Source organism: Streptomyces sp. TN58 (assembly GCF_001941845.1).
In the GTDB taxonomy this organism is placed as follows: domain Bacteria; phylum Actinomycetota; class Actinomycetes; order Streptomycetales; family Streptomycetaceae; genus Streptomyces.
On record NZ_CP018870.1, the window covers coordinates 451,893 to 564,167 of the forward strand.

Annotated in this window: 101 protein-coding genes and 2 pseudogenes (2 of these 103 running past the window's edge); 52 read left to right on the forward strand and 51 right to left on the reverse strand. The window is 72.8% G+C overall.

Going from position 1 to position 112,275, the window contains the following annotated elements; all coding sequences use genetic code 11:
• Positions 1-1,052, reverse strand: partial view of a SpoIIE family protein phosphatase gene (locus BSL84_RS02155; protein WP_030036918.1) — the 5' portion only. The gene continues 1,366 nt to the left of window position 1, outside the view; the window shows 1,052 of its 2,418 coding nt (coding positions 1-1,052); the start codon lies at positions 1,050-1,052; the stop codon falls past the left edge of the window.
• Positions 1,049-5,068, reverse strand: a complete 4,020-nt coding sequence (locus BSL84_RS02160; RefSeq protein WP_075969676.1) for a HAMP domain-containing protein — start codon at positions 5,066-5,068, stop codon at positions 1,049-1,051. Before BSL84_RS02160 ends, BSL84_RS02155 begins: the two co-directional genes overlap by 4 nt.
• Before the next feature lie 339 nt (positions 5,069-5,407).
• Here BSL84_RS02160 and BSL84_RS02165 point away from each other — a divergent pair, with 339 nt between their 5' ends.
• Positions 5,408-5,845 (forward strand): ATP-binding protein, encoded by a 438-nt coding sequence (locus BSL84_RS02165; protein WP_045321067.1) that lies wholly within the window; start codon positions 5,408-5,410, stop codon positions 5,843-5,845.
• 23 nt (positions 5,846-5,868) lie between these two features.
• Here the strand turns inward: BSL84_RS02165 and BSL84_RS02170 are convergent, their stop codons facing one another.
• Complete coding sequence (locus tag BSL84_RS02170) at positions 5,869-6,213, reverse strand: STAS domain-containing protein (RefSeq protein ID WP_030036924.1); 345 nt, start codon at positions 6,211-6,213, stop codon at positions 5,869-5,871.
• A 216-nt stretch (positions 6,214-6,429) separates the two neighbouring features.
• On the opposite strand from BSL84_RS02170, the gene BSL84_RS02175 reads away from it, so the two are divergent.
• From BSL84_RS02175 to BSL84_RS02190, 4 genes are all read left to right on the forward strand, one after another.
• The gene (locus BSL84_RS02175; RefSeq protein ID WP_030036926.1) at positions 6,430-7,356 is read left to right on the forward strand and encodes a SigB/SigF/SigG family RNA polymerase sigma factor; all 927 of its coding nucleotides are present in this window, start codon (positions 6,430-6,432) and stop codon (positions 7,354-7,356) included.
• Positions 7,357-7,365: 9 nt separating this feature from the next.
• Positions 7,366-7,698: an STAS domain-containing protein gene (locus BSL84_RS02180; RefSeq protein WP_051873571.1), complete on the forward strand. Its 333-nt coding sequence runs from the start codon at positions 7,366-7,368 to the stop codon at positions 7,696-7,698.
• Positions 7,695-8,654, forward strand: a complete 960-nt coding sequence (locus BSL84_RS02185; protein WP_075969677.1) for a sensor histidine kinase — start codon at positions 7,695-7,697, stop codon at positions 8,652-8,654. Before BSL84_RS02180 ends, BSL84_RS02185 begins: the two co-directional genes overlap by 4 nt.
• 179 nt (positions 8,655-8,833) lie before the next feature.
• A complete protein-coding gene (locus BSL84_RS02190; protein ID WP_051873572.1) occupies positions 8,834-9,265 on the forward strand; it encodes an ATP-binding protein in 432 nt (143 codons plus the stop codon).
• Positions 9,266-9,393: 128 nt separating this feature from the next.
• Here the strand turns inward: BSL84_RS02190 and BSL84_RS02195 are convergent, their stop codons facing one another.
• Positions 9,394-9,825, reverse strand: a complete 432-nt coding sequence (locus BSL84_RS02195) for a VOC family protein (RefSeq protein WP_030036934.1) — start codon at positions 9,823-9,825, stop codon at positions 9,394-9,396.
• 164 nt (positions 9,826-9,989) lie between these two features.
• Here BSL84_RS02195 and BSL84_RS02200 point away from each other — a divergent pair, with 164 nt between their 5' ends.
• From BSL84_RS02200 to BSL84_RS02210, 3 genes are all read left to right on the forward strand, one after another.
• Positions 9,990-10,439: an SRPBCC family protein gene (locus BSL84_RS02200; protein WP_030036935.1), complete on the forward strand. Its 450-nt coding sequence runs from the start codon at positions 9,990-9,992 to the stop codon at positions 10,437-10,439.
• A 5-nt stretch (positions 10,440-10,444) separates the two neighbouring features.
• Positions 10,445-11,269, forward strand: coding sequence for a DUF1206 domain-containing protein (locus BSL84_RS02205; RefSeq protein ID WP_030036937.1), 825 nt, complete (start codon positions 10,445-10,447; stop codon positions 11,267-11,269).
• A gap of 203 nt (positions 11,270-11,472) precedes the next feature.
• Positions 11,473-12,261: a YihY/virulence factor BrkB family protein gene (locus tag BSL84_RS02210; protein WP_234363393.1), complete on the forward strand. Its 789-nt coding sequence runs from the start codon at positions 11,473-11,475 to the stop codon at positions 12,259-12,261.
• 29 nt (positions 12,262-12,290) lie between these two features.
• On the opposite strand, the gene BSL84_RS02215 is transcribed toward BSL84_RS02210, so the two are convergent.
• Together BSL84_RS02215 and BSL84_RS02220 are read right to left on the reverse strand one after the other, a co-directional pair.
• Entirely contained in the window at positions 12,291-12,650 is a 360-nt protein-coding gene (locus BSL84_RS02215) for a hypothetical protein (protein WP_075969678.1), read from the reverse strand.
• 211 nt (positions 12,651-12,861) lie between these two features.
• A complete protein-coding gene (locus BSL84_RS02220) occupies positions 12,862-13,227 on the reverse strand; it encodes a PRC-barrel domain-containing protein (protein ID WP_030030462.1) in 366 nt (121 codons plus the stop codon).
• Between the two features lie 195 nt (positions 13,228-13,422).
• On the opposite strand from BSL84_RS02220, the gene BSL84_RS02225 reads away from it, so the two are divergent.
• The 3 genes from BSL84_RS02225 (at position 13,423) to BSL84_RS02235 (ending at position 15,678) form a co-directional block, all read left to right on the forward strand.
• Positions 13,423-14,073, forward strand: coding sequence for an HAD family hydrolase (locus BSL84_RS02225; RefSeq protein ID WP_075969679.1), 651 nt, complete (start codon positions 13,423-13,425; stop codon positions 14,071-14,073).
• Between the two features lie 196 nt (positions 14,074-14,269).
• Positions 14,270-15,100: an ammonia-dependent NAD(+) synthetase gene (gene nadE, locus BSL84_RS02230; RefSeq protein WP_030030464.1), complete on the forward strand. Its 831-nt coding sequence runs from the start codon at positions 14,270-14,272 to the stop codon at positions 15,098-15,100.
• A gap of 74 nt (positions 15,101-15,174) precedes the next feature.
• Positions 15,175-15,678: a YfbM family protein gene (locus tag BSL84_RS02235; protein ID WP_075969680.1), complete on the forward strand. Its 504-nt coding sequence runs from the start codon at positions 15,175-15,177 to the stop codon at positions 15,676-15,678.
• A 30-nt stretch (positions 15,679-15,708) separates the two neighbouring features.
• Here BSL84_RS02235 and BSL84_RS02240 read toward each other — a convergent pair whose 3' ends face one another.
• The 3 genes from BSL84_RS02240 to BSL84_RS02255 all read right to left on the reverse strand — a co-directional run bounded on the left by BSL84_RS02240 (position 15,709) and on the right by BSL84_RS02255 (position 19,171).
• Positions 15,709-16,542 (reverse strand): IclR family transcriptional regulator, encoded by an 834-nt coding sequence (locus BSL84_RS02240; RefSeq protein ID WP_420711116.1) that lies wholly within the window; start codon positions 16,540-16,542, stop codon positions 15,709-15,711.
• Between the two features lie 866 nt (positions 16,543-17,408).
• Positions 17,409-17,987, reverse strand: coding sequence for an RNA polymerase sigma factor (locus tag BSL84_RS02245; protein ID WP_030033575.1), 579 nt, complete (start codon positions 17,985-17,987; stop codon positions 17,409-17,411).
• Positions 17,988-18,511: 524 nt separating this feature from the next.
• On the reverse strand, positions 18,512-19,171 hold the full coding sequence (locus BSL84_RS02255; RefSeq protein WP_075969681.1) for a hypothetical protein: 660 nt from the start codon (positions 19,169-19,171) through the stop codon (positions 18,512-18,514).
• Between the two features lie 135 nt (positions 19,172-19,306).
• Here BSL84_RS02255 and BSL84_RS02260 point away from each other — a divergent pair, with 135 nt between their 5' ends.
• From BSL84_RS02260 to BSL84_RS02275, 4 genes are all read left to right on the forward strand, one after another.
• The gene (locus BSL84_RS02260) at positions 19,307-19,984 is read left to right on the forward strand and encodes a response regulator transcription factor (protein WP_075971943.1); all 678 of its coding nucleotides are present in this window, start codon (positions 19,307-19,309) and stop codon (positions 19,982-19,984) included.
• An 82-nt stretch (positions 19,985-20,066) separates the two neighbouring features.
• A complete protein-coding gene (locus BSL84_RS02265; protein WP_075971944.1) occupies positions 20,067-21,440 on the forward strand; it encodes a HAMP domain-containing histidine kinase in 1,374 nt (457 codons plus the stop codon).
• 138 nt (positions 21,441-21,578) lie between these two features.
• Positions 21,579-21,839: a hypothetical protein gene (locus tag BSL84_RS02270; protein WP_075969682.1), complete on the forward strand. Its 261-nt coding sequence runs from the start codon at positions 21,579-21,581 to the stop codon at positions 21,837-21,839.
• A gap of 289 nt (positions 21,840-22,128) precedes the next feature.
• Complete coding sequence (locus tag BSL84_RS02275; protein WP_030029407.1) at positions 22,129-22,767, forward strand: GNAT family N-acetyltransferase; 639 nt, start codon at positions 22,129-22,131, stop codon at positions 22,765-22,767.
• Positions 22,768-22,809: 42 nt separating this feature from the next.
• Here the strand turns inward: BSL84_RS02275 and BSL84_RS02280 are convergent, their stop codons facing one another.
• A complete protein-coding gene (locus BSL84_RS02280; RefSeq protein WP_030029405.1) occupies positions 22,810-23,094 on the reverse strand; it encodes a hypothetical protein in 285 nt (94 codons plus the stop codon).
• Positions 23,095-23,105: 11 nt separating this feature from the next.
• Positions 23,106-23,999, reverse strand: a complete 894-nt coding sequence (locus tag BSL84_RS02285) for a thermonuclease family protein (protein ID WP_051873232.1) — start codon at positions 23,997-23,999, stop codon at positions 23,106-23,108.
• Between the two features lie 483 nt (positions 24,000-24,482).
• Here BSL84_RS02285 and fusA point away from each other — a divergent pair, with 483 nt between their 5' ends.
• The 8 genes from fusA to BSL84_RS02325 all read left to right on the forward strand — a co-directional run bounded on the left by fusA (position 24,483) and on the right by BSL84_RS02325 (position 34,118).
• Entirely contained in the window at positions 24,483-26,555 is a 2,073-nt protein-coding gene (gene fusA, locus BSL84_RS02290; protein ID WP_075969683.1) for an elongation factor G, read from the forward strand.
• Positions 26,556-26,748: 193 nt separating this feature from the next.
• Complete coding sequence (locus BSL84_RS02295) at positions 26,749-27,519, forward strand: polysaccharide deacetylase family protein (protein ID WP_037662481.1); 771 nt, start codon at positions 26,749-26,751, stop codon at positions 27,517-27,519.
• Positions 27,520-27,693: 174 nt separating this feature from the next.
• Positions 27,694-28,152 (forward strand): DUF6069 family protein, encoded by a 459-nt coding sequence (locus tag BSL84_RS35945; RefSeq protein ID WP_158879772.1) that lies wholly within the window; start codon positions 27,694-27,696, stop codon positions 28,150-28,152.
• A 77-nt stretch (positions 28,153-28,229) separates the two neighbouring features.
• Entirely contained in the window at positions 28,230-28,943 is a 714-nt protein-coding gene (locus BSL84_RS02305) for a DsbA family protein (RefSeq protein WP_051873226.1), read from the forward strand.
• Complete coding sequence (locus tag BSL84_RS36850; protein ID WP_234363394.1) at positions 28,940-29,242, forward strand: GNAT family N-acetyltransferase; 303 nt, start codon at positions 28,940-28,942, stop codon at positions 29,240-29,242. The genes BSL84_RS02305 and BSL84_RS36850 overlap by 4 nt, the downstream gene beginning before the upstream one ends.
• 916 nt (positions 29,243-30,158) lie before the next feature.
• The gene (locus tag BSL84_RS02315) at positions 30,159-32,162 is read left to right on the forward strand and encodes an RICIN domain-containing protein (RefSeq protein WP_234308311.1); all 2,004 of its coding nucleotides are present in this window, start codon (positions 30,159-30,161) and stop codon (positions 32,160-32,162) included.
• Positions 32,163-32,305: 143 nt separating this feature from the next.
• The gene (locus BSL84_RS02320) at positions 32,306-32,977 is read left to right on the forward strand and encodes a hypothetical protein (RefSeq protein ID WP_075969684.1); all 672 of its coding nucleotides are present in this window, start codon (positions 32,306-32,308) and stop codon (positions 32,975-32,977) included.
• A 136-nt stretch (positions 32,978-33,113) separates the two neighbouring features.
• On the forward strand, positions 33,114-34,118 hold the full coding sequence (locus BSL84_RS02325) for an endonuclease/exonuclease/phosphatase family protein (protein WP_079273411.1): 1,005 nt from the start codon (positions 33,114-33,116) through the stop codon (positions 34,116-34,118).
• Here the strand turns inward: BSL84_RS02325 and BSL84_RS02330 are convergent.
• Entirely contained in the window at positions 34,090-34,860 is a 771-nt protein-coding gene (locus BSL84_RS02330) for an SOS response-associated peptidase (protein ID WP_075969685.1), read from the reverse strand. The two genes, BSL84_RS02325 and BSL84_RS02330, sit on opposite strands and share 29 nt — an antisense overlap.
• Before the next feature lie 397 nt (positions 34,861-35,257).
• Here BSL84_RS02330 and BSL84_RS02335 point away from each other — a divergent pair, with 397 nt between their 5' ends.
• From BSL84_RS02335 to nhaA, 4 genes are all read left to right on the forward strand, one after another.
• Positions 35,258-37,342: a flotillin family protein gene (locus tag BSL84_RS02335; RefSeq protein ID WP_075969686.1), complete on the forward strand. Its 2,085-nt coding sequence runs from the start codon at positions 35,258-35,260 to the stop codon at positions 37,340-37,342.
• A 97-nt stretch (positions 37,343-37,439) separates the two neighbouring features.
• Positions 37,440-42,374 (forward strand): DNA repair ATPase, encoded by a 4,935-nt coding sequence (locus BSL84_RS02340; RefSeq protein ID WP_075969687.1) that lies wholly within the window; start codon positions 37,440-37,442, stop codon positions 42,372-42,374.
• A 412-nt stretch (positions 42,375-42,786) separates the two neighbouring features.
• On the forward strand, positions 42,787-44,328 hold the full coding sequence (locus tag BSL84_RS02345; RefSeq protein ID WP_030028792.1) for an alanine/glycine:cation symporter family protein: 1,542 nt from the start codon (positions 42,787-42,789) through the stop codon (positions 44,326-44,328).
• 260 nt (positions 44,329-44,588) lie between these two features.
• Positions 44,589-45,890 (forward strand): Na+/H+ antiporter NhaA, encoded by a 1,302-nt coding sequence (gene nhaA, locus BSL84_RS02350; RefSeq protein WP_045321046.1) that lies wholly within the window; start codon positions 44,589-44,591, stop codon positions 45,888-45,890.
• Positions 45,891-45,915: 25 nt separating this feature from the next.
• Here the strand turns inward: nhaA and BSL84_RS02355 are convergent, their stop codons facing one another.
• The 3 genes from BSL84_RS02355 to BSL84_RS02365 all read right to left on the reverse strand — a co-directional run bounded on the left by BSL84_RS02355 (position 45,916) and on the right by BSL84_RS02365 (position 49,525).
• Complete coding sequence (locus BSL84_RS02355) at positions 45,916-47,001, reverse strand: PucR family transcriptional regulator (protein WP_051873190.1); 1,086 nt, start codon at positions 46,999-47,001, stop codon at positions 45,916-45,918.
• Between the two features lie 175 nt (positions 47,002-47,176).
• Positions 47,177-47,494: a hypothetical protein gene (locus BSL84_RS02360; RefSeq protein ID WP_045321047.1), complete on the reverse strand. Its 318-nt coding sequence runs from the start codon at positions 47,492-47,494 to the stop codon at positions 47,177-47,179.
• Positions 47,495-47,626: 132 nt separating this feature from the next.
• Complete coding sequence (locus tag BSL84_RS02365; protein ID WP_075969688.1) at positions 47,627-49,525, reverse strand: NAD-binding protein; 1,899 nt, start codon at positions 49,523-49,525, stop codon at positions 47,627-47,629.
• Between the two features lie 231 nt (positions 49,526-49,756).
• Between BSL84_RS02365 and BSL84_RS02370 the strand changes: the two genes are divergently transcribed.
• Together BSL84_RS02370 and BSL84_RS02375 are read left to right on the forward strand one after the other, a co-directional pair.
• Positions 49,757-49,963 (forward strand): hypothetical protein, encoded by a 207-nt coding sequence (locus BSL84_RS02370; protein ID WP_045321049.1) that lies wholly within the window; start codon positions 49,757-49,759, stop codon positions 49,961-49,963.
• Between the two features lie 197 nt (positions 49,964-50,160).
• Positions 50,161-50,448, forward strand: a complete 288-nt coding sequence (locus BSL84_RS02375) for a hypothetical protein (RefSeq protein WP_030030332.1) — start codon at positions 50,161-50,163, stop codon at positions 50,446-50,448.
• Between the two features lie 70 nt (positions 50,449-50,518).
• Here BSL84_RS02375 and BSL84_RS02380 read toward each other — a convergent pair whose 3' ends face one another.
• The gene (locus tag BSL84_RS02380; protein ID WP_051873279.1) at positions 50,519-50,917 is read right to left on the reverse strand and encodes a hypothetical protein; all 399 of its coding nucleotides are present in this window, start codon (positions 50,915-50,917) and stop codon (positions 50,519-50,521) included.
• Positions 50,918-50,995: 78 nt separating this feature from the next.
• Complete coding sequence (locus BSL84_RS35950; protein ID WP_158879774.1) at positions 50,996-51,205, reverse strand: hypothetical protein; 210 nt, start codon at positions 51,203-51,205, stop codon at positions 50,996-50,998.
• Between the two features lie 500 nt (positions 51,206-51,705).
• Between BSL84_RS35950 and BSL84_RS02385 the strand changes: the two genes are divergently transcribed.
• Complete coding sequence (locus BSL84_RS02385) at positions 51,706-52,080, forward strand: hypothetical protein (RefSeq protein ID WP_030030329.1); 375 nt, start codon at positions 51,706-51,708, stop codon at positions 52,078-52,080.
• 194 nt (positions 52,081-52,274) lie between these two features.
• Positions 52,275-52,631 carry an ArsR/SmtB family transcription factor gene (locus BSL84_RS02390; protein ID WP_030030327.1) on the forward strand — a complete coding sequence of 119 codons (357 nt, stop codon included), beginning with the start codon at positions 52,275-52,277 and terminating at the stop codon, positions 52,629-52,631.
• A 91-nt stretch (positions 52,632-52,722) separates the two neighbouring features.
• On the opposite strand, the gene BSL84_RS02395 is transcribed toward BSL84_RS02390, so the two are convergent.
• On the reverse strand, positions 52,723-54,336 hold the full coding sequence (locus BSL84_RS02395) for a phospholipase D-like domain-containing protein (RefSeq protein WP_030031279.1): 1,614 nt from the start codon (positions 54,334-54,336) through the stop codon (positions 52,723-52,725).
• A 187-nt stretch (positions 54,337-54,523) separates the two neighbouring features.
• Here BSL84_RS02395 and BSL84_RS02400 point away from each other — a divergent pair, with 187 nt between their 5' ends.
• A complete protein-coding gene (locus BSL84_RS02400; RefSeq protein ID WP_075969689.1) occupies positions 54,524-55,423 on the forward strand; it encodes an NAD-dependent protein deacetylase in 900 nt (299 codons plus the stop codon).
• Between the two features lie 45 nt (positions 55,424-55,468).
• Entirely contained in the window at positions 55,469-55,972 is a 504-nt protein-coding gene (locus tag BSL84_RS02405) for a VOC family protein (RefSeq protein WP_324616510.1), read from the forward strand.
• Positions 55,973-55,979: 7 nt separating this feature from the next.
• Here BSL84_RS02405 and BSL84_RS02410 read toward each other — a convergent pair whose 3' ends face one another.
• Positions 55,980-56,288: a hypothetical protein gene (locus BSL84_RS02410; RefSeq protein ID WP_075971946.1), complete on the reverse strand. Its 309-nt coding sequence runs from the start codon at positions 56,286-56,288 to the stop codon at positions 55,980-55,982.
• Positions 56,289-56,293: 5 nt separating this feature from the next.
• Positions 56,294-56,737: a membrane protein gene (locus tag BSL84_RS02415; RefSeq protein WP_045321051.1), complete on the reverse strand. Its 444-nt coding sequence runs from the start codon at positions 56,735-56,737 to the stop codon at positions 56,294-56,296.
• An 89-nt stretch (positions 56,738-56,826) separates the two neighbouring features.
• Between BSL84_RS02415 and BSL84_RS02420 the strand changes: the two genes are divergently transcribed.
• On the forward strand, positions 56,827-57,165 hold the full coding sequence (locus tag BSL84_RS02420) for a PadR family transcriptional regulator (RefSeq protein ID WP_030033267.1): 339 nt from the start codon (positions 56,827-56,829) through the stop codon (positions 57,163-57,165).
• Positions 57,162-57,842 carry a permease prefix domain 1-containing protein gene (locus BSL84_RS02425; protein ID WP_075969690.1) on the forward strand — a complete coding sequence of 227 codons (681 nt, stop codon included), beginning with the start codon at positions 57,162-57,164 and terminating at the stop codon, positions 57,840-57,842. The genes BSL84_RS02420 and BSL84_RS02425 overlap by 4 nt, the downstream gene beginning before the upstream one ends.
• A 58-nt stretch (positions 57,843-57,900) precedes the next feature.
• Here the strand turns inward: BSL84_RS02425 and BSL84_RS02430 are convergent, their stop codons facing one another.
• Entirely contained in the window at positions 57,901-60,333 is a 2,433-nt protein-coding gene (locus BSL84_RS02430) for a SpoIIE family protein phosphatase (protein WP_030031616.1), read from the reverse strand.
• 297 nt (positions 60,334-60,630) lie between these two features.
• Complete coding sequence (locus BSL84_RS02435; protein WP_079273090.1) at positions 60,631-61,488, reverse strand: 2OG-Fe(II) oxygenase; 858 nt, start codon at positions 61,486-61,488, stop codon at positions 60,631-60,633.
• A 329-nt stretch (positions 61,489-61,817) separates the two neighbouring features.
• Here BSL84_RS02435 and BSL84_RS02440 point away from each other — a divergent pair, with 329 nt between their 5' ends.
• On the forward strand, positions 61,818-62,204 hold the full coding sequence (locus BSL84_RS02440) for a VOC family protein (protein WP_030031685.1): 387 nt from the start codon (positions 61,818-61,820) through the stop codon (positions 62,202-62,204).
• 22 nt (positions 62,205-62,226) lie between these two features.
• Here the strand turns inward: BSL84_RS02440 and BSL84_RS02445 are convergent, their stop codons facing one another.
• The 3 genes from BSL84_RS02445 to BSL84_RS02455 form a co-directional block, all read right to left on the reverse strand.
• Positions 62,227-63,579, reverse strand: coding sequence for a serine hydrolase domain-containing protein (locus BSL84_RS02445; RefSeq protein ID WP_079273091.1), 1,353 nt, complete (start codon positions 63,577-63,579; stop codon positions 62,227-62,229).
• 178 nt (positions 63,580-63,757) lie between these two features.
• The gene (locus tag BSL84_RS02450; protein ID WP_030032784.1) at positions 63,758-64,456 is read right to left on the reverse strand and encodes an HAD family hydrolase; all 699 of its coding nucleotides are present in this window, start codon (positions 64,454-64,456) and stop codon (positions 63,758-63,760) included.
• Between the two features lie 40 nt (positions 64,457-64,496).
• On the reverse strand, positions 64,497-65,951 hold the full coding sequence (locus tag BSL84_RS02455; protein WP_234363395.1) for a L,D-transpeptidase: 1,455 nt from the start codon (positions 65,949-65,951) through the stop codon (positions 64,497-64,499).
• Between the two features lie 157 nt (positions 65,952-66,108).
• Here BSL84_RS02455 and BSL84_RS02460 point away from each other — a divergent pair, with 157 nt between their 5' ends.
• Both BSL84_RS02460 and BSL84_RS02465 read left to right on the forward strand, forming a co-directional pair.
• Positions 66,109-66,615, forward strand: coding sequence for a GNAT family N-acetyltransferase (locus BSL84_RS02460; RefSeq protein WP_030032890.1), 507 nt, complete (start codon positions 66,109-66,111; stop codon positions 66,613-66,615).
• A gap of 80 nt (positions 66,616-66,695) precedes the next feature.
• The gene (locus BSL84_RS02465; RefSeq protein WP_045321056.1) at positions 66,696-67,712 is read left to right on the forward strand and encodes an oxidoreductase; all 1,017 of its coding nucleotides are present in this window, start codon (positions 66,696-66,698) and stop codon (positions 67,710-67,712) included.
• A gap of 37 nt (positions 67,713-67,749) precedes the next feature.
• On the opposite strand, the gene BSL84_RS02470 is transcribed toward BSL84_RS02465, so the two are convergent.
• Positions 67,750-68,598, reverse strand: a complete 849-nt coding sequence (locus tag BSL84_RS02470) for a class I SAM-dependent methyltransferase (RefSeq protein WP_045321057.1) — start codon at positions 68,596-68,598, stop codon at positions 67,750-67,752.
• A 730-nt stretch (positions 68,599-69,328) separates the two neighbouring features.
• On the opposite strand from BSL84_RS02470, the gene BSL84_RS02475 reads away from it, so the two are divergent.
• Positions 69,329-71,179 carry a glycoside hydrolase family 15 protein gene (locus BSL84_RS02475; protein WP_030028098.1) on the forward strand — a complete coding sequence of 617 codons (1,851 nt, stop codon included), beginning with the start codon at positions 69,329-69,331 and terminating at the stop codon, positions 71,177-71,179.
• Positions 71,172-72,587 carry an MFS transporter gene (locus tag BSL84_RS02480; RefSeq protein ID WP_075969693.1) on the forward strand — a complete coding sequence of 472 codons (1,416 nt, stop codon included), beginning with the start codon at positions 71,172-71,174 and terminating at the stop codon, positions 72,585-72,587. The genes BSL84_RS02475 and BSL84_RS02480 overlap by 8 nt, the downstream gene beginning before the upstream one ends.
• A 37-nt stretch (positions 72,588-72,624) precedes the next feature.
• On the opposite strand, the gene BSL84_RS02485 is transcribed toward BSL84_RS02480, so the two are convergent.
• Both BSL84_RS02485 and BSL84_RS02490 read right to left on the reverse strand, forming a co-directional pair.
• Positions 72,625-74,652: a prolyl oligopeptidase family serine peptidase gene (locus tag BSL84_RS02485; RefSeq protein ID WP_075969694.1), complete on the reverse strand. Its 2,028-nt coding sequence runs from the start codon at positions 74,650-74,652 to the stop codon at positions 72,625-72,627.
• Positions 74,642-75,709: an AI-2E family transporter gene (locus BSL84_RS02490; protein ID WP_075969695.1), complete on the reverse strand. Its 1,068-nt coding sequence runs from the start codon at positions 75,707-75,709 to the stop codon at positions 74,642-74,644. The genes BSL84_RS02485 and BSL84_RS02490 overlap by 11 nt, the downstream gene beginning before the upstream one ends.
• A 75-nt stretch (positions 75,710-75,784) precedes the next feature.
• On the opposite strand from BSL84_RS02490, the gene BSL84_RS02495 reads away from it, so the two are divergent.
• Positions 75,785-77,089 carry an MFS transporter gene (locus BSL84_RS02495; protein ID WP_075969696.1) on the forward strand — a complete coding sequence of 435 codons (1,305 nt, stop codon included), beginning with the start codon at positions 75,785-75,787 and terminating at the stop codon, positions 77,087-77,089.
• Positions 77,090-77,110: 21 nt separating this feature from the next.
• Here the strand turns inward: BSL84_RS02495 and BSL84_RS35955 are convergent, their stop codons facing one another.
• From BSL84_RS35955 to BSL84_RS02505, 3 genes are all read right to left on the reverse strand, one after another.
• Positions 77,111-77,284 (reverse strand): hypothetical protein, encoded by a 174-nt coding sequence (locus BSL84_RS35955; protein WP_158879779.1) that lies wholly within the window; start codon positions 77,282-77,284, stop codon positions 77,111-77,113.
• A 225-nt stretch (positions 77,285-77,509) separates the two neighbouring features.
• The gene (locus BSL84_RS02500) at positions 77,510-78,307 is read right to left on the reverse strand and encodes an MBL fold metallo-hydrolase (RefSeq protein WP_045321063.1); all 798 of its coding nucleotides are present in this window, start codon (positions 78,305-78,307) and stop codon (positions 77,510-77,512) included.
• Between the two features lie 115 nt (positions 78,308-78,422).
• Entirely contained in the window at positions 78,423-79,376 is a 954-nt protein-coding gene (locus tag BSL84_RS02505) for an aldo/keto reductase (RefSeq protein WP_324610005.1), read from the reverse strand.
• Positions 79,377-79,452: 76 nt separating this feature from the next.
• Here BSL84_RS02505 and BSL84_RS37730 point away from each other — a divergent pair.
• Positions 79,453-80,361, forward strand: a pseudogene (locus tag BSL84_RS37730) (MerR family transcriptional regulator); the annotation flags it as partial.
• A 306-nt stretch (positions 80,362-80,667) separates the two neighbouring features.
• A pseudogene (locus BSL84_RS37735) lies at positions 80,668-81,450 on the forward strand (endonuclease/exonuclease/phosphatase family protein); the annotation flags it as partial.
• On the opposite strand, the gene BSL84_RS02520 reads toward BSL84_RS37735, so the two are convergent.
• The 5 genes from BSL84_RS02520 to BSL84_RS02540 form a co-directional block, all read right to left on the reverse strand.
• A complete protein-coding gene (locus BSL84_RS02520; RefSeq protein WP_075969697.1) occupies positions 81,434-82,978 on the reverse strand; it encodes a hypothetical protein in 1,545 nt (514 codons plus the stop codon). The pseudogene BSL84_RS37735 and the gene BSL84_RS02520 sit on opposite strands and share 17 nt — an antisense overlap.
• Positions 82,971-86,798: a bifunctional glycosyltransferase/CDP-glycerol:glycerophosphate glycerophosphotransferase gene (locus BSL84_RS02525; RefSeq protein WP_079273092.1), complete on the reverse strand. Its 3,828-nt coding sequence runs from the start codon at positions 86,796-86,798 to the stop codon at positions 82,971-82,973. Before BSL84_RS02525 ends, BSL84_RS02520 begins: the two co-directional genes overlap by 8 nt.
• A 358-nt stretch (positions 86,799-87,156) precedes the next feature.
• Positions 87,157-88,311: a hypothetical protein gene (locus tag BSL84_RS02530; protein ID WP_079273093.1), complete on the reverse strand. Its 1,155-nt coding sequence runs from the start codon at positions 88,309-88,311 to the stop codon at positions 87,157-87,159.
• Between the two features lie 342 nt (positions 88,312-88,653).
• On the reverse strand, positions 88,654-88,902 hold the full coding sequence (locus BSL84_RS02535; RefSeq protein ID WP_030029736.1) for a hypothetical protein: 249 nt from the start codon (positions 88,900-88,902) through the stop codon (positions 88,654-88,656).
• 43 nt (positions 88,903-88,945) lie between these two features.
• Entirely contained in the window at positions 88,946-89,482 is a 537-nt protein-coding gene (locus BSL84_RS02540) for a hypothetical protein (RefSeq protein WP_075969698.1), read from the reverse strand.
• Positions 89,483-89,664: 182 nt separating this feature from the next.
• On the opposite strand from BSL84_RS02540, the gene BSL84_RS02545 reads away from it, so the two are divergent.
• Positions 89,665-90,039 (forward strand): hypothetical protein, encoded by a 375-nt coding sequence (locus BSL84_RS02545; protein ID WP_030029734.1) that lies wholly within the window; start codon positions 89,665-89,667, stop codon positions 90,037-90,039.
• Between the two features lie 30 nt (positions 90,040-90,069).
• Here BSL84_RS02545 and BSL84_RS02550 read toward each other — a convergent pair whose 3' ends face one another.
• The 10 genes from BSL84_RS02550 to BSL84_RS02595 all read right to left on the reverse strand — a co-directional run bounded on the left by BSL84_RS02550 (position 90,070) and on the right by BSL84_RS02595 (position 98,103).
• Positions 90,070-90,456 carry a hypothetical protein gene (locus tag BSL84_RS02550; protein WP_030029733.1) on the reverse strand — a complete coding sequence of 129 codons (387 nt, stop codon included), beginning with the start codon at positions 90,454-90,456 and terminating at the stop codon, positions 90,070-90,072.
• A 377-nt stretch (positions 90,457-90,833) separates the two neighbouring features.
• Positions 90,834-91,754: a MurR/RpiR family transcriptional regulator gene (locus BSL84_RS02555; RefSeq protein ID WP_030029731.1), complete on the reverse strand. Its 921-nt coding sequence runs from the start codon at positions 91,752-91,754 to the stop codon at positions 90,834-90,836.
• A gap of 64 nt (positions 91,755-91,818) precedes the next feature.
• Positions 91,819-92,451 (reverse strand): NADPH-dependent FMN reductase, encoded by a 633-nt coding sequence (locus tag BSL84_RS02560; protein WP_030029730.1) that lies wholly within the window; start codon positions 92,449-92,451, stop codon positions 91,819-91,821.
• A 284-nt stretch (positions 92,452-92,735) separates the two neighbouring features.
• Complete coding sequence (locus BSL84_RS02565) at positions 92,736-93,077, reverse strand: TcmI family type II polyketide cyclase (RefSeq protein WP_030029729.1); 342 nt, start codon at positions 93,075-93,077, stop codon at positions 92,736-92,738.
• A gap of 49 nt (positions 93,078-93,126) precedes the next feature.
• Entirely contained in the window at positions 93,127-93,606 is a 480-nt protein-coding gene (locus BSL84_RS02570) for an SRPBCC family protein (protein WP_030029727.1), read from the reverse strand.
• A 1-nt stretch (position 93,607) separates the two neighbouring features.
• The gene (locus tag BSL84_RS02575) at positions 93,608-93,862 is read right to left on the reverse strand and encodes an acyl carrier protein (RefSeq protein ID WP_030029725.1); all 255 of its coding nucleotides are present in this window, start codon (positions 93,860-93,862) and stop codon (positions 93,608-93,610) included.
• Positions 93,863-93,903: 41 nt separating this feature from the next.
• Entirely contained in the window at positions 93,904-95,139 is a 1,236-nt protein-coding gene (locus BSL84_RS02580) for a beta-ketoacyl synthase N-terminal-like domain-containing protein (protein WP_045321080.1), read from the reverse strand.
• Positions 95,136-96,407: a beta-ketoacyl-[acyl-carrier-protein] synthase family protein gene (locus BSL84_RS02585; protein ID WP_199838695.1), complete on the reverse strand. Its 1,272-nt coding sequence runs from the start codon at positions 96,405-96,407 to the stop codon at positions 95,136-95,138. The genes BSL84_RS02580 and BSL84_RS02585 overlap by 4 nt, the downstream gene beginning before the upstream one ends.
• Complete coding sequence (locus BSL84_RS02590) at positions 96,404-96,847, reverse strand: cupin domain-containing protein (protein ID WP_030037272.1); 444 nt, start codon at positions 96,845-96,847, stop codon at positions 96,404-96,406. Before BSL84_RS02590 ends, BSL84_RS02585 begins: the two co-directional genes overlap by 4 nt.
• A gap of 158 nt (positions 96,848-97,005) precedes the next feature.
• Positions 97,006-98,103, reverse strand: coding sequence for a SchA/CurD-like domain-containing protein (locus BSL84_RS02595; RefSeq protein ID WP_030037271.1), 1,098 nt, complete (start codon positions 98,101-98,103; stop codon positions 97,006-97,008).
• 273 nt (positions 98,104-98,376) lie between these two features.
• Between BSL84_RS02595 and BSL84_RS02600 the strand changes: the two genes are divergently transcribed.
• The gene (locus BSL84_RS02600) at positions 98,377-100,011 is read left to right on the forward strand and encodes an FAD-dependent oxidoreductase (RefSeq protein WP_075969700.1); all 1,635 of its coding nucleotides are present in this window, start codon (positions 98,377-98,379) and stop codon (positions 100,009-100,011) included.
• Between the two features lie 50 nt (positions 100,012-100,061).
• On the opposite strand, the gene BSL84_RS02605 is transcribed toward BSL84_RS02600, so the two are convergent.
• On the reverse strand, positions 100,062-100,310 hold the full coding sequence (locus BSL84_RS02605; RefSeq protein ID WP_158880046.1) for an acyl-CoA carboxylase subunit epsilon: 249 nt from the start codon (positions 100,308-100,310) through the stop codon (positions 100,062-100,064).
• Positions 100,311-100,603: 293 nt separating this feature from the next.
• Between BSL84_RS02605 and BSL84_RS02610 the strand changes: the two genes are divergently transcribed.
• On the forward strand, positions 100,604-100,825 hold the full coding sequence (locus BSL84_RS02610; RefSeq protein WP_045323008.1) for a hypothetical protein: 222 nt from the start codon (positions 100,604-100,606) through the stop codon (positions 100,823-100,825).
• Between the two features lie 114 nt (positions 100,826-100,939).
• Here BSL84_RS02610 and BSL84_RS02615 read toward each other — a convergent pair whose 3' ends face one another.
• Together BSL84_RS02615 and BSL84_RS02620 are read right to left on the reverse strand one after the other, a co-directional pair.
• Positions 100,940-101,779 carry a GNAT family N-acetyltransferase gene (locus BSL84_RS02615; protein ID WP_045323007.1) on the reverse strand — a complete coding sequence of 280 codons (840 nt, stop codon included), beginning with the start codon at positions 101,777-101,779 and terminating at the stop codon, positions 100,940-100,942.
• Positions 101,780-101,915: 136 nt separating this feature from the next.
• Entirely contained in the window at positions 101,916-102,461 is a 546-nt protein-coding gene (locus tag BSL84_RS02620; RefSeq protein WP_045323006.1) for a MepB family protein, read from the reverse strand.
• 240 nt (positions 102,462-102,701) lie between these two features.
• Between BSL84_RS02620 and BSL84_RS02625 the strand changes: the two genes are divergently transcribed.
• Positions 102,702-104,135: a glycoside hydrolase family 16 protein gene (locus BSL84_RS02625; protein ID WP_075969701.1), complete on the forward strand. Its 1,434-nt coding sequence runs from the start codon at positions 102,702-102,704 to the stop codon at positions 104,133-104,135.
• Positions 104,136-104,255: 120 nt separating this feature from the next.
• On the opposite strand, the gene polX is transcribed toward BSL84_RS02625, so the two are convergent.
• Positions 104,256-105,983 (reverse strand): DNA polymerase/3'-5' exonuclease PolX, encoded by a 1,728-nt coding sequence (gene polX / locus BSL84_RS02630; RefSeq protein ID WP_075969702.1) that lies wholly within the window; start codon positions 105,981-105,983, stop codon positions 104,256-104,258.
• 159 nt (positions 105,984-106,142) lie between these two features.
• On the opposite strand from polX, the gene BSL84_RS02635 reads away from it, so the two are divergent.
• Both BSL84_RS02635 and BSL84_RS02640 read left to right on the forward strand, forming a co-directional pair.
• On the forward strand, positions 106,143-106,685 hold the full coding sequence (locus tag BSL84_RS02635; RefSeq protein WP_030031293.1) for a hypothetical protein: 543 nt from the start codon (positions 106,143-106,145) through the stop codon (positions 106,683-106,685).
• Between the two features lies 1 nt (position 106,686).
• Positions 106,687-107,202, forward strand: coding sequence for a hypothetical protein (locus BSL84_RS02640; protein ID WP_045323004.1), 516 nt, complete (start codon positions 106,687-106,689; stop codon positions 107,200-107,202).
• Between the two features lie 72 nt (positions 107,203-107,274).
• Here the strand turns inward: BSL84_RS02640 and BSL84_RS02645 are convergent, their stop codons facing one another.
• Positions 107,275-109,707: a SpoIIE family protein phosphatase gene (locus tag BSL84_RS02645; RefSeq protein WP_075969703.1), complete on the reverse strand. Its 2,433-nt coding sequence runs from the start codon at positions 109,705-109,707 to the stop codon at positions 107,275-107,277.
• 125 nt (positions 109,708-109,832) lie between these two features.
• Here BSL84_RS02645 and BSL84_RS02650 point away from each other — a divergent pair, with 125 nt between their 5' ends.
• From BSL84_RS02650 to BSL84_RS02660, 3 genes are all read left to right on the forward strand, one after another.
• Positions 109,833-110,669, forward strand: a complete 837-nt coding sequence (locus BSL84_RS02650) for a class II glutamine amidotransferase (RefSeq protein ID WP_030031538.1) — start codon at positions 109,833-109,835, stop codon at positions 110,667-110,669.
• A gap of 172 nt (positions 110,670-110,841) precedes the next feature.
• Positions 110,842-112,029, forward strand: a complete 1,188-nt coding sequence (locus BSL84_RS02655; RefSeq protein ID WP_078849119.1) for a carboxylate-amine ligase — start codon at positions 110,842-110,844, stop codon at positions 112,027-112,029.
• A gap of 53 nt (positions 112,030-112,082) precedes the next feature.
• On the forward strand, positions 112,083-112,275 hold the 5' portion of the coding sequence (locus BSL84_RS02660) for a hypothetical protein (RefSeq protein WP_045323002.1). Its footprint extends 53 nt past the window's final position; only the first 193 of its 246 coding nucleotides appear in the window; it begins with the start codon at positions 112,083-112,085; its stop codon lies off the right edge, out of view.

Sequence of the window (112,275 nt, forward strand, 5' to 3'; positions counted from 1 at the left end):
CGCGGCCGTCCCACGGGGTCGACGAAGCGGCTGCCGGCGTGCCGGATGCGGAAGTCGGTGAGGCGGCCGTCGTGGTCGAGCACGGGGGTGAGCACCACGGCCGGGTCCTGGAGTCCTTCGGCGAGGTCGATGAGTTCCGCGACGTCCGGGAGCATCACGTCGGCCGCCGTCGGGTCGCCGGGCGGGGAGTCGTCCATGGTGTGGGCGCACAGCTCGGCCAGGGCCTCGACCTGCCGCTCGACCTGCGGGGGCTGTGGGGCGAGAGGTCCGGGCCAGCAGATTTCGAGGACTCCGTGGATCCGTCCGCCCGTCCCCGTCGGTACGGCCATCCGTCCGCCGTGGGGCCACTGGAGGTGGCCGATCGACGGCAGGCCCGCGCGTTCGAGCCGGGCGAGGGTCACCAGCCGGCGCTCCCGCAGGGCGAGTCCGGCGACGGTGGAGACGCCGGGGGGTACGTGGCGCCAGCGGACGGCCTCCCGGGGCGGGAACCCGGCGTGTCCGGCGAGGGCCAGCGAGCCGTCGGGCACGGCGGTCCACACGGCGACGGCGACGGCGCCCAGCGGCCGCAGGGCGTTGGTCAGCAGGGACTCGGCGACGGCCTGGGTGTCGGAGGCGGCGGCCAGCATGCCGCTCTCGGCGGTGCGCAGCCGCACCGACACGGTGGAGTGCTCGGCGGGGTCGGCAGGGCCGTCCGCGCTGCCGGCGCTCTCGACGAACGCGGCGGCGACCTCGCTGACGTGGTCGCGGGCGGCCTGGTTGACGATGTCGGCGGCGAGTTCGAGGCGTGACGTGCCGCTTTCCCGGCACAGGACGTCGAGCTGGCGGGCCGCCGCGGCCGGTGTGCAGTTCAGCTGCCCGATGAGGATGCCCTTGGCCAGTTCGACGAGGGCACGGCCGTCGGCGGCGGCCTGCGCCTCCAGCACTTCCCGGCGCAGCCGTTCGACGGTGGCGACGAGGCGCCCCAGCGGGGTCGGGGACTGGTGCGGGATCGCGCAGGCGGCCGGTGCCGACGGCGGGTGGACGGCGGCGCCGCGGGTCGTGTCCCCGCTCATCGGGTGAGCCAGTGCCGGACGCGGGCGATGAGGTCGTCGGCGTCCACCGGTTTGGTCACGTAGTCGCTGGCGCCGGCGGCGAGGCTCTTCTCCCGGTCCCCCGGCATGGCCTTGGCGGTGACCGCGATGATGGGCAGGGCCTCGTAGGCCGGCATCCGCCGGATCTCGGCGGTGGCCGCGTAGCCGTCCAGTTCCGGCATCATCACGTCCATCAGGATCAGGTCGACGTCGGCGTTGCCGGTGAGGGCTTCGATGCCCTTGCGGCCGTCCTCGGCGTGCAGCACGCGCATGCCGTGCAGTTCCAGGACGCCGCTGAGGGCGAAGAGGTTGCGGGCGTCGTCGTCGACGACGAGGACGGTGCGTCCGGCCAGGTCGCCGTCGGGCAGGTGGGCGTCCTGCCGGCAGGCGTCGGGGTGCACGAGCGGCAGCACGTCCCCGGGCTGTTCGGCCGACAGGTGCAGGGCGATGCGTTCGCGCAGTTCGTCCAGGCTGGACAGCAGCTCCACCCGGCGTGAGGCGGCCCGCTCCCGCAGGGCCTCCTCCTGGCCGGTGCGGACCCGGGGGTTGTTGTGGGCGAGGACGGGGAGCGAGGAGAGGGCCGGGTCCCCGTCGAGCGCGTCCAGGAAGCGCAGCGCTTCACCGTCGGGCATGTCCAGTTCCAGCACGACGCAGTGGAAGGCGTCGGAGGCCAGGGCGGCGGCCGCCTCCCGCGAGCTGGTGGCTCCCACGACCTGGATGCCGCCGCGCTCCCCCGGCGCGTGGGGGTGGGGGGCGAAGTCCCGGTCGGCGCTCTCGGCCACGAGGGAGAGCAGGCCGTTGGGCCGTTCCTCGATCACCAGCAGGCGGCGGGCGCGCCGCTGTGCCGGGAGGGCGGGTGTGTCCCGGCGGCCCTCCGCGCCGGTCGCGGCGGTCTCGGTCCCGGGTGAGCCGGCCGGGGCTTCGTCGGCGGGCGGGGCGTCTTCGTCGTCGGCGCGGCTGACCGGCAGGTAGAGGGTGAAGGTGCTGCCGTGGCCCGGGGTGCTCTCCGCGGTGACGGCCCCGCCGAGGAGCTGGGCGATCTCGCGGCTGATGGAGAGGCCGAGGCCGGTGCCGCCGTACTTGCGGCTGGTGGTGCCGTCGGCCTGCTGGAAGGCTCCGAAGACGGACTCCAGCTGCTGCTCGGGGATGCCGATGCCGGTGTCGCGTACCCGGAAGGCCAGCATGGGGCCGCGCCGGGAGACGCCGGCGGGGACCTCCGGGGCCGTGGCCGGTTCGATGCGCAGTTCGACGCCGCCGCGCTCGGTGAACTTGACCGCGTTGGACAGCAGGTTGCGCAGGATCTGGCGCAGCCGCGAGTCGTCGGTGAACAGGTCGTCGGGGGCGTCGGGGGCGGTGGTGACGGTGAAGTCGAGGCTCTTCTGGGTGGTCATCGGCCGGAAGGTGGCGTCGACGTATTCGAGCAGCTGGGGCAGGTGCACCCGCTCGGGGTTGATGTCCATCTTGCCCGCCTCGACCTTCGACAGGTCGAGGATGTCGTTGATGAGCTGGAGCAGGTCGGAGCCGGCCGAGTGGATGATGCCCGCGTACTCGACCTGCTTGGGGGTGAGGTTGCGGGTGGGGTTCTGTGCGAGCAACTGGGCGAGGATGAGCAGGCTGTTGAGGGGGGTGCGCAGTTCGTGGCTCATGTTGGCCAGGAACTCCGACTTGTAGGTGGAGGCCAGCGACAGCTGCTGGGCCCGGGCCTCCAGTTCCTGCCGGGCCTGTTCGATCTCCAGGTTCTTGGCCTCGATGTCGCTGTTCTGGCTGGCGAGGAGGGCGGCCTTCTCCTCCAGTTCGGCGTTGGAGCGCTGGAGTTCCTCCTGCTGGACCTGGAGCTCCTCCGAGCGGGCCTGGAGTTCGCCGGTGAGGCGCTGGGACTCGCCGAGGAGTTCGTCGGTCCGGGCGTTGGCGACGATGGTGTTGACGTTGGTGCCGATGGTCTCCATCAGCTGGGCGAGGAAGTCCCGGTGTACGGGGGTGAAGGCGCTGAAGGAGGCGATCTCGATGACGCCGAGCACCTGGTCGTCGACGACGATCGGCAGGATGATCAGGCTGCCCGGGGTGGTGTGGCCGAGCCCGGAGGAGATGATGTAGTCGCCGGGGACCCGGTCGGTGGCGATGATGCGGTGGCTGCGGGCCGCCTGGCCGACGAGGGACTCCCCGAGGGCGAACCTCGTGCCCTCCCGGGCGTCCGCGGGACGGCCGTAGGAGCCGACGAGGGTGAGCACGGTTCCGCCGGGGGTGTCCTCGGCGAGGTAGAAGGCGCCGTACTGGGCGGCGACCAGCGGGGTCAGTTCGTCCATGACGAGTTCGGCGACGACCGCCAGGTCGCGGTGGCCCTGCATCAGGCCGGAGATCCGGGCGAGGTTCGACTTCAGCCAGTCCTGCTCCTGGTTGGCCCGGGTGCTCTCGCGCAGCGAGCCGACCATGGAGTTGATGTTGTCCTTTAGTTCGGCGACCTCGCCGGAGGCGTCGACCGTGATCGAGCGGGTCAGGTCTCCCTCGGCGACGGCGCTGGCGACCTCGGCGATGGCCCGGACCTGGCGGGTGAGGTTCCCGGCCAGCTCGTTGACGTTCTCGGTGAGCCGCTTCCAGGTGCCGGAGACGCCTTCGACCTCGGCCTGGCCGCCCAGCCTGCCCTCGCTGCCGACCTCGCGGGCGACGCGGGTGACCTCGGCGGCGAAGGAGGACAGCTGGTCGACCATCGTGTTGATGGTGGTCTTCAGTTCCAGGATCTCGCCGCGGGCGTCCACGTCGATCTTCTTGGACAGGTCGCCGTTGGCGACGGCCGTCGTGACGAGGGCGATGTTGCGGACCTGGCCGGTGAGGTTGTTCGCCATGGAGTTGACGTTGTCGGTGAGGTCCTTCCAGGTGCCCGCCACGTTGGGGACCCGGGCTTGGCCGCCGAGGCGGCCCTCGGTGCCGACCTCGCGGGCCACCCGCGTCACCTCGTCGGCGAACGCGGACAGCGTGTCGACCATCGTGTTGATGACGCCGGCCAGCGCGGCGACCTCGCCCTTGGCCTCCACCGTGATCTTCTGCGACAGGTCGCCGCGGGCCACGGCGGTGGCGACCTGGGCGATCGATCTGACCTGTCCGGTCAGGTTGGACGCCATGACGTTGACGTTGTCGGTGAGGTCCTTCCAGGTGCCGGACACCCCCCGGACCGTGGCCTGCCCGCCCAGGTTGCCCTCGGTGCCGACCTCGCGGGCCACCCGGGTGACCTCGTCTGCGAACGCGGACAGCTGGTCGACCATCGTGTTGATGGTCTCCTTCAACTCCAGGATCTCCCCGCGGGCGTCCACCCGGATCTTCTGCGTCAGATCGCCCTGCGCCACGGCGGTGGTGACCTCGGCGATCGAACGGACCTGGGCGGTCAGGTTGTCGGCCATGACGTTGACCGATTCCGTCAGGTCCTTCCACGTACCGGAGACGCCCTTGACGTCGGCCTGGCCGCCGAGCCGGCCCTCGGTGCCGACCTCGCGGGCCACCCGGGTCACTTCCCCGGCGAACCCGGAGAGCTGGTCGACCATCGTGTTGATGGTCTCCTTCAGCTCCAGGATCTCCCCGCGAGCGGTGACGGTGATCTTCTGGGAGAGGTCGCCCTTGGCAACGGCCGTCGCGACCTGGGCGATGGAACGCACCTGGGCGGTGAGGTTTCCGGCCATGAAGTTGACCGAATCGGTGAGGTCCAGCCAGGCACCGCCGACGCCGGGCACGTCGGCCTGCCCGCCCAAAGTCCCCTCGGTACCCACCTCGCGGGCGACCCGCGTCACCTCGGAGGTGAACAGCGACAGCTGGTTCACCATCCCGTTGAAGACGGTGGCGATCTCCCCGAGCAGCCCGTCCGCCCCGTCGGGCAGCCGGGTACGGAAGTCCCCGTCCCGTACGGCGGTCAGCCCGGCCAGCAACTGGCGCAGCTCCAACTCGCCGATTCCGCCGCCATCCGGAAACGCCGGGGCACCGCCCCGTGGATCCGCGCCCGCCCGCTCGGCCATCCGTCACCCTCACTCTCGTTACCGACCGCGCCGACACGCGGACAGGACAGCGCCCTGGAACCAGGGCATGCCGGCTCGCCCGGTCCAGCGGATCCCCCTTCGCCGCGGCACCGGTCCGGTGAAGGCTAACGCCGTCGGAGGCGCGATGGAGCACGGCCGATCACCACGGCGGCCGGCGCGTCCGGCGATCCCGGGAAGCCCGGTGGCCCGGAGCCTTCACCTCACAGGCCCGAACTCGCGTTCCCAGCAGGGTGCTTCGGGAAACCTCGGATGCGTCCGCGGGCGCCGGGTAGACGAACCGGTACCGAACGGCACAACGACGGAAAAGGGGTGAGGACCTTGGCGGTCAAGGCAGTGGGCTGGGCACGCTCGTTCCCGGTTTCGGAGGGCGTCCGGGCGGCGCGGCAGTGGACCGCCGCGCACCTGGCGTCACTGCCGTGGAACGCATCGGCGGCCGACACCGTGGACTCCGTGCTGCTCTGCGTTTCCGAACTCGTCACCAACGCCCACCTGCACGCCTTCGGCACCGCGCACCTGGTGCTGACCTGGGACGGACGCTGCCTCCACGTCAGCGTCGCCGACTCCGATCCCCGGATTCCCCGCGCCCGGACCCCCGACGGAGACGCGAGCGCCACCTCCGGCCGCGGACTGGGAATCGTCACCGCCCTGGCCGACTCCCTCGACGTGCACGCCTGCCACGGAGGCAAGTCGATCACCGCCTGCTTCCGGCCCGCGGGCGGGCCGGACCCGCACGGCACCGGGCCGTGCGGCGACTGACCCGCACCCGGAGCCCGGCAGGTTCACGCCGCGACGGCGTCCTCGACCGTCGCGTGCAGGGAGAGGACGGTGTCGGCGCCGGTGACGGCGAAAAGCCGTCGCAACTGCTCGCCCGGGGCGGCGATGCGCAGCGCGGTGCTGTGGTGCAGGCGCAGCAGCAGGTTCAGGAACGAGGAGTCGCCGAAGGTGATGGACCCGGCGTCCAGAACCACCAGGGGGTGCCGGCCGGCGGCCTCGGTGAGCGCCTCTTCCAGCGGATTCAACGTGTCCTGGTCCAGTTCCCCGTGGGCCGCCACCACCCAGCCGTCGCCCGCCTGGTAGCCCTCCCCCACCACTCCCGGCCGGTACGCGTCCCCGAGTCCGCTCATCTCCGCCTCCACGGATCGCCGCCTGTACGTTGTCGTCAAGGGAGTATGCCTGCTCACGGCGGCGGCACCGCGCCCCCGGGGCCGGCCGGCGCCGGGGACGGGGTGCCGCACGGTGCGCGACGCGGTGGAAACTCGTGCGGCTGAGATGTGTGGAATCGAAAAGCCGGGGCACAAGCGCCTCGGCAGCCGCAGTCAATCGGGAGGGAGCGGCCAACCATGTCTCGCTCGGCCACTGTCGTAGGCCCCGTTCGTGCAACCGACGTGCACGTCCCCGTCCGTGACCTGGAGGACCCTGGAGCACCGGCGCGGGACGAGGAACTGTCGCAGGTGGAGAACGCCCGCGAGATGTCGCCGGCCGACGCGCGTGAGCTGTCGCGTCACTTCTTCCGGCGGCTGCGGGCCCTGGAGGAGGGCACGCACGAGTACCAGTACACGCGCAACACCCTCATCGAGATGAACCTCTCCCTCGTCCAGTTCGCCGCACGGCGCTTCCGGGCCCGCGTGCTCGGCGGCGGTCTGGACATGGACGACATCATCCAGGTGGGGACCATCGGCCTCATCAAGGCCATCGACCGCTACGACCTCGACCGCGAGGTGGAGTTCTCCACGCTCGCCCTGCCCTACATCACGGGCGAGATCAAGCGGTACTTCCGCGACACGACCTGGGCGGTGCACGTCCCCCGCCGCCTGCAGGAGCTGCGTACGGAACTCGCCAAGGCCCAGGAGGCCCTGACCGACGTACTGGGCCGTGCTCCGACGGTCAAGGAGGTCGCCGAGCACCTGGAACTGTCCGAGGACGAGGTCATCGACGGGCTGGTGGCCGCGAACGGCTACACGAGCGGCTCCCTCGACACCTCCGGCGCCGACGGCGACGCACCGTCCGCGCCGAACGGGACGACCCGGCCGCTGGCGGAGCGCCTCGGCGAGGTCGATCCGGCCATGGAGCTCTTCGAGGAGTTCCACACCCTCGCGCCCCTGCTGGAGGAACTCGGCGAGCGCGACCGGCGGATCCTGCAGATGCGCTTCGGCCAGGACAAGACCCAGGCCGAGATCGGCGCCGAACTGGGCATCTCGCAGATGCAGGTCTCCCGCCTGCTCTCCCGCACCCTGGCACGCCTGCGCGCCGGCATGCTCACGGAGTAGGCGTGCACCATGACGCCGAGTCCGCGCGCGACGGCGCCGCTGACCGCCCTGCCGCTGCGGGGCCGCCCCGGCGCGCGCCTGAACGGCAGCTGCGACCTCGACAGCCGGCAGGCCCTGTCCGGCGTCCTCGGGCTCGTGGCCGGCATCCCCGGCGCGGTCGTCCACCTCGATCTCTCCACCGTGCCCTTCTGCGACGCGGACTCGGTCGCGGCGCTCGTACGGACGTCGGCGGCCCTCAGCGCCCAGGGCCGGCGCCTGCTGCTCCACGACCCGCCGTACTCACTGCGCAGGGTGGTGGAGATGTTCCCGGAGGAGTGCGCCGCGCTGGAGGTCGCAGCATGATCACTGTTCCGGCCCCCGCCGGGCCGGGGGCCTTCGTCCATCCCGCCTTCTTCTACCGGGACCTCGACGAGTACGTGGCGGGCGTGGGCGGCTTCGTACGCGCCGCCCTCGCGGACGACGAGCCGGTGCTGGTCGCCGTACCGGGGCCGCACCTGGGGGTCCTGCGCGACAGCCTCGACGCGGACGACGGCGCCCGGGTCACGTGGACGGACATGACGGAGCTGGGCCGCAACCCGGGCCGGATCCTGGCCGCCCTGCAGGACTTCGCAGACCGCGACCCGGCCCGGCCGGCGCGGATCGTCGGCGAACCGATCTGGCCGGGCCGCACACCTGCCGAAGTGCTGGAGGCCACCCGCCACGAGGCCCTCATCAACACGGCCTTCGCCGGCCGGCCCGCGACCGTCCTGTGCCCGTACGACGTCGTCGGGCTGGCCCCCGCCGCGGTGCGGGACGCCCGGCGCACACACCCCCTGCTCGTGGAGGGGGGCCTGGGCATGCCGAATCCGGCCTACACCGGGCTCCCGGGGCTTTCGGCGGACCTCGACCGCCCGCTGCCCGAGCCCGCCGGGCCGGTGGCCCGGCTCGTGTACGCGCGCGGCGGCCTGGCCGAGGTGCGCGAGTACGCCGAGGGCTGGGGGCGCGGGACCGCCCTGAGCCCGTCGCGCCGCGGCGACCTGGTCCTGGCGATCAGCGAGGCCGCGGCCAACTCCGTGTCCCACGGCGGCGGGAAGGGCACTCTGCGCCTGTGGACCGTCGACGGGCCCGCGGCGGGCGTCGTAGCGGAGATCCATGACGACGGCCGGCTGGCCGACCCGCTGGCCGGGCGGCGGCGGCCTTCCCTCGCCTCCGCCGACGGCGGCCGTGGCCTGTGGATGATCCACCAGCTCTGCGACCTGGTGGAGGTCCGTGCCACGGAGGTCGGCCTGACGCTGCGCCTGCACGTGGCCACGCCCTGAGAGCGGCTGTCGCCTACAATGTCACGCGCCTGCCAGAGCGACCACCGGACGCCTGCGGTATGTGGGCTGTGTCGTACATCGTCGTGGCCGCGCCGGGCATACGCCTGTGACAGAGACCAGTGCGAACGCGGGGGTGAGAGAGCTCAGTGGAGACCGTCGGAGCGGAAACGGGTGATCCTGTGGGTGTCGGCCATCCCGCCGCGGTGCAGCGCCGCCGGCTCGCCCTGACGGGCGTCCGCGGTTCCGTGGCCAAGGGGCGCGATTTCACGCGCCAGGCCCTGCGGGACTGGGGCTGGGACGGGACCGAGACCGCCGAGGACACCCTGCTCCTCGTGTCCGAGCTGCTGACGAACGCGTCCCTGCACGCCGGCGGCTGCCACGAGCTCGTCCTGGTCAGCGGGAAGGTGTTGCGCATCGAGGTGTACGACGGCACGACGACCCTTCCCCGCCGCGACCCGGCACCCCGGCGCGGCGTCCCCGGCGGCCACGGCCTCCACATAGTGGAGCGGCTGTCCGATCGCTGGGGTTCCGACGTCCACGCCGCCGGCAAGGCCGTCTGGGCCGAGATCGAAGCCGCCCGACTGGTCTCCGGCGACACGGCGGGAAGCTGAGGGGATGTCCGTGGTGCTGCCCGTGCTCGTGGATCGCAGCGGGCACGGCCGGGTCCCGCACTCCTGAAGCCGGTGCGGGACGGAGACCGATACCGGGCCGCCACGCGGCCTGGACGGTTGAACACGCCTCACGGCTGAGGGCCCCCGGCGGGCCGGGCGGGGTCCTCCCGCACGGCCGCGAGGACGAACGCGTGCCCCGCCGGGTCCGCGTAGCGGCGCAGGGTCGTGCGGTTGTCCGGGCGGGTGCCGTCCTCCTCGGCCGCCACCGGGCGCGCCCCGAGGGCGACGGCCTCGCGTTCGGCCTCGTCGAGGGCGTCCTCCGCCACCAGGATCCGCAGGTGGACGTCCTGGGAGCCCTCCGGCAGCGGCCAGCTCGGCGTCGCGCGGTGCGGGTCGCGGCGGACGCCGAGCAGGGGGCCGGCGCGGCCGGTGACCAGGAACAGTTCACCGTCGTCGGTGGCCGGGCCCGCCGACGCGCCGAGCAGTCGCGCGTAGAACCGGGCCAGCGGCTCCGGTTCGGCGCAGTCCAGGACGATCACGCTTGTCTTGAGTACGGTCATGGACCGCGTGTGCCCTGCGTCGCCCTCCGTACACGTACCGTGCCGGCCTCTGCTGCGGGCCGGCGCATGGCGCCGGCCCGGCCGGGTAGCCGCGCTGCGAGACGTCCAGACGGACGCCCGCGCCTCGGGGGTGCGGGACTGCAGACGACAGGGAAGGGGTGCGCATGTCGCACGTCGAGGAGTATGTCGAGGTCAACGTGCCGGTACGCACGGCCTACAACCAGTGGACACAGTTCGAGGACTTCCCCGCCTTCATGGAGGGTGTCGAGCGCATCGACCAGCGCACGGACACGCTGACCCACTGGGTGACGAACGTGAACGGGGTGCGGCGCGAGTTCGACGCGCAGATCACCGAACAGCTCCCGGACCGGCGCGTCGCGTGGATGACGGTGGACGGCGAGGCCCGCCAGGCAGGGCTCGTCACCTTCCAGCCGATCGACGCGACCACCACCAAGGTCGTCCTGCGCATGAACTGGGTGCCCGACGGACTGGCCGAGGCCGCCGCCGACAAGCTCGGTTTCGTCAAGCGGCAGGTCACGGGTGACCTGAAGCGGTTCAAGATGTTCATCGAGTCGCGCGGGGTCGAGACGGGCGCCTGGCGGGGCGAGGTCTGACCCCCATGAGCGGCGAGGCTGCGAGCAGGGGCGCCCGGACCGTGTCGCGGGGCGGCACGGTCCGGGCGGTCGCGGGCAGATGCGGGCTGGTGGCGCACGGGGTGCTGTACGCCCTGATCGGGGTGCTTGCCGTGCGCGTCGCCTTCGGCGGCGGCGGTGGTCAGGAGGCCGACCGGCAGGGCGCCCTCCAGGAACTCGCGGACAAGCCCCTCGGCTCGGTCCTCATTTGGGCCGTCGGCATCGGCCTCGTGTGCATGGCGCTGTGGCGGCTGTCGGAGGCGGTCTTCGGTGCGGCCGAGCCGGAGGGCGACAAGCCGGCCAAACGGCTGGCCGCGGCGGCCCGCTGCGTGTTCTACGCGGTGGTGGCCTTCTCGGTGTTCGCGTTCGCCGCGGGCGGCGGCGGGAACTCCGGGGACGAGCAGTCGCGGGACATGACCTCGAAGGCGCTCGGCCTGCCGGCCGGCCAGTGGCTGGTGGGCGCCGTCGGACTCGGGATCGCCGTCGCGGGTGTGGTCATCGCGGTGCAGGCGGCCCGGCGCGACTTCCGGCGGCACCTCGCCATGGGCGGGGCATCCCGGGGCTGGCGCAAGGCGGTCGACTTCCTAGGGGTGGGCGGCGGGCTGGCCCGCGGAGCCGTGTTCGCGGCGGCGGGGGGCTTCATCCTGTACGCGGCGGTGCGCTACGACCCGGGGCAGGCGAAGGGGCTCGACGACACGCTCAGGTCGTTCTCCCTGACCCCGGCGGGGCCGTGGCTGCTGGTCGCGGTCGCCGTCGGACTGGCCCTGTACGGGGCCTTCGACTGGGCGATGGCGCGGTGGCGCGAGGTGTGAGCGGTGAGCCGCCTGAGGTGCCTCAGGCGGCCGGGCCGGTACGCGGGGGCACCGGGCGCATGGGCGCGGCCGCGGGCGGGCACGCGCAGGGGGTGACCGACATCCCCCGCGCCGCTTCGCGTCGAGGCGCTCCGCCCGCCGTCCCTTCCGTCCGCGGCCTCGCGGCGCGCACCCGCGCCGAGTTACGGCGTACCGCCGTCCGCGTGTGGACGGACAACCTGGCCGACCACGCGGCCGCCCTCACCTACTACGCCCTGCTGGCGCTGCTGCCGGCGCTCGTCATCGCCGTCTGCGTGGTCGGACTGCTGGGCGGGGCGCGCCGGGAGCAGCTCGTCGCCGAGCTGACCGCCTACGCGCCGCCGCAGTCGGCCCAGGTCCTCCGCGAGGCTCTGGGAAGCCTTCCCGAAGGCCATTCGTCGATGTGGGCTCTGCTGCTCGGCGGGGTGGTGAGCGCGCTGTGGTCGGCGTGCAGTTATCTGGCGGTGTTCCGCCGCGCCCTGCACACGATGCACCGGGTGCCGGACACGCGGCGTCCGCTGCGCGCCGCGCACACCCTCGTCGTCCACGCGGCGCTGCTGCTGGTGCTGCTCGTCGTCGGGGCCGTGGGCCTGGTCGTGTCCGGGCCGCCGGCCCGGTGGGCCGCGCGGGTCGTGGGGGCGGGTGGCGCGGAAGCCGTCTCGCTGCTGCGCTGGCCCGTGCTGCTGGTGGTCGTGACCCTCTTGGTGCTGGTCCTCTTCCGGACCGGGCCGGCGCAGAGCCGGGGGACCCGGCGGGGCCTGCCCGGCGGCGTACTGGCGGCGCTGCTGTGGCTGGCCGCCTCGGGGCTCTTCACGCTGTACACGCAACTGGACACCTACGGCCGGCTGTACGGGTCGCTGGCGGGGATCGTGGTCTTCGTCGTCTGGCTCTGGTTCGCCAACCTGGCGCTGGTCACCGGAGCCCAGTTCAACGCCGAGCGGGCGCGTGAGCAGGCGGCCGGGCCGCGGGCCTGAGGCCCCGGCGGCCCGGCCGCCTCGGGGGACTACTTCGCGCGCCGGGCCCGTCGGGCGCGGCGCGCGAGCACGGCGGCGGCCACCACGCCGGTGACGGTGGCCAGGGCGGTGCGGTTGGCCCGTGCCAGGGCCGCGGCCCGACCGGCCCGGGCCTTCACGGGGGTGAGGTCGCGCTGCCCTGCGATTCGTCCGGCACGGGTGGCGGCGTCCCGGACGCGCGTCGCCGTCCGCAGCGCCCCGGAGCGGACGGGATCGGGCGTCCTGTCCTCCACGAGACGCCCGACGTGCGCGGCCGTGTCCCGGAGGCGGCCCGTCGCACGTTCGACGTGCCTGCGCAGCTCCGCCGGGCCGGGGACGGACTTCTCGTTCACGTGCGGTATGAGCGCCATGGCGATGGTCTCTCCTCGAAGTGGTCTTTGTGGGCTCGGAGTTGTGCACTCCCGGTGTGTGTGCTGCGCGGGTACCCGGCGACGGCGCGATCACGCGCACGGGGCGGGGAAACGTACCGGCGGATCACAGGGGCGTGGGGGCACGGCACGGCCGTGGGCCCGAACTCGGGGAGTTCGGGCCCACGGCCTCGCAGCGTCGGACTCGGGCCGGTCAGAGCGGCGGGAGCCCGATACGGGTGGTGGCGTAGTAGGTGCCCAGTTCCTGGTGGTAGTCCCGGTCGCCGAGGTGCTTCTCGCGGTGGAACTCGGGCGCGTCCTTGATCTGGCCCTTGGTGCGGTCCACGTACACGATCCGCTCCTCCGGGTCGATGCTGACGACGGTGCTCGCCGGCAGCAGCACCTCCTTGCCGAAGATCCAGACGCCGGTGTCCACGACCAGGTAGGCGTCACCGACCTCGTCGGAGTGCTTGTCCACCTTGCCGATGCTGCCGTCGGTCGCCTCGACCTTGTAGCCGGTCAGGTCGGTGCCGGCCAGGTGGCCCGAGGTCGACTTGTAACTCCACACATGCTCAGTCACGCGGAAACAACTCCTCCGGTGGACGGGGGACGGCGGGGACTTCCGGCCGTCCGTCCTTCTTCGTACGTCGTGCACGGGGTGTTGGTGCCCCCCGTGCACTCCGCCTGCCCCGCCTCCGGCGCCTCATGCGCGCGGACGGAACCGCCCGGCCGGCCCGGCCACCACCCGCCCGGCCCCGGAACCTATGCTGCGGGGATGATCAGGCCGATTGAACTCGTCATCTTCGACTGCGACGGCGTCCTCGTCGACACCGAGCGCGTCGCGACGCGCGTCCAGGTCGCGTTGGGGGCGGAGCTGGGGTGGCCGCTCACCGAGGGCGATGTGATCGACCTGTTCATCGGGCGGTCCAACGCGTCGGTGCGGGAGCAGGTCGCGGCCCGGCTCGGCGAGGGGACGGCCGACGTGTGGGCGAAGCGGTTCGAGCGGCTGCACCGCGAGGCGGTGGACGCCGGCCTGGCCCCCGTCGAGGGGCTTCCCGAGGCGCTTGACGCGATCACCCTGCCGACCTGTGTCGCCTCCAGCGGCTCCCACGAGAAGATGCGCCACACCCTGGGCCGCACCGGGCTCTACGACCGCTTCGTGGGCCGCATATACAGCGCCACGGAGGTGGCGCGCGGCAAGCCGGCCCCTGACCTCTTCCTGTACGCGGCGCAGCGGATGGGCGTCGACCCGGGGTCGTGCGTGGTGGTGGAGGACAGCCGTCCGGGTGTGGAAGCGGCCCGCGCCGCCGGGATGCGGGCCTTCGGTTTCGGGGGCGGGATGACCCCGCCGGAACGGCTCGAAGGGCCGGGGACGCGGGTGTTCCACGACATGCGCGACCTGCCCGCTCTCCTCGCGGCGGGATGAGGGGGCGTCCCGCCGACGGGCTTCCCGCCGGCGGGCTTCCCCCGCCGCGCCACCGCCCTGAGCTGCGCTTCGCGGCGTCTGCGCCGGAGTGCTTCCGGCCTCTCCTCTCCTCTAGAGTGCTTCCGGCCCTCCTCGCGCCTGCGGACCGCCCCGCGGCGCGAACCGAACTGTCCGCGGGCCCGACCGAGGAGCAATCGTGACCGACCAGGCGTCCATATCCCTGCAGCAGCAGATCGCCCGGGACCTCCAGGTGAGCGCGTCCTTCGACGCCCGGGAGGAGATCGAGCGCCGCGTCGCCTTCCTCGCCGACCGGCTGGTCTCCACCGGCCTGCGCTCGCTGGTCCTGGGCATCAGCGGCGGTGTGGACTCCACGACCGCCGGCCGGCTGTGCCAGCTCGCGGTCGAGCGGGTGCGTGCCGCCGGGCACGAGGCGGTGTTCTTCGCGATGCGGCTGCCGTACGGTGTCCAGGCGGACGAGTCGGACGCGCAGTTGGCGCTGGAGTTCATCCGGCCCGACCGGGTCCTGACCGTCGACGTGAAGGCGTCGAGCGACGCCGCCCTGGAGGCGGTGCTGGCGGGCGGCACGGTCTTCCGCGACGAGCACCAGCAGGACTTCGTCCACGGCAACATCAAGGCCCGTCAGCGCATGATCGCCCAGTACGCGGTGGCGGGCGCGCACGCGGGGCTGGTGGTGGGCACGGACCACGCCGCCGAAGCGGTGTCCGGCTTCTTCACCAAGTTCGGCGACGGTGCGGCCGACGTGGTCCCGCTCACCGGCCTGACCAAGCGCCGGGTGCGGGCGACGGCGGAGGCGCTGGGCGCGCCGTCCGCGCTGATCTGGAAGACGCCGACCGCCGACCTGGAGACGCTGAAGCCGGGTCTGGCCGACGAGGAGGCGCTCGGCGTCACCTATGACGACATCGACGACGTCCTGGAGGGCAAGCCGGTCGACGCGGCCGCCCTCGACATCATCGTCAAGCGCTACCACGCCACCGAGCACAAGCGGCAGCTGCCGATCGCTCCCTGACCGGCGCGGGGGGCGCCCGACTGCTCCATGTGCGGTCCGAAGTTCCTGTCGGTGCCCGCGTCTACGGTGGGGCCATGAGCATGATCGGGCAGTACCTCCGCCTCACCCCCGCCGAACTCGACCGAGCCTCGCGCGACCCGGACTGGGCGGCCGAGCACACGCACGGGCTGTACGACCGTGACGACCCGGCCGCTCGATCCCGCGTTCACGAGACCGACAAGGCCTGGCACGCCCTGGACTTCCTGCTGACCCGGCGCGGCTTCCCGGTGGACGTGGTCTTCGGGGAGGCCGCGATGCCCTGGCCGGAGGGCCAGGACTGGGGCTACGGGCCGCCCCGGCTGCTGACCGCGGACCGGGTGCGGGCCGCCGCGGACGCCCTGGACGACCCCGCCTACGCCCCCGACGTCCTGGCCGACGGCGTCAGCCCGGCCGACCTGGCCGCGGCGAACGTCTACCCGCAGATCGTCTGGGAGCGGGGCGAGGAGCCGGCCTGGGTCGCGTCCTACTGGGCCGCCCTGGGGGCCTGGCTGCGTACGGCCGCCCGCGACGGGGACGCCCTGCTGGTCTGGATCTCCTGAGCGGAGCCGGGGTCCTCTGGTGGGGGGCGCTCAGGCGGAGGTGGACAGGATGGGGTCCTCCGGCCTGCGGGCCGCGGGCCGGGTGCTGCCGGCGACGATCAGGGCGAGCAGGACCGCGGCCGCCTCGCTCTGCAGGATCCGTGCGGCCTGCTTCAGCCGGCCGGGGTCGGGGACGGGGATGGACAGGGCCACGCATTCGGGGTTGCGGCCGGCGGTGATCGGCACCGCCGCGCACACCGTGCCGAGGGCGTACTCCTGGAGGTCGAGGAGGGGCGTGTCGGGCGGGCGTCCGTCGAGTTGCAGGAAGAGGACCTGCTGACTGGTCAGGGTGTGGGTGGTGAAGGGCGTGAGCGGGTGGCGGGACAGGTGGTCGCGCCGCTCCTCGTGGTCCAGTTGGGCCAGTAGCGCCTTGCCGAGCGCGGAGGCGTGGGCGGCGGCGCGGAAGTCGACCCACTCCTCGACGACGGGTGCGGCCGGGCCGTCCGCGTACTGGGTGATGGCGACCTCGCCGTCGGTGTAGCGGGCGACGTAGACGGCGGCGCCGACCGCGTCGCGCACCCAGGCCAGGGTCTCGCGCAGATGCCCACGGCCCTCCGCCCCGTCCGTCTCGCCCGGCAGCAGGGCGTGGCCGGCGGCATAGGCGTCCGGTCCGATCGGCGTCGCGAGATCCGCGCGGACCAGCTGTTCGACGGCCCGGGTGAGGACCAGCTGCGGCAGCTTCGTCTCACGGGCGATCTGGGTCAGGTTCACCCCGCCCGCGTGGCGGTTGACGACTTCCAGGACGCGCAGGGCCCGGTGGACGCATTCCAGCGCCGGCGGGGCGGGGCGTCCTTCGGGGGACGGGCGGGCCGCATGGGTCGACAGCGGCCGTTTCAGCGCTTCGAGGGACCAACCGTTCGCCTGTTCCGTGAGGTGCAGCGGGTTGAGCCGGGCGTTCCGGGCGACGGCCACGGCGACCTGCGGGCCGGCCGTGTAGACCTCCCCCAGGTCGGGGTGCTCCTTGCGGGGGCGCGCCATGAGGGCCTGCCGCAGCCGCGCCGGGAGCCGCAGCGGCGGCCGGGAGGCCTGTCCCGTCCCGCTGGTCAGGGGGGTGAGGTCCTGGGTGGTGATGGGCGGGGACGTCCAGATGACGGAGGCTCCGAGGGCCTCTTCGAGGTCGGGCGGGAGCTGGGGCAGGGGCGGCAGGTGGTCGTCGGGCGCCAGGGCGTGGGCCTGGCGCTTCCAGTAGCGGGCGGTCGCGACCTCGGCGCGTGAGAGGTGGTGGAGGTAGAGGCAGCGGGCGGCGGTCTGCGAGCCCGCGCCGGCCGCGTACTGGAACCAGAACCGCGCGCCCTCCGTGCGGTCGGCGAGGTGGAGCAGGCAGCCGAAGAGCAGGGCCGAGTCGACGCCGTGGGGCCAGGAGTCGGCGGCCAGGGCGAGTTCGGCGAAGTCCCGGCTCTCCACGAGGCACCAGGTGAGGTCGTCCAGCCCCCGGGCGGCCCGCACGTGGCACGCGGCGTCGAGGACCAGGTCGTCGGTCTCGGCGGGGGTGGTCCGCCCGGGCCGGGTAGGGGCCGCGCCGGCTGCGGTCGCCGAGCGGGCGCGGTCGGCGGCGATGCGGCGGGCGATGCGGCGCCGGGCGGCGCCCTCGTCGTATCCGGCGTACTCCTCCGCGAGCACCGTCGCGTCCGCCAGGGCCGCGTCCAGTTCACACAGCGGCATGTCGCGGTCGTGGTGGCATGGCATGTCGCTCACTGGTCCTTCTCCTCTCCGGGGATCCGGTCCACCCCGAGTTTGCGGGACAGGGTTCGGCGTGCGCCGCGGATGTGCGATCGGACGGTGGCGGGGGAGATCCCCATCATCCGGGCGACCGTGTCGCAGTCGTTGCCCAGCAGGAAGGCCAGCAGCACCACGTCGTACTGCCGCTCGGACAGGCTCGCGATCGCCGCGTACAGGCCGAGTTTGGACTCCAGCAGCTCCAGCCGTTCCCGGGAGGAGCGGCGCAGGGCGGCGAACCAGGCCGTCTCCACCATGGCCACCTGCCGGCCCAGCACGACCAGCCGCCGCTCCACGTGCTCGCGCAGCACCGCCCAGGCGAAACCGTGCAGGCTCGCCTCCTTCAGCGCCTGGCGCCACACCTTCAGCAGGAAGGTGAACACGTCGTCGACGACTTCCTCGGCGTCCTTGGGATTGCCCAACTGCAGGTGGGCGTACCGCAGATAGGCACGGTGCTGCTGGGAGTGGAAAGCGGTGAACTCCACCGGCAGCACTCCGGCCAGTTCACTGGAGACGGCGCGGTCTCCGGACGGGTCGAGTTCTCCTTCGTTCATACGCTCCCCCGCAGCCGGTCGCGGCAGTCCGCCGGGGCGGCGGTGGTGTGGCGCCGGAGGACGGCGGGGCGGGCCGGGAGACGGTGGGGGGACGGCCCGTCGGATCCTCTCCCCGCCCCGCGGCCCGGCAGGCGCATGCGCTCGCGGAACACATCGGCTACGTCAACGCTGACCACGGTGGCGGCTGACAGCGCGCGGGCGACCGTCTGGGCGACATTCACTTCGGAAGAACCTTCCAGTGGAGTGTGCGTGACCGGCTGCCTGCCCCCGCACCAGCAGCCGCGGAGCGCCGGGGCGCTCCCACTCACCACCCCATCGGAAAACGAGCCCTATCGTGCAAGCCGGTCCCCGGAAATCCCGGGAACGAAGCGCATTCGCTTCTCCACGCGCCCCTGACCCCCCGCGCACGCCCCCCGACCTGGGGGCCGTTCATCGCACCGGCGCGGAGAACCGGCCCGCAGGACCGGCCCGCAGGACCGGCCCGCGGCGCCGGCTCCTGCGGTCCGCGCCCTACGGACGGCGCCTCAGCCGCCCAGAGTGGTGTTGCCGGTGATCGTGCCGTCCGTGCCGGACACGGTGACCGCGTGGCGGACGCCGTCGGGGCCGAGTACGACGGCCAGCCAGGCACCGCCACCGCCGTCCTGGGCGATCGCGCGCAGGCTTTCCACCTTGCCGCCCGACACGGCCGCCGCGGCCTTGGCGGCCGCGTCGCCGATGGACAGGGACGGCAGGGGCGCGGGCGCCTGGGCGCCCTTGCCGGAGCCGTCGCGCCCCTCGAAACGGCCGGGAACACCCGGGAGGCCGGGGAGACCGGGGCGGCCGGGGGCATCGGGGTGGGCGAAGCGCTCCCGCACCCCGGGGCCGTCCTCGCCGCCGGGCGCCTTCCGTGCGCGCTCGTCGCCGGGCGCCTCTCCCTGCGGCCCCCGCTTGAGGCCGCCGCCGTGGCCGGGTTCGAAGCGGAGCATGTGCGGTCCGCGGCCGGCCCGCTCGTGGTGATGGTGGTGCTCGGCCACGGCCACCGCCGTGACCCCGCCGCCCACGACCACCACGACCGCCCCCGCCGCCACCCAGCGGGCGCGCCGGCCGCGGGGCACCAGCCGGGACAGCACCACGCGCTTGCGCGCGCCGGCCTCCGGCGCGTTGCCGGGGGCCTGCTCGGGCGGCGGCGGAACGGATTCAGACATACGGCTGCTCCTTCTGACGGCCGGACACGGTGCCCGGCTCGCCCCAGAGCATGCTGAGCGGATGCTGAAGCCCAGCTGAAGCCGCCTGAAGACCTCTTCAGCCGGGCGGTGGGGCCGCCTGCGATCCTGTTCGGCATGCGCGTACTGGTGGTGGAGGACGAACGGCGGCTCGCCGTGGCACTGCAACGGGGGCTGCAGTCGGAGGGGTTCTCGGTGGACCTGGCCCACGACGGCCCCCAGGGGCTGTGGATGGCCACCGAGCACCACTACGACCTGATCGTCCTCGACATCATGCTCCCCGGGCTGAACGGCTACCGGGTCTGCGCGAAGCTGCGAGCGGCCGGCAACGAGTCGGGGATCCTGATGCTCACGGCCAAGGACGGCGAGTACGACGAGGCGGAGGCGCTGGACACCGGCGCCGACGACTTCCTGTCGAAGCCGTTCTCCTACCTGGTGCTGGTCGCCCGGCTGCGGGCGCTCGGTCGGCGTACGGGTGGCCGGCGCCCGCAGGTGCTGCGCTTCGGGGACCTGCTGATCGATCCGGCCCGGCGCACCTGCTCCCGTGGTGCTACGGAGATCCGGCTGACCGCCCGGGAGTTCGCGATCCTGGAGTATTTGGGCCGCCGGTCCGGCGAGGTGGTGTCCAAGCGGGACATCCTGGAGCAGGTGTGGGACGCGGCCTTCGACGGTGACCCCAACGTGGTGGAGGTGCACGTCAGCGCGGTCCGCCGCAAGGTCGACGCCCCGTTCGGGCGGGCCGCGCTGGAGACCGTGCGGGGCGCCGGATACCGGCTGGCGGCCGACGGTGGCTGAGCCCTCCCTCCTCCGCGGAAGCGGAAGCATCGGCGGCGTCCTGCGCCCGCTCCCCCGCACCGCCCTGCTCCGGTGGCCGGTGCTGCGCAGGCTGTGGCCCACCACGGTCCGGGCCAGGGCCACCGCGGGGGCCGGCCTGGTGGTGGGCGCCGCCCTGGCAGTCGCTTCGTTCTCCCTGCTGGGGCTGCTGGAGGCCAATCTGCAGCGCAACGCGGAGAACGACGCGCGGCGGCAGGCCGAGACCGTGGCGCAGCTCGCCGCCGCCGGGAAGCTGGGCCGGGCCCGTCCGGCGGGCCGCGGGGTGGAGTTCGTCCAGGTGGTGAGCGCGGACGGACGGGTCCTGTTCTCCAGCCCGAACCTCGTCGGGGTGCCGCCGTTCCCGCCTGCCCCGCCCGAGGCCCCGGGGACACGGCTGCACACCTGGCGGGTCCGTCCCGTCGACGGCGATCACCGCCAGCGGGTGGTGCAGGTGGTCACCCAGACGCCGGACGGCCCGGCCACCGTCTACGCCGGCGCCTCGCTGCGGGACGCGGACGCCGCCGACGACGTCACCACCGCCGCGCTCGTCATCGGCATGCCTCTGCTCCTGGCGACCGTCGTCCTCGTGACCTGGCGGGTGACCGGACACGCGCTGCGGCCGGTGGAGGCGATCCGTGCGGAAGTCGCCGCGATCTCCGACCGGGACCTGCACCGCCGGGTGCCGGTTCCCGCCACTCATGACGAGGTCGCCCGGCTGGCCGAGACCATGAACGCCACACTGGACCGGCTGGAGGCGTCCGGCCTGCGCCAGCGGCAGTTCATCGCCGACGCCTCCCACGAACTGCGCAGCCCCATCACCGTGCTGCGCACGCAGCTGGAGGTGGCGCTGGCCGTCCGGGACCCGGAGCTGTGGCCCGAGCTGATCGGCGGCGCGCTGGAGGACATCGAACGGCTCCAGCGCCTCGCGGCGGATCTGCTGCTGCTCGCCCGTATCGACGCGGCCCAGCCGGTGGCGGCTGTTCCGCTGGACCTGGCGGTCCTGGTGCGGGAGGTGGTGGAGGCCCGCCTCGGCGACCGGGTGCCCGTACGGATGGACCTCGCCGCAGATGTCGAGGTCACGGCGGGGGCTCTGTGGCTCGGCCGGGTCATCACCAATCTGGTGGACAACGCCCAGCGGTACGCGGAGGGCGGCGTGGACGTGAGGCTGCGCACCGCGGGGGGCGGCGCGCGGCAGGGCACTGCCGTGCTGGAGGTCGTCGACGACGGACCGGGGATCCCCGCGGCCGAGCGGGAGCGGGTCTTCGAACGGTTCACCCGGCTCGACGACTCGCGCAGCCGTGACCACGGCGGTGCCGGCCTGGGACTCGCCATCGCACGTGACCTGAGCGCGCACCACGGGGGAACGCTGACGGCCGAGGACTGCCCGGGCCGGGGCGCCCGCCTGGTGCTCAGGCTGCCGCTGGCGCCGCGGGCCTAGGAGGTGTCGTCTCGACGGGCTTGCCGGGGCGCGGGCTGTCGTGCGGGCGCCGTGACCCGGTGAACCCCTGCGGTCACCGCACGGGGTCTACGGGCGGCGGGCAGGCATTCGTGGCGGGATGCCGGGCAGATGGGGCATATGACCAGTGAACGAGAACCCCACACGCCCGGGACCGCCGAGCCGGAGCTGCCCGCCCCGGTTCCGGAGAACGAAGACGCGGTCACGCCCGACCTTCCCCCGTCGGGCCCTTCGGCGCCCGATCTGTGGACGTCCGAGGACGGCGAGGACAGCGCGGAAGGCGGAGACGGCGAGGACGTCCGGGAGGGCGACACGACGCGGCCTGAGGCGGACCAGACCGCGAAGTCCGAGGATCCCGAGCCCCAGGAACCCACCGACTGAGCCCCCGTGTCCGCGGTCAGCGCGTATGGCGGTGTCGGCCGTGCTTGGGCGGGTGGTGGTCGGTCGTCAGCAGCACGAGGGCCAGTCCGAGCGGCAGCAGGAACAGCAGCAGAAGTGTCATGGGGCGCTTGTGCCCTGACGGCCGCGGTCGACACGGCCGTTTTCGCACCGGCCGTCCGGGGTCCTCTCGGGCGCCCGTCCAGGGGGCTCTATAGTTAGGTCACCCTAACCGGGCTCCCGCGGGTGCTCCGCACTCGCCCGAGCCGTGCCGAGCAGAAACCGGAAGCGTATGAGACCCGAGTCCACCGCCCTCACACCGCAGCGCGCCGACGTGCTGACCGAGACCGTCGAAGGTTTCGGCACGGTCCGCTTCACCCCGGTCGACCCCGCGGCGGACTCCGCGGTGCTGCATTCGTGGGTCGTCGAGGAGCGCGCACAGTTCTGGGGCATGAACGGCGCCAGCCGGGAACTGGTCCAGGAGATCTACGAGGACGTGGACCGCCGCGACACCCATCACGCGTACATGGTCCGGCTGGACGACGAGCCGGTGGCGCTCTTCCAGACGTACGAGCCGGCCGAGGACCGGATCAGCGAGTGCTACCAGGTGCGGGAGGGCGACATCGGCGTCCACCTGATGCTGGCTCCGGCGAACGGCCGGCCCCGGCCGGGGTTCAGCCGGACTCTGATCGGGTCGCTCACCCGGTTCACCTTCCGCGACCCGGCCGTCCTGCGCGCGGTGGCCGAGCCCGACGCCGCCAACGACAAGGCCGTCGCCCTGATGTGCCGCCTCGGCTTCGTGCGGCAGGGGGAGATCACCCTCCCCGAGATCGACCTGCCCGAGGTGTACCTCCCCGAGAAGCGGGCCGTGCTCGCCTTCATGGACCGCCCGGCGGTACTCCCGCCGGCCGTGGCGGTCGAAACCCCCTAGGGGGGCCGGCGCCGCCGGCACGGCGGGCCGGTGGGGGGCCGCTCATCCGGCGGCCACCACCTCGCCCGCCGTGACCTGGGGAGGGTTGGGGAGCAGCGAGGCGAGGTGGTCCCTGACGAAGTCGGCCGCTCTGGCGACCGACTCGTCGGCTCCGGCCCGGTCCTCGTAGACGCTGGTGGACACCATCACCCCGTCCCCGGCGTCGACCCAGTAGTAGGCCACGAATCCCGGGACGCGGCGGAGGATGGCCACGAACCCCTCGTCGACGATGCGCCCCGCTTCGGCGGGGTCGGCCACCCCTTCGTATCGCCGGATCACCGCGTACATGGTCGGTCTCCTCACTTGTCGAGAAAGAGGATCTCGTCGGAAGGACGGGGCATCCGCAGCGTTTTGCCGTCCTCGCTGATCCTGATGAGCCGGTGCAGTCCGGTCTGGGTCTTGCCGTCCGGCAGGAAGCGGTATTCGTCGGCGGCTCCGGCGAGATAGGCGGAGAAGCCCGCGAGCGAGGTGGTGTCCGCGCCGGAGTCCAGGTAGTCCTTCAGCCGGCGGAACAGTTTGGGCAGGATCACCACGCCCGTCTCGTCGTCCGTGATCGATCCGATGTCGGCGATCAGCGCCCCTTCGACGGTCTTGTCCACGGCCCACAGCCCCTTCGGGGGCGATTCGGAGCGGGCCGCCCGGGCGGCGTCCCGGAGGACGTCGCGCAGGTATCCGGGCAGTCCCGGATAGAACATCGGATACGCCAGTCCGTCTTCGACCAGGCGGTAGTTGGCGCTCTTCTTGATCAGGGCCTGGTCGACCGTGACCTCGTAGCCGCTGTACACGGGTGGGCGGACGCTGCCGGCGAAGGCCAGCGCGATGCAGCGGCCGTAGGCGTCGGCGCCGCTGGTGAGGATGAATCCCGGGACCTGGACCGGTTCGGTGGTGACGGTTCCGTTCTCGTGGAGGTCGATGCCGGTGAAGCCGAGGTGCACCAGCAGGGCCTTGGTGGCCTGGCGCCCGAACTCCTTCGGCTGGCGGCGCTCGGGGCCGTACCCGGGCTTTCTGTAGTGCGTCTCCAGCGCGTCCACGCCCTCCAGGCGCACGGCGGCCCGGCCGTCAGCCTTCGGTACGACCGGGGCGCGGCCGCCCACGAGCTTCCAGTCGGCCACGTCGTCGGGGATGAAGGGGAGGGTGTCGCCGTCCGGCTCGGCACCGCCGTCCACCCGGAACGACCCTTTGATCAGCAGCATGGACACGATGACTCCCGAAGACGATGGAGACCGCTCTTTCACTTTCCGTGGATAGAACGTCACTCACCGTACATGGAGTTCCGGGGAAAATGCGGTGCCCCGGCCCCGGCCGGTCCCTAGACTCGCCGTACGCGCCGCCGACAGGGCCGTGCGCGCCTCATGCCGAGTCCGAAGAGAAGGGGAGCCCGCGCGATGTGCACCTACCGCACCGCCGCCTTCGCTCCCCCGTCCCGGTACGACGTGATCCCGGTGTCTCGTGACGCCCGGTGCCGGCTGCGCGGCCGTCACCGTTAACCCGTGACGCGTCTTCAGATCCCGTCTGGTTCCGTCCCCCTCCCCTGTTCTCCGTAGGCCGCCGCCTGCCCGGACCCGCTCCGGGTGGGACGGCCGGCCGCGGGCGGCGGTGAGGGTGACGTGTGACGGGGCGGTCGTCAGGGAATTCGCGCCGCCCTCTTCATCTCTTCACTCGAAAGGCCTCGGGCCATGCGCGCCAACGGACGCCCCCTCACCACCACTTCCCCCACCAAGGTCCGCAACCTGGGCATCCTCGCCCATGTGGACGCCGGCAAGACCACGCTCACCGAGCGGATCCTGTTCGCGACCGGCGCCATCCACAAGCGGGGAGAGGTGCACCACGGCACGACCGTCACCGACTACGACCCGCAGGAACGCGACCGCGGCATCACCATCTTCGCCGCGGCCGTGAGCTGTACCTGGGACGGGCACCACGTCAATCTGATCGACACCCCCGGGCACGTCGACTTCTCCGACGAGGTGGAACGCTCCCTGCGGGTGCTCGACGGCGCCGTGGCCGTGTTCGACGCCGTCGCCGGGGTCGAGCCGCAGAGCGAGACGGTGTGGCGGCAGGCCGACCGACACGGTGTGCCGCGGATCGCGTTCGTCAACAAGCTGGACCGGACGGGCGCCGACCTCGACACGGCCGTCGCGTCGATCCGCCGCCGCCTGGGTGTCGTGCCCCTGGTGGCCCAACTGCCCATCGGCCAGGAGGACGCCTTCACCGGGGTCGTCGACCTGGTGGCCATGCGCTCGCTGCGCTGGACCACCGGCACCGCCGGCGTCGAGTGCGGTCCGATCCCCGCACCGCTACGGGAGGAGGCCGGCCGGCGGCGCAGGCTGCTGGAGGAGGCGGTGGCCGAGCTGCACGCCGAGGCGCTGGAGGAGTTCTGCGCGGATGGCGCCCTGGGCGACGGCACACTGGCCCGCGCCCTGCGGGAGTTGACGCTGCGCGGGGACGGCGTCGTCGTGCTCTGCGGATCGGCGTACCGCAACCGTGGGATCGAGCCGCTGCTGGACGCGGTCGCCGCCTACCTGCCGGCGCCCTGCGACATGCCGCCCGTACGGGGTACGGCGGACGGGGCGGAGCAGGAGCGCGCGCCCGACCCGGCGGAGCCTTTCACGGCCCTCGCCTTCAAGGTGACGGCGACACAGACGGGACGTCTCACCTACCTGCGGGTCTACTCCGGCACGCTGCGCAAGGGCGGGACGGTACTGGACGCGGCCACGGGCCGGACGGAGCGGGTGGGCCGGATCCTGCGGATCCAGGCCGACCGGCACGAGGAGAAGGAGGAAGCGGTGGCCGGTGACATCGTCGCCGTGATCGGGCTCAAGTCCGCACGTGCGGGCACGACCCTGTGCGCGCCGGACGCGCCTGTCGTCCTCGAACCGCCCACGGTGGCCGAGCCGGTCGTGTCCGTGGCGGTGGAGGCCCGCCAGAACGCCGACACCGGACGGCTGGCGTCGGCGCTGGCACGGCTCGCCGAGGAGGACCCCTCGCTGGTGGTCCGGTCCGACCCGGAGACGGGGCAGACCGTGCTGTCGGGTCTGGGCGAGCTGCACCTGGAGGTGGCGGTGGAGAAGATCCGGCGCGGCCAGGGGGTGGAGGTCGTCGTGGGCCGCCCGCAGGTCTCGTACCGGGAGACCGTGGTGCGCGGGGTGCGCGGCCTGGTCTACCGGCACGTCAAACAGGACGGTGGCGCGGGTCAGTTCGCGCACGTCGTACTGGATGTCGAGCCGCTGGAGGAGCCGGTCTTCGAATTCCGCTCGGCGGTCGTCGGCGGCCGGGTGCCTCAGGAGTACGCGCGCGCCGTCGAGGCGGGCTGCCGGGACGCGCTCGCCGAGGGACCGCTCGGCGGACACCCGGTGACGGGGCTGCGCGTCACGCTCACCGACGGGGCGACGCACTCCAAGGACTCCTCGGAGATGGCGTTCCGGGCTGCGGGCCGGTTCGGGCTGCGAGAGGCGCTGCGGCTGAGCACGATGGAACTGCTCGAACCGGTCGTGGAGGTCACGGTGAGCATCCCGGAGGACGGCGTCGGGAGCGTGCTGGGTGATCTCGCGGCCCGCCGCGGCCGGGTCTCGGGCCAGGCCGCCGAGGCGGGCACCGCGGTGATCACCGCGGCCGTGCCGCTGGCCGAGCTGTTCGGGTACGCGTCCCGGCTGCGGGGCCGGACCCAGGGCCGGGGCGTCTTCACCGCCAGGCCCGCCGGTCTCGCGCCGGTACCGGCCTCGGTCGCGGGGTCCCTGCCGCGGCGGTGACCGCACCCCGCCCCCGCCCCGCCCCCGGAGCCGGGGGCGGGGCGGGGCGGGCGCCGATACGGCGTCGAGGGGGACGGTGAGACGGCGGCCGGCCGGGGTTCACCCGGCTGCACGGCCCGGGCTGCGGCTTCGCGGGCGGCCGCCGTCGCATAGTCGTGGCAGGCCCGGGCGGGGCGCCGTACCGGAGGGAGCGATGGTGGTGGACATCGGACGGCGCGCCGCGCTCGCGGCGCTGCTCGCGGCAGGGCTCGTACCGTGCGCGGATGCCGGGGCCGCAAGTCGTACGCCTGTCACGGAGGGTACGGCGGTCCCCTCCGGTCCGCGGCCGCCGGCGTCGCTGCTCGGCGAGGAGATCCGTCGGCTGCCCACGTCCCGCAAGGTCGTGGCACTCACCTTCAACGCCGCCTGGGACGAGGCCGGGATCGACACCGTCCTGGCGGAACTGCGGCGGCGCGCGCTGCCCGCCACCTTCTTCCCGACCGGCGCCTTCGCCGCAGCGCACCCTCGGGCGGTGCGCACGATCGGCGCGGCGCACGGCCTGGGCAACCACTCCTACAGCCACCCCTACTTCGAGGAGCTCACCACGGCGCAGCGGGTGGAGGAGGTACGCCGTGCCGACGCGGCGATCCGGAAGGCCTCCGGTACGGAGCCGCTGCCGTTCTTCCGCTTCCCCTACAGCGCGACGACCCGGGACTGCGTCACCGACGTGAACGACCTGGGATACGCGGCGATCGAGTTCACCGCCGACACCAACGGCTACCTCGGTCCGCAGGGCGGCATGAGCGTGGAGGCCGCCGTGGAGCGGGCCGTCGACGCCCTGTCCCCCGGAGCGATCATCCAGATGCACGTCGGCAGCAGCGGGGACGGGACCGTCCTCGACGCCGAGGCCCTCCCCCTGGTCATCGACGCCGCCGAAGCCGGGGGCTACACGGTCGTCGACCTCCGCGCATTCCTCGTGCCGTAGTGTCCACGGCGGCAGCGCGACGGGGCAGCGCCCGCGGACTCCGGGCGGTGGTGCGGGAGTTCTGCGCCGGCTCGGTAAAGCCCTTGACCTCAAGCGAGGTTCAGGTCGGAGGCTTCTGCGTATGCCGCCGCGGCCGAACCGCAGCCCGGCACTTCACACGTTGGGGGAACTCACATGTCGCACAGTTCACTTCGGGACTCCGGCTCTTCCGCGGCTGCCGTCGCCGCACCCTCTGCCCGCCGTTCCGGCTTCGGCTGGTGGAAGGTGCTCCTCACCGGTGCGGTCGGCGCGGCGGTGGCCAATCTGGTGGTCTTCGCCGCCGCCAAGGCGGCCGGTGCGTCGCTCGTCGTCATGGACGCCGGTGAGGAACACCCGATCACGATCGGAGGTGTGATCGGTTCGTCCGTCGTCCCGCTGGTCGTGGGATTGGGCGCCGCCCTGCTGTTGGCCCTGTGGAAGCCTGTGTTCCTGCGGATCGCGCAGTACGCGGGCACGGGTCTGGCACTGCTGTCGGTCGCCGGCCCGCTGTCGGCCGACGCCGACGGCGGGACCGTCGCGGCCCTGGCCCTCATGCACATCACCCTCGGCGTCGCGGTCTTCACTACCCTGCGGCTCCACCGCCGCCACCGCTGAGCCTGCCGCGGAAAACCGGTGCGTGGTGCGGGACGGGACCGCGTAGGGTCTCCCTGTTGATCAGGGGAAGGACACACTTGCAGGTCAGAACCAGACGCGGGTTCCTGGGTGCGGTCGCCGCCGTCGCCGTGGCGTCGTCCGTCGGCGCCTGCGGCGGCCGGGGCGGGGCGGGCGCGAGGCGCGACGATCCGCTCGACGTACCGGCGGGCGCGCATCTGCCGGCGGCCCGCGAGTCCGTGGCCGCGGACGGCACCACGATCGTGATCGGCGATCCGTCCGCCGCACTCTCCGTCCGGCTCTACGAGGACCTGAGCTGCCCCGCGTGCGCCGAGTTCGAGCTGGAGGGCACCGGCCCGTACCTGAAGCGGGCGGCCCGGAACGACGCACTGCAACTGCAGTTCACACTCGGCTCCTTCCTCGGTCCCGGGTCGAAGTTCGCCGCGAACGCGCTGCGCGCCGCCGTGGACCGGAACAAGTTCACCGAGTACCACGAGGTGCTGTACCGCCATCAGGCGAGGATGCGCAGGTCCGGCGGCTTCACCCGGGACCGGCTGCTGGCCCTGGCCGACACGGTGCCGGGCCTGCGCGGCCCGGAGTTCGACGCGGCCGTACGGGAGACCGCCCACCGGGAGTTCGTGGAGGCCTCGGACCGGGCGCTCGACGCGTCGGGGGTCACGTCGACTCCCACCATGGCGATCAACGGCGCCCTGGTCACTTCGGGCGGTCGCGGGCTCTACGAGGACCGCGACCGCCTGCACCACCGTCTACGTAAAGCCGCGGCTCCGCGGTGACCGTTGGGGAACTGCGGGCCGCCACCGGCGACCCGTGCTTCGGCCCCGTCACCGCAGAGGCGGTGGGGCTCGGCTTCGACGCCATGTTGAGGCTCGACCCGAGGGAGTCGGCCGTGTTCACGGTCGAGGACCTGAGCGACGGCCGGGTGATCGGCATGGCCGACTACCGGGACCTCGACCCGTACACCGGCGTGGCGACGCTCGGGACAACCATCGGCGAGCAGGAGTTCTGGGGCCGCGGACACGGCAGGGACGCCCTGCGGCTGCTCGTGGACCACCTGTTCGCGCGTATCCGCTGACCCGGCTGGAGCCGGACACCTGGAGCGGCGACGAACGCGCCGTCCGCGCCTTCGCCGGCTCGGGCTTCCGCGAGGAGGGCCGCCGCCGGGCCGCCGTGCTGGTGGAGGGCGAGCGCTACGACCGCGTGCTCTTCGGGATGCTCCGCGAGGAGTGGGCGAAGCAGCTCTGGCCCTGCCGGACTGACCGCCCTGTCCTCCCGGGCCGGGCCGGGCCGACTGACCGCCCACACCGACCTACGGTCTCCCGTAGCGACCTTCCGGCCTTGCGAGGCGGCAAGGTGAACGGGTGACCGGCCGAGGCCGCCCCGCAGGGGATCCCCTCGCGCCGGGCACCTTCGACAATCCTTCAGCGCCCCGCGCGCACCCACCTGTGCGCCGTCGTCGTCGACGGCCGAGTCGCCCGTCCCGCCCGCCCACGCGCACCGCCGAGGACCCGGCCGTGGACGACCCGCCCCCGCTGCCGCAGCAGTTGGGCACGGGCCGACCGTTGGGTTTCGGCAACTCGTGGGCCCCGTAAGGGAGCCGAGGAGACCACGGGCCCCCGGGCGGACGCCGGCCCTCACCGCTCGTGACGGAGAGAATTCGGCAGGTAGTAATTAGGTGAATTCCTGACTGAATTCCCGTCAACAAGCCTCCGCATCATATCTCGATTTGATAACAACCGACCTCCATAGGACTGGACCTTTCGCGTGCGACGCGCGTAACTCCCTTTAAATCGCGGCATGTTGAGTGTTCGTCAAATCATGCCAACAGGTAACGGAATGATTTCCCGGGCCGCGCCCCCGTTTGTCCGAATTCTCCGCCGCATTTGTCTGGCAGGCTTCCGCGCACCCCATCAGTCCGACAACGATTTGAGGTGCCCATGACGGGACGTCGCAGACGCACTGCAACCGATCACCGCCGCAAACCCCGGCGCTTGATACTCGCCACCGCCGCCGTGGCAGCCGGAGCCGTGATCGCCGCGGGCATCGCCTACTCCGGGCTCGGCGACGGTGCCCAGGCCGCCGGATCCGTCGAGGCCGCGGCCTCCGCTCCGGCCGCCGCCCCCGCCCGGGACGAGGAGCCCGAACCCCTCTCCGCCGCGCCCGCCAACGAGAGCGCGCGCGGCATGGTCTACGACGGTCTGCAGCCGGCGCCCAAGGGCGACCGCTGCGTCGGCGTCTACCGCACCGGAGACGGGCACTGCACGCACGGCCCCGACGCCCCGCCGAAGGGCGTCGACATCACGAAGGACATCCCGCCGGCCGTCAAGGAGACGGCCCCGGCGGCCGATCCGGCCAAGCCCTCCACCGACGACCCGGCCACCAAGGAAGGCGGCGGGCGTCCTCAGGACGCGCCCGCGGCCGACGCCTCGGCGACCAAGGCCACCGCGCCCGCGCCCGCCGCCGCAGAGGGCAGCCAGGCCGTCGCCGCGGGCCCCGCCGGCCAGACCGTCCAGTGTGACGGCGACGGCAGCAGCGGCAACCGCGTGCAGGTCGTGTACGTCCATGCCCCGGGCAAGGACCGCTACTCCGAGTACCTCGCCTCGTTCCGCAAGTGGGCGGCCGACGCCGACCTCATCTACTCGGCGAGCGCCAAGGAGACCGGCGGCGTCCGGCACATCCGCTACGTGACCGCCGCGGACTGCACCCCCACCGTGCTCAACATCGAGCTCCCGGCCAACGCCCTGGCGGAGTTCAGCGCGACCAACAACGCGCTCGCCGCCAAGGGTCTCGACCGCCGCGACCGCAAGTACATGATCTTCGCCGACAGCCAGGTCTACTGCGGCATAGGCACCTTCGCGGGCGACGAGCGCCCCGGCCAGAACAACCAGAGCAACTTCGGCCCCTCCTACGGGCGTACCGACTCCGGTTGCTGGGGCGGTCACACCGCCGCGCACGAACTCGGCCACAACCTGGGCGCCGTCAACAACAGCGCCCCGAACACCAGCCGCGGCGCGCACTGCACCGACGAGTACGACGTCATGTGCTACTCGGACACCCCGTACTACCCGAAGATGCGCAACATCTGCACCAACCAGGCGTCCGAGAACATCCTGGACTGCAACCACGACGACTACTTCCACACCAGTCCCAAGGCCGGCAGCTATCTGGCCACGCACTGGAACATCGCGGACAACCAGTTCCTGATGAAGACCAAGGGCGGTGGCGGCGGTACGGACCCCGGTCCCAACCCGACGCCGACGCCCACGAAGAAGCCGTCGCCGACGCCGACCAAGAAGCCGACCGGCGGACCGACGGTGACGGCCGCCCAGATCCAGTCCACCTCCGTCGTGGTGAGCTGGCCGAAGGTCGAGGGCACCGCCTGGTACCAGGTGATGCTGAACGGCAAGCACCTGACCTGGGTCCAGTCGCAGGTGCTGCGCATCTACAACCTGCAGCCCAACACCTCGTACACGGTGACCGTGTCCGCCCGTGACGGCTCCGGCCGCGACACCGGACCCGGCAAGGCCGCGACGTTCCGTACGACCGGGGCCGGCGGCGGGGCGACCACCCCGGGCAGCCGCTACACGCTCGGCAACGGCAGCACCGGCATGGCCGCGGAGGTCTGGGGCGGCCGCACCGCCGACGGCACCGTGCTCGTCGGCGGCCGCGCCAACGGCTACGCCCAGCAGCAGTGGTACTTCGACGACGCGGGCAGCGGGCAGGTCCGCATCCGGTCCGCGGCCTCCGGCAAGTGCCTCCAGCCGGGCGGCGCGCCCGCCCAGGGCATGTGGGTCGCCCAGCAGGCCTGTGACAAGAACAACGGTGCGCAGGCCTGGAAGCTGACGACCCGCGGTGGCGCGGTCACCGTGACGGACCCGAGCGGCGGCTTCGCCCTCACCGTCAGCAACCGCCCTTACTACGGGAACTGGCTGCTCGACCTCCAGCGTGCGGACGGCCGCGCGACGCAGGCCTGGACCATCCAGAAGTCCGGCTGAGCACCGCCGCCACGCCCGGTGCCGAGGCGCACTCCACGCCTCGGCGCCGGGGCCACCCCGTGACGCCGTGAAACCGCCCGGCGGACGGCCGCCCCGTGCGGCCGTCCGCCGGTTTCCCCTCTTCTCGACCGGAGCACCCGACGATGCGCATACGAATCGCTCTCTCCGCCACCCTGGCCGCACTCGGTCTCATGTTCCTGATCCCCGGCGCCGCCCATGCCCACGGCGACACCCTGAAGGTGGTGGTGACCGGTCAACGCGCCGGCCATGTCACCACCGACATCACCTGGGAGAACGACGGGGACGCCGTCGACGAGACGGTCGCCGCCACCGTCAACGCGGTCAGCCCCGACGGCTCCCGCACCATGGGCCCCTGGCGGCTGGTCCGCGACCCGGCGGCGGCGCCCGCCGGCTGGACCACCGCCGAGGTGCTGCCGCCCGGTTCGTGGAAGGTGACCGTCGAGGTGGGCTTCCCCGCACTCGGCAAGGGTGAAGCCGAAGTCGGCGTCCCCGTGGTGGATCCGGCTCCGACCACCGGCGCGGGGACCGCCGGCGCGGGGACCACCGCCACCGGGACGACGGACTCCGCGACCGGCGGCACTCCGGCCGTGTCGGCCCCGACCCCGGCCTCCGCCTCCGGTTCCGGTTCCTCGTCCCCCGCTCCGGCTTCCTCCGCTACGCAGGCCGTCTCCGGCACCGACGGCGACGCCGTCTGGTGGACCACGGCGGGTGTCGCGGTGACGGCCCTCGCGGGGGCGGGCGTGGGCCTGCTGCTGCGCCGGCGCCGGATGCGCGGCGCGTGCAGGACGTCGTAGCGGGCCGGTAGCCGGTCCCCCGGCCTGGGGCGGGAACCCGGGCGGCGGATCATGCGTCGTAGCCTGCGACGTCGCGCCCGCGTCCGCCGGACGGGAAGGGCCGGCGGGGACGGAGGGGCCGGAGCGGGTGGGCAGGATTCCGGTACGGCGGGCCGCCCGCCGCGGGGAAGACAGCGCGGTCGGCGGCGCTGCGGCCCGCACGGCTGCGGCCGGGCGCGGACGGCTCCTCGCCGCGCTCGCGCTGCTGACCGCCGCCGTCCTGGTGTTCCACTCGGCCGTGCCCAATGCGGTGGGCCGCCTCGGCAGCCTGCTGGAGGCCTTCCTGCCCTGGGCCGGCCTGGCGGTGCCGCTGCTGCTCGTGGCGGCACTCGTACGCCGCTCCGCCCTCGCGACGGCGGCCACGCTGCTGCCCTCGCTGGCCTGGCTGGGCCTCTTCGGCGGGCTGCTCCTCCCGGCGGAGGACGGTCCCGCCGATCTGACGGTGGTCCAGCACAACGTCAGTGACGAGAACCGGGACCCTTCGGGCACCGCGGCCGCACTGGCCGATGCCGCGCCGGACCTCATCGCCCTGGAGGAGCTGACCGCCTCGGCGCTGCCGGCCTACACGCAGGCGCTGGCTTCGCGGTATCCGCACCACGCCGTCGAGGGAACGGTCGGCCTCTGGTCGAGGTACCCGCTGACCGGCGTCCGCCGGCTGGACATCAGGCCGGCGGCGATCGGCGAGGACTGGAGCCGTGGCCTGCGGGCCGGCGTGAGCACGCCGCGGGGCGAGGTCGCCGTGTACGTCGCCCACCTGCCCTCGGTCCGCATCCGGCCGTCCGGCTTCGCCACGCAGCTGCGGGACGAGAGCGCGCGACTGCTGGGCGCGGCCGTCGCCGCCGAGCCGGTGGCGCGGGTGGTGCTGCTGGGCGACCTCAACGGCACCGTGTACGACCGGGGGCTCGCTCCGCTGACCTCTCGGATGGAGGTGCCCCGGCGGGGGTTCGCCCTCAGCTGGCCCGCGTCCTTCCCGGTCTCCCGGATCGACCAGGTCCTGGCGCGCTCGGCGTCCGTGTCCGACATCCGCACCCTGCCGGCCACCGGGAGCGACCACCTGCCGGTCGTCGCCCGCATCACGCTGGACCGGCCGCCCGCCTCGTAGCCGGATCGCCGTCCGCCGGGGGGTCGAGGAGCTCAGGCCCGTTGTTGCGCACGTTGTTGACCGCCGTCGAGACGGGGCGGACGTCCAGCCGCCCGCCCCCGGGGGCGGCGAGCAGGGCGCGCAGTTCGTCCGCGTCCTGGTGTGAGGGGTCGAGCCAGGCCCCGTAGTCGGCCGGGGCGAGGGCGAGCGGCATACGGGGGTGGACGCGGCCGGCCGCGTCGGTCGCCTCGGTGGTGATGACGGTGCAGGTGGCCCACCAGGCCGCCGGATCGTCGTCGTCCGCGACTCCCGGGTCGCGCCAGAACTCGTACAGCCCGGCCATCGCCATCACCGCGCCGTCCTCGGGGCGGATGAAGTACGGCTGCTTGTACGCCTTGGCCCCGGCGGAGGCGGGGACCGCCTGCCACTCGTAGAAGCCGTCCGCGGGCAGCAGGCAGCGGCGCTTGGCGAAGGCGCGCCGGTAGGCGGGCTTCTCGTGCACCGTCTCCACCCGCGCGTTGATCATCTTCGCGCCGCCGGTCGGGCTCTTCGACCACGACGGCACCAGGCCCCACCGCAGCGGCCGCAGTCGCCGCTCCAGCAGCCCGGTGTCCCGGTCGGCGCGCTCCAGCACCGCCCAGACCGCGTCGGTGGGGGCGACGTTCCAGCTGGGCTCCAGCGCATGTCCGGGATCCGGGGGCGCGGCCCGGAACAGGCCGGACAGATCCTCGGGACCGCGGGTGGAGACGTATCGGCCGCACATACCCCCCACCCTGCCATCTGCGACCGTCTCCCGGCGGCTCCGCCGCGAACCACCCCGGCGCGTCCAAGGGGCGTGAATACTGCCGGGCACCGGCAATGACGCGAGAGCAAGTCCCAGGACAGTATGGGGACTCCAGGGCGCACCGGGGGCTTTCCTGCCGGACGCCGGAACCGCATGTCGACGCGTGCCGACTCGCGCCGGCTCGCGCCGACTCGCGGTGTACGCCGGCCGGGGGGCGGGAGGGGGGAAGCGCTCCGTCCGCGCGGTGGTTCCGGCGGCTCCCGCGCCGCGGCTCCTCCGCGGCGATCACGGCGTCCGTCGTCCGCCCGCGTCCGTCGTCCGCTTACGGCGGTTCATCCGTGCCACGCCGGCACTCACTCCCAAGGGGGGATTCCTCATGGATGCCATCACGTCGGGCCTCAGCCTGCTCATCCTCAGTCTCCTGGTCGTCGCGCTCGTCGTGGTGGTCGTCCTGACCCGCCTCTTCCGCAAGGTCGAGCAGGGCAAGGCCCTGATCGTGTCGAAGATGCGGAAGGTGGACGTCACCTTCACCGGTCAGGTCGTCCTGCCCGTCCTGCACAAGGCCGAGGTCATGGACATCTCGGTGAAGGCCATCGAGATCTCCCGGACCGGCCGCGACGGGCTGATCTGCCGGGACAACATCCGCGCCGACATCCGGATCTCCTTCTTCGTCCGGGTGAACAAGACCGCCGCGGACGTCATCAGGGTCGCGCAGGCGATCGGAACGGCCCGGGCCAGCGACAAGGCCACCCTCCAGGAGCTCTTCAACGCCAAGTTCTCCGAGGCGCTCAAGACGGTCGGCAAGCAGATGGACTTCACCGACCTCTACACCAAGCGGGACGAACTCCGCTTCAAGATCATCGAGATCATCGGGATCGACCTCAACGGCTACAGCCTTGAGGACGCGGCCATCGACTACCTGGAGCAGACCCCCCTGGCCCAGCTCGACGCCGGCAACATCCTCGACGCCCAGGGCATCCGCAAGATCACCGAGCTGACCGCCATCGAGAACGTCCGCACCAACGAGTTCCGGCAGCACGAGCAGAAGGAGATCACCCGCCAGAACGTCGACGCGCGCGAGGCCATCCTGGAGCTGGAGCGCCGTCAGGCCGACGCCGAGATCAAGCAGCGCCGCGAGATCGAGACGTCGCGGGCCCGGGAGGAGGCCGAGATCGCCCGGGTGGTGGAGGAGGAGCGGCTGCGCGCGCAGACCGCCTTCCTCGCGACGGAGGAACAGCTCGGAGTCCAGCGGGAGAACCAGGCCCGGGAGGTCGCCGTCGCGGCGAAGAACCGCGAGCGGGTCATCGCGATCGAGAGCGAGCGCATCGAGAAGGACCGGCTGCTGGAGGTGATCGCGCGGGAGCGGGAGACCGAACTGACCCGGATCGCGGCCGACAAGGAGGTCGAGACCGAGAAGCGGGAGATCGCGGAAGTCGTGCGGGAGCGGGTCGCGGTGGACCGGACGGTCGCCGAGCAGGAGGAGTCCATCAAGCGGCTGCGGGCCGTGGAGGAGGCCGAGCGCTCCCGTCAGGCGGTCGTCATCGCCGCCGAGGCAGAGGCGCAGGAGCGGCTGGTCAAGGACATCAAGGCGGCCGAGGCCGCAGAGCAGGCGGCCGTGCACCGGGCCGCGGAGGAGCTGACCCTGGCCGAGGCCCGCAACAAGGCCGCCGACCTCGACGCCCGCGCCAAGGTCCGCCTCGCCGAGGGCATCCAGGCCGAGGCCGCGGCCGCGGGTCTGGCCGCCGTCGCCGTACGGGAGAAGGAGGCGGACGCCATCGAGAAGGCCGGCCGGGCCGAGGCCGGGGCGACGGCCGCGCGGCTGAAGGCCGAGGCGGACGGGGCCCGGGAGCTGGCCCTGGCCGAGGCGGCGGGCATCGGCGAGAAGCTGAAGGCGGAGGCGTCCGGCCTGACCGACAAGGCGGCGGCGATGGCCGCGCTGGACGAGGCTTCGCGGACGCACGAGGAGTACCGGCTGCGGCTGGAGGCGGAGAAGGAGATCCGCCTCGCCGGCCTCGACGCCCAGCGGCAGGTGGCCGAGGCCCAGGCGACGGTGCTCGCGACCGGGCTGGAGAGCGCCGACATCAGCATCGTCGGAGGGGAGTCCGCCTTCTTCGACCGGATCGTGGGAGCGATGTCGATGGGCCGCGCCGTCGACGGGTTCATGGACAACTCCCAGACGGCACGCGCCCTGACGGCCGACTGGCTGGACGGCACGGGCTCCTTCACGGAGGACCTCGCCCGCGCGCTGGGCGCCGTCTCCACCGCCGACGTCCGCAACCTGACCGTCTCCGCCCTGCTGATGAAACTCATGCCCGCCGGCTCGGGACAGTTGGACGAGCTGCTGTCCAAGGCACGTGACCTGGGCCTGGCCGACCTGCCGGTGAGCGCGCTCGCCGGTGCGGCGACGACGGCCGCCGCGGCCCCGCCCGCCTCGGTGAACGGCGCCGCCACCAGGAGCTGACCGCCACGGGGGTGCGGTCACCGGCAGGGAAGCCGCCGAGCGGAGGCTCGGCGCTTCCCTGCCCTGTCACGATCTTGTACGCGAAGGAGCAGCACGGATGACCACGGTCACGGGCACGGACACAGGCGCGGACGCGGGCACGCGCAAGGAGCCGCGTACCGGTACGGGTACGGAGTCGGGCACGTACGAGGTACTGCGGGACCGGCTCGCCGCCCAGGCGCGGGAGCTGGCGCGCGGCGCCGAAGCCCTCAACGAGGCCCGGATCGCGGTGTTCGGCTCCTCCGAAGTCGCACTGACCCGGTCCGGGCACCTGCGGACGGACCGCAACCGCACCGCCGTCGACCTGGCCGCTGTCGGCGGCCACCTCCTCTTCGGCTATGACCGGCCCGCCGCCGAACGCGGCGGCGAGACGGAGGTGCGCGACGTCCTGGCACTGTACGACCGCGATCTGAACCCCCTCCCCGAGGACGCCGTGCCCGGGCTGCTGGACGACCCCGCCTTCCGCCAGGAGTTCCGGACACTGCACCGCTACTACCACGACGCCCGGCTGCAGCGGCTGAGGCATGTGGACGGCAGGCTGCTGGCGGTCTTCCGCACCGGTGAGCGCGCCGAGGACATCCGAGTCCTGCGCTGGTCGCTCGCCCCCTCCGGCGAGGCCCGCTTCCTGGACGCCCAGGGCGAACGCGACCACGTCCTGCCTCCGCCGCACGACATCGGATGGCGGGCGACCACCCGGGAGGACCACGTCACCGGCCGGCACCCGCACGTGTCCGTCGACGGGCGGATCTTCGTCTCGACGGTCGGCGGCGCCCTCACCGTCAAGACCGAGAACGACACCGAGTCGCAGGACGCCCTCCACCGCGAGCCCGTGGACGAGCCCCTGCAGTCCCTCGCGGACGCGGAGATCGCCTACGCCGTCGTGGGCCCTCTGGTGCTCCTGCGTGTCCTGCCCTACAAGGAACGGGCCCGGCGCCACCTGGTCTACAACTCCCTGACCGGTACCGTGGTCCGGCTGGACGGCATCGGCGGATCCTGCCGGCGTCTCCCCGACGACGCGGGCATCGTCTTCCCCGGCGGATACTGCCTGGCCTCCGGCACCGTCAGGACCTTCGACACCGACGCCGCCGGGCTGCGCTTCGAGCAGTGCGTCCCGGCCCCGAACGGCGAGGACCTGCTCTACGTCTTCCGGGCCCTGCACGGGGGCCGGAGCCTGCTGCTCCCCTACCACCTGATCCGCAAGGAAGTCACCGCGCCGCTCGCCTGCCACGGCCACGCCCGCTTCGACGACGGCACCCTGGTGGTGCTGCGCCCGGATCCGGACCGGTCGGCCCGGGCGCACGCCGTACAGCTGTGGTCCACCCCGTTCGCCTCCGACCTGCACCCGACGGCCACGGCCACCGCCGGCGGTCCGCTCGCCCGTATCGGCAACCCCGAGCTGGTGCGCGCCGTCGCCGACACGCTGGCCGTCGCCCGCCAGGCCGCGGACACCCGGGAAGCGCCCCCCGCGACCGCCGCGGCGCGGTACGCGGCACTGCTCGCCGCCTGCGGGCGTACCGCCGACCGGTTCCCCTGGCTCGCCGAGTTCACGCGGGACGCCTCCGGCGGCCCCGACCTCAGCGGGCCGCTGGAGGCCGTCCGGGCGACCACCGCCGGGGTCCTGGAGGAGTTCGAGACCGTCCGCAGCCTGACGACGCAGGCTGCCGACGCGCTCGCCGAGGCGCGCCGGACCGCCACCGCCCTGATCCGCCGCATCCGGGGCGAGGCCCCGGCGGCCGCGGAGGAGTGGACGGGGCGCATCACCGAACTGCGGCGCGCCCAGGGGCACCTGGTGACCCTCAGGGAGATGCGGTACGCGGACACGGCCGGCATCGACGCCCTGGCGGCGGACGTCGCCGCCGCCGTCGAATCCACCGGTCACCGGGCGCTGGCCCACCTCCAGCGGGACGACGCCTTCGGCGCGTACGCGGACGAGGCGGATCGGCTCGGCGCCGAGGCCGGGACGGTCGCCACGGTCGCCGAGGCCGAGCCGCTGCGCCGGCGGCTGGAGGGCCACGTCCTGGGACTGCAGCACCTCACCGAAGTCGTGTCCGGCCTGGACGTCGGTGACGCGACCGTACGCATCACCGTCCTGGAGCGGGTGGCCGAGGCGATGGCGGGCCTGAACCGGGCCCGGTCCGGTCTTGACGCGCGCAGGCGGGAACTCCTGCGGCAGGAGGGCAGCGCCGAGTTCACCGCCGAGTTCGCGCTGCTGGCGCAGACCGTCACCGGCGCCCTCGCGGCCGCCGACACCCCTGAGGACTGCGACGCCCAGCTCGCCCGCCTCCTGCTCCGGCTGGAGCACCTGGAGGCACGGTTCGCCGAGCAGGAGGACTTCCTCGCCCAGGTCGCCGAGAAGCGCGCCGAGGTGCAGGAGGCGTTCTCCTCACGCCGCCAGGGCCTCCAGGACGCCCGGGCCCGCCGCGCCGAAGCCCTCGCGGGCTCCGCACAGCGTGTCCTGGAGTCGGTGACGCGCGGGGCGGCCGCCCTCTCCGACGAGGACGAGGTCAACACGTACTTCGTCTCCGATCCCCTGGTGACCGGTCTGCACCGCAGCATCGGCCGGCTCCGGACGCTCGGTGACGAGGTGCGGGCGGAGGAACTGACCGGCCGTCTCGCGGCGGCCCGGCAGGAGGCGGGGCGCGCGCTGCGCGACCGCACCGACCTGTACTCGCAGGACGGCGGGACGATCCGCCTGGGGCGGCACCTGTTCGCCGTCACCCGCGAGCCGGCCGACCTCACCCTCGTACCGCACGGGGACGGCATGGCATTCGCCCTGGCGGGCACGGACTACCGGCGCCCGGTCACCGACTCCGCGTTCGCCGCCACCCGCCCGTACTGGGACCGCGTACTGCCGAGCGAGTCGGCCGGGGTGTACCGGGCCGAGCACCTGGCCGCCCGGCTGCTGGCGGAGCACGGGGCCGCCGCCCTCGCCGAGGCCGAGGCCGGCGACGGGCTGGGCACACTGGTCCGGCGGGCCGCCGAGGCCGCCTACGACGAGGGCCACGAGCGGGGCGTCCACGACCACGACGCCGCCGCGATCCTGCGCGCGGTCCTCCGGCTGCACGGGAGCGCGGGGGCGCTGCGTCATCCGGCACGGGATCGCGCCGCCGCCGTGCTCTTCTGGGCGTCCGGTCTGAGCGACGGCGAACGCGAGGCGTACGGCCGCCGGGCCGGCTCGCTGGGCCGGGCCCGGGCACTCTTCGGGCCCAGCCCGGCCCTCGACGACTTCCAGACCGAACTCGCCCGGGCCGCAGCCGCCTTCACGGCCGAGGAACGGGCGCATCCCGAGCGGATCGCCACCTACCTGTTCGAGGAACTGACGTCGGGGCCGGCGGGCTTCGCGATGTCTGCCGCCGCCGTCGGACTGCTCGACGGATTCCGGCGCCGCGTACGGGCACACGACGCCTCCTACGCCGACGACCTCGCGGCCCTGCCCGGCCTCGCCGAACGCCGACAGCTGGTCGAGAGCTGGCTCGGCGCGTACGCGGCGTCGACCGGTGAGGACGTCGACGAGGGCGACATCGCCGAGGCGACCGCGGCGGAGCTGTGCCCGTCCCTGACCCGCTACGAGGTCGAGGGGGCCACCGGCTCGACCGTCACGGGGCTGCTCGGAGCCCATCCCCGCATCGCCGGCGGCTCACTCGACCTGCGCCTGGACGAGTTCCTGGCCCGCACCGCGGAGTTCGCGCGGACCGCCGTCCCGGGCTTCCGCTCGTACCAGCGCATGCGCACCGCACTGGTCACGGCCGAACACCAACGGCTGCGGATCGACGCCCACCGGCCGCGCGTCATGTCCTCCTTCGTCCGCAACCGCTTGATCGACGAGGTCTACCTCCCCCTCGTCGGCGACAGCCTCGCCAAGCAGCTCGGCGCGGCCGGCGACGCCAAGCGCACCGACACCCACGGCCTGCTGCTGCTCCTCTCCCCGCCCGGCTACGGCAAGACGACCCTGATGGAGTACGTCGCCCAGCGCCTCGGGCTGCTGCTGGTGAAGGTCGACGGCCCGGCTCTCGGCCCCGCCACCACCTCCCTCGACCCGGCCGCCGCCCCGGACGAGGCGGCCCGCCGCGAGCTGGAGAAGATCGCCTTCGCGCTGGAGGCGGGCAACAACGTCCTCCTCCACCTCGACGACATCCAGCACACCTCCCCCGAACTGCTCCAGAGGTTCATCCCCCTGTGCGACTCGACCCGCACGCTGAACGGCCGCGACCTGCGCGGCAAACGCTTCGCCGTCTGCATGGCCGGCAACCCGTACACCCGGTCCGGGCAGCGCTTCCAGGTCCCGGACATGCTCGCCAACCGGGCCGACGTGTGGAACCTCGGCGACGTCCTGACCGGCAAGGAGGACGTCTTCGCCTTCAGCTTCGTCGAGAACGCCCTCACCTCCCATCCGGTCCTCGCCCCGCTCGCCGGACGCGACCGCGGCGACCTCGGTCTTCTCGTCCGGCTCGCCGAGGGCGACCCGACCGCCCGCGCGGACCGCCTGACCCACCCGTACGGTCCGGCGGAGCTCGAAGAAGTCCTCGGCGTGCTGCGGAGGTTGGTGGCCGCCCGGAGCACCGTCCTCGGCGTCAACGCGGCCTACATCGCCTCGGCCGCGCAGAGCGACGACAGCCGCACCGAACCCCCGTTCCTGCTCCAGGGCTCCTACCGCAGCATGAACAGGATCGCGGCCCGGATCTCGCCCGCGATGAACGACACGGAGCTGAGCGCCGTGATCGACGACCACTACACCGCCGAGGCCCAGACGTTGACGACGGGAGCGGAGGCCAACCTCCTGCGGCTCGCCGCGCTGCGCGGTTCCCTCTCCCCGCAGCAGGCCGCCCGGTGGGCGGAGATCGCCACCTCGTACCGGCGCGGCCGGCCGGCGGGCGGCACGGACGCGGATCCGCTGCACCGCGCCGCGGCCGCCCTCGACCTCATCGCCGACCGCCTCGCCGCCGTCGAGGGTGCCCTCAGGAAGATCGAACCGTGCCGGACCCCCGAATCCTGATCACGAGGCCGACGGCGTCCCCGCGGTCCTCCCGCGAGCGGGAGGAAACGGACGTCCGATCGCAGCTGTTCGCTCAGGGAAACCTCAGATCCGGATAACGATCGCGTCACCGAACCAGGGCAAACGTCGCAAAATCCAGCCACTGTGACACCCGTCACTAAAGAAGGCGTAAAGACCGTGCTAGGAATACGCAACTCCGCTTCGGCCCACCCACAGCCGGACCGGAGCAGCGGCCGACACCAGGCCGGGCAGCACTTCGCAGCATCCGAACGACCAGGGCGCCATACCCCGTTCCGCCTCCGCGGACCGGCGGCGCCGCCGGTCGCCGATCGAAAACGGCGTTCGCCCAGAGCCCGCCTTCTCACACCGGTCCTCCGCACGGGGCCGGTCTGCGCCAACGAGGTTGTGCCACATGTCACTCGACTCCTTCACCGAATCCGTCGACACTGCTGTCAGCGGATTCTTCGAGCCCATCGCCACATGGCTCGGCGAGGTCGTCTTCTACTCCGTCCCCGTCGGGGGAACCCAGATTCCGCTGATCGTCGCCTGGCTGGTCGTCGCGGGTATCGTCTTCACCCTCTGGTTCGGGGGCGTGCAGATACGCAAGTTCCGACTCGCGGTGAACGTGGTCCGCGGCAAGTACGACGAGAAGGGGTCGGCCGGTGAGGTCAACCACTTCCAGGCTCTGACCGCCGCGGTATCGGGCACGGTCGGGCTCGGCAACATCGCCGGTGTCGCCGTCGCCGTCTCCATCGGCGGCCCCGGCGCCACCTTCTGGATGATCCTCTGCGGCCTGCTCGGCATGGCGACGAAGTTCGTCGAGGTGACGCTCGGTGTGAAGTACCGCGAGGTGCACGCCGACGGGACCGTCTCCGGCGGCCCGATGCACTACCTGCCCAAGGGCCTCGCCGACCGCTTCGGCTCCCGCGGCAAGACGCTCGGCAAGGTCCTCGCCGTCCTCGCCTCCACGTTCGTCCTGTTCTTCGGCCTCTTCGGCGGCAACCTCTTCCAGGTCAACCAGTCCTACGCCCAGCTGGTATCGGTCACCGGCGGCGAGTCCGGCATGCTCGGCTCCTCCGCCGGAGCCCTGTTCTTCGGCATCCTGATCGCCGCCCTCGTCGGCATCGTGCTCCTCGGCGGCATCCGCTCCATCGCCTCCGTCACCAGCAAGCTGGTCCCCGCGATGGCCGGCATCTACATCGCCGCCTGCCTCGTCGTGATCCTGGTCAACGTCACCGCCGTCCCGGCCGCGATCTCCACGATCATCGAGGGCGCCTTCAACCCGCAGGGCGTCGCCGGCGGTGTCCTCGGTGCGCTGATCATCGGCTTCAAGCGGGCCGCGTTCTCCAACGAGGCCGGTCTCGGCTCCGCCCCGATCGCCCACTCCGCGGTCAAGACCAAGCACCCCGCCAGCGAAGGCCTCGTCGCCCTGCTGGAGCCGTTCATCGACACCGTGATCATCTGCACGATGACCGCGCTGACGATCGTGATCGCCAACCCGGCCAGCTGGGGCGAGGCCCGCAAGGGCGAGTCCATCGGCGGCGTCACCATCACCTCCGACGCCTTCGCCACCGTCCTGCCCTGGTTCCCGTACATCCTGACCATCGCGGTCATGCTGTTCGCCATCTCCACGGTGCTGACCTGGGGCTACTACTGCATGAAGGCCTGGACCCACCTCTTCGGCCGCAGCAGGGCCAGTGAGCTCACCTTCAAGGTCATGTACACGCTCGTGGCGGTGGCCGGTTCCCTGCTGACCCTGCAGACCCTGATCGACATGGCGGACGCGGTGCTCTTCATGCTCGCCGTCATCAACATCATCGGCCTGTACCTGCTGGCCCCCGTCGTCAAGCGGGAGCTGAACTCCTTCCTCGACTTCGTCCGCCGCCGCGACGCCGGCATCGCGACGGACGACGACGAGGACACCGACCAGGAGCCGGTGAAGACCACCGTCTGACCGCCCCCGCGGCCCGGCTCCCGGAGGACCCGTACCCACCCTGCGCCTTGGGCGGGTACGGGTCCTCTGCCTGTTCACGAACACCGTCACCGCACGTCAAGTGCCCCCTGGCGACATCCCGCCCCGCCCGATAGGGTGTGAAGAACGCGTCAATATGCCCATCACACCGAAGGGCGGACGCGGGGTGTGCCGGGAAGTCTGGTCGGCGTCATAGGGGCCGTGTGCCCGAATGCTGCCGACGCCCCGGAGGTTCCCCCGCCATGACCCATGCCCCGCCCCCACAGCGCTCTCCCTTCCTCGGCCTGCTTCCCTGGTCCGAGCGACGCGCCATCTCCGAGGCTCTGCGCACCGAGACCATCGGCGGACTCGTACTCCTGGCCGCGGCCGTCATCGCCCTCGTCTGGGCCAACAGCCCCCTCGGCGACGTCTACCAGCAGGTGCGCGACTTCCACTTCGGGATACCCGCCCTGGGCCTCGACCTCTCGGTCGGCCACTGGACCGCCGACGGCCTCCTCGCCGTCTTCTTCCTCGTCGCGGGCATCGAGCTCAAGCGTGAACTCGTCGTCGGCGAGCTCCGTACACCGGCGACCGCGGCCCTCCCCGTGATCGCCGCCGTGTGCGGCATGGCCGTCCCCGCCGCCCTGTACGCGCTGACCGCCGGACTCGGCGGCGGCAGCCTCGACGGCTGGGCCGTACCCATGGCCACCGACATCGCCTTCGCACTCGCCGTGCTCGCGGTGATCAGCACGCACCTGCCCGCGGCCCTGCGCGCCTTCCTGCTGACCCTGGCCGTGGTCGACGACCTCGGCGCCATCCTCATCATCGCGGTCTTCTTCACCGCCGATCTGAACTTCTGGGCCCTCGGCGGCGCCGTCGCCGGGCTGCTCGCCTTCTACGCCCTCCAGCGCTTCCGGGTCCGCGGCTGGTGGTGGTACGTCCCGCTCGGCATCGCCGTCTGGGCGCTGATGTACAACAGCGGCGTCCACGCCACCGTCGCCGGCGTCGCCATGGGCCTCATCCTGCGCGCCACGCGGGACAAGGGCGAGGAATCCGCCCCCGGGGCCCGGGTTTCCCACCTCGTCCACCCCTTCTCCGCCGGTGTCGCCGTCCCCCTCTTCGCCCTGTTCGCCGCCGGTGTCACCGTCTCGGCGGGCGCTCTCGCGGACGTGTTCACCCGGCCCGAACCGCTCGGCGTGGTCGTGGGCCTGGTCGCCGGCAAGATCCTCGGCGTGTTCGGCGGCACCTACCTCGCCGCCCGCTTCACCCGCGCCCGCCTCAACCCCGACCTCGCGTGGGCCGACGTCTTCGGACTGTCCGTCCTGGCCGGAATCGGTTTCACCGTCGCCCTGCTCATCGGCGAACTCGCCTTCCCCGGCCAGGACGTCACCGAGCAGATCAAGGCGGCCGTCCTCATCGGCTCCGTCGCCGCCGCCGGACTGGCCGCCCTCTTCCTGCGCCGACGCAACACGGTCTACAAGCGCCTGTACGAGGAGGAGACGCTGGACGCCGACTCCGACGGCGTCCCCGACATCTACCAGCGCGCGAACACCGCCGAGCACTGATCGAAGCGCCCGCGGGACCGGCCGGTCACTGCTCTTTCCCCGGCCAGTCCAGCAGCCGGGCTCCGATGACGGCCGTCTGCAGGGTGTAGCGGTGGCGCGGATCACCGGGGTCGGCTCCGGTGAGCTTGTGTATGCGTTCGAGGCGGTACGTGAAAGCGCGGACGCTCAGCGACAGCAGGCGCGCCGCGTCGGTGGCCACGCACCCCGTGTCGAAGTAGGCATTGAGGGTGTCGATCAGCGGCCTGGCGCCGCCGCGCGCCTGCCGGAGGGGGCCGAGAACGGTCTCGACCAGGTCGGCCATGGCCTGCCGGTCCCGCCCGAGGACCGGGTAGACCAGCAGGTCCGCGGCGTGCAGGACCGGCCCCTCCAGGTCGATGCGGCGGGCGAGGTCGAGGGCGTTGAGTGCCTCCTCGTAGGAGTGGACCACTCCCCCGGCGCCGGCGTGGGGCCTGCCGATGGCGACCAGGCCGCCGTCGGTGGCGGCGTACGCCTGCTTCGCGAAGTAGGCCAGCACCTCGGGCCGGTCGCCGGGGGCGACGCAGATCAGCCGGCCCTCCTTGGTGGTCAGCAGGATGTTGCGGTGGCCGAACCGGGCGAGGACGGCCGTCTCGACCCCCCGCACGGTGCTGTAGCCGTCGCCGTACGGTTCCGGTCCCTGCGCCACCGCCACCGCGTGGGCCTGGGCCAGTCGCAGGCCGAACCGCTCGGCCCGCTCCGCGAGCCGCCCCAGATCGCTGCCGCCGTACAGCAGGTCGTCGATGAACTCCCGCCGTTCGGCCTCCTGTTGCCGAACGGCCTGCTGCTGGGCCCGCTCGTACCCCTCCGCGAACGCGTCGACCGCCTGCTCCAGCGCGCCCAGCAGGTAGGGCAACTCCCTTACGGGGAGGTCCGGCTGGATCTCCCGGGTCAACGCCAGGTGGGCCCGTACGAGCGACCGCAGGCCGATGCCGGCCTCCGCGGCCCGTTCGCCCGCGTCCCGGCGGGCCTCCAGCTCGGCGCGGGTGAAGCGGCGACCGGTGGCGCACACCTGGCGCAGGAGGTCCGCGCTTCCCTCCAGATACTCGTCCGTCGCCTGCTGCTCGTCGCTCAACCTTCGGCCCGCCCCGTTCATGCCCGTCACTGCCCGGGGGCCAGCCTGCCATGCCTCCGGCGGGGCACACTCCGCAGGTCGGCCATCCGCGCCGGGGCGCGGCCGCATGTCCCGTCCCCGGGCCTGTACGGAGGAGGCGGGTGGCCCGGACGGGAAGCGGGTGGAGGTGGAACCAGGGGGGTGGAGCCCCGCTCGGTCAGCGCGCACTCTTTGGACCGACGCGGCGCGCCCGTACCGCGGCCTGGGTGAAGAACACCGCCGCCGCGACACACAGCGCCACCCCGGCGGCCGAGCATGCCGTGGTCAGCCCGGCGGGGGCGTCCAGCATGCGCGGCACGGTGTTCAGGCACGCCTGCGCGTACAGGCCGAGCATGGCGTAGGCGTAGGCCCGGGCGACGGCGCGGCTGCGCAGCCTTTCCGGCGTCCACCCCCACAGGAGCGCCACGGGGAGGGGAAGCAGGAGGAGCGTCGCCGCCGCCAGGGCGACTGCGTGGAGGGCGGGGTTCGCGTGCATGGGTTCCTCTCTGGTGCGGATGATCACCGTACGGCCCGGCCGTCGGGGGATCACATGCCGGAGTCCGGCAGTCTCGCCACCCCGTGGCTGCCGCCCGCGACGCGCCGCCCCGCGCCTCTCGGGGCGGCCTCCTCACGCGCGGGAGGCCGGGACGGCGCCGCGGCCGAGCAGCTCCGCCAGGCCCCGGCGGGTGGCCGCCAGGACGACCCGGTCCTGCGCCTTGAGGACGTAGCCGGGGTGCAGGTCCCAGACCAGGCCGGCCTCGGGACCGCGGGCCTCTTCGGGCGTGGCGGCGAGGTCGGGCCGCCGGTCCTCCGGTGCGCTGGTGTCCAGGGCGATCACGCGCCATGCCCCGGGGCGGAACGACTCCGCGACGGTCCGTCCCTCCAGCTGCGGATGTCCCTCCACCACGAGCGCGGCGAAGAGCAGCACGCGCCGCTCGACCGGCACGGCTCCGAGTACCTGCCGGCCCATCATCGCTCCGGCGAAGGCGGGCGCCGCCAGGTGGGTCACGCTGCGGCTGCGGGTCAGCGCCTCGGGGTGGGCGGCGCGCAGGGTGCGGTACACGGCCGTCGCGAAGTCGTCCTCGTAGAGCCGCATCACGACCCGCAGGTCGGGCCGGACGGCCCGCGCGTACAGGGCCGCCTCCAGGTTCGTGATGTCCGCGCTGGTCAGGGCGAGCAGGGCATGCGCACGGCCGACCCGCGCCGCTTCGAGCACGCCTTCCTCGGTCACGTCTCCGAGGACGACGGGGACGCGCAGGCGCCGGGCGAGTTCGATGCCCCTGGCGTCCGGGTCCGACTCGACGCACACCACGGGGATCTCCAGTTCCCTCAGCCGCGCCAGCACCCTGGTGCCGACCTTGCCGAGGCCCAGCAGTACGACGTGGCCCGAGGCCCTGCGCGGCGGCCGGCGCAGTGTGGTCGCGGTCCGGAACGCCCCCAGGCCCTCCAGCGCCGCCGCCACGAGGACCGGCAGCAGGAGCAGCCCCACGAAACCGGCGAGGATCTGCAGTGTCTTGCGCTCGGGCGGCTCCCCCACCGCGGGGTCGTTGATGGCGAAGAGGTCGAGGAGGGTGATGTACGCCGCGTGCAGCGGGTGGTCCCCGGTCGTGATCCAGGCGGCCACCGCCAGCGCGCCCACCGCTGCGACGATCCCCGCGAGGGACCACCGCAGGCGGCGGGAGAACAGGGAGGCGACGGGGAAGGCTGCGCCCGCCAGGCGGCCTGCCGATACGGCGGGGCCGGCGTGGGAGACCGCTTCCAGGGCGACGATGCCGCGACCGGTGGCGGCGGCTACCGCCCGGTCGTCCGGCAGCAGTTGCGGCCCGCGCTCGCCGCTGTGTTCCGAGCCCTCCGCTCCGGCCGGGTCGCCGGAGGTCGCCGACAGCAAGGCCAGTGTGCACAGCCCCGGATCGGCGACCTCCCCCGGGCCCGGTGGCGTGCGTTCGACCGCGCGCAGGAGCAGGCCGTCCGCCTGCACGATCTTGCTGGTGCCGGCGACGGCGGAGGCGGCGAGGGCCGGCGCGGCGGTGTCCGCGTCGGACAGGACCGTGGTCGACGCGTCCAGTTCCCGCAGGTCCAGGCCGGGCTCGGCGATGATCGCGGCCTGGTCGAGCAGCTCTTCGAGGTGCTGGCCCAGCTTGCGGTTGTAGAGCCTGATCACCAGCCGGAGCCTGGGGTTGAGCCGGCGGGCGACGAGAGCCGCACGCACGTTGACCTCGTCGTCCTCGTACACCAGCGCCAGCGCGGCGGCCCGCTCCACCCCGGCCTGCGCCAGCAGCTCCTCGTCCGGTTCGGCTCCTTCCACGACACGCAGGTGCGGGTCCGCCTCCCCGGGCCCCGGGACGCGGGGGTTCCTGGCCACGGGAACGCGGCTCAGCAGTCCGAGGGCGGAGCGCCTGGACCGCAGGCCCACCACGGGCTGCTGTGCGCGGGCCTCGGGCACCACGAGCGTCACGCGCTCCCGGTACACGTCCCGAAGTTCGCCTGCCAGCCGCCTGGCCAGACCGTCATCGCCGCAGACGACCATCCAACCGCCGGGCAGGGGGAGTTGGGACCGTGAGTGATTCGCCACCGATCAAGTGTGCCTGGCGTCGGACGGTTCGCCGCACGCAGCCGGACGCATGCACCCCGTGTCCGTCCGGCTCGCCTCGCGGTCCTGCGGGGCAGAGCCCATGCTGGGGAGTAGGGCACCTTGGCACCTTCGGCCTGAGGTCTGTCCTCCCACGAGGCCGTGCAGGGCGCCCGTGAGGAGGAAGTCATGCGTATCCGCAGAACGCTGGGCCTCGTCCTGGCCGCAGCCACCCTCGCCGGAGCGGGCGCCGTCGGTGCCGTCAGCGCCCAGGCGGCCGCGTCTCCGACGATCACCAGGCAGGAGTGCACGGACGCGGGCGGGCAGATCAGGTCGGTCCCCTACGGCGGTGACACCTGCACCCTGCCCGACGGAACCAGCCAGAAGATCACCTGACGGAGAACACACCGCCAGGTGACGCCCTTTCCTGCGCCCCGGCGGCCGCACCTGGCGCCGGGGCTCCGTCGTGGCGGCTGCCCGTGCAAGCCGTCGGACCAGCGCCAACTGGCCGCCCAGCATGGGAATTCGGCCACACCGTGGCCTGGTTCGACGACCAGTCAGAAGCTGTGCTGCTTCGAAGTACGCTGACCCACATGACCGATACCAGCACGAATGACGAGCAGGTGTACGACGACCTGCGCGCCCTGACGGACCAGTACATGCAGGCCGTCCGTACGCGTCTCGCCGAGATCGAGTCCCCCCTCACCCGCGAGCGCGGCGCCCGGCTGGTCACGGACGAACTGCTCACGGGCGCCAAGCAGGCCAAGCTCATCCGCAGCGCCGCCGTGGGCGAGTTGAAGCAGGGCCGTACGCTCAAGCAGGTCGCGGAGCTCACCGGTCTCTCCGTACCGCGCGTCGACCAGCTACTCAAGGCGAAGTAGCCGGTCGGCGGCCGCCCCGCACCCGACGACAGGGCCCCGATGACCGCTTCCGGGGCCCTTCGCCCACCTCTCAGCGGACCGCCCCGCGTACTGCGGCGCCGGCTCCGTCGCGGCGGTGCGCGGCATGGAGGGCGACGGCGGCGGTGGCCGCGGCGAGGAGTCCCGCCGTCATGAATCCGTCGCGCGAGCGCCAGGAGAGCACCGACCAGCAGGACCGTGCGGACAGCAGCGAGCCCACGCTGAGCCATGACCCCGCGGAGAGCAGGGAGAGGGCGGAGCCGACGGACGCGGCGGAGAGGGCGGAGCCCACCGATCCGACGGACAGCACCGAGCCGACCGATCCGATCGACAGGACCGAACCGACGGAGCCGATCGACAGGATCGAGTCCTTCGAGCACAGGGAGAGGTAGGAGCCGTCTTCCCGGCACGGCGGCTTCGCCGGCGTCCGCCGTGCGGTCGCTCTACGCACTTTGCCTGATTCCGCCATCACACGCCCTGCTTCCGGTCGGGTTCCCTGTCCCCCATCTTCGCCCGAACGGGCCCCGGATCAGCCGAAGCTGCGCCGGTGCTCCGGGGTCTGCTGCGGTGGGATGTTGCGCAGCCGGCGAGCCGGAGGGCGCCCCGGGGCGGTCCCGTGTGGGCCCTCGTCGCCGGATCGTCCTGCCGTCTGGTCGGGTTGCTCAGGTGCCACTGCCGGGACGAGCGCGATCACAGCGATGACCGCCGCCACCACGACGAGGATGACTGCAATGCTCACGGACATGAATCCCGCCTTTCGCCTTGAGCTTCACACCTTGTGGCTACTCAGCGTTTCCAATATTCCGTCACCTAAACACGGTAAGTAATTCCGGGACGCGCCCCTTTGGTCACCGTGCTCGCCCAAGGCGCCGCATGACGAAGGGTGCAGCCGACACCTGTCGGCCAAACGCCGCAACAGGTGTCGCGGGTGCGGCGGATGGGCCGCACGGGCCGCACGGGCCTGCCGGAGACGGACCGGTCGGCGCTGAGCTGCGCGGACGCGTTCCCACGGCCCCGCATGCGGATCACAGGAACCCTCGTGAACGCCGCCAAGTGCCGTGCGGTTTCCGACAGTCGGGCGATCGCGGGCCCGCACCTTAGCGGATGGACAGCCATATGCTCCCCGAATATCCGATGTTCACCACATCCCCCTCGTCCGGCGCGTAGCGTCCCCTCCGTCCAACCCGGCCGGTGATGGGAAGCCGGTCAGGGCCGTGAAGAAACCAGGAGGCTGCAACGATGGTCAACGTAGAGACGTCCCTGAAAGAGGCGATGACCTCGATCGAGGGGAGCGTGGGAGCGGCGCTGGTCGACTACACGAGCGGCATGGCGCTCGGCACGCTGGGCGGCGGCAAGGACCTCGACCTGACGGTCGCCGCCGCCGGCAACACGGACGTGATCCGGGCGAAGATGCGCACCATGGAGATGCTGGGCATCAAGGAGGACATCGAGGACGTACTGATCACCCTCGGCGGCCAGTACCACCTCATCCGCCTGCTCAAGGGGCGTGGGGGCAACGGCCTGTTCCTCTACATCGTCCTGGACAAGGGCAAGTCGAACCTCGCCATGGCCCGCCACCAGCTCAAGCGCATCGAAGCGGACCTGGAACTCTAGCCGCCCTCCTGTGCCCCGATTCCTTTTGCCCATGAGTTGAAGAAGTCTTCAACTCGGCACATCCGAATGTGGTCACCCAAGGGTGAGGCGGGGCCGGGGTACAGGAGAATGGCTGGTCATGGTCACCGGGGGCGGGCGCGGCAGGACGAAAGCCGTCCCCGTCCATTGGTCAGAACCCGGGTAGGAGTTGCCACATGCAGGTCCCGCTGTACCAGGCCAAGGCGGAGTTCTTCCGGATGCTCGGGCACCCCGTCCGGATCCGTGTTCTCGAACTCCTCCAGAACGGCCCCGTACCCGTGCGCGAGCTGCTGAACGAGATCGAGATCGAACCGTCCAACCTCTCGCAGCAGCTCGCGGTGCTGCGCCGCTCCGGCATCGTGGTCTCGATACGCGACGGCTCGACGGTCAGTTACGCCCTCGCCGGCGGCGACGTGGCGGAACTGCTGAGGGCCGCTCGGCGCATCCTCACCGAGCTGCTGGTCGGGCAGAGCGAGCTGCTCGCCGAACTCCGTGACGCCGACACCTCGGTGCCTACGGGTCCTTCGTTGTAGACGGTCGTGCGCGCCGCCGGGGCACCCTCGAAAGGGGCCCCGGCGGCGCTGCGTTCAGGCCCGCCGCGGCGGGCGCCGGCCCGGCCGGGCGTCAGCCCTGGCAGAGGCCCCGGGCGTAGTCGTACGTCGCGGTGGCCTGGGAGTAGCGCCACTGCGGGTCCAGCAGGCCGCTCTTGAGCTGTGCGGCCGCCGCCGGGCTCTCGACGACGTAGCCGAAGTCCTGCAACCAGGACGGGTAGAGGTTCTTGGAACCGATGTAGAAGGCCGACCCGTCCACCGAGACCAGCTTGTGGTGCTGGGCGTAGGGCTTGCCGTCCGCCCAGGTCGGCTGGTCGGAGGCGCGGAACGTGGCCAGCTGGAGGTTCTCGCACAGGGCTGTCCGCGCACGGCCGCCGTCACCGGTCAGGGCCGTGACCCGGCCGCGCAGGGCGTCGCTCACCTCGGAGAGCGACTTGATCTGCGAGTAGCCGCCGCTGCCGATCGTGCCGCGGTTCGCCGGGTCGCTCACCACGATGCGGACCTTGACGCCGGAGAGGAGCTTCGCGGCGAGTGCGTCGTAGAGGCGTACGTCGTAGCGGGGCAGCGGCGGGCAGGTGGCGTGCACGTCCTGCTGGGAGATCTCGATGTGCGAGGTCGCGCTGGAGACGAGGGCGCGCAGGGCGCTCTCCTCGGGGTTGACGGTGTCGTAGTCCCGGTCGGCGTTCGTCCTGTCGGACACCCCGATCCCGCACTTGGTGTCGCCGGCCGTGGGCAGGACGGGGCGGAAGGCCGAGGCGGGGTCGTTCTGGCGGATGCCGACGCCGAGGCCGCCGACCGCCAGCGCCGGTACGTCGCCGCCGCCCTGCGGGTTCGCGGGCCGGGGCAGGGCGGGCATGCAGTCCGCGCCGGGCGAGGCGGCGAACCAGACCGAGTTCCAGTTGCCCTTGTTGCGGCAGGTCCAGTCCCAGAGGGAGTCCAGGTAGCGGCCCGCGGAGCCGGCGGCGGGCCCGGACAGCGCGAGGTCGACGTCGCTGACCGGATGGGTGGTGTCGAGGTAGTCGTCCTTCCAGCTGTTGATCCCGCCGGTGATCACCGAGCCGCCGTCCACCACGACCAGCTTGGAGTGGTTCCAGGAGAACGCGGTCTTCGAGGTGGTCATCGAGGCCACGTTGAGGGTGATGGCGGCCGCGTCGGCCGGTCCGAGCCTGGCGAGCAGCTCGTCGCGGTAGGACGAGGGGATGACGGTGGAGTGGTAGAGGGGCGCGGCGCCCACCATGATGCGGACCTTGAGCCGGTTGCCCTTCTGGACGGACTCCTTCAGGCCCGCGACGATCGCGTCCTGGAAGCCGCCGTTGGGGAAGGGCGCCAGCGTCGATATGTCCACCGTCTCCCGGGCGCCGGCGATGTCCTGGCGCGTCTTCTCCAGGAGGCGGCGCGATCCGGGCCGGTCGGTGCACGCGGCGTCGCCCCAGCAGCCGGGGGTCTGGAGCAGCCAGTCGGCGCCACCGGGGGTGGAGGAGCCGAGCCGGTTGCCGGAGGTGCGCTCCCAGACCGAGCCCTCCAGGCCCGGCGAGACCTGGCGCAGCGTCTGCTCGACCGAGTCCAGGTGCGGTGTGGGTGCTTCGGCGGCGTAGGCGGGGGCGGTGGCGGCGGCGCCGAGGAGGGAGAGGCCGAGTGCGAGGGCCGAGGTGGAGACGAGGGCCTTCGTACGGACGGTGCGTGCCAATGTGTTTCCTTGACTGGGGGGGTGGCTCGGGCCGGGGAACGTGGGTCGGCCACGTCTCCGACCTTGATCAACTGACGCAAGTTACCAGTCCGTAGCCCCTTGTTCGCCCGCCTCGGGCGAGTTCCGGCCACAGGGCCCCGGCCCGCTGGGCGGAGGCGGTGGGCGGCCGGTTCCGTACCCTGGTCGCATGCGTATGCGCCCCACCCTGAGCTGGACGCCCACGGAGGATCCGCGGCCCGCCACCACGGATCCGGAGCCCGTCGCCGACGCGCTGAGCGCCGGCGGCGTGCTGGTGCTCAGCGGTGCGGGCATCTCCACGGAGTCGGGCATTCCCGACTACCGGGGTGAGGGCGGGAGCCTGCGCAGGCACACCCCGATGACCTACCAGGAGTTCAGGGCGAGCGCGCAGGCCCGGCGCCGGTACTGGGCGCGCAGCCACCTCGGCTGGCGCACCTTCGGCCGGGCCACGCCCAATGCCGGGCACCGGGCCGTCACGGCGTTCGGGCGGCACGGGCTGCTGTCCGGGGTGATCACGCAGAACGTCGACGGCCTGCACCAGGCCGCCGGCAGCGAGGACGTGGTGGAACTCCACGGGAGCCTGGACCGGGTCGTGTGCCTGTCCTGCGGGGCGTACTGCCCGCGCCGCGACCTCGCGCGCAGGCTGGAGGAGGTGAACGCGGGCTTCGGGCCGGCGGCCTCCCGGCTGAATCCGGACGGTGACGCCGACCTCACCGACGAGCAGGTCGGCGACTTCCGCGTGGTGCCGTGTGCGCGGTGCGGCGGCGTGCTCAAACCGGACGTGGTGTTCTTCGGCGAGGCGGTTCCTCCGCGACGGGTCGCGCGCTGCCGCGAGCTGGTCGACGGGGCGACCTCGCTGCTGGTCCTGGGCTCCTCCCTGACGGTGATGTCCGGGCTGCGGTTCGTCCGCCAGGCGGCGCAGGCCGGCAAGCCGGTCCTGATCGTCAACCGGGATCCCACCCGCGGCGACCCCCATGCCGTCACCCGGGTCGCCCTGCCCCTGGGTACGGCCCTCACCGGCCTGGCCGCCCGTCTGGGCGTCCCCGTGGACGCCGAAGCGGCGCCCTGACCCCGTGGAATTCCGCCGCAGGCACCGAGGGAGGAGGGGCGGCCGATGTCCGACATGCCGTCACCCGGCGCCGAGCCCGATCCCGAGTACGCGGACACGCCCGCGCCCGCGTCTACGCCCGCGTCCGGCACGGCCCGGCCTGTCGGCGGGACGCTGCACCACGTCGAGATCTGGGTGCCCGACCTCGGCCGGGCCGCCGTCTCCTTCGGCCGGCTCCTGGAGGCCATGGGCTACACGCCGTTCCAGAGCTGGAGCCACGGGCGGAGCTGGCGGCTCGGAACTTCGTACCTGGTGTTCGAGCAGTCCCCGGCCCTCACGGCCGACCGTCACGACCGGTGCCGCCCGGGGCTGAACCACCTGGCCTTCCACGTGGAGGACCACGAGCGGGTGGAGGCCCTGGCCCTGGAGGCCCGGCGGTACGGGTGGAGTCTGATGTTCCCCGACCGCCACCCGCACGCGGGCGGCAGCCGCAGCTACGCCGCCTACCTGGTGAACACCGACGGCTTCGAGGTCGAACTGGTGGCCTTCGACCACCCGGAACCGGAGTGAGGGCCGGTCATGGGCTCGGCTTCCGGACCCAGGCGCCCTCGGGCCCGACGGGCCCTTCGGGCGGGGCCGGCGCTGCCGCCGCGCGCCGCAGCTGCCGCAGGGCCAGCAGGCCGCCGAGGCCGGGGACGCAGGCCCGCCACCTCACCCCCGGCTCCGCCGTTGCCCGCCAGGCGGTGAGGATGACGACCAGGTACGCCGTGCCGTGCACGGGACCGCCCAGGGAGGCGACCGCCTCGGCGTGGACGGTGAGGAGGTTGCCCAGCAGGAGGGCCAGGGAAGCGGCCTCCACCCGGGCCGCGACGAGCAGTACGCGCATGTCGGTCACGCCCCCGTGGTGGAGCCGGGGCGGACGATCATCAGTACGACGACGACCGCCCAGAGCAGGTTGAACACGCCGGTGGCCATCGCCAGCCGGGCCGCCCCGGACGTGTCCGGGCCGTCGAGCAGCCGCTGCTGTCCGGGCAGGATCGCCATCACGAGCAGGGCCGCCGCCGCGGCGGTGAGCACGATGGACACCAGCAGCCAGGCATCGGTCAGGACGCCGAGCCGGGCGCCCGTGGCGACCCCGAAGACGGGTACGGCGATCCCGACCGCCGTGTAGGCGCGGCAGATCCGGTGCAGCACGCGGGCCGTCCGCAGCCCCTCGCCGGCGTCCTCCTCGGCCGGGGTGCGGGTGTGGCGCGGGAACATCGAGGCCGCGACCGCGATCGGCCCGATCGCCAGGATCGCGGCCAGCACGTGGACGGACAGGAGCAGCTTGGTCACGGCGTTCTCACGCCTCTCATGGATCGGCTGGCAATAGATTGCCAGGCAACCTATACGACGAGGGCGCGGTTTGGGTAGGCTGCCTGACCATGAAGGCCAGTGAGGTACGCGGGCACCTGGACGGACTGCTGCTGTCCGTACTCGAATCGGGCCCCCTGCACGGATACGCGGTGATCGCCGCGGTGCAGGAGCGCAGCAACGGCGTGCTGGAGCTCCGCAAGGGCACCATCTACCCCGCGCTGAACCGGCTGGAGCGCCTCGGTCTCCTGGACAGCACCTGGGAGTCCGCCGGTGAACGCCGACGGCGCTGCTACGAGCTGACCGAGGCGGGCAGGCGCAGTCTGGACACGGAGCGGCAGGTGTGGCGGGAGTTCACCGCCGCGATCGGCTCGGTGCTCGAACCGGCGCAGCCGCGGACGGCGACGTGAGCGGGCGGTCCCAGGACACGGCGCGCGTCGACCCCATCGAAGCGCACGTGGCCGAACTGGCCGCCGTCCTGCGCGGCACGGACCGCGCGAAGACGCGAATGCTGGCGGAGCTGCGCGAGGGACTGCTCGACGCGGCGGCGGAGCTGGCCCCCGGGCGGGAGCCCGACGACGAGGCGGCACGGGAGGCGGTACGCCAGTTCGGCAGCGTGGCGGAACTGGCGCCGGGCTTCCAGCACGAACTCACGCTGGTCCAGGCCCGTCACACGTCCGGCAGGATCGTGCTCCTCGCGCCCCTCCTGCTCCCCTGCTGGTACGTGCTCGCCGCGGCCGGGCCCACAGCGCACGGGCTGCCGTACGCGGCCCAGGTGCTGCTCGCGCACCTGGGCGGCACCGCTGCGGCCGCCGCGCTGGCGGCAGCGGCGTACCTGGCCGCGACCGGCCCGCTCGCCCGCCGGCTGGCCACCCCAGCCCGGCTGCCGGCCGTGGTCGCCTGGACGGGCACCACCGCCGCCGTCGCCCTGGCGCTGAGCGCGTTCACGCTCACCCTGGCCTCCCTGCTGACGGCGAGCCGGCCGCTCTGCGCACTGGCGGGCGCGGTCGTCATCGTCTTCCACGCGAAGGTCGCGGCGTCGGCCCGCGCCTGTCGCGAGTGCGCCAGGCTGCCCGCCACCGCCTGACCGCCGGAGCGGCGGGCCCAGGCGGGACATCGTGCCCGTGGCCGGGTTGGTTTCCGCGTCAGCCGGACGGGGCGCGCCAGGGGATCTCGGCCCAGACCTGCTTGCCGCCGCTGAGGGGGACCGAGCCCCAGGCCGCCGCCGTCGCCTCCACGATGAGCAGTCCGCGTCCGCCGGTCGACTCCCAGCTCACCGACACCGGTTTGACGGGGCTGCGCGGCGACGCGTCGTTCACGGAGATGCGCAGCCGGTCCGTGGACAGGGTCAGGTCCATGCCCACCTCGCCCTGCGTGTGCGCGATGGCGTTGGTGACCAGTTCGGAGACGATCAGCAGAGCCGTGTCGGCTTCGTCCACCACTCCCCAGGACCGCAGGGTGCGCGCGGTGAAGCGGCGGGCGTGCAGGACCGCCTTGGGCAGCCGCCACACCGTCCAGTGGCTCCGCTTGGGCCGGCCGCCCGTTCCGTCGTAGCGCAGGAGCAGCAGCGCCACGTCGTCGTCGCGCCTGCCCACGCCCATGACCAGTTCGTCGGCGACCCCGCCCGCGTCGACCGGGTCGGCCTCCGCGAGGGTCTCGCACACCCGCCGCATGCCCTCCTCCAGGGGCAGCCGGGCGGATTCGACCAGGCCGTCGGTGAGCAGGACGAGCAGGGTTCCGGGGAGCAGCCCCGTCTCGGTCATCGGGAACTCGGCTTCCGCGAGCACGCCCAGGGGCGGCCCCCCTTCGACGGCCATCTCCTCGGTGACTCCGTCGGGGTGGCGCACCACCGGCGGGAGGTGGCCGGCCCGTACGACGCGGGCGATGCCCTCCTCCATGTCGAGGTCCACATAGGTGCACGTGGCGAAGAGGTCGGTCTCCATGCCGACGAGCAGCCGGTTCGCCCGCGAGACCACCACGTCGGGCGGGTGGCCCTCCACCGCGTACGCCCTGACCGCCGTACGCATCTGGCCCATGATGGTGGCGGCTCCGGCGCTGTGCCCCTGCACGTCCCCGATGACGAAGGCCACGTGTCCGTCGCCGAGCGGGATGACGTCGTACCAGTCGCCGCCGACCTCCAGTCCCGCCGTCGCGGGCAGGTAGCGGGCGACGGCGACCCCGCCCGGCAGCTCGGGGAGCTTGCGGGGCAGCAGGCTGCGCTGGAGCATGGTCGCGAGTTCGTGGCCCGCGTCCAGCGCGTGGGCCCGTACCAGGGCCTGACCGACCAGTCCGGCGGTCGCGGTCAGCAGTGAGCGCTCCTCGGGGGCGAAGCGGTGCTCCTCGTCCCACCCCACGAGGCACACTCCGACCAGCCTCCCCTCGGCGGGCAGCGGCAGCACGGCGAGGCCGCCGGGCCCCACGCCCAGGAGTCCGGGTTCGAGGGTCGCGCCGGGCGGCCACAGGGTCATGTGGCCGGCCCGCAGCGCGCTCTCCAGGGTGGGGAGGTCCCCGAGGGCGACATCGGGCCACTCCGAGCGCCATTCGGCGCGCCAGCTCTCCGGCCAGGCGTCGGGCTCCGGCGGGTCGAGGGCGGTGACGATGAGCCGTTCGGGTTCCAGTTCGCCGACCGCGACCCGGGAGGCGCCCAGCGGCTCGCGCAGGGCGGCCACGGCCAGCCGGCTGACCTCCCGGATCGTCGCGGCTCCCGCGAGGGTGGCCGAGAGGCGCTGGACGAGGGACACCTCGTCGGCGCTGGGCCGCAGGTAGGAGGCGTCGGCCACCACGCCCAGGACGCGCAGGGGTGTGCCGTCGGGATCCACCTCGACCCTGCAGCGCAGGCCCAGCCAGCGCAGCTCGCCGTTGGGGCGGCGGATCCGGAAGGCCAGCTGCTGTCCGGTGGCGGCCAGCCGGTCCGGTTCCACGACGGCCATCAGCGCGGGCATGTCGTCGGGGACGGCGCAGGCGAGCAGGCTCTCCACCTGCCCGTCGAACTGCTCGGGGGCCAGGCCGAGCAGTTCCAGGACGTGGGCGTGGGCCTCCATGCGGCCGGTGCCCAGGTCCAGGATGAAGGCTCCGCCCTGGTCGGGGACCAGGGACTGGACCAGGTGCGCCTGGGGGGCTCGGCGCCCGGCGAAGCGGGCGGCGACGGATTCGAGTCCGGCGGCCACCTGGTCGGCGTACAGCTCCAGGAGGCTGCGGTCGTCGGCGCTGAAGCCCTCGCCGACGTCGCCGGCTACGACGAGGCAGCCGAGCTCCTGGTCGCCGTGTCCCAGGGGCAGGGCGCCCAGGGAGATTCTGGCCGGAGAGGTCGGGGCCCCGTTGCGGACCCGGGTGGGGAAGTGGTGGGGGTCCTCCTCGATGAACTCGGCGAGTTCCTTGGGCGTGAGCCAGAGCGGGCGGCCGGAGCGGAAGGCGTTGGCGGCGGGTGAGTGGCCGGCCACGGCGAGGATGGCGGGCAGTCCGTAGAGGACCCCCCGGTTGCCGGTCAGCTCGGCCAGATGGAGTTCCCTGTCCTGGTCGGCGGCCACGTAGACGGCGGCGAGCTGAGCCCCGCAGAACGCAAAGCGATGCCTGGTCACTGGCCGTGTCGCCTCCTCCCGAGGCCGTCCCGTCGAGCGCCGGGGTCTCCCCTCCATGCTGTCGCGCCCTGGACCCTCGGGGCGAGTCGGGAGCCCGGCGGGACGGCGGTACGGGGTCCCGCGGACGGGGGTACGGCGCGACGGGCGCGGCCACGCGGAGGACGGAGCGGGGCCGCGCGGGCCGGGATCCGGCGGCGGTCATGCCCGGCCGGCGCGCCCTGCGCATCGAACCGGCGCGAATCCGCAGAGGTCCCCCGCGGTTCCGCACCGGTTCGGGCCGCGCGCGGTCGCCGTGCCCTACCGCGACCGGCGGGGCACGGGAAGGGTGAGGCGCGTGTCCGGGTCCGCGGCCGGCAGCGCGATGGGGCTGGCGCCGTCGTGGTCGTGCTCCACGTCCGCGAGCGGGCGGGTGCGCTCGGCCGCATGGGCGAGCCAGGACCAGATGCGGAAGGTGTCGTCGGGGCCGGGGGCCGCGGTGCCGGGGCCGCTGATCCACGTGGTGAGGGTGAAGCGGTGGTCGGCGAAGTGTCCGCTGGGGCAGGTGGACGGGACGACCTCGTGGAAGGCGCCGGCCGGGAAGAAGACGATGGTGTCGTGCTCCGGCTCGATGGTCCGGTAGGACTCGGCCGGCCGGGCGCCGCCGTCGGCGAGCAGGGTGTCGTACAGCCGGAGCTGCCCGCCGCCGAAGCCGCGCGGCTTGCGGTGGAGGTAGTACACGGCGGACAGGGCCGTACCGACGTCGCGGACCCGGGAGGCGTCGGTGTGGATGCCGTAGTGGCCTCCCTCACCGTGGGACGTGAGGACCGTCAGGGTCTGCGTGAGGGCCGCCCGGTGGCCGAGGATGTCCTGGACGAGGGGCAGGCAGTCGGCCAGGTGCGCGCTGAACACCGAGCTGGTGACGGGCAGGACGAGGGAGCTGCGGCCCTTGTGGGAGACCTGTCCCGAGAGGGGGTCGAGGACCGTGCCCGCGTTGAACTCGGCCTCCCGGGATATCGCGTAGGACAGCAGGGAGTCGGCGCGTTCGGCGCCGAGGAAGTTCTCGAAGCGGCACACCGGTGCCGGTACCACGGGAGCCGTGGACCACTGATCGGAGGGGGGCAGGGCCTGGATGCCGATTTCCGCCGGGGTGGCCGATTCCATCGCGTATCCGCTCATGGCCCGGAACCGTACGCGCGCTGGCGGGAGCCGCCGAAGGGGCACATGGGGGGCGCACGGGGGAACACCGGGCCGGTCCCATGCGCTTACGGGCGCTGACAGGCCCGTACCCGTCGTGCGGGGTCGCCCCGTACCGCGTGACGCGCCTCGCGGGGCGTACGCCGGCGCACCGCGGCATCGCCCTGTCGCCCCTTCGACCCCTGGGCCCGTCGGCCCGTCGGCCCGTCGCCCGTCGCCCGGATGCCCGCGGGCGGGCCGCGGGATCCGGGGGGACGATGGGGCATAGCGGGCGGCGTTCGGCCGGGCCCGGACCGGCGGAGGGAGAGGCCATGCTGGGAGACAGCAAGGCGTTCAGCGGCTTTTCGGTCGACAGCGTCGACGCCGCGAAGGACTTCTACGGCTCGACCCTCGGACTGCGGGTCTCCGAGGACAACGGATTGCTCTCCCTCCACCTCGGCGGCGGCGCCGACGTGCTGGTGTACCCCAAGGAGAACCACACGCCGGCGACCTTCACCGTGCTGAACTTCCCGGTGCCCGACATCGACCGGGCCGTCGACGGCCTCAGCGCGCGCGGAGTGGTCTTCGAGCGCTACGACGGCTTCGGGCAGAACGACAAGGGGATCTCCCGCGACGAGGGCGGGCCCCCGATCGCCTGGTTCAAGGACCCGGCCGGGAACGTCCTCTCCGTGCTGGAGGTGGGCGGGGCCGACGCTTGAACGTGCGCGACCCGGCCCGGGATCAGCGGGCGGTGAGTGCCGGCAGTGCCGGTGACAGGGCGGCCGGGCCCTCGACGGAACCCTTCTCCGGAGCCCCCGGCGCGGTCGTGCCGCACAGCGCCTGGTCGCGGTAGCGGACCATGGCGGCGTCGGCCGGGTGCGGGTCGAGCGCCGTGCCCGCCTCGTTGGGGCGCTGGTACTTCAGCAGGTTGTACCCGAGGGCGAACTGCCGGGTGCCGTCCGGCCTGGACAGGGCCGTGGTGCCGGCGCCGAAGACGCCGCCGTCGTGGCCCCAGGCCGGGCCGCACGGCGTGTCCACGGAGTAGATGCCGAGGCCGTAGCGCAGGGCCACGGCTCCCGTCTCGTCCTTGACCTCGACGGTGGTGCGCATCTGGTCCAACTGGCGGCGCGGCAGGAGGTCGCCGGTCAGCAGGGTCCTGTAGAAGGCGTTCAGGTCCTGGGGGGTGGAGACGAGGGCGCCCGCGGTGCCGGCCCAGGTCATGTTGTAGACGCTGTAGTCGCGCGGCGGGTCGATGAGCCCGTAGAAGCTCTCGTACATGCGGGCGTGGGAGCCGCGGATGTGCGGGTCGGTGCCGGGGAAATAGGTGTCGCGCAGACCCGCCCGCCGGATGACGTCCTTGGTGATCAGCCGCTCCGGGTCCTGGCCGGTCACCTTGCGCAGGATCTCGCCCAGCAGCACGTAGTTGGTGTTGGAGTAGCTCCAGTCGGTGCCGGGTTCGAACCGCTGCGGCCGGGCCGTCCCGTAGCCGATCAGCTCGGTGGGCCGGATCGTGCGGAAGCGGTGGTCGTCCAGGCTCGCGGTGGTGTCCTCCCGGAGCGAGGGGAAGGCGTCCGCGACGTAGTCCTCGATGCCGCTGGTGTGGTTGAGGAGCATGCGCACGGTCACCTTGCGGCCGCGCTCGCCGGGCAGGAGGTCGGGCACGTAGTCGCCGACCGGCCGGTCCAGGTCTATGCGGCCCCGGGCGTTCTGCTGGAGCACGGCGACGGCGGTGAAGGTCTTGGTGACACTGCCGACGCGGTGGCGCAGGTCGGCGCGGACCGGGCGCCCGGTGGAGAGGTCGGCGATGCCGGCGGCGCCGTCGAAGCGCTCCCTGCCGTCCCGGGCCGCGGAGAAGACGCCGTACACGCCGGCGTCCCGGACCGCGTTGAGCCCCGCCTGGAGCTGGGCCCGGTCCAGACGGCGGCCGGCGGCTTCCGCCTGGGCCTGTGCCTGGGCCTGGGTGGCCGGGGTGGCCGGGCCCGCGGCGCTCGCGGCGGGAGCGAGGCCCGCCAACAGGGCCGCGGCGACGGCGGTCGCCGAGGCAGCGCGGCGCAGGCGCCGTGAGGGTCGGGCGACGGGACGGGTGTGGCTCATGGCGGCTCCTCGTCGGCGGCCCGGGGTGGGCCGGTGTTCGGTACACCTCGATTCTTCGAGACCGGCCGCGGCGGAACTTCCTCCGTCAGGACGAAACGGGCGTCAACCTCCAGAAGGAGAAGCACCTTGACGATCCATTACATTTGTCACGCCCCCGCGTTCCCGGGCCGTGCGGGCGCTATCCGAGCAGGTCCAGCAGGGGTGTGAGGCCGTGCGGGCGCCGGTCGACCGGGAGGTGGTCGACGAAGTGCACCGGGCATCCGAGGGCCGCGGCGCCGCCGTCCGCGGTGCGGTGGTCACCGACCATCAGCACGTCGGCGGGCGCCAGGGCGAGCCGGTCGCAGGCGGCCCGGAAGATCCGCGGATCGGGCTTCTGCACGCCCAGTTCGAAGGAGAGCACATACGCGTCGACCAGCTCGTCCAGACCGTGCGTACGGAAGATCGGCCGCAGGTCCCAGCCGATGTTGCTGACGACGGCCACCGGGATGCCCCGCCGCCGCAGTTCGCGCAGCGTCGGACCGGTGTCCGGGTAGGGCCGCCAGGCGGAGGGGCTCATGTGGCGGTCGTAGAGCGCCTGGGCCAGCTCCGGCCCGGGCTCGGGCAGGCCCGCCGCCAGCGCCAGGCCGCCGTACGCGGCGCGGTGCTGAGCGGCGCTCACGTCCCGTACGTCCCAGAGGGGCTCCAGGTGCGCCGGCATCCGCCGGGGCGCGGGGCCGCCCGGGAGGGCGCCGTACTCCGTCAGCCGGCCCGCCGCCGCGCGGAACTCCTCCTCGGACAGCCGGACTCCGGCCGCGGCGAGACCCGCGCGGAGCCAGTCCTCGGTCGACTCGATGCGCAGCAGCGTCCCGGAGAAGTCGAACATCACACCTCTGATCATGCGGTGATCGTAAGCGAGGCGGGGTGCCCGGCGGCCCGGATCAGGTCGTCGGGTGCAGGCGGGGGGCGGTGGGCGGCGAGCTCTGCGGGGGCGCGTCCGCGCCGGCCAGGGCGCTGCCGGCCAGCCAGCTCCGCCAGTCCACGTTCCAGTCGCCGAAGCCGTTGCCGAAGGGGTCCATCTTCGCCCCGCCGCTGTTGACCACCTCCACGATGTCCCCTTCGCGGACCGTCTCGAAGAACCAGGCGGCGTTCTCGGTGCTCATGCCCGTGCAGCCGTGGCTGACGTTCTCCTCGCCCTGCGACTCGACCGACCAGGGCGCCGCGTGGATGTACTCGCCGCTCCAGGTCACCCGCGTCGCGTAGGAGACGGCCAGGTCGTAGAACTCCTTGGTGCCGCGCTGGATACCGACGGTGTCGCCGCGCATGCGGACCTTGGGCTCCTTGCGCAGGACGACCTTGATGCCGCTGCGGGTCCTGAACCCCTCCTTGCCGGTGGTGACCGGGATCGTCCTGATGACGCGTCCGTTGCGGCGTACGGTCATGCGGTGGGCGGCGGAGTCGGTGACGGCCTCGATCCGGTCCCCGATGGTGAACTCCAGGTCCTCGGAGGGGCCTCCGTAGGTGTCGTCACCGAGCTCCACCCCGTCGAGTCCGCTGCGGACGCGCACCACCGTGTGCGCGGGCCAGTACGTACGCGGCCGGAAGTGCAGGGTCGAGTCGTCGACCCAGTGCCAGGCGCCCTCGACCTGCGGCTCGGAGGTGACCTCCAGCGCCTGCTCCAGCCGGGCGCGCGCGACCGGGTCGCCGGCCGGAACGGGCCTGCTGAGGGCGGCCGTCACGATCTCGCCCGCCCCGTACGTGCCGGGACGCGGCCCGAACTCGACGGTCAGCCTGCCCCCGTCCGCGGGCGGCGCGGTCCGGAACGCCATGGTCACGCCGACCGCACTGCCGGCCGCGTCCTGCGCGCCGACCTGCACGGTGTAGGTCTCCCCCGCCCGCAGCGACTCGGTGTTCAGCCAGCGGTCGCCGTGCGGGCCGAGCGCGCCGGCCAGGTGGCGGCCGCGCCCGTCGCGGACGGTCACGTCCGTGATGCTGCCCGGTTCGGTGAGGGTGATCTCAAGGGGGCCTCCGGGGTCGGTGGGCAGCTCCCGTGCCCGGGCGCCGCGGGCGGCGTCGGCGAGGACCGGCTCCCGCAGTACGGATCCCACCCCGCCCGCGGTGGCCCGTACCCGCTGCTCCTGCCAGCCGCTGCACAGCCCGGGGCGGAACACCCGGGCCGCGCACCGCCCTTCGCCCGCCCCGTGGGCCCCCTCCAGCACCCTGCCTACCACGAGGGTGAGCGCCGCCTCCCGCGGGGGCCCCGCGGGTTTCGCGTCCGCGGGGGTCTCGTCGGGTGCGCGGCCGGGCGCCGCGGCGACGACGAGCATGGCCCCCGTCACCGCGGCGGTCAGGGCGCCCCACACCTTGGCCGGTCGTGTCCGTCGCATTCGTGGCATAGCCGTATCAAACCGATGGATCGCCAACATGATGATCATGCGCTCGGTGCCGGGGCCGAACGAGCACCCGAAGTGAACTCGGACGGAGCACAGACCGCCGCGTCCGGGCCGCGGAAAACCGCGTGCCCGCGGACGCCGCGCGGCCGACAATGACGCCATGCCCGTACGCGCGGTACATCCGGACGAACTGACGGTCCTCCAGGACATCGAGAGGGCGGCCGGGCGCTGCTTCCGGGACATCGGCATGCCGGAGATCGCCGACGACGAGCCGCTGACACAGGACGAGCTCGCCCCCTACCGGGAGGCCGGGCTCGCCTGGGTGGCGGTGGACGGCGACGACGCCCCGGTCGCGTACCTCCTCGCCGAGCGCGTCGACGGCTGCCTCCACGTGGAACAGGTGTCCGTGCACCCCGGCCACGCCCGCCGGGGCGTCGGCCGGTCCCTGCTGGAACACCTGGCCGAGGTGGCCGCGGGTGAGGGCGTGCCCGCGCTGACGCTCACCACCTTCGCCGAGGTGCCGTGGAACGCCCCGTACTACGCCCGTTGCGGCTTCCGCCTCCTCGGCGCGGACGCGCTCACCCCGGGCCTGCGGGAGATCCGGGCCCGCGAGGCGGCACACGGCCTGGACCGGTGGCCGCGCGTGTGCATGCGACGCGATCTCTGAGCCGGAGCGGATCGGCGCTCCGCCTTCGCCGGCCGCGAACCGGGGTCGCATGCACGCCGGCGGTGTGCTGGGGTGGGCTGATGGACCTTCTGATACTGGGCGGAACCGCGTGGGTGGGCCGGGAGATCTCGCGGCAGGCGGTGGAGCGCGGACACGCGGTGACATGCCTGGCGCGCGGTGAGAGCGGCGAAGTCACCTCCGGGGCCCGGCTGGTGGCGGCGGACCGCGAGGACGCGTCCGCCTACGCCGGACTCCTCGACCGTGACTGGGACGCCGTGGTCGAGGTGTCGTGGCAGCCGGCGTTCGTCCGCGGCGCGCTGGCGGCGCTGGCGGGGCGGGTACGGCACTGGACCTACGTCTCGTCGGTCAGCGCCTACGCCGATCACGGGACGCCCGGTGCCGACGAGTCGGCGGCGCTCCTGGCGCCCACGGAGCTGCCGTACGTGGGGCGGGAGGCGTACGGGGAGGCCAAGGCCGCCTGTGAGGCGGCCTTGCGCGCGTCCGTCGGGGACCGTCTCGCCGTCGCACGGGCCGGCCTCATCGGCGGCCCGGGCGACCGGTCGGGGCGCTCGGGGTACTGGGTGGCCCGCGCCGCGCGGACGGTGGAGCAGCCCATGCTCGTACCGCACTCTCCCGGGCTGCCGACGCAGGTGGTGGACGTACGGGATCTCGCGGGCTGGCTGCTGGACCTCGCGGAGGCGGGCACGGTCGGGACGTACGACGCCGTGGGGCCCGCCGTGCCGTTCGGTGAGTGGGTCGGCCTGTCCCGGCGGGTGGCCGGGCACACCGGGGAGGTGGCGGCGGCCGACCCGCGGTGGCTGCTGGAACAGGGGGTCGGGCCGTACATGGGCCCGGAGTCGATGGCCATGTGGATGCCCGAGCCGGGCTGGGAGGGCTTCGGCGCCCGCAGCGGAGCCGCCGCGCGTGCGGCCGGGCTGCGGCACCGGCCGCGTGCGCGGATGCTCGCGGACCTGCTGGAGTGGGAGCGCGCCGAGGGCCTGGACCGCTCCCGCCGGGCCGGCCTGAGCACCGCCCGCGAACGCGAACTCCTCACGGCGCTCACGGCGCTCACGGCGCCCACCGCCCGCGGCGACTGAGGCCCGGGGGCGGTCGACGGCGCGCTCAGCGGCGCGGTCAGCGGCGGGGCCTCGTCGCGAAGGCGGCCCCGATCCGCAGGGTCCGGTCGTACGTGCCGCGGGGTTCGTGGTCGAGCAGGGCCCGGCGCAGTTCCGCCCCGAAGGCGGCCGTGCGGTCGCCCAGTACGGCCGGGCTGGTGGCGGGCAGGGAGAGCTGGAGGCCGATCACCTCGTCCACGGTGCGGCGGAGGGTCTGGTCCCACTGGTGGGTCTCGACGCGGGAGAGCGGTGACTTCTCCAGGCGCTCCACCAGGTCGTCCCAGTCGGACGCCCCGCCCGCCTGGCGCGCCCCGGGCACTGGGCCATGACCGCGCGGGTCCGCCCGCCCGGCGGGCGCCGGCGCTCCTTCTCGGACACCTCCCAGGAACCGGTCGCGCACCTCCTCGACGACGGCCAGCCAGGGCGGCCGCGGGTCGCCGGGCCGGTGCAGTGAGGTGACGACGGCGATGCCGCCCCGGGGTGCGAGCACCTCGTCCAGGTCGGCGGGCACCCGCCTGCGGTCCATCCGGTGGAAGGCCCTGCCGATGACGCAGAGATCGATCCGGGGCAGGCACAACCGGGTGACGGCGGCGTCGTCGCCGCGCAGCCACGAGATGTTCGTGAGGCCGCGCTCCTCGGCCAGGCGGGTCCCCTCGGCCAGCATCGCCGGCTCCGGGTCGACGGCGTACACGTGGTCGGCCAGGGGAGCCAGGGCGAGGCTGAGCGTGCCGGGGCCGGCGCCGAGATCCAGGACGGTCTGGGAGCCGTCAAGCGCGAAGCGGTCCGCGAGCAGGTTGTGGAACTCCTGCGGATACGGCGGCCGGTAGCGGGCGTAGTAGGGGGCGGCGGACGCGAACGGGGTGCTCATGGGGTCCTCCCTGGCGGTGGCGCACCCGCCGATCGTGGAGCACGGAGCAGGATTCGGCGGCGACTGGCGCCCCGAATCCCCCGAAGGGATGTGTGCACGGCGTCACCGGAGCGCCGTTCCCGTCATCCGGGGTCTGCCGGACCGCAGGCGGCTGCGGATGTGAAGAAGCTGAGGCTGTGAGCCGGCCGGGGTCGTGGACGGCATGGCGGACGGGGAGTTCGGATCCGTCGCGGTGGGAGATCGGGACACCGGCGTGCTCCCGGTAGAGCGGCCCGGCCACGGGGTCGTTGAGGACGTCGTACGCGAGGCGGCCGAGCCGGTCGGAGCGTCACGCTGTGCCTGAGGCGGGGCAGCATGGCCGGCGCCCACGCGGTCTCCCGGTCCAGCAGGACGTCGGTGCGGGCCTCGTGTCCAGGAGCAGCCGGCGCATGATGTCGGAGGGGACCTGCCCGCGGGGGAAGAAGCGGCGGAAGTCCTCGTTGTCGGTGACCCGCTGCCACGCCCCGGCGATGGGCGTTCCCGAGCTCCGGTGCGGCACATGGGGCGGGCTCACCGCCTGCGCTCCGGAAATGCGGTGGCCACGGGGCCGGTGCACCCTTGATGTGACAACGCACCGTGGCGGCCCGCGGCACCGCGGACTCCGGTGATCGCGGGCCGGTAAGGCTCCCGGTCCCGTTCGCGCGGCGCGCACGGACTGCCCCGTCACCGTACCGGGGTGAGGGAGCCGCTCGTGAACGCCTACCCGCCCATCGCCGACCACGGAATGGTCGGCGACCTCCAGACCGCCGCGCTGGTGTCCTCGCAGGGCACGGTCGACTGGTGGTGCACACCGCGGTTCGACTCCCCCAGCGTCTTCGCGTCCCTCCTCGACAGCGAGCGCGGCGGCTACTGCCGGCTCTCCGCCGACCTCGCCCACGACCCCGCGGCCGTGGTCCGCCAGCTCTACCAGGCGGACACGGCCGTGCTGGTCACCCGCTACATGGGTCCGGGAGGGGTGGGCGAGGTCGCCGACTTCATGGTCCCGCTGAACACCACCACCCCGACGCAGCGGCACCGGCTGATCCGTGTGGTGCGCGTGGTGCGGGGCAGTCTGGACTTCGAACTCGAATGCCGCCCGCGGTTCGACTACGGGCGCGCCCCCCACACCTTCGAGCAGACCGACGCGCGGACGGTGGTCTTCCGCGGGCCGGGCACGCGGCTGCACCTCCAGGCGGCCGGGGTTTCCGGTCCTCTCGAACTGCGGCGCGACGGCGACGACGCCACCGCCCGGTTCACCCTCACCGCCGGGAACGTGGCCGCCGTGGTGCTGACCAGCGACGCGGACGACGCCCCCGCGCCGCCGCCGCTGTCGGCCGAGGAGATCAGCGCCGAGCTGCAGGCCTGTCGAACCTTCTGGCACGGCTGGCTGCGCTCGTGCACCTACCGCGGCCGCTGGCGTGACATCGTCCACCGCTCGGCGATCACCCTCAAACTGCTCACCTACGCCCCCACGGGCGCGCCGATCGCCGCGCTCACCATGGGCCTGCCCGAGCAGGTCGGGGGCGAGCGCAACTGGGACTACCGGTTCACGTGGATCCGCGACGCCTCCCTCTCCGTCAGGGCGCTGATCGACCTGGGCTTCGTCGGGGAGGCCGCCGCGTTCCGCCGCTGGCTGCTCGACCGGCTCGCGGCCGGCGGCACCGCCTCCGGGGAGCCGCTGCAGATCATGTACCGCATCGACGGGGAACCCCAGCTGACCGAGGTGGTCCTGGACCACCTGGAGGGCTACGCCGGGTCCAGGCCGGTACGCGCCGGGAACGCGGCCGCCGACCAGATCCAGCTCGACATCTACGGGGAGGCGTCCGACGCCCTGGCCCAGACCCGGGACATGGGCGGGATCAAGGGATGGCAGGCGTACGCCGGCGTCCTCGACTGGCTCGCCGACCACTGGGACCGCCCCGACGAAGGCATCTGGGAGACCCGGGGCGGCCGCCAGGACTTCACCTTCAGCCGTCTCATGACGTGGGTGGCCTTCGAGCGCGGGATCCGCCTGGCCACCACCTTCGCCCGCCCCGCCGACACCGACCGGTGGCGCGAGGTCCGCGACGCCGTCTTCGCGCAGATCGTCGAGCGTGGCTGGAACGCGGACAAGCAGGCGTTCGTCCAGCACTACGACACCGACGTGCTGGACGCCTCGCTCCTGCTCATGCCCCGGGTCGGCTTCCTCTCCCCCACCGACCCGCTCTGGCTCGGCACCCTCGAAGCCATGGACCGGGAACTGGTCAGCGACAGCCTGGTCTACCGCTACAACCCCGAAGCCTCCCCTGACGGGCTGCGCGGCTCCGAAGGCACCTTCAACCTGTGCAGCTTCCTCTACGTGGAGGCGCTGGCCCGCGCCGGCAAGCCGCAGCAGGCCCGCTACGCCTTCGACAAGATGCTGACCTACGCCAACCACGTCGGCCTGTTCGCCGAGGAGATCGGCCCCTCCGGTGAGCAACTGGGCAACTTTCCCCAGGCGTTCACCCACCTCGCGCTGATCGCGGCGGCCCTCGCCCTGGACGAGCAGCTCGACCGGCAGGAAGGGAGCGGCGCCGATGGCTGAAGCGGGCGCCCGCGCGGGGACGGCGGGCGGGCTGAACGGGGTGCTGGCCCCGCTGGCCCTCGCGCAGTTCATCTGCAGCTTCGCCGGTTCCAACATGAACGTGATGATCAACGACATCAGTTCGGACCTGGACACCACCGTGCAGGGAGTGCAGATCACGATCACGATCTTCCTGCTGGTGATGGCCGCTCTGATGATCCCGGGAGGCAAGCTGACCGACCGCTACGGCCGCAAGCGGTGCTTCCTGGCAGGTCTGACCGTCTACGGCGTCGGCGCCCTGCTGAGCGCCGCCGCCCCCGGGCTGGGCGTCCTCATCCTCGGCAACTCGATCCTGGAGGGCGTCGGAACGGCGCTGCTCATCCCGCCCGTCTACATCCTCACGACGCTGCTCTTTACGGAGGTGTCCTCGCGGGCCCGCGCGTTCGGGACCATCATGGCGCTCGGCGGCGTCGGTGCCGCCGCGGGGCCGCTGGTCGGAGGGCTGATCACCTCGGCCGTCGGCTGGCGGGCGGCGTTCGTCTTCCAGGCCCTGGTGATCGCCGTGATCATCCTGTTGAGCCGCCGGATCCGGGACCCGCTGCCACCGGATCCCACGCGGCCCTTCGACACCGGCGGAGCGGTCCTCTCGGCCCTCGGCCTCATCCTCCTCGTCATGGGGATCCTGGCGGCCGACGACAACGTCTGGCTGATGGCGGGGCTGCTCGTCCTCGGCGCACTCGTGCTGCTGTGGTTCTTCCGCCGGGTACGCGCCATGGAGCGGGCCGGCGAGGAGCCGCTGCTGTCGACGAGCCTGTTCCGCAACCGCACCTCCAACCTCGGCCTCGTCACCCAGAACATCCAGTGGCTGCTGCTCATGGGGACGTCGTTCACCGTGGCGGCCTATCTCCAGGTGGTGCGCGGATACGACGCGATCCAGACGGGTGTGATCTTCACGGCCGCCACGCTCGGGCTGCTCGCGACGTCGCTGACCGCGGAACGTCTGGCGCGGCGGTACACGCAGCGCACCCTGGTCATGACGGGATTCGCCGTGACGATCGCCGGCGTGGCCGTGCTGCTGGCCCTGGTGGGCGGATCGCCGAGCCCGTGGGCATTCGCCCCCGGGCTCCTGCTGATCGGCCTGGGCCTCGGGGTGATGCTGACCCCGTCGGTCAACGTCGTGCAGTCGAGCTTCCCCGAGGAGCGGCAGGGCGAGATCTCCGGCCTGTCGCGGAGCGTGTCGAACCTCGGCTCCTCGCTCGGCACGGCGGTCGCCGGCACCATCCTCGTGGCCGGTCTCACCACCAGCGCCTACGCCACCGCCATGCTCGCCCTGGCCGTCCTCGGCCTGGCCGGTCTCGCCGCCGCGGCCCTCCTGCCCCGCGGCCGGGCACCGGACACCGGCGCCGCGCCGGCGCGCGGACCCGCGTGAAACGGGCCGGGTGCGCCACGCGTACCCGGCCCGGCCGTCACTTCGGCGGGGTCAGCCGCTCCCACAGGAAGGTGTGGACGAGGGCTTCGTTGAAGGCCGTCTGCCGGTGGTCGGTGGCACCCGCGTGGCCGCCGCCGATGTGCTCGTGGAAGTGCACGGGATGGCCGGCCTCGCGCAGCCGCGCTGCCATCTTGCGGGCGTGCCCCGGATGGACCCGGTCGTCGCGGGTGGAGGTGAGCAGGAGCAGCGGCGGGTACGCGGGCCCGTCCGTCCGGATCCGGTGGTAGGGGGAGATGTCCTCCAGGTGGGGCCGGTCCGCCGGGTCGTCGGGATCGCCGTACTCGGCGATCCAGCTGGCGCCGGCGAGCAGCTTGTGGAAGCGGAGCATGTCCAGCAGCGGCACGTGTGCGACGACCGCGCCGAAGAGTTCCGGCTCGCGGGTGAGCATGGCACCCATGAGGAGGCCGCCGTTGCTGCCGCCCTCGATGCCGAGCTGGGCCGGGGTGGTGATGTCCCGGGCGACGAGGTCGCGGGCGACAGCCGCGAAGTCCTCGTACGCCCGGATCCGGTTCGCGCCGAGCGCCGCCCGGTGCCAGGCCGGCCCGTACTCGTGGCCGCCCCGGATGCCGGCGACGACGTAGGTGCCGCCGCGGGCGAGCCAGGCGCGGCCCGTGACCGCGCTGTAGGAGGGGACCATGGACACCTCGAAGCCGCCATAGCCGTAGAGCAGGGTGGGGCCGGGGCCCGGCCGCTCCTCGGGGCCGACGACGAAGTAGGGCACCCGGGTGCCGTCGGCGGAGGTCGCGAAGTACTGGTTCACGGTGAGGCCGGCGGTGTCGAAGAGGGCCGGGCTCTGCTTGACGGGCTCGCTGTCGTCCTCGCCGCCCGCCGTGCCCCGGTAGAGGGTGGAGGGCTGGAGGAAGCCGGTGACGAGGTGGAAGTACTCGTCGCCGACGTCCGGGTCGGTGCAGGTGACCGAGGCGGTGGACAGGGCCGGCAGGCCCGGAAGCGGTGCGCGGCGCCAGCCGTCCGGGGCGGGGGTGAGCAGTTCCATGGCGGAGGAGACGTCGGCGCGGGTTCCGAGGATGAGGTGGTTGCGAGTCCAGCTGTAGCCGGCGAGGGCGGTGCGCTCGTCGGGGGTGAACAGCACCTCGGCCTCCCGCGCGCCCTCCTGGAACGCGGCCAGGTCGAAGGCGAGCAGGCTGCCCGCGGGGTGGCCGAGCCACGGCGTCCTGGTGGTGACGGTCAGCCACTCCCGGTGGACGGACGCGCTCGCGTCGTCCGGTACGTCGATCTTCACGGGCGGGCCGTCGCCGTCCTCGGGCAGGAGGAAGAGCTCCTGGTTCCAGAAGTCGATCTGCCGGTGGACGAAGTCCCGTTCGAAGCCGGGGGTGTCGTCGTGCCAGCCGGAGGCGGACAGGTCGCAGGGGCGGCCCTCGTAGACGAGCTCGGCGTCTTCGAGGGGGGTGCCGCGGCGCCAGCGGCGGACATGGAGCGGGTAGCCGGAGGTGGACATCGAGCCGGGGCCGAAGTCGGTCCCGATCCAGACCCGGTCGTGGTCGATCCACCCGATGCGCGTCTTGGCCTCGGCTACCGTGAACCCGTCCGCGGCGAACTCCAGGGTCTGCAGGTCGAACTCGCGCACGACGCAGGCGTCGGCGCCGTCCCGGGAGAGCAGGACCAGGGCGTGCCGGTGCTCGGGCGCCAGGACCCGGCTGCCGGCCCAGGCCCACTTCTCCCCTTCGGCCTCGGCCAGCGCGTCGAGGTCCAGCAGGACCTCCCAGGCCGGACGGTCCGTGCGGTACTCCTCCAGGGTGGTCCGCCGCCACAGGCCGCGTACGTGGTCGGCGTCCTGCCAGAAGTTGTAGAGGTGGCGGCCGCGGCGGACGACGTAGGGGATCCGCCCGTCGTCGTCGAGCACCTCGCGCATCTCCTGTTCGAGCACCTTGAAGCCGGGGTCGCCGGTCAGCGCGGCCACGGTCTCGGCGTTGCGCTCCCGCACCCAGGTGAGGGCGCTCTCGCCGGACACGTCTTCCAGCCACAGGTAGGGGTCTTCATCGCTCATCAGGCGATTGTGCAGGAAGCGGGCGACGGGCGTCGCGCAGGGCCGAGTGGACCGACCAGACGACGGAGACCAGCGGGACCGCGACCACGGCGCCGACCACGCCGGCGGCGATGGCGCCGGCGACCACCGAGATCGCCACGACCAGCGGGTGCAGCCGGACCGCCCGGCTCATCACCAGCGGGTGCAGCAGGTGGCCCTCGATCTGGCCGATGACCACGATCAGGGCGACGACGACCGCCGCGACGACCGGCCCCTTCGCGGCGAGGGCGACGACCGCGGCGACGGCCAGCGCGACCGGTGATCCGATGAGGGGGATGAAGGCCGCGAAGAACTCCAGCAGCGCCAGCGGTACGGCCAGCGGGACCCCGAGGAAGTACAGCGCCAGCCCGACGAGGACCGCGTTCGTCGCGGCGACCACGACGATGCCGTGGGTGTAGCCGGTGAAGGTGCGCCAGCCCGCGCGCCCGGCGATCCTCACCCGTTTCCGCGCGGTCTCGGGCAGCTGGTCGCAGAACCACGCCCACTGCCGGTCGCCCCCGTGGAGGAAGAAGAAGGAGCAGAAGACCGCGAGGGCGAGGACGGTGAGGACGTGGACGAGCCGGCCGGCGCCGCTGACCGCCTGGCTGATGACGGTGGAGCGGTGGCTGGAGAGGTACTCGCCGATCCGGGTCTGGACGTCGGAGAGCGCCCGCGGGTTCAGCCGGAAGGGCGGCCTCTCCAGCCACGCCTCGATGCTGGCGAGTCCCTGGCGGAACTCCCTGGCCAGGGTCGTGCTCTCCCCCGCCACCGCCTCGCCGACCAGGGTGAGCACGCCCAGCAGGAGCAGCGCACTGCCGAGGAGGGTCAGGGCGACGGCGATCGTACGCGGGACGGCCGTGGCGAGGCGCCGGGTGGGCGTCCAGAGCAGGGCGGTGACGACGAGGCCGAGGAAGACGGCGACGGCGATCTCGTGGAACCGGCCCAGCAGGGCGAAGAACACGTAGACGGCGGCGCCGACGACCAGCAGGCGCCAGGCGTAGGCCGCGGCCGTACGCAGGAACGGTGACACCGGCGGCATGGTCCATGGGTGCCACGGCGGGCCCGGAAGAAAACCCTTTGCCCGGATCGCGGCGACGGCGCACCATGGCCGGTCGTGAGCGCCTCCCGACTGACCGCCCTGCTGCCCGATCTCGCCCCGTGGCGTTCCGGCCGCGACTTCCGGCTCCTCTTCTACCAGGGGACCGTGACGTACTTCGGCTCCTTCATGGCGATGATCGCGCTGCCGCTGCAGATCAAGCACCTGACCGGCTCGCCGCTGGCCGTCGGCGCGATGGGCGCGGTGGAGCTGGTCCCGCTGGCGGTCTTCGGGCTGTACGGGGGCGCGCTCGCGGACGCGGTGGACCGGCGGCGGATGATCCTGCTGACCGAGGCGGGGCTCGGGGTGCTGGCCCTGGTGCTCCTGGTGAACGCGCTGCTGCCGGATCCGCTGCTGTGGCCGCTCTACGTGGTCGCGGCGGGTGTGTCGGCCCTGGCCGGGCTGCAGCGGCCGGCCCTGGACTCGCTGATGGCGCGGATCGTGCCGCACGACCAGCTGACGGCCGCCGCGGCGCTCAACGGGCTGCGCTACCAGTTCGGGGCGATCGCCGGCCCGGCGCTGGCCGGCCTGGTCGTCGCCTACGCCGGCCACGCCTCGGCCTACGCCGTCACCGTGGCCGGGTTCCTCGGCTCCGTGGTGCTGTGCTCGCGGCTGAGTCCGGCCCCGCCCGTCGAGGGCGCCGAGCGTCCGTCGCTGCGCGGCATCGCCGAGGGCGCGCGCTACGCGTGGAGCCGGCCGGTGCTGCTGGGCACGTACGCCGTGGACCTCGCGGCGATGCTGTTCGCCTTCCCGAACGCGATCTTCCCCTTCCTCGCGGACGAGCTGGACGCCGTGTGGGCGCTGGGTCTGATGTACGCGGCCGGGGCGGTGGGCTCGATGCTGCTGGGACTGACCAGCGGCTGGGTGTCCCGGGTACGCCGGCACGGGCTGCTGGTGGTCGTCGGCGCCGCGGTCTGGGGCCTGGCGATCGCGGCGGCCGGGGTGGCGCCCGGCATCTGGCTCGTGCTGCTGTGCCTGGCCGTCGCGGGGGCGGCCGACATGCTGAGCGGACTGGGCCGCGCCACGATCTGGAACCAGACGATCCCCGAGGAGCTGCGCGGCCGGCTCGCGGGCATCGAGGTGCTCTCGTACAGCGTGGGACCGCAGCTCGGCCAGGTCCGGGCGGGCGGCATGGCCGGGTGGACGGGGACCCGGCCGGCCTTCTGGAGCGGCGGTCTGGCCTGCGTGGCCTCGGTGGCGGTGCTGGCCGCGCTGCTGCCGAAGCTGGCCTCGTACGACGCGGACACCGACGAGGACGCGCTGCGCCGCCGGGCCGCGCGGGAGGCGGAGCCGAGCGGTGCGGGAGCCGGCCCGGCGGTGTGAGGCGGGCCCGCAGGGGCCGTCTCAGCCCTCCTTCTCGGCGAGGATCCGGTCGGCCGCGTAGTGCGGGCAGTTCAGGGCGTGCCAGGTCACCGAGAGGGAGCCCGTCCCCGTCCGCAGCGTGCGCACCGCGCCGTCCGCGGCGGTGGCCTTGCAGAAGGGGCACATGACGGTCTCCGGGCGCAGTAGATCGAACATGCCCTGTCCTTCCCGCAGGTTTCTCACACCGGACCTGTCCAGAACTATCAAATCCGGCGCCATTAGGCCGCAGTACCCGCAAGTACGGATGGATTTCGGGTCCGGTGACCGCAGGGCGGGAGCGGTGGATCCGGGATGGCGCGCCGCCCCCGGGCCCCCCCCGTCACCCCGCGGGGGCCCGGAAGCCGTACGGGTTGCGCGGCAGCGGCATGCTGACGGGCGGCCTCAGGGTTCGAAGGCGGCGAGCATCTGTTCGAGGGCTGCCTGGTCCGGTCCGGTGAACGGGTCGAGTCCGGGGACGGCGGCGATGGTGTCGAGGAACTGCGCGGTCAGCCCCACCGCCGGCGGCAGGTGCGTGCACAGGACGGTCTGCGGATCCATCGACCGCAGCGGATCCACGGTGGCCAGGAAGCGGTCCGGGTCCACCAGCTGCACCCAGGGGCTGTCCACGCTCGCCCACAGCCGCTGGGACGCCCTCAGCTCGTCGGCGGGCAGCTGCGCGACGTCGCCGCTCACGGCCAGGTCGGCCGTGGGCATCACGCTGCCGAAGCAGTCCGAGCTGAAACAGGTCCGCGAGCGGTCGTCGTAGAAGCCGACGGTGGCCGGGTTGTCGAACAGCGGCGGCCGGAAGGCGTGGAGGGTGCGGTCGCCGACGTCCAGCGACTGGCCGGGGTTGAGGAAGTACAGCCGGTCCATGGGCAGCGGCCGCTCGGTGGACATGATTCCGGCGCCGAGGAACGTGGTCACCAGGCGCGCCCGGGGAGCGGCGTCGAGCAGGGCGAAGAGCCCGCCGGTGTGGTCGCGGTCGGGGTGGGTCAGCCAGATCCACCGCACGTCCGCCGGATCGATCACCGAACCGAGCACGTCGAGGAAGTCCCGGTCGGGCAGGCCGAGGCCGGTGTCCACGACGACCGGCTGCTCGGCATGCAGCACGAACGCGTTGACGGGGAGGAAGCCGAGACCGGGAACCTCCAGGCAGTCCGCGAGGACGGTGGTCTCGGGTCCTGCCTTGTGCGTGCTCATGGCGGTCTCCCCGGCTCGGCGAGGTTCGGGTCCTCCTTCCATCCTGGCGCCGTCCGGCCGCCCCCGCGCGCGGGGGCGCGGTGGGCTCGGTACGGGCGGTACGCGTCCCGGGCGTTCAGGGGAGGGGGACGCCGCGGGCCGTGACCCAGAGCTCGTACCACTCCTCGTGCGTCAGGTCGGGTTCGCGCACGGCCGCGTCCCGGCAGGCGCGGATCCGGTCCGGGCGGGCCGTGCCGATGACCGGCGCGATCCGCGACGGGTGCCGGATCAGCCACCACAGCAGGACCGTCTCCGGCGTCGTCCCCTTGCGCCGGGCCAGCTCGGCCAGCAGCTCGGCGGTGGCCCGCTCGGCCGGAGTCCGCTGGCGGCCGGTGAAGCGGCCCTGGGCCAGCGCGCCCCAGGCCTGGAGGCGGATGCCGTGGTCGCGGCAGTGTTCCAGCGTGCCGAACGGGAACCCGTTGGCGGCGGACGCGGGAGTGTTGAGGAGGACCCCGGCCTCGACCCAGTCGCGGCTGTGCAGGCTCATCTCCAACTGGTTGGCGACGAGCGGCTGGTCCAGCCTGGCCTGGAGGTGGGCGATCTGCGCGGCGCCCATGTTGGACACGCCGAAGCGGCGTACGAGGCCCTGCCGGTGCAGGGAGTTCAGCGCCGACGCGACGCAGTCCACGTCCGCCAGGGGGTCGGGGCGGTGCAGCAGCAGGACGTCGATGACGTCGGTCCGCAGCCGGGTGAGGCTCTCCTCCACCCGCCGCGTGACGGTCTCCCCGCGCAGGTCGTACATGCCGGGGCGGTCCTCGCCGCCGAGCCGGATCCCGCACTTGGTCTGGAGCGTGATGCGTTCGCGCAGGCCGGGCGTCCGCGCGAGGACCTCGCCGAAGACGGCCTCGGACTTGCCGTGCCGGTAGATGTCGGCGTGGTCGAAGACGGTGATCCCGCTGTCGAGGGCGGCCTCGACGGCCGCCTCGGCGGCGTCGACGTCTCCGGGCCCGTACGGCCCGGGGTCCCAGCTCCCGCCGAGTCCCATGCACCCGTACAGCACCCGCTCGTCGTCACGCGTACCCGCGCCCATGCCGTCGTTCGTCACGCCGCCACCCTATGGGGTGCCCGGTTGAGTCTCCCGCGGGGGGAGACTCCAGGCTGGGGGCATGGACAGCGACACGCTCCATTCCATCGGAGAACTATCCCGCCGGACGGGCCTGACGGTGAAGACCATCCGGTTCTGTTCCGATCAGGGCATCGTCCCGCCGACCGACCGGAGCCCCGCCGGCTACCGGCTCTACGGACCCGAGGCACTCGCCCGCTTGCAGCTGGCCCGCACACTGCGCCATCTCGGGATCGATCTGGCGACCGTGCGCAGGGTGCTGGACCGGGAGGCATCCGTGGCAGAGGTCGCGGAAGCCCACGCCGGCGCCCTGGACGTACAGATACGCACCCTGCGCCTGCACCGGGCGGTACTCCGTGCCGTCGCCCGAAGCGGCGCCACCACCCAGGAGATGGACCTCATGCACCGACTCGCCACGCTCTCCGACGCCGAACGCCGCCGACTGGTGTCCGACTTCCTCGACGACGCCTTCGAAGGCCTCGACTCCAACCCCGAGTTCGTGGCGCTGATGCGCTCCGCCGTGCCCGAACTCCCCGACGAGCCCACGCCAGGGCAGGTCGAGGCGTGGGTGGAACTCGCCGGTCTCTGCCAGGACGCGGACTTCCGTGCCACGTTGCGTCGTACGGCCGAGGAACAGGCTGCGGAGCCGTCCCCGCAGGACGTCGGCGCGCTGCACGACGCTCTCAACCGGGCGATGGCCGAACGCATCGGCGAAGCCGTCTCCGCCGGCCTGCTGCCCACCGCCGGAGGGGCGTCGTGGACGGACGCGCCGGCCGCCCTCTACGCCGACGCCTTCGCACGGGCCGGCGGAGGCGACCTGCGCCGTTGGCTGCTGGCCCGCCTCCGGACGAGCACAGACCCGGATGCCGAGCGCTACTGGCGGCTCCTCGCGACGGTCAACGGCTGGCCGGCGTCCCCCACCCTCGCTCCCCTCCGCCCCTGGTTCACCACCGTCTCCGCCCCCAGCGGCTCCGACCGCGGCGAAGGAGCGGTGCGAGTGGTCGTGCCCGGGCGGCGATCCGGAACGGTTCGGACCGGGGGCGGTTGGGCGGCTGACCGGCGGATACCCAATGATGTCGGAATGCAGAAGCACAAGGAGACCGGGTGGCGGTCGATCCGCCGCCGGTTCGGCAGCACGGCGGCGGCCCTCGGCCTGTTGACGTCGGTGGCCTGTACGTCCGCCCAGGCGCCGGCCTCGATCGCCGGCGCCGGCCTGGGTCCCGCGAAGCCGGACGAGGTCTCCGTCGCGACCTGGAACATGTGCGCGGTGCGGCAGTGGAGCTGTGAGCGCACGGGCAGCCCGGCGGACAAGTTCCGGCAGCTGCGCGACCTGATCGGTGACTCCGGCGTACGCGTGCTGCTGCTGCAGGAGGTGTGCTCGGACGACCTGTCGTCCTCGGCCCTGCGCCTGGGCCCGGAGTGGCAGACGGCTTTCGAGCCGTACGCGGACGTGGACGCGGCGGGCGGCCGTACCGCGGTCCAGTGCACCGACGGCGGGCGCGGGCGGGCCGGTTTCGCCCTGCTGGCCGCCTCCCGGCTCACGGACGTGGAGGTCATCCCGACCGAGCAGCCGACGGTGGGCCTGCACCGGGGGATCCTGTGCGCCCGCGTCCAGGCCCAGGGGGTGCGGGTGTGCAACGCGCACCTGTCGTTGCGGGAGAGCGACGGCCAGCACCCGGAGTGGGACTTCCGCGACGACCAGCTGAGCTCGCTGTTCGCCGCCGCCTCGACGGACGAGCGTACGGTCGTCGGCGGGGACTTCAACTCCCCGCCGCCGGTGGGCAAGGCGAACACCTCCGCCTGGATCTGGCCGTCGGAGGCGTACACCACGTACCGCGAGTGCGACCAGAAGGGCACGGCCCGGACCGGGCGGCCCACCCACTCGGACGGCGCGAAGATCGACTACCTGTTCACCGCACTGCCGCGCACCGGCTGCGAGGTGGTGAGCACCAAGGCGTCGGACCACCGGCCGCTGGTGATGCGGGTGAGCCGTCCGGCGGAAACGGCCCCCGCGACCCCGGGTATCAGTACACCGAGTTGAAGTAGACGTCCTGGGCGGGCACGGGGTACGCCCCGAGCTTGGTGAACGGGACCGCAGCCCACGGGGACACGTTGCCGAGGGCGTCCACGGCGATGGCCTCGACGAAGTGGTCGCCGTCGTTCCAGGGCCAGCCCGGCTCCCACGTCCAACTGCCGTCGGGCCGTACCTCGCACGCGCCCAGGGCCGCTCCGCCCTCGTGGAAGTCCACGCGGACGGCGCCGGGAGCGTACCCGGCGAAGCCGACGCCGGGACCGGGCACCTGCTGGTGTGCGGCGGGTACGGTCACCGTCAGGACGAGGTGCTGCGCCGGCACCGGCGGCTGCGGTGTCGGCACCGATGACTGCGGTACGGGCATCGACGGCTGCGGTACCGGCTCGTACGCGGGCGCAGCCTCGTACACGGGCTCGACGGCCGTGAAGGCGACCTCTGAGCGCTTGGTCTGGTAGTTGTTCGCGTCCGCGGCGAAGAGCCGGACGACGTGCTTCCCCTTGGGCCAGGGGTCGGTGCGCTCCCAGGACCACGTGCCGTCGGGAGCGACGGGCGCGGTGCCGCGGTACTTGCCTTCCTCCCAGAAGCTGACGCGCACGGCGCCGACGGCGGTGCCGGTGAAGCGGACGGTGTTCGCCGGTACCCGTTCTCCGGGTGCGGGGGTGCGGACGACCGGTTTGGGAAAGGAGTCGCCTCGCACCTGGGAGGTCTGCGTGAGGTAGGTGTCGATGGCGGAGGTGTCCCGCTTCGGCTGGTCGTAGCCGTTGCGCACCATGCCGATCCGTGGGGCGATTCCGTCGACCAGGAGGTTCAGCAGCCCCATGAACACCGGGAGGTGGTGCCGTGTGACCTTCCCCGCGTCGGTGATGAGAGGTGACTCGTTGTAGACGAAATTGAAGTTCTCGCGCCCCTGGAAGTGCCCGAGGAAAGGTTCCGTCTGCTGCTGGTACTGCGGGTCCCGGGGGGATGTGAGGACGTAGATGTTGGCTGACGGGTTGGCCCCGCTGCCCACGAGGTCGGGCAGGACGGAGTCGAGGACGTGGACGTTCTGATCCGTCGGCTCGCCCATCATCACCCGGGCCGCGTCGGGGTTGCTCTCCTTGACCCGGGTACCGATGCGGAAATGCGGTGTGCCGGCCACGATGTTGCGGAAGCCGTACTTCAGTCCGAGGAACAGTGCCGCGCTGCCGCCCTCGGACGTGCCGAACACGGTCACCTGGTCCGGCGAGAGGGCCAGTGTGTTCATGACGTGCGAGACGAGGCCGGCGACGGACTGCTCCAGGGAGAAATCCATACCCCTGCACAGGTGATAGGTGTTGGCACCGTCGAGCAGGTCCCGCACCCAGAGGATGTTCGACCGGAGGTCCTCCAGCTGTCCGGTCGCCCAGGCGTACCCGCCGGGTGCGTGGCGGTGGGAGAGGACGACCACCAGGTGGCGGTTGCCGTTGCGCGCGTGGGAGAACCGGTACTCGACGGGCACCGGCCCGGAGCAGTCCACGCCACTGAACACGCGGCGCGTCCTCTGGGGTGCCTCAGACATGCTCGGAATCCATCCTTCTCACCGGCTGACGCGGCACCTGGCGGAGGGTGTCCCGGTTCCAGCTCCCGGTCTGTCCCGCGGGGTGGCCGACCTGACCCGGGTGACCTGTCGGCCCGTGGCCCGTGTGACCGGGGTGGCCTGCGTGCCCTGTGTGTGCCGGCGCGCGGAGGCCGGCCGTGCCCACGGCCGGCGCCTGGGCCCGCGCCGGGTCGAGGTCTCCGCCCGCGACGAGGATGCGGTCGGCCAGCCGGGCCGAGGCGTAGCCGTCGTCGAGGTCGCAGAACTCCTGCTGGAACCAGCGGTAGCGGGCGGCGTAGCCGTGCTGGACGCGGTCGATGTCGCGGATGGTGCCGATGAGTTCGGGCGAGGTGAAGACCAGCGGCCCCGGGGCGGACTGCTCGAAGTCGAAGTAGAAGCCGCGCAGGGTGTCGCGGTAGTGGTCGAGGTCGTAGGTGAAGAAGAGGATCGGCCGCCCGGTGTTGACGAAGTCGAACATCAGGGAGGAGTAGTCCGTGATCATCACGTCGGCGATGAGGGAAAGGTCCGCCATGTCGGGGTAGTCGGACACGTCGAAGACGAAGCCGTCGCCGGCGCCCGGCACCGGGTCCACGACGTTGGGGTGGCGCCGCACGAGCAGGACGTGGTCGCTGCCGAGGCGGGCGCGGGCGTCGTCGAGGTCGATGCGGAAGTCGAGCTTGTACTTGCCCGGGGCGTAGAACTGGTCGTCACGCCAGGTCGGCGCGTACATGACGACCTTCTTGCTCGGCGGCAGGCCGATGCGGCGGCGCACTTCCGCGGCGCGCCCGGGTTCCGCGCGGCGCAGGATGTCGTTGCGCGGGTAGCCGCTCTCGACCATCTCGCCCGGGAACCGGAAGGCCCGCTGAAGGATCGGGGTGCTGAAGCTGTTCGGGGACACCAGCATGTCCCAGTTCTGCACCTCCTTCTCCACGCGCTCCAGGTACCGCTTGTCGGCGAAGTGCACGGCCTCGATGTCGTGTCCGATGCGCTTGAGCGGGGTGCCGTGCCAGGTCTGTACGACGACCTGCCCGTCACGCTTCTCGAACCAGTCGGGGAGGTGGTTGTTGGCGACGATGTATTTCGCCCGGCCCATGGCCTCGTACCAGTCGGGGGACCACATGCGGACGGGGCGGGCGGTGGGCGGGACGGCGACCTGGTCGTCGCGCACCACCCACAGGTGCTCCAGGTCCGTGCCGCGGCGGACCAGTTCCTCGTGCAGGGCGCGCGGGCTGTCGGAGTACTGGGTGCCCTTGAAGGCGTCGAAGAGCACGGCGGCGGTGACGGGCTTGCGCCGGGCGTCGGGGTAGGTCTTGGTGCGCATCAGCTTCTGCCGGTACGGGCCGCGGGCCTCGTCCGGCATCGCCGAGTGCACCAGCAGCGAGAGCCGGTCGTACGCCTCCGCCTGGAGTTCGTAGCGCCGCTCCTCACGGGTCATGTCGCTGGGCAGGGTGGGGATCAGGTCCTGCGTCATCTTGACCATGAGGTCGCCGGAGCGGTCCTCGGGGTCGACGGCCGAGGGGTCCTGGCGACGCAGGAAGAAGTCCCAGCGGCCGGCGGCGAGCGGTATGTCGCCGGCGAGGGTGCGCATCGCGGCGGGGGTGAGGACGAAGCTGAAGTCGTCGCCCTGCCAGGTGATCGGGACGGTGCGCTCCGCGCCGTGGGCGCGGGAGCGTACGACGACGTGCGCCGTGGCGTACTCGGAGGCGTCGAGCCTGTCCTGCGCGGCGTAGCCGACGACGACTTCGAGGGAGCCGTCCTGCCGCCAGGTCGCGGACTTGGCCAGCGGCAGGGTGTCGCGTTCGAACAGCACCACGTAGCCGGAGCCGTTGCGGTGCACGAAGACCTCGCGGTCCCCGCCCTCGGTCTGCAGCCCGGCCGGCAGCCGGTAGTGTCCGTCGTCGGCCTCTTCCGCCATGACGGGGTAGATGGGGGCCTTGCGTCCCTCGACGTGCAGGGTGGTCTTCCAGCCGTTGGCGCCGGTGTTCCAGGTCTCCGGGACCCCGTCGGAGGAGTGCGTGCGGTGGCCGGGGACGAGGGCCTTGGCAGGGACCCGGGTCACGAAGCCGTACCAGCCTTCGCCGCCCTGCTTGAACTGGACCCAGGCGTCGTGCCGCCCGGCGCCTCCCATGCTGGCCACACGGAACTTGCCCCACTCGGGGAGCTTGGGGCCGAGGTAGACGCCGCGGAGTTCGAGATGGTCGCCCACCATCCGGTGCTGGGTGATGCGGCAGCGAACACGCTCGACACGGAGTTTGAGCTTGCCCTGGATGAAAAGGGGCACCACACGGGTGTTCTTGTCCACGTACCGGTAGGGCGGGTTGGCCGCGCTTCCGGCTCCTCCTCTGACGATCCCCTTGTAGCGGAACAGGCCGCGGCTCAGTACACCGGCCGCCACGTCCCAGGTCCCCTCGACCCATTCCCCCTTACGCTTGAGGCGGGTCGTGTCGAAGCGGACCTGGAATCCGGACCAGTCGTAGCAGTACCGGCTCTGGTTTGAGTACTCGGTGGCCTGCGGGTAGTAGGTGGTCTTCGCCTTGGCGACGACCACACGGCCCTGCTTCTTGTTGCGCAGCGCGATCGCCTTCATCGACATGTGCCGCTTGTGCACGTTGATGAAGCGGACGTATGCGGATCCTTCGAGGATCAGGTGGTCGGAGTCGTCCCACTGTGCCCCGCTCAGGGAGCCGTGCAGCGACAGCTCCTTGTCCAGTCGGTAGGCGCTTTTGTCGATGCCTACCGAACGGTCCCCCAGATAGGGGTAGTTGAGGTAGCGGTGGAAGCGGCGCTGGACGGGCATCGGGCCGCCCTTGCGCTCGAACTCGACGACGTCGAGCAGCTCCTTGAGGCGGCCCTCGCGTACGAGCAGCCACTTGACGCGGGCATCGGCGGGCAGTTCGTGGATGATGTCGGCGTCGGCCTCGTCCAGGAAGTCGTTGGCCCACCGCATGAAGGCGTCGCGGTACTCCTCGTCTGCGTCGGGGAGCACCTTGAGGTGCAGCATCAGGTCCGACTTCAGGCAGGCGAGATCGTACTTGCGCTTGTGGTCGGAGTAGGACCTCGCCCGGTGGCCGGCGAGGAAGCGACTGACCGACTGCACGGCGGCGACGCGGTCCTGGAGGTTGCTGAACTCGGTGTGCCGCTGGGTGATGGAGGGTGCGGCGCCGCCTTCGCGCCGCCGCCAGAAATAGACGATGTCCGTGAGGATGTCGACTTTGGATGCCCGGAAGTGGGCGAACATGTTGACCCAGGAGTCCTCGTACATGACGCCTTCGGGGAAGGCGATGTAGTGGTAGTCCCAGAAGGACCGCCGGAACAGCTTGTTCCACACGGTGCGGTCGTAGATGAGGTCGGGCAGCTTGGTGATGTGCGTGCCGCGCTTGTTGGCGCGCATGGGCGCCTTGTGCAGCGGGGACTGCCACCTCTTGGTGGAGTTCATCATCTGCACGTTGCCGGAGACGAAGTCGGAGCCGGAGGCTTCGAGGGTCTGTACGAGCAACTCGTAGGCGTACTCGGGTATGACGTCGTCGCCGTCGACGAACGCGAGGAATTCCGCCTGGGGGTGGGCGGCGCGGATGCCGACGTTGCGGGCGTGGCCAGGACCCATCGGTTCCTGGCGCAGCAGCCGGAAGCGCGGGTCGCGGCGGGCGAACTCGGCGGCGATGGCGGTCGAGGAGTCGGTCGAGCCGTCGTCGACCATGATCACTTCAAGGTCGCGGAACGTCTGCCTGGCTATCGATTCCAGGCACTCCTGGAGGTAGATCTCGACGTCCTGGAAAGGCACGACGACGCTCAGGCGGGGCATACCTGCCACTCAGCAAACTCCTCGATAGACACACTTCTCACGGCGTACCGGGAGTTGCTGCGGCGTGCCGCCAGACCCGCCCCAGAATCCGGTCACCACCGCTCCCCGCACGCTCGACCCTCCCCCACCGCCTGTGACCGCACACTTATGCGACCTTCACAGGAGTGTGCGCAGCGTAGGCCAACTGTTCGGCGCCGAGCAACTATTCACAAGCGCTCAAGCTGCCCAAACCTTCACGCAAGCGAACGAGCGATGACATCCCGCCCGCACGGGACGCGTCAACTACCCATCGGTTGGGGCGCCCTGTGCGGCAGGGGTTGTTCCGCTGTCACAGCGCTCCTGCACAAGGTGAGGCAGGTCACCCGACGTGGCGCCAGGCCCCGAAGGAGAGGCCCGCGTCCGTCAGGTCCTGCCGGGCGATCCGCAACCCGCCGTCACCATCGAGCATCGCGATCGTGACCGCGCCCCGGGCATCGCGGGCGATCGCCGGCAGCCCCGCACAGCGGTCGCCCACCGGCGCCCACCACGCGCCGTACTGCTCACCCTCCGTAGGATATGCGGCGATTTCGGGGTGGCCCTCGGCACCCCGCTGGAGCAGGACCGTGCAGTCGTAACCGTTGACGCGGGTGCGGGTGACGCCCACGGGGCCGACGCCCCCGGCACCGCCCAACGGCATGAGCATGTTCGGGGCTCCGGCCGGCGACTGCGGACGGTAGGCGATGACACCCCCGTCCGCCGGGTGGCGCCAGTAGTAGGTGCCGGAGCCGCGGTTCGTCTCGTAGGAGCTGTACGTCCCCTCGACCGCGTCGGCGTCCATGCGCCCGAGCCATTTGAAGCCGGCTCCCGGCCCGCCCTGGCTCCAGTACGACGCGCCACCGCGAAAGGGGGCGAGGAACTCAGCACGCCCCTCGGTCGTCACGAGGGGGACGACGGATCCGCGCACCCACTTGCCCTGGTAGTCCTGCCAGTCGTCCCAGACGCCGTCGGCGCGACGCGTGCGACCCCGTACGCCGATGCCGAACCGGGTGGCAAAGACATGGAGGGCGCCGGTGCCGTCCGCCAGCACGACCGGGTCGGCGTGCGGAGGCGGCGGCTCTTCCTCCTTCTCCGGGAACGGGTTGCCCACGGCCCGCCACTCCCCCAGCGGTCGGCCGGTCTGGTACTGGGCCGCCAGGACCACCTCGCGGCCGTTCGGGGCTCCCTCGCCGTGGCGGGTGCCGGCGAACCAGACGAAACCGTTGGCGTCCTGAGTGAGCGTGAACCGGCCGGCCCACCCCTCCACGGGGAACAGGTCGGGCCCGTGCCACATGTCGGAGCACGGCGCCGACTCGGTCCAGCGCACCAGGCCCTCGGCGCAGCTCGCGTAGGCGGTCAGCCGGCCGTCCCGTCCCAGCCGCAGCCAACCGGGGGGCAGGTGGCCGGCGTCGGCCGCCGCGGCTATCTCGGGGCCGGGGACGGCGGGCTTGACGGCGGTGAGTGTCCGGTCCGCTCCGTCACGTCCGCGTCGCGCCATGTCCCGGCCACTCCTGCCCACACTCGCCCTGTTCGTCCGCCCGGCCCGGCGGGCCGTGGGCCAATGTACGTCAGTACGACAACCGGTCGGCGCCGGGGCCGGAATGTCTGCTTCCTCACCGGGGGCACGGTGGCGGGAACGCAGCCCGACGGACGGCACGGACCGGCGGGACGCTCCCTCAGGGCTGTCCCGTAATCCCTGGCGGATCAGTGCGAGGTGTCGGATGCGGTGCATCGCAAGGCGGAGGAGCGTCCTCGTACCGGGCGTATGCGGGCGCTTTGCGACAACGCGGCGAGGCGCCGTAGCCGGCGCCGCGCGCCCGCCGGGGAATACTGACAGCCCTCAGGGGAGGTCGTCGGTCGGCGGGTCGGCCTCGTAGACGTGCGGGGTGTCGGACTCCCACTCCACCAGTTCGGTGCCGCCGAGGACGACGTCGTCGGGGTCCGGCATGCCCGCCCGCCGCAGGAACTCGATGAGGTCCTCGTCCGAGCGGGCCAGGCCGAGGGGCTCCTCCCTGGTGGCGGTCCGCAGGGTCACCTGCCGGCCCCCCGAGGGGAAGATCCGGTGTACGACGACGGGAGCATGGTGCATACCCCCAGCCTCGCCGGACCGGACCGGTCCGGCATCCCGGGAGTCAGCGCGTTCGGCCGACGGTGGCGGCGCGGTCGGCGGACGCGCGGACACGGAAGGTGGAGGGGTCGGGGTAGGTCGCCTTCTCGGCCCGGACGACCTCTTCTATCTCGGCCTTGAAGGCGGGCTCGAAGAAGTCGACACCGAGGAGCAGTTCCAGTCCCCGCAGCGTGGGGTCGAGCAGCGGGCGCGCCATCCGTGCCCCGCCTCCGCCGATCCCGGGGAATCCGGCCCGCGCGATCGCCGGCCGGGCGGCCACGCGGTCCTCGACGCCCGCTGTCGCGAAGCCGAGGATCAGCGCGAGTTCGGCGAGGAACTTCCGGGTGCCCAGAGCCATCTCCTCGGCGCCCTGGAGCGTCTGTACGGCGCCTCCCGCGACCTTGAAGTCGTCGCCGGTGCGCTTGAGGCCGCGCGTCTCGTACACGGCGAGCGCCTCCTCGAAGAGCCGCCCCGCCTCGTCGACCGCCCGCATCGCCGTCACCAGCCGGTCGATGTCGATGTCGCTGCCGCTACCGCTACCGCTGCCGATCTCGCGCTCCACGCTGCCTCCTGGTCCGGAACTGTGCTGCACAGACCGTAGGAGGCAATGTCCCGCTGGGGAACCTCCCTGCGCGGCATATCTCGCGGGCCGCGCTCCGGTGCGGCCGGACGTACGCCTCCGCACGCGCCCCGCCCCTCCCGAAAAGCCCCACGGCCGGGCCCGGTGCGGGGATACTCGGACGCGTGGAACTGCACATCGATCACCGCTGGCTGCTGGAGCGGCAGGAGGCGCTGTTCAAGGACGTGGAGGTCGCCGACCACTCCGCCCTGGTCGCCGCCGTGGCCCGGCACCGGGTCAACACGCCCAGCCTGGAGGTGGACGCCCCCGACGCGTACTGGCGGGCGGCCGCCCTGCTCGACGCGATCGTGCTGCTCCGGCCGCTGCCCACCTCGAACGAGTACTTCGCCTACGGCGTCGCCGTCGCCTACATCGAGGCCTCCGGGAAGGCGGTGGAGGCCTCCTACGAGCAGTGGCGCGACCTCGTCACCGACATCCGCATGCTGCGCGTCAGCGTCTTCGACGTCGCCGCCCGGCTGCGCTCGTGGCAGCCGGCCTGAGGACCGCACACGGCCTCGTGCCCGCCGCGGTCAGCGCCTGCGCTGGGCGGGGGTGCCCGCCAGCAGCGCCTCCGAGACGAGCCGCGCGCCACGGGAGAGGCGGCTCAGCTGCTCCAGCTCCAGGGCGTACATCCTGATCGAGTTCTCGATGACCGACTCGGCGACGCCCATCATGGGCAGCTCGGCGCGGCTGGTCTGCAGGGCCGCCCGTACCGCCCGCATCTCGTGCTGGAGCTGGAGCTGGACATGCCGGGCGAGGAGTGCGTGGTGGCGGGTCAGCGTGAGGTAGCCGCCGTAGCGGGCCGGCAGCAGGTCCCGCAGCCATCGGGTGGCTGAGCGCTCCCAGTCGTGCGTACCTGGAGCCTTGACCTGCAGGGGCCAGTCCGGGCTGAGCGTAAACGTGGCCGTCTGGGGCATTCTCGTCACTTCCGAGGGGTGTCGAAGCTCTGATCGAGACGTTCTGTCGAGACGTGTGAGGGGCGGCCTCGGCCCAGGGGTTGACCGAGGCCGCCATGGGCGCTCTGCACAGATCCGAAAGCCTGGACTCGACCCGCGGTCGCGACGTGAGGAGGAGGTTCGTCGTACCGCGGTGCGTTCGAGAGGACGTGGGGTCGTCCTCCTTGGCATCTGGTGGATCAGGAGCGCCGTCGTCAGTAAACATATATACCGTCGAGTAAGCAAGGGTATGAAAAATTTCATGCACCTCGACGGCTGAATATCGCCTGGTGGGGTCGGCGCGGGAGGGTTCACGGGAAACGCGGGAACGCGGGAGACGCGCCGGCGACGCGGGAGCGCTACAGGAAGAAGCCGTGCTGGTCCGCCACGTGCTCGTAGTCCTCCAGACGGGCCTGGGTCCGCTCGGGATCGGCGTCCGCCATCGCCTGGAGCAGGGCCGCCGAGAGCATTCCGGGGGCCGCGTAGGAGTCGAACACCAGGCGGGATCCGGTCGCCGCCGTCAGGGCCACGTCGGCCTCGTCCACCAGCGGCCCGAGGGTGGGATCCGTGATCAGGACGACGCGCAGGCCCGTGCTGCGGGCGGCCCGGACGGCGGACAGGGTCTCCTTGGCGTGCCGCGGCATGGCGAACGCCAGGACCCAGGTCCCGCCGGCCGCCCTGGACTGGAGCAGGGCGTCGAAGGCGACGCTGCCGCCGCGCGTCACCAGGCGCACGTCGGGGTGGATGCGCCGGGCGGCGTACGCGAAGTACTCCGCCAGGGAGACCGAGATGCGCAGGCCGAGGATCGTCAGCGGCACGGAGGCGGCCAGCTCCCGGCCGATGTCCAGGACCTGGTTGGTGTCGGCGAGGAGCCGGCGCACGTTCTCCAGGTTCTCGATCTCCGCGTCGACGGCCGCCTGGAGCTCGTTGCGGCGGATCTGCTCGCGGGTGTCGGTCGCGCCGGCCACGGCGCTGAGCGCGATCGGCTGGAGCACGTCACGCAGGGCCGGGTAGCCGCTGAAGCCGAGCGAGGACGCGAAGCGGGTCACGGAGGGCTGGCTGACGCCCACCCGCTCGGCGAGCTCGGTGATCGAGAGGAAGGCGGCCTCGGTGAGGTGGTCGATCAGGTACTGGGCGATGCGCCGCTGGCCCGGGGACAGGCGGCGGCCGTCGAAGAGCGCGAGGAGCCGGTCGGCCGGAGGGCGGACGGGCTCCTCGGCCGACTGACCGCTCGGCGTGATCGCAGCCGCTTGTGCGCGTGCCTGCTGCCCCGATGACACCGGAGGGCCTCCTTCTCACGTCACTCGCGCTCAAACATAGCCCACCCCTCGCGGGCGATGATGATCAGTCCTGGGCGCGTGAGGTGACCGGGGCGTCGGTGCGGTCGCCCAGGAACTCGTACCAGCGGCGCTGGAGGCACAGGTAGCGGGTGTCCGCCTCGACCAGGTCGAGGAACGAGCCGATCGTCGCGGTCAGGCGCTCGCCCAGGCCCGGGTCGGTGAGGGCGCCGTCCTCGGTGAAGGCGTGGTGGGCGCCCGCCAGGCTGAACATGTCCGGATAGACGCGGGCCCCGAGGTGTTCGAGGGGGACCCGCAGGGCCCACAGTCCGCGGTTGCCGCCGACCATCGAGGGTGAGGCCGACACCAGCAGGGTCTGCTTGTCCTTGAAGGGCTGCGGCCGGTAGCGGGACACCCAGTCGACGGCGTTCTTCAGGACGCCCGGCACGGAGGCGTTGTACTCGGGCGAGGCGATGATCAGCGCGTGGGCCGCCTCGATCCGCTCACACAGGGCGAGGGCGCCGTCGGGCAGCCCTTCGCCGGCCTCGGCGTCGCCGTCGTAGGGGGGCATGGGGAAGTCGCGGAGGGTGACGGGTTCCGCCACGGCACCGGCCTCGCGCACCATCGCGGCGACGAGGGCCGCGAGCCGGACGTTGACCGATCCGGTACGGGAGGACCCGGACAGGACGAGCGCGCGCAGCGAGGTACGGGGGTGCTCCCCGTCGTGCGGGCGGCCCGGATCCGTCGGGAAGCGGTCGGGGTCTGTCGGGTTCATCGTCTCCTGCCCTCGGCTCTCGGCTCTCGGCTCTCGGCTCTCGGCTCTCGGCTCTCGGCTCTCCACCATCGGTTCGCCGCCATCGGTTCGCGGTGCTTTGCTGCCGGGTCTTTGCTGCCGGGTCCCGGTCCGGGCCCGCGGACGTCCGGCCGTCGACGCGCGGCGGGACCCGCACACGCCGGTGTGCGGGTCCCGTCCGGGCCGCCGGGTCACTTCGCGCGGGGGTTCTCCCAGCGGTAGAACTCCTGGGCCATGGCGTCCTTCGGGCTGCGCCACGTCGCCGGGTTGTGAGGGCTGATGAACGCCTGGAGCCGGTCGCTCAGCCTGCGGAACTCCGGGTGGTCGGTGACCTGGGCGATGGCCGGGCCGGGCGCCCGGTCCGCCTCGATGAAGTGCATGTAGACGTCGTCGAACTGGAAGAGGCTCCGCCGGGTGACCCCGACCAGGTGCGGCAGTTCACCCGCGTCCGAGTCCGCGAAGAGCTCGGCGATGTCGGGGCCCGACCCCGGCGCCATGCGGGCGACGATGAGGGCGCGGTGCGTGTCGTTCATCCGGCTGCTTGCCTTTCGTTTCGGAGAGGTCCCAGGACGTCGTCGGACGTCAGACACGGCTGGCGGCGGGGGCGCGGCTCTCACGCTCGCGCTGCTCGATCTTGTCCCGGATGAGCGCCATCTGGATCGGGGAGTTGCGGTTGATGTTGTCGGTCATCCAGGCGTCGTCCACGGGCGCGTCGGGCTTCATCGCGAAGTCCTGGGTCCACTTCATCCGGGTGCCGCCGGGCACCTTGAAGTACTGCCAGTGGATGTCCATGTGGGCGAAGGGGCCCGTCTCCACCCGCCGGGCGCGGACCGTGAGGTTCTTGCGGTCGACGGTCCGCTCCGAGACCCAGCTCCAGACCTTGCCGTTCTCGTCGGGGTGCATGGTCAGGCGGAAGGTGGTCGTGTCGCCCTTCTGGTCGAGGACCTCCAGCGAGGCGTACTCGCTGAACAGCTGGGGCCAGCTGGGGAGGTCGTTGGTCATCTCCCAGACGAGCTCCACGGGCGCGTTGACGGTGATCTCGTTCTCGGTGTGTCCTGGCATGTCAGGCTCCGGTCATCAGGCTGTTGTTGACGAGGTCGAGGAATTCCCCGGGGGTCTTGCAGCGGTCGGCGTCGGCGGGCAGGGCCCGTCCGCGCCGGTTCTCCAGCTCACCGACGATGCCGAGCAGGCCCAGCGAATCGAGGCCGTACTCGTCGAAGGACGAGTCCGGGCGGCTCGCCATCTCGATGGGGTCGACGGTGATGCCGGCGGTCTTCATCAGGGCCGCCAGCTCCTCCACGGTCAGTCGGTCGGACATGTGGGTGCTCTTTTCCTTGGGTCCCGCTCGGGCCCGGCGGGCTAGGCCGCCGGGGAGCCCTTGCGGACGACGAGCGCGGAGTTCGACCCCATCCGGCCGCGGCTGAGCACGAGCGCCGTGCGCAGCTCCGCCGGCCGGGCGCTGCCCGTCACCACGTCGAGGTCGTGGCACACGTCGTAGACGTTCGGGGTCGGCGGCACGACGCCGTGCTCCAGCGCCAGTACCGCGGCCGCGGTGTCGAGGGCGGGAGCGGCGCAGTACGCCCGGCCGGTACCGGACTTGGGCGCCGTGACCGGCACCTTGCGTCCGTGGTCGCCGAGGGCGTGGAGGATCGCGGCCGCTTCGGCCGCGTCGGCCTCCGGGGTCCCGAGGGCGTCGGCGAAGACGACGTCGACGTCCTCGGGGGCGCAGCCGGCTTCCCGGAGGGCGCCGCGGACGGCGTGGGCCAGGCCCTCGCCGGCCTCGTCGCGCCGCCGGGTGCCGCTGAACGTGGCTGCGTGGCCCGCCAGTTCGGCTCGTACGGTGGCTCCTCGGCGGCGGGCCTCGGCCTCGTCCTCGACGACGAACATGGCGCCGCCCTCGGCGGGGACGTAGCCGCAGGCCTGGTCGGTGAAGGGACGGTAGGCGCGCTCCGGGTCGTCCCGCAGGCTCAGTCCCTCGTACTCCAGCTGGCAGACGATGGAGTACGGCGCGAGGGGTGCCTCCGTCGCTCCGGCCAGCATGGCCCGGCTGCCCTGGCGGATCGCCCGGACGGCGTGCGCGAAGGCGTCGAGCCCGCCCGCCTCGTCGCTGCAGACGACCCCGCAAGGCCCCTTCAGCCCGCGGCGGATGGAGATCTGGCCGGTGCTGGCGGCGTAGAACCAGGCGATCGACTGGTACGGGCCCACGAAGCGCGGCCCCTGCTCCCAGAGGTGCTGCAGTTCGCGCTGGCCGAACTCGCCGCCGCCGGAGCCGGCGGCGGTGACGACTCCGAAGGAGAAGGGGTCGCCCTCGTAGTCGGCGCGGCCGAGCCGGGCGTCCTCCAGGGCGAGGTCGGCGGCGGCGAGGGCGTGGTGGGTGAACCGGTCGGTCTGGACGAGGAACTTGTCCTCGACCAGGGACCCCGGTTCGAAGCCCCGGACCTCGCCCGCGACGCGCAGCGGCAGGTGCTCGCAGCCCGGCCTGGTGACGCGGTCCAGGACGCTGACGCCGGACTGGGTCGCCTTCCAGAAGGCGTCGGCGCCGACGCCGTTGGGGGCGACGACCCCGATGCCCGTGATGACCGTACGGCTGGTCACGAGACCTCCTCCTTCGGCCGGGTCATGACCACGGCGGACTGGAAACCGCCGAAGCCGCTGCCCACGGAGAGCACGCTGCTCAGCTTCCGGCCCCGGGCGACCTTGGGCACGTAGTCCAGGTCGCATTCGGGGTCGGGCGTCTCGTAGTTGGCGGTCGGCGGGACCACCTGGTGGACCATGGCGAGGACGCAGGCGGCGAGTTCTATGGCCCCGATGGCGCCGAGGGAGTGCCCCACCATGGATTTGATGGAGGTCATCGGCGTCCTGTAGGCGTGCTCGCCCAGGACCTTCTTGACCGCCGCGGTCTCGTGGCGGTCGTTCTGCTTGGTGCCGGATCCGTGCGCGTTGACGTAGTCGATCTCGTCGGCGGCGATTCCGGCCTGGGCGAGGGCGGTCTCGATGGCCCGGGCCATCTCCAGGCCCTCGGTGGTCAGCCCGGTCATGTGGTGGGCGTTGCCGAAGGTGGCGTAGCCGCCGATCTCGCAGTAGACGGTCGCGCCGCGGGCCCGGGCGCGTTCCAGCTCTTCGAGCACGAGGACGGCTCCGCCCTCGCCGAGGACGAATCCGTCCCGGTCGGCGTCGAACGGGCGGGAGGCGTGGGCCGGGTCGTCGTTGTTCGGCGAGGTCGCCTTGATGGCGTCGAAGCAGGCGACGGTGATCGGCGATATCGGGGAGTCCGAGGCTCCGGCGATGCACACGTCCATCCGGCCCTCGGCGATGGCGTGCACGGCGTACCCGATGGCGTCGAGTCCCGAGGTGCAGCCGGTGGAGACGGTCTGGACGGGTCCGCGTGCTCCCGTCTGCTCCGCGACGGCGGAGGCGAGGGTGGCCGGTGTGAACGCCCGGTTCAGGTGCGGGCCGGCCAGCTTGTGGTCGACGTCCCACCAGGAGCCGGACTGGCTCACGGCGACGTAGTCGTGCTCCAGCCGGGTGGTGCCGCCGACGGCGGTGCCGAGGGAGACACCGGTCCGCCAGGCCTCGTCCGCGGTGAGGTCGAGTCGGGCGTCGCGCACCGCCTCGCGGGCTGCGACCAGGGCGAACTGGATGTACCGGTCCGCGCGTGCCGCCTCCTCCTCGTCGAGGCCGTGCTCGGCGGGGTCGAAGTCGACCTCGGCGGCTATCCGGGAACGGAATCCCGTCGGGTCGAAGAGGCTGATGCCCCGTGTCGCCGTACGCCCGTTGGACAGCAGGTCCCAGAAGTCGCGGACTCCGATGCCGCCGGGCGCGACGACGCCCACTCCGGTGACGGCCACCCGCCGGCGGGTCACGAGACCGCTCCTGTGCGGTCCGGCGGCTGCTCCCATGCGGTTCCCTCCGGGTTCGGGGCCTGCTCGGTGTCCACGTGTCCCAGTTCGGGGCGCGGGGCGAGGGGGCCGAGGTGGAAGACCATGCGGGCTTCGGTGTCTCCGACGTTGCGGAAGCGGTGGCGCGTGTTCAGGGGCACGAGCAGCCCCTGGTCGGTGCGCAGCGGGTGGGCCTCCCCGTCGAGGTCGACCTCCAGCCGGCCGCTGACGACGTACACGAACTCCTCGGAGTACGGGTGGTAGTGCTCGGCGATCGACTCTCCGGGGGCCATGATGGCCAGGCCCATGAAGCCGCTGGTCGAACCCACCGAGGTCGGGGTGAGGACGGCCCTCAGGTCGCCACCGCGCCGGCGGTTGGGCGGCGTCTCGCTCAGGTCCACGATGCGTGGGCGCTGTTGGGTCATGGTGGGTGCCTCCTGGCGTGGGGGGAGAGCCTCGACGGGGATCGGGGTGGGGTGGGTTCGGGGGGATCGGCGGGAGCCGTGGTGGGCCGGGGCCGGCTGGGCCGGCGGGGCCGCTGGGGCCGGAAGGGGGACCGGCCGGAGGACGGCCCCGGGGCGGATCAGGACGGGGCGGGTGCCCGCCGGTCGGTGATCAGGTCCATGGTCCGGTGCGCGGCACGGCCCCGCCCGCCGGGCGCGACCGTCAGGCGGTCGAGCACCGCGGCCTTGCGCGGACCGGAGGTCCCGTAGACGGTCTCGGGGTCGGCATCCAGCGGGCCGCGTACGTCGATCAGCCGGACGACGATGTCGTCGCGCTGGAAGATGCTGCTGCTCCGGACGGGGCTCTTGGGCCGGCGGGCGGCCGCCTCGTCCTGCCGGGCCAGGAACCGGGCGAGTGCCTGGCCGCAGCCGGGCTTCGCCGGGTAGAAGACCGCGTGCCGGCGCACCTCGGCGGACTCGGGCTCGGGTGCGGCGATGTGGTGGACGGCCGGGACGGCGGCGCGCATGAAGAACATGCGGGCCGATTCGGGGTCGCCGAGGTCGCGGTCCTGTTCGAGGTAGGGGTTGATGGCCTCCTCGACGGCGCGGACCTCGGGCTGTTCCGAGACGTGCCGCAGGGCCGCCATCAGGTCGCCCTGGACCTCGACCGTACGCACCACCCGGTTGCCGTGCATGAACAGCGAGGTGCGGCACAGGCGGGTGTGGTCGTCGACGCGTGCCGCAGGGGAGGCGTAGCTGGAGAGGATGGACGCGACCTCCTTCTCGCTGCCCGGCTTGACCGTGAAGGTGAGGGCGTGGCGCACGATGCCGGCGCCCAGGCGGGGCGTGGCCTGCAGGCGCGCCGTGGACGGCCGGGCCGCCTGGTCGTAGCCCCGTCCGGTCTCGCGCAGCACGGTGAACTTGAGCGGGCGCATGGAGCGCGCGCACGCGCCCAGCGGCCGCACCTGCTCGGCGTGGTGCTCGCTGTTGACCCAGGCGAGGTACTGCGGGGCGCTCTCCCACTCGCTCGTGATCAGCCACTGCGAGGGGTTCTCGAAGGACTGGCACAGCTGGTCGCTGATGTGTCCCGGGACCGACGCGATGTCGTTGCGGAGCTTTTCGTACGCCTCGAAGAACTGCTGCTGGGTCCCCTCGTGGAGATCCATCAGAAGGACGACCCGGAGCATGGAGCCGTCGAAGGCTGACTGCGACACCCGTTCGGACAGGGTGGTTGTCATCTACTCACTCCTTCATGAGGGGGTGGAGATCCATCGCGTACGGACCCCTCGTCCGTCACCGGTGGCGTCCGCCCGGGCCGGCGGCCGCCTCTGGGGAACGGCAGGCCGGCGCGTCTCAGGGGGAGCCGCTGTCGCTCATCGTCATCCGGGGAGGGGCGTACCGCTACATGTCGGGATCAAGCGGGTGACAACCGGCGAATCAACTGGGCCTCATCGCGGATCGGGGGCATAAAGAGTCCACTCCCCCACACAGAAAACAGGAGCCCGCAGCTGATGGAAGACAACGCCGATGTTCGCGTACCGGTTCTCGTCGTGGGCGGCTCCCTCGTGGGCCTGTCCACCTCGCTTTTCCTGAGCCGCCACGGAGTGAGGCACCTGCTGGTCGAGAAGCACTCCGGTACCTCCCCGCACCCGCGCGGCCGTGGCATCAACGCCCGGACGATGGAGCTGTACCGCACAGCAGGGGCGGAGCACGCGATCCGCCGGGCGGCGTCCGTACTGGAGGGCATCCAGGGCATTCTGCAGGCGCGGTCGCTGACCGACACCGCCGACCACAACTGGCTGATCAAGTCGATCGACCCGTCCGGTGCGCTGGCGCGGTTCAGCCCGACGGAGTGGTGCCTGTGCAGCCAGAACAACATCGAGCCCGTACTGGCGGAGCAGAGCCGGGCGCTGGGCGCCGACATCCGCTTCGGCAACGAGCTGATGAGCTTCGACCAGGACTCCACCGGGGTGAACGCCGTGGTGAAGGACCGTACGACGGGCCGGCACATCTCGGTGCGCGCGGACTTCCTGATCGCGGCGGACGGCCCGCGCAGCCCCGTCCGCGAGCAGCTGCGGATCCCCCAGACGGGCAACGGCGAGCTGTTCCACAACGTGAGCGTCACCTTCCGCTCGGAACGGCTCGTGAAGGTGCTGGGCGACCTGCGCTTCATCGTCTGCTACCTGATGCGCCCGGGTGCCGACGGGGCGCTGCTGCCGGTGGACAACGACACGCAGTGGGTCTTCCACGCCCCCTGGCACCCCGACCAGGGCGAGACCCTGGAGGACTTCACCGACGAGCGGTGCGTGGACCAGATCCGCGAGGCGGTCGGGGTACCGGACCTGGACGTGGAGATCGGCGGCAAAGCGCCGTGGCACGCCGCCGAACGGGTGGCGGAGCGGTATTCGTCCGGTCGGGTGTTCCTGGCCGGGGACGCCGCCCACGAGATGTCGCCCACCGGGGCCTTCGGCTCGAACACCGGTATCCAGGACGCGCACAACCTCGCCTGGAAGATCGCCGCGGTGCTGGAGGGGTCGGCGGGCGTCGAACTGCTCGACACCTACCAGGCCGAGCGGCTGCCGGTGGCCCGGGCCACGAGCGAGCGGGCGTCCGCCCGTTCGGCCGAACACAGCCACCCGGGGTACGTGCCCCCGCCCACGATGGGCGGCGGACCGGGCAGCGGCGTCCTGACGACGGCGATGGCCTACTGCTACACGCAGGGCGCGCTCGTCGGCGGCGACCCGGCGCGGCCCGTCATCCCGGAGACGCTGCGGTCGATGGGCGACACCGGGACCCGGGCCCCGCACATGTGGCTGACCAGGGCCGGTGAGCGGATCTCCACCCTGGACCTGTACGAGCGCTCCTTCGTGCTGCTCAGCGGCGCGGGTACGCCGTGGCGGGCGGCCGCGCAGGAGACGGCCCGGCAGCTCGGGGTGCGGCTGGACGCGTACACGATCGGCTCCGGCCCGGACGCGGACCTGGTCCCGGAGGGCGGCGCGCCGTGGACCGAGGTCCACCGGCTGGGCGCCGACGGCGCCGTGCTCGTACGCCCGGACGGCTTCGTGGCCTGGCGCTCGGAGGGTGCCGTGGCCGACCCCGCGCCGGTGCTGCGCGAGGTCCTCTCGACGGTGCTGCGCCGGGCGTGACCGCCCACTCCTTTCGTCCGCCGGCCGTGCGCGCGGCCGGCGGACGGGGTTCAGCGGCAGGTCCAGCAGCCTGCCCAGCATCCGGCGTGGGGCCGGACGGTACGGCGGCGGCCGAAGCCGCTGCCGGCCGGTCTCTCGGCGCCGCCTGTCACGCGGCGGTCCCGCTCGGCACGGTCACGCTCCAGGGAGGTCCGGTGCGCGTAACAGGCGATGACGACCGCGATCGCGGCCACTTCCTCGGGGGCGGCGACGCCCTTCTCCACACGCAGCAGGCTCGCTATCGGAACATCGTTCGACATCGGCACGGCCTCTCTCACGGGGGCTGCGCGTGCGCCCTGTCGCGTCGCGAGGGGCGGACCGGCTCGGCGTCGACGCGGGCGGCACACGGGTGGCTCGGCGCGCTCACGGGACGTGTTCCGCATGCGCGAACCGGCCTGTGGGGTCCTGTCGGATCTCCAGGACTCCTGTCGCGACCGACGCTACAAGCGCCCGGCGGCCGCGGCACGCCGGGACTTCGGCGACCGCGGGCCTGCCCGAAGGGCTGCCCGGCCGGCCCCCGGGCGGGCTCCGCGGGCTCCCGGGCAGGGCGCTCGTGAAGGGCCGCCGGCAGCCCCTGCTCTGCCGGGGGTGCGCCGGCCACCTCTACGCCGTCTGCACGACGGACCACACCGGCGGGAACAAGGTCGGGCAGTGGGAGGTCGACCACGAGATGCCGGTGTCGTGTCCGCTGGCGGGCCTGCTGCCGCTGACCGGCAGGGTCGTGTCCGTCCACGACCTGCCCGGCGCCGAGGAGGTCCTCGGCCCACCGCGCTGAAACAGACGGCGCGTTGGGCCGACCGGGTGAGCCCGTCCGCCGCGCGACCCGCCGCGGCGGACGTGTCGACCGTGTCGCGCCGTGCCGTGGGGCGGCCCGCGTCTCGTGAGCGGGCTACGCGCGGAACGGCCCGGGCTCGGTCCGCAGGTCGTAGAGGTAGGAGCGGTCGTCCTTGAAACTGCGCCAGACGGCGGCCGGGGGTAGGGGACCGTCGGCACGGCCGTCGGCGGGATGGGCGGTGACGCGGCCGTCGGCGATCCGGCAGTGCCAGCCTTCGGCCGCCGACCAGACGCACCACACGTTCCCGTCCGTCCGGCGGTAGGCCGGACGCCCGTCGTGCTCGCCGTCGCGTTCGAAGCGGTGGCGGAGCCCGTCGGTGTGGCGCACGAAGGTGAAGGTCGGCCGGGTCCGCCACTGGTCCGAGGTCATCCGCCAGATGACGTCGATCCCCGACTCGGCTGGGGCGAGCGGGCCTTCGGGGGCCGGGCCGCGCTCGACCTCGGTGAAACCCAGGCGGCGGGCGACGGCCCCGCTGGCGTGGTTGGCGGCGTCGTGGCGGATCTCGATCCGGTCGATGCCCGGCAGGCCGAAACCCTGGGCGGTGAGAGCGGTGCAGGCCATGGTGACCAGGCCCCGCCCGATCCGGGCCGGGTGGAGCCAGTAGCCGATTTCGAGGCCTCCGGCTCCGATCCTGCGCATGAGGACGCAGGTGCCGATCACTTCGGCGTGCGAGGTGATCGCGTAGCCGTAGGCCTCCCCGGTCTCCCACTTCCGCCGCATCCTGGCGAGGAAGTCCGCGGTCTGCTGTCGGCCGGTGTCGGCCGCCCACGGGAACCACGGCACCAGGTGGTCACGCGACTCGTGGATCGCCCGCTCCAGGGCGTCGAGGTGGTTCGTGCGCCATCGGTGCAGGTCGACCTGGTCTGAACTGAGGCTTTCGGCTGGCGGTTGCATGCACCGGATGGTCTCCCGACCCGGCTGCCGACGACAACGCATTAACCGATCGCTTCGAACGGCCCGCGCCGCGTGGCATCGCGGGAGAGCGGCCCGGCCCGGGGGCCCTGCCGGCCGGGACCGGCGGGAGAAGCGGTCAGCGCTGCGCCGGGTGGTACAGCGCGTGCGCGCGGGCCATGTCCACGGGCTCGTCCCCGGACAGCCGGAGGAAGTGTTCCACCTGCCAGGCCTGCGTGGCGCTCGCCTGGCGGCTGGTGGTGGCCACCCACGGCGGGTAGACGCGGAAGGCGCGCTTCCCGCCGGAGCCGTCCGTCGACACGACACCCCGTGCGCGCAGCACCTCCCGTGGGAACACGAACTGCCCGAACCGCTCGCCCTGGCACGTACTGATGACGAACAGGTCGACGGGGTCCGCGGCGTCGAAGGGCTGGATCGGCCCACCCCCGGCCCTCTTCCACACCGTGACGAACTGGCCCGCCTTCGTCGGGGTCGTCTTGGCCACTCGGAACCTGACGGCCAGGCCGTCCAGGGTGAATCCGCAGGCCCCGTACTCGGTGCTCTCCGGCTCGGGCACCGGCCGTGTGCACGTGAACCCGGCCGGGTCGTACGCCAGCGCCATCGCCCGCAGCAGATCGTCGGGGATCCCCGGTTCGCCCGGCCGGGTCTCGCGTTTCGTCACCATGCACCCATCCTGCCAGATTTCGAACGTGCGACCGAATTCGATCTCGGGCGGTCCGCGGCCGCGAGCACGCCGGACCCGGGCCAAGTGCGGTGCGTAACGGGCCGCTTGACGCATCTCCTCTTGACGCCCGCAGGGACGCGGAGCACAGTGGCCAGCGTTCTGAGAGCGCTCTCAGAAACCGGAACCTGCTCTATCTTTCCCCGCACCCGCGCCTCACGGCGCGCTTCAGAGAGGGCACCGATGCGCAAGACATCCGGCAGGAGACGAGCGACCGTACGGCGGGCGGTGCTGGCCGCGGTCGCCACGACGGCCCTGGTCGCTGCCGCCGCCGCGGGCGTCGCGATACCGGCGAACGCCGCCGCTCCCCCCGTACCGGCAGGCTGGACCCAGGTGTTCCTGGACGACTTCGACGGAGCCGCCGGCTCCGGGATCGACACCGCCGACTGGCAGTACACGACCGGCACCAGCTATCCCGGCGGACCCGCCAACTTCGGCACGGGCGAGATCGAGACGATGACCGCCGACCCCTCCAACGTGTCCCTCGACGGCGCGGGCCACCTGCGCATCACGCCCCGGCGGGACGCGGCGGGCCGGTGGACGTCCGGCCGCGTCGAGACCCGCCGGGGCGACTTCCAGCCCCCGGCCGGCGGCACGCTCCGCACCGAGGCGCGCATCCAGATGCCGAACGTCACGGGACCCGCCGCGAAGGGCTACTGGCCCGCCTTCTGGATGCTCGGCACCCCGTACCGCGGGAACTGGTGGAACTGGCCGGGCGTCGGCGAGATCGACATCATGGAGAACGTCCAGGGCCTCAACACCGTGTGGTCCACCGTGCACTGCGGTACGAGCCCCGGCGGCCCCTGCAACGAGACGTCCGGCATCGGCGGCCAGCGCACCTGCCCCGGGGCGAGCTGCCAGGCCGGATTCCACACGTACGCCGTCGAGTGGGACCGCTCGACCGCGGTCGAGCAGATGCGCTTCTACGTCGACGGGCTCAACTACCACACCGTGCGGGCCGATCAGGTGGACGCGGCGACCTGGGCCAACGCCACGAACCACGGCTACTTCGTCATCCTGAACGTCGCCATGGGCGGCGGCTTCCCCGACGCCTTCGGGGGCGGTCCCGACGCCGGCACCGAGCCGGGCCACGCCATGGTCGTCGACTACGTGTCCGTCCTGCGGTCGGCGGGCGGCACGACACCGCCCACGACGCCCCCGACCACGCCTCCGACCACGCCGCCCACGACCCCGCCGTCCGGCAGCCGCGACGCGTACGCCGCGATCCAGGCCGAGTCGTACGACGGCCAGTCGGGCGTGGCCACGGAGTCCTCCGCGGACTCGGGCGGCGGCCAGAACCTCGCGGCCCTCGGCAACGGCGACTGGGCCCTGTTCCGGGGCGTGGACTTCGGCTCCGCGCCGGCGACCCAGTTCCACGGCCGGGTCGCGAGCGGAGCGGCCGGCGGTGTGAGCGGCCTCGTCGAGGTACGGCTCGACAGCCGGACCTCGGCCCCGGTCGGCAGCTTCTCGGTCGCGAACACCGGCGGCTGGCAGAGCTGGCGCACCGTACCGGCGAACATCACCGCCGTCACGGGCACGCACGACGTGTACCTCACCTTCACCAGCGGCCAGCCGGCGGACTTCGTGAACGTCAACTGGTTCGGCTTCGGCCACTGATCACAGCGGCCCCCCTCGCGGGCGCGGCGGACACGCGGCGCCCGCGAGCACCCTGCCGGACCGGCCCGGGCGAGAGCCCGGCCCCAGTCCGACCCCTGTCTGGTCCCTGTCTGGCCGCGGTCAGGCCTGCTTCGCGGCCAGGAAGCGGCGCAGCCTCGCCAGCGGCCAGGCGTTGACGACGTCGTCCGCCGTCAGCCAGCCGCGCTGCGCGGTCCCCACCCCGAAGCGCATGTAGGGCAGGTGCGTGGTGGCGTGGGCGTCGGAGTTCACCGCGAACTTCACGCCGTACCGCTTCGCCCGCAGGATGTCCTCGTCGCTGAGGTCGAGCCGCTCGGGGTGGGCGTTGATCTCCAGAGCGGTGCCCGAGCGTGCGCACGCCTCGAACACGGCGTCGAAGTCGGCGTCGATGCCGGGACGTTTGCCGATCCGGCGGGTCGTCGGGTGGCCGATCACGGCGACGTGCGGGTTCTCGCAGGCGCGGATCAGGCGGCGGGTCAGCTCCCGCCGGCTCTGGTTGAAGTGCGAGTGGACCGACGCCACGCAGAGGTCGAAGCCGGCGAGGAACTCGTCGGGCCAGTCGAGCGAGCCGTCCGGGCCGATGTTGAGTTCCGTTCCGTGCAGCAGCCGCATCCTGCCCTGTCTGCCGTCGAGTTCGCGCAGCCGCTCGCGCTGGGCGAGGATCTTCTCCGCGGTCATGCGCTGCATGGCGAGGTTCGGGGCGTGGTCGGTGACCGCGTAGTAGGCGTATCCCCGGGCGGCAGCGGCGGCGACCATGTCCTCCAGCGGGGCGAGCCCGTCGGTGAGGTCGGTGTGGGTGTGCAGGTCTCCACGGATGTCCTTCTGCGTGAGCAGGTCGGGCAGTTCGCCCCGCAGCCCGGCTGCGATCTCGCCGCGGTCCTCGCGCAGGGTCGGGGGTATCCAGGGCAGGCCGAGCCGTTCGTAGACGGCCTCCTCGGTCTCGGACGTGATGCTCTCGCCGCTCTCGGCGTCGAAGAGCCCGTACTCGGAGAGCTTCAGCCCCTGGCGCGCGGCGAGTGCACGGGTACGGATGTTGTGCGCCCTGGACCCGGTGAAGTACTGCAGGCCCGCGCCCCAGGAGGCGGGCGGAAGGACCCGCAGGTCGACCTGGAGGCCGGTGGCCGTGCGTACGGAGGTCTTCTTCTCGCCCCGCGCGATGACCTCGGCGACGTACGGGAGGGAGGTGAGGGTCTCCATGAACGGTGCCGACCGGCGCGCCGCCACCAGGATGTCGAGGTCGCCGATGGTCTCCCGCATGCGCCGCAGGGATCCCGCGTAGGTGCACCGGACGCAGCCCCGGACGGCGGACAGTTCGGCGACGAGCTGTTCGGCTGCGTCCATGGCGGCGCCGACGAGGATCCGGCCCTCGCCCGCCTTCTGCAGCAGCGCGATGCCGTGCAGGATGTTGTCCTCGGTCCGCTCGCCGAAGCCCTTGAGGTCGCGCAGCCGCTCCCGGTGGACGGCTTCGAGCAGCTGGTCGACGGAGGTGATGCCCAGCTCCTCGTAGAGGACCATGGCCTTGCGCGGTCCGAGCCCGGGGATCGTGATCAGTTCGCGCACTCCGGACGGTACGGAGGCCCTGGCCTCGTCGACGACGGACATGCGGCCGGTCCGCAGGTATTCGAGGATCTTGCCGGCTACCGACCGGCCGACGCCCGGGATCTCGCGCAGCCCCTCGGCGTCCAGGGTGGAGACGTCCTGCGGGTGGCCGCCGACGGCGCGGGCGGCCTTCTCGTAGGCGCGCGCCTTGAAGGCCTCCCCGCCCCGGATCGCGATGAGGTCCGCGTACTCCTGGAGCATCGCCTCGACCTGGTCGTTGGCTCGGGCCATGCCTCCAGGGTGCCGCGCGGGCGCGGGGCGGGCACGCCGGCCAGGCGGCCCGCCCGTCCCCGCCACGCGCCCCGTGGCGGCCGGGGCCCCTGGTTTGGCCGGCGGCAGCGGGGGCAGCCGCGAGACACACAGGCGAAGGCCCCGGAACGGAGTGCGGACATGTCTACAACCACACTCGTAGTGGTGATCGTCATCGCGGTGGTCGTGGTGCTCGCGCTCATCGCGATGCTGTGGCTGTCGGCCCGGCGACGGCACCTGCGTGAGCGGTTCGGCCCCGAGTACGAGCGGACCGTGCAGGAGAAGGGCGGCGCGAGCGCCGCCGAGCGCGACCTGCGGGCCCGTGAGCAGCGGCACGACCGGCTCGACATCAAGGAACTGCCGGCCGAGCGCCGGCGCGAGTACGCCGAGGCCTGGAGCGACGTCCAGGAGCACTTCGTGGACCGCCCGGAGAACTCCGTGGCGGAGGCGGACGAACTGGTCTCCAGGCTGCTCAACGAGCGCGGATACCCCACCGCGGGGTACGAGGACCGGCTGCGCGACCTCTCCGTCGAGCACGGGCGCACCCTGGACCACTACCGCGCCGCGCACGACGTCAAGGTGCGCAGCGGCGGCGGCCAGGCGACGACGGAGGAACTGCGTGGGGCGATGGTGCACTACCGCGCCCTGTTCGAAGAGCTTCTGACGGACCAGAGGAGTCGTTGACATGCGTATACGTGGAGGTCAGGAGGCCCGGGACAGCGAATCCGGTCCGACCACGGAAGACATCATGAACTCGGGCGCGGCCGAGGCGGAACAGACGCCCGTGTACCCGGGTGAGGCCACCGACTCCGATCGGACGGACGGCCTGGGCGCCGAGGACTCGGACGGGACCTCCGAGACGGACGGGGCGGCAGGGACCGAGGGGGCGGCCGGCCGGGCCGACGCACCGGGCGGGGTCGACGCCGACACGGAGGAGCCGCTGCTCGGCACGGCGGAGACCGAGGAGTACCGCAGGAAGTGGAGCGAGATCCAGGGCCGGTTCGTCGACGATCCGCAGGACGCCGTACGGTCCGCGGACACCCTGGTCGCGGAGGTCATGCAGGCCCTGGCCGGCAGCTTCTCCACCCGCAAGCAGGGCCTGGAGGGCCAGTGGGGCCGTGGTGAGCAGGTGGCGACGGAGGACCTGCGGGTCTCGCTGCAGCACTACCGCTCGTTCTTCAACCGGCTCCTCAAGACCTGAACCGGCCCGGAACCGCCACTGCCCCTCCGGGCTTCGCCCTTCGGAGCACCACCCCCCGGACGGCGCCGCGCCTCATGCGGCGTCGTCCGGGACGTGCAGGTCCAGTACGCAGAGGTCGTCGGAGTTGCCGGTCCGCTGCGCCGCCAGCGTGCGGGCGAGCTCGCCGCCGACACCGTCCCGCAGCAGCTGCACGGCGGTGCGGGCGAGTCGTCCCAGTCCCTGGTCGATGTCCTCCCCCGGCTGCTCCACGAGCCCGTCGGTGTAGAGCAGGAGATGGTCACCGGGCCGGAGGTCGATGACGGCCTGCCCGTACACGGAGTCGCGGGCCGCGCCGAGGAGGCAGCCTGCGGGCTGCTCCAGGAAGTCGGCCCGGCCGTCGCGGATCAGCAGCGGCGGCAGGTGTCCGGCCCGGGCCCAGGTCAGGCGGCGGACGTCGGGCTGGTAGCGGCCGATGAACATCGTCGCGGTGGCGGACGGCTCCGAATCGGTGTGCAGCAGCAGGTTGTTGAGCCGGCGCAGGACGTCGAGGAGCGCCGTGCCGGTGGTGGCCATGCCCTTGGCGGTGAACCTCAGCTGGGCCATGGTGCCGACGGCCGCCAGGCCGTGGCCGGCCACGTCCCCGACGACGAAGAGGGCGCTGCGGTCGGGCATTTCGACGGCGCTGTACCAGTCGCCTCCGACGTTCACCCCGCTGTCGGAGGGCACGTAGGCCACCTCCACGCAGAGTCCCGCGAGTTCCACGGACTGTTCGGGGATCGGCAGCAGCGTCGCCTGGAGGCGGGCGGCGAGCGCGCGTTCGGCCTGGAGCATGCCGGACTGGACCAGGACGGCCCGCTCGCTCTCGCGCAGGGCGTGTTCGGCGTCGCGCAGCGCTGTGACGTCCTGGAAGAAGCCGTGCACCTCGACGGGGGCGCCGTTGGCGTCGGTCTGGGACTCGGCGACGATCCGCAGGTGCCGTACGCCGTCGGCGGTGCTGATGCGGAACTGCTGGTCGACGGCCCGCTGCCCGAGTCGCAGCAGCCGGTGGACGGCGGCGGCGATCCGCGGCTGGTCGTCGGGCAGGACGTGGCGGGGCAGGTCCTCCAAACCGACCGGCTCCAGTGCGGGGTCCCGGCCGAAGATCGCGTAGACGTGGTCGGACCAGGTGACGCGGTTCGTCGTGAGCTGCCAGCGGGCCCAGCCGAGGTTGCCAAGGCGCTGCATCTCGTCCAGCCTGCGGGCCTCGCGTTCGCTGATGTCGTGCCGGATCCATGAGACGACCAGGCGCTCTCCCAGCCGGGTCGCCCTGACCGAGTACACGGTCTCCTGGGGGAATCCGGGACCCACCTCCTGGTAGGTGAAAGGCTCGCCCTCGTACACGGTCCCGGTGGCCAGGGTGTCCTCGTAGCCCTCCCACAGCGCGGTGCCCGCCACGGTGGGGTACGTCTCCAGGACCCGTCGGCCCACGAGTTCCTTGCCCCGGCGCCCCTGTACGTCGACGGACTCCGGCGCCGCTCCGTCGATCCGGTAGTCCTCGATCTCCCCGGTCTCCGAACGCAGGGGCGTGAGCAGCACGGCCGGGCCGGACAGCACGTCCAGGACCGCCTGGACGGACGCGACGTCGGCGGGGACGGCCGGCGGCACGGCGTCACCGTGGGGCCGGCCGTTGCGCAGCAGGGCGGTGCACAGCCGGACGGCCTGGCGCAGCAGCGTGCGGGTGTCCTCGCCGAAGGGGCCCGGACGGCTGCGCATGAAGCCGACGGCGCTGTGCACGCGGCCGCCGGACGGTACGGGGATCCAGGCGCGGGACGGCCACTGTCCGGGGCTGTCGCCGATCAGGAGGTAGCGGCGGGCGTCCGCGACCGGGTCCTCCAGCCACACGGCCTCTCTGGCGGCGATGGCTTCGAGGGCGGCGACGCCGCTGAGCGGCGGGACGTGGTGCCACTGCTCGGCCAGCGACCGGGTGATGCCCGCGTGGCCCGTCAGCTCCAGGCTGCCGGCGGGCGTCACGCTGTAGATCATCACGCCGTCGACGCCCACCGGTTCGTTCAGCACGTCACGCAGCAGGTGCGCGACGTCCGCCTCGCTGTCCGCCTCGGCGAGGCCTTCGGCCAGTCTGGGCAGCGGGGCCCGCAGGCTTTCGTCGCCCGGCGCGGCGACGACGTCCGTCCGGTCCGGCGCGGACGCGGGCTCGGACCCGGTCGTGGGCTCGGACCCGGTCGTGGGCGGGGGCGGCACGGCGGCTCCGGGCGCCGGCCTGGAGCGGACCTGGCCCAGGGTGAGCCAGCACTCCTCCATGAGGGTCCTGCCCCACCGGGTCCCGCGGGCGAGCAGCGCCTCGTAGGCCGCGTCGGCGGAGACCCCGGTCTGGGCCATCAGCACGCCCTTGGCGCGCTCTGTGACGGCGGTGGCCGCGGCGATGCCCTCCAGGTCCGCGATCTCGGATCTCAGCCTGGCCACCACCCTGGCCAACGCGAGCACCTCCGGTGAGGCGTCCTCGTCGGGAGGCACGACTTCGTGCGTCATATCTTGAGGATGGCACGGGGGTGCCGGGGTACGCGCCCGAGTGCGGGCTTCGCCGCCCGCGGCCGCACGGGAAGGGTGCGGCCCGCCGGGTTACCCTCGGAGGAGCCGTGAAAGGGATGGTGCGCATGTGTCGGTGGCTCGCCTACTCGGGTACGCCCGTGCTGCTCGACACCGTGCTCTACCGCCCCGAGCACTCGCTGATCAACCAGAGTCTGAAGTCCCGGCTGGGTGTGGAGTCGACCAACGGCGACGGGTTCGGGCTGGGCTGGTACAGCGCGGACGGCAACGGCACCCCGGCGGTCTTCCGTGACATCGGCCCCGCCTGGAACAACCGCAACCTCCAGGAGCTGGCCGCGCACGTCCGCTCGCCGCTCTTCTTCGCACACGTGCGGGCCTCGACCGGTTCGGCCGTCCAGCAGACGAACTGCCACCCCTTCCGCCACGGCCGCTGGCTGTGGATGCACAACGGGGCGATCGGGGACTTCGCCCGCCTTCAGCGCGATCTGTGCATGGCCGTCGACCCGGCCCTGTTCTCGTGCATCGAGGGTTCGACCGACTCCGAGGTGATGTTCTACCTCGCGGTCACCTTCGGACTCGACCAGGACGTGCCCGGCGCGGTGGCGCGGATGGCGGGCCTCGTGGAGCGGCTCGGCAAGGAGCACGGCGTGGCGGAGCCGCTGCAGATGACGGTGGCGGTGAGCGACGGCGAGACCGTGTGGGCCTTCCGGTACTCCAGCCAGGGGAAGTCGCGGTCGCTCTACTACAGCAGCCGGGCCGACACGGTCCGGGACCTCTATCCGGAGCTGGACTACCTCAGGGAGGTCTCCGACGACACGCGCATCGTGGTCTCCGAACCCCTGGGAGATCTGCCGGGCGTGTGGAACGAGCTCCCCGAGAGCAGCTACGCGGTCATCCCGTCCGGTCCGGACGCGGACTACCTGCCCTTCATCCCGGAGTTCTAGGGCAAGCTCCAAGTCGCGTCACGGCGCCGGCCGGGGACCGGCCCCCCGAGTGAGGGGGGATCCGGCGGGTAGGCGCAGCACAGGAGGAGGGCCTGAAGGACGGCAGCACCGCCTCGGCCGACCGGTCGCAACCGGTCGTCGGCGGCGCCCACCCTCACCGAAAGGACCCCGGATGTCACTGGCCGTGCCCACAGCGGCGCCCCACCGCGGGAGCCGGACCCCCACCCCCCTCGGAGCGGGTCGCGGCCGTCTCGCCGCGGCCGTCGTGCCGACCATGGGCGTGGAGGAGGAGTTCCTGCTGGTCGACCGCCGCAGCAGGGCCCCTGTGGGGCGCGCGGCGGGGGTCATCGAGGCCGCTTCGGGCCGACTCGGACCGCTGGTCCAGTCGGAGTTCTTCACGGCCCAGGTCGAGTCGTGCACGACTCCCACGTCGAGCACGGCCGTGCTGCGGGCCGAGCTGGCCTGGCTGCGGGCCGAACTGGTCAAGGCGGCTGACGCGCAGGACTGCCTGCTCGTCGGGACCGGCACCGCGGTGATACCGCCGGAGCGTCCGCTGGCCATCACCCCGGACGAGCGCTACCGGCGCATGGCGGTCCGCTTCGCGTCCGCCGTGGGCGGCTACGACCAACCGGTCTGCGGATGCCATGTCCACATCGGGGTGTCCTCGCGGGCGGAGGCCCTGGACCTGGCCAACCGGCTCCGGCCCTGGCTGCCCACCCTGCAGGCCCTCAGCGCCAATTCCCCCTTCGACCGGGGCAGGGACAGCGGCCATGCCAGCTGGCGGGCGGTGGAGCACGCCCGCTGGCCCACGGTGGGGCCCGCTCCCTTCCTCGACGAGGCCTCGTACGAGCGCATGGCCAACGACCTCGTGCGGTGCGGGGCCCTGCTGGACCGGCGGATGATCTACTGGTACGCCCGCCCGTCCGAGCACGTGCCGACGCTGGAGATCCGGGTGGCGGACGTGAACGCCCGCCTCGACACCGTCGTGCTGCTGGCCGCGCTCGTCCGCGGGCTGGCCGGCGTACTGCTGCCGGAGCGCGGCGAGGGCAGGCCGCCGCCGTTCCTGGAGTGCGGCCGGCTGCGGGAGGCGCACCGGCTCGCCGCCGTGCACGGGCTGTGCGGCGAGGGCCTGGATCCGGTCGTCGGAGCCCGTGTCCCGGTGTGGGACATGCTGCAGCGGCTGCGCGAGCGGGCCGCTCCGGGACTGGCCGCGGCCGGCGATCTGCTCCTGGTGGACACCATGCTCGACCGGCTGCGTGCCGAGGGCGGCGGGGCGGCCCGGCAGCGCGCCGCCCACGTCCGGCGCGGAAGGCTCAGCGACGTGGTGGACGGCCTGGCGAGGACGACCGCGGCCGTGTGAGAAGCCGTGTGGGTAAACACCGAGACCTACGGTACGAGACGGAAGGAACTGCCATGGACGACCAGGGCGGCGCAGGCGGAGTACCGCTGCACCACGACGACGACGAAGCCCGGCGCAGGGCTCCGCACGCCGGACCGCGTGCCCGGAAGCCGCGCGGGGACGACGGGACCACCCGGGCCGCGGACACGGACGAGGCGAGCCGCCTCGACCGGCCGGAGGAGTCCGGCGGGCCCGGCGGGGACACCC

Bases quoted from the DNA above. Each gene is read 5' to 3' on its own strand.
- BSL84_RS02160 (WP_075969676.1), bottom strand. From the start codon at position 5,068: ATGGCCGAGCGGGCGGGCGCGGATCCACGGGGCGGTGCCCCGGCGTTT.
- BSL84_RS02170 (WP_030036924.1), bottom strand. From the start codon at position 6,213: ATGAGCGGACTCGGGGACGCGTACCGGCCGGGAGTGGTGGGGGAGGGC.
- BSL84_RS02175 (WP_030036926.1), top strand. From the start codon at position 6,430: ATGTCTCGCTCGGCCACTGTCGTAGGCCCCGTTCGTGCAACCGACGTG.
- BSL84_RS02180 (WP_051873571.1), top strand. From the start codon at position 7,366: ATGACGCCGAGTCCGCGCGCGACGGCGCCGCTGACCGCCCTGCCGCTG.
- BSL84_RS02185 (WP_075969677.1), top strand. From the start codon at position 7,695: ATGATCACTGTTCCGGCCCCCGCCGGGCCGGGGGCCTTCGTCCATCCC.
- BSL84_RS02195 (WP_030036934.1), bottom strand. From the start codon at position 9,825: ATGACCGTACTCAAGACAAGCGTGATCGTCCTGGACTGCGCCGAACCG.
- BSL84_RS02200 (WP_030036935.1), top strand. From the start codon at position 9,990: ATGTCGCACGTCGAGGAGTATGTCGAGGTCAACGTGCCGGTACGCACG.
- BSL84_RS02205 (WP_030036937.1), top strand. From the start codon at position 10,445: ATGAGCGGCGAGGCTGCGAGCAGGGGCGCCCGGACCGTGTCGCGGGGC.
- BSL84_RS02215 (WP_075969678.1), bottom strand. From the start codon at position 12,650: ATGGCGCTCATACCGCACGTGAACGAGAAGTCCGTCCCCGGCCCGGCG.
- BSL84_RS02225 (WP_075969679.1), top strand. From the start codon at position 13,423: ATGATCAGGCCGATTGAACTCGTCATCTTCGACTGCGACGGCGTCCTC.
- BSL84_RS02235 (WP_075969680.1), top strand. From the start codon at position 15,175: ATGAGCATGATCGGGCAGTACCTCCGCCTCACCCCCGCCGAACTCGAC.
- BSL84_RS02245 (WP_030033575.1), bottom strand. From the start codon at position 17,987: ATGAACGAAGGAGAACTCGACCCGTCCGGAGACCGCGCCGTCTCCAGT.
- BSL84_RS02255 (WP_075969681.1), bottom strand. From the start codon at position 19,171: ATGTCTGAATCCGTTCCGCCGCCGCCCGAGCAGGCCCCCGGCAACGCG.
- BSL84_RS02260 (WP_075971943.1), top strand. From the start codon at position 19,307: ATGCGCGTACTGGTGGTGGAGGACGAACGGCGGCTCGCCGTGGCACTG.
- BSL84_RS02270 (WP_075969682.1), top strand. From the start codon at position 21,579: ATGACCAGTGAACGAGAACCCCACACGCCCGGGACCGCCGAGCCGGAG.
- BSL84_RS02275 (WP_030029407.1), top strand. From the start codon at position 22,129: ATGAGACCCGAGTCCACCGCCCTCACACCGCAGCGCGCCGACGTGCTG.
- BSL84_RS02280 (WP_030029405.1), bottom strand. From the start codon at position 23,094: ATGTACGCGGTGATCCGGCGATACGAAGGGGTGGCCGACCCCGCCGAA.
- BSL84_RS02285 (WP_051873232.1), bottom strand. From the start codon at position 23,999: ATGCTGCTGATCAAAGGGTCGTTCCGGGTGGACGGCGGTGCCGAGCCG.
- fusA (WP_075969683.1), top strand. From the start codon at position 24,483: ATGCGCGCCAACGGACGCCCCCTCACCACCACTTCCCCCACCAAGGTC.
- BSL84_RS02295 (WP_037662481.1), top strand. From the start codon at position 26,749: ATGGTGGTGGACATCGGACGGCGCGCCGCGCTCGCGGCGCTGCTCGCG.
- BSL84_RS35945 (WP_158879772.1), top strand. From the start codon at position 27,694: ATGTCGCACAGTTCACTTCGGGACTCCGGCTCTTCCGCGGCTGCCGTC.
- BSL84_RS02320 (WP_075969684.1), top strand. From the start codon at position 32,306: ATGCGCATACGAATCGCTCTCTCCGCCACCCTGGCCGCACTCGGTCTC.
- BSL84_RS02330 (WP_075969685.1), bottom strand. From the start codon at position 34,860: ATGTGCGGCCGATACGTCTCCACCCGCGGTCCCGAGGATCTGTCCGGC.
- BSL84_RS02335 (WP_075969686.1), top strand. From the start codon at position 35,258: ATGGATGCCATCACGTCGGGCCTCAGCCTGCTCATCCTCAGTCTCCTG.
- BSL84_RS02340 (WP_075969687.1), top strand. From the start codon at position 37,440: ATGACCACGGTCACGGGCACGGACACAGGCGCGGACGCGGGCACGCGC.
- BSL84_RS02345 (WP_030028792.1), top strand. From the start codon at position 42,787: ATGTCACTCGACTCCTTCACCGAATCCGTCGACACTGCTGTCAGCGGA.
- nhaA (WP_045321046.1), top strand. From the start codon at position 44,589: ATGACCCATGCCCCGCCCCCACAGCGCTCTCCCTTCCTCGGCCTGCTT.
- BSL84_RS02355 (WP_051873190.1), bottom strand. From the start codon at position 47,001: ATGAACGGGGCGGGCCGAAGGTTGAGCGACGAGCAGCAGGCGACGGAC.
- BSL84_RS02360 (WP_045321047.1), bottom strand. From the start codon at position 47,494: ATGCACGCGAACCCCGCCCTCCACGCAGTCGCCCTGGCGGCGGCGACG.
- BSL84_RS02365 (WP_075969688.1), bottom strand. From the start codon at position 49,525: ATGGTCGTCTGCGGCGATGACGGTCTGGCCAGGCGGCTGGCAGGCGAA.
- BSL84_RS02370 (WP_045321049.1), top strand. From the start codon at position 49,757: ATGCGTATCCGCAGAACGCTGGGCCTCGTCCTGGCCGCAGCCACCCTC.
- BSL84_RS02375 (WP_030030332.1), top strand. From the start codon at position 50,161: ATGACCGATACCAGCACGAATGACGAGCAGGTGTACGACGACCTGCGC.
- BSL84_RS02385 (WP_030030329.1), top strand. From the start codon at position 51,706: ATGGTCAACGTAGAGACGTCCCTGAAAGAGGCGATGACCTCGATCGAG.
- BSL84_RS02390 (WP_030030327.1), top strand. From the start codon at position 52,275: ATGCAGGTCCCGCTGTACCAGGCCAAGGCGGAGTTCTTCCGGATGCTC.
- BSL84_RS02400 (WP_075969689.1), top strand. From the start codon at position 54,524: ATGCGTATGCGCCCCACCCTGAGCTGGACGCCCACGGAGGATCCGCGG.
- BSL84_RS02405 (WP_324616510.1), top strand. From the start codon at position 55,469: ATGTCCGACATGCCGTCACCCGGCGCCGAGCCCGATCCCGAGTACGCG.
- BSL84_RS02410 (WP_075971946.1), bottom strand. From the start codon at position 56,288: ATGCGCGTACTGCTCGTCGCGGCCCGGGTGGAGGCCGCTTCCCTGGCC.
- BSL84_RS02420 (WP_030033267.1), top strand. From the start codon at position 56,827: ATGAAGGCCAGTGAGGTACGCGGGCACCTGGACGGACTGCTGCTGTCC.
- BSL84_RS02435 (WP_079273090.1), bottom strand. From the start codon at position 61,488: ATGAGCGGATACGCGATGGAATCGGCCACCCCGGCGGAAATCGGCATC.
- BSL84_RS02440 (WP_030031685.1), top strand. From the start codon at position 61,818: ATGCTGGGAGACAGCAAGGCGTTCAGCGGCTTTTCGGTCGACAGCGTC.
- BSL84_RS02445 (WP_079273091.1), bottom strand. From the start codon at position 63,579: ATGAGCCACACCCGTCCCGTCGCCCGACCCTCACGGCGCCTGCGCCGC.
- BSL84_RS02450 (WP_030032784.1), bottom strand. From the start codon at position 64,456: ATGATCAGAGGTGTGATGTTCGACTTCTCCGGGACGCTGCTGCGCATC.
- BSL84_RS02455 (WP_234363395.1), bottom strand. From the start codon at position 65,951: ATGCCACGAATGCGACGGACACGACCGGCCAAGGTGTGGGGCGCCCTG.
- BSL84_RS02460 (WP_030032890.1), top strand. From the start codon at position 66,109: ATGCCCGTACGCGCGGTACATCCGGACGAACTGACGGTCCTCCAGGAC.
- BSL84_RS02465 (WP_045321056.1), top strand. From the start codon at position 66,696: ATGGACCTTCTGATACTGGGCGGAACCGCGTGGGTGGGCCGGGAGATC.
- BSL84_RS02470 (WP_045321057.1), bottom strand. From the start codon at position 68,598: ATGAGCACCCCGTTCGCGTCCGCCGCCCCCTACTACGCCCGCTACCGG.
- BSL84_RS02480 (WP_075969693.1), top strand. From the start codon at position 71,172: ATGGCTGAAGCGGGCGCCCGCGCGGGGACGGCGGGCGGGCTGAACGGG.
- BSL84_RS02485 (WP_075969694.1), bottom strand. From the start codon at position 74,652: ATGAGCGATGAAGACCCCTACCTGTGGCTGGAAGACGTGTCCGGCGAG.
- BSL84_RS02490 (WP_075969695.1), bottom strand. From the start codon at position 75,709: ATGCCGCCGGTGTCACCGTTCCTGCGTACGGCCGCGGCCTACGCCTGG.
- BSL84_RS35955 (WP_158879779.1), bottom strand. From the start codon at position 77,284: ATGTTCGATCTACTGCGCCCGGAGACCGTCATGTGCCCCTTCTGCAAG.
- BSL84_RS02500 (WP_045321063.1), bottom strand. From the start codon at position 78,307: ATGAGCACGCACAAGGCAGGACCCGAGACCACCGTCCTCGCGGACTGC.
- BSL84_RS02505 (WP_324610005.1), bottom strand. From the start codon at position 79,376: ATGGGCGCGGGTACGCGTGACGACGAGCGGGTGCTGTACGGGTGCATG.
- BSL84_RS02520 (WP_075969697.1), bottom strand. From the start codon at position 82,978: ATGTCTGAGGCACCCCAGAGGACGCGCCGCGTGTTCAGTGGCGTGGAC.
- BSL84_RS02525 (WP_079273092.1), bottom strand. From the start codon at position 86,798: ATGCCCCGCCTGAGCGTCGTCGTGCCTTTCCAGGACGTCGAGATCTAC.
- BSL84_RS02530 (WP_079273093.1), bottom strand. From the start codon at position 88,311: ATGGCGCGACGCGGACGTGACGGAGCGGACCGGACACTCACCGCCGTC.
- BSL84_RS02535 (WP_030029736.1), bottom strand. From the start codon at position 88,902: ATGCACCATGCTCCCGTCGTCGTACACCGGATCTTCCCCTCGGGGGGC.
- BSL84_RS02550 (WP_030029733.1), bottom strand. From the start codon at position 90,456: ATGCCCCAGACGGCCACGTTTACGCTCAGCCCGGACTGGCCCCTGCAG.
- BSL84_RS02565 (WP_030029729.1), bottom strand. From the start codon at position 93,077: ATGAACGACACGCACCGCGCCCTCATCGTCGCCCGCATGGCGCCGGGG.
- BSL84_RS02570 (WP_030029727.1), bottom strand. From the start codon at position 93,606: ATGCCAGGACACACCGAGAACGAGATCACCGTCAACGCGCCCGTGGAG.
- BSL84_RS02575 (WP_030029725.1), bottom strand. From the start codon at position 93,862: ATGTCCGACCGACTGACCGTGGAGGAGCTGGCGGCCCTGATGAAGACC.
- BSL84_RS02590 (WP_030037272.1), bottom strand. From the start codon at position 96,847: ATGACCCAACAGCGCCCACGCATCGTGGACCTGAGCGAGACGCCGCCC.
- BSL84_RS02595 (WP_030037271.1), bottom strand. From the start codon at position 98,103: ATGACAACCACCCTGTCCGAACGGGTGTCGCAGTCAGCCTTCGACGGC.
- BSL84_RS02600 (WP_075969700.1), top strand. From the start codon at position 98,377: ATGGAAGACAACGCCGATGTTCGCGTACCGGTTCTCGTCGTGGGCGGC.
- BSL84_RS02605 (WP_158880046.1), bottom strand. From the start codon at position 100,310: ATGTCGAACGATGTTCCGATAGCGAGCCTGCTGCGTGTGGAGAAGGGC.
- BSL84_RS02615 (WP_045323007.1), bottom strand. From the start codon at position 101,779: ATGCAACCGCCAGCCGAAAGCCTCAGTTCAGACCAGGTCGACCTGCAC.
- BSL84_RS02620 (WP_045323006.1), bottom strand. From the start codon at position 102,461: ATGGTGACGAAACGCGAGACCCGGCCGGGCGAACCGGGGATCCCCGAC.
- BSL84_RS02625 (WP_075969701.1), top strand. From the start codon at position 102,702: ATGCGCAAGACATCCGGCAGGAGACGAGCGACCGTACGGCGGGCGGTG.
- polX (WP_075969702.1), bottom strand. From the start codon at position 105,983: ATGGCCCGAGCCAACGACCAGGTCGAGGCGATGCTCCAGGAGTACGCG.
- BSL84_RS02635 (WP_030031293.1), top strand. From the start codon at position 106,143: ATGTCTACAACCACACTCGTAGTGGTGATCGTCATCGCGGTGGTCGTG.
- BSL84_RS02640 (WP_045323004.1), top strand. From the start codon at position 106,687: ATGCGTATACGTGGAGGTCAGGAGGCCCGGGACAGCGAATCCGGTCCG.
- BSL84_RS02645 (WP_075969703.1), bottom strand. From the start codon at position 109,707: ATGACGCACGAAGTCGTGCCTCCCGACGAGGACGCCTCACCGGAGGTG.
- BSL84_RS02650 (WP_030031538.1), top strand. From the start codon at position 109,833: ATGTGTCGGTGGCTCGCCTACTCGGGTACGCCCGTGCTGCTCGACACC.
- BSL84_RS02655 (WP_078849119.1), top strand. From the start codon at position 110,842: ATGTCACTGGCCGTGCCCACAGCGGCGCCCCACCGCGGGAGCCGGACC.